Raw genomic sequence first — 111,993 nt, 5'->3', positions numbered from 1 at the left:
GCTCCTCCTAGAGTACGACCTGAGCGTGGTGCCGGTCATCGAGGAGGGCAGGTTCGTAGGAGTTATAGGCGTGGACGAGGTTACGAGGATGATCCTTGAGTACTACGAGATCGAAACCAAGACACGGCTGCCGCTGGAGCGCGCGGTGGTCGCCGACGCAGTGAAGCTGAGGCCCCCCAGGCTGACGCCCGAGTCCCGCATGGCGGAGGCCGCCTACAGGATTCTAGAGTCAGGCTACAGGGCGGCGGTGGTCCTGGACAAGGAGAGAGTTGTGGGGATAGTCACGGGGCTCGAGCTGGCTAAGGCCATAGCAAGCCAGGCCTAAGACTAAAGGCCCCTCGCCCTCTAATTGTTTCCACCGCCGCAGTCCTGGGGAGTAGTGGCAGCAATGCCAGGCAGGGAGCCGGCGAGGTTCGTGGTAGACGCCATGCTCGGCGACGTGGCCAGGTGGCTCAGGCTGCTCGGCTACGACACCCTCTACTCCAGGGCGATGAAGGACTGGAAGCTTGTCTCCACCGCGGAGGAGACTGGGAGGATCCTCGTCACGAGGGATAGGGGCCTCTACTGGAGGGCGAGGAAGAGGGGGCTCAGGGCTGTCTACGTTGAGGGCGACTCCACCGCGGAGAGGCTGGCCGAGCTCGCCGCGAGGGCCGGCGTCAGGCTGGACCCTGACCCCTCGAGGAGCAGGTGCCCCGAGTGCAACGGGGTCCTCAAGCCGGTGAGGGACAAGGAGAAGCTCAGGGGCCGAGTCCCCCCGGGGGCGCTGGAGGCCTACGACGTCTTCTACGTGTGCACGAGGTGCGGCCGAGTCTACTGGGAGGGGAGCCACTGGAGGAACATCAGGCGGGTCGCCGACGAGGCTAAAGCCTTGGCGGAGCGCATTAGGGAAGCTAGGGGTGGCAGCGTTGCCCGCCGGGGCGCCGAGCGGTAGGCCCGTGGACCCCGACGAGGTGACGGATGAGGTCGGCGAGTACCTCGTCAGGCTGGCAAGGAGGAGCGTGGAGCACTACCTAAAGACCGGGCGCAGGCTCGAGGCGCCGGGCGACGTCCCCGAGCTCGCCAGGCGGCCGGGCGCCGCTTTCGTCACGATCGAGGCCTACCATGGCCCCGACGAGAGGGAGCTGAGGGGCTGCATAGGCTACACAGAGCCCGTGAAGCCCCTCGTTGACACGGTTATTGACGCCGCGCTGGCGGCCGCGTTCGAGGACCCCAGGTTCCCCCCGCTCTCCCCCTCGGAGCTGGACACCGTCACGTTCGAGGTCACAGTGCTCTCGAGGCTCGAGGAGGCCCCCAGGAGCCCCGAGGGCAGGCTCTCATTCACCCTCGTCGGCAGGGACGGCCTGGTCGTGGAGAGGGGGGTCTACAAAGGCCTCCTCCTCCCCCAGGTCCCCGTCGAGTACGGGTGGGACGAGGAGACGTTCCTATCCGAGACCTGCATCAAGGCCGGCCTCTGGCCCGACTGCTGGCTCGACCCCGAGACTAGGGTCTACCGCTTCAGGGCGGCCTCCTGGAGGGAGGCGGAGCCCCGCGGCCGGGTCGAGAGGAGGGACCTCCGGAGGGAGCTCGAGGCGCTCATCGGAGGCTCCGGCTGACCGCCAAATAAAAACCCCGCGAGGCTCAGGGCTTCGAGGAGAGCTGGGAGGAGTCATGGCCAGGGCTAGGGGGGTCACGGCGAGGCCTGCGGGGCAGGGGCCTGTGGCGTCGCTTGCGAGGAAGGCGAAATCATACATTGACACGTGGAGGAGCATACTGATACTGGCTAGGAGGCCCGACGAGTCCGAGTTCAACCTGCTCTTCAAGCTCAACCTGCTCGGCTTCACCCTCGTCGGCGGGATAGGGTACATTATCCACTTAATCTACGTCCTGCTAACCTCGTAGACTCGGGGTGCGGAGGGTGCCAGGCTCCTCGGAGGCGAAGGGCGAGAGGAGAGAGGCAGCGGGGAAGCCGAGCAAGTTCTACGCGTTCGAAGTGATCGGCGGCACCGAGGAGAAGGTGGCCCTCGTCATAGCCCAGAGGGCCCAGGCCAAGAACCTGGACGTGAGGAGCATAGTGATCCCGGCTGACACCAAGGGCCTCATAATAGTTGAGGTGGGCGACCTCGTAGACCTCTACGAGGCCGTCAGCAACGTGAGGAACATCAAGAGGAGGAGGCCGCTCCCAATCAAGCCAGAGGAGGTCGAGAAGATAGTGAAGCCAGTGGTCGAGGTGCCGGAGCTGAAGGAGGGCGACATAGTCGAAGTCGTGGCGGGCGCCTTCAAGGGGAGGAGGGGCAAAGTGGTCGAGGTATCACCCTCCAGGGGCGAGGCGAAGATACTGATACTCGACGCCGAGTTCGGGATGTTCGCAACCGTATCCCTGGACGAGGTCAGGAAGGTGGAGGAGGAGTAACCGCCCCCACCCCCCGGGCGCTTCAGCCGCTTCCCGTCGATGCAATCGCGCCTTCTATGAAGGATTCAAGCTCGTCGAGGCCGTGGTAGCCTACTAGCTTGCCCAGCACTCTGCCCCCGGCAGCGTCGTAGACTACTACCGTGGGCGTCGCCTCCACGCCCGCGCTGAGAGCAGCCCTGGCCACCTTGAGCACGTTGTCCTCCTCCGCTGAGACGCATGACCCGCCCACATCGACCCCCCACTTCTCGGAGAGCATCCTAGCCAGACCCTCGGCCCCAGGGTCGGTGCCGTTGAGCAGGCTGGAGTACCACCAGTTGAGGACCTCCAGCACCGGGGCCCCCTTGCCGGCGGCGCACCTGACCACGGCTTGCGGCTCAATGGACTCCCTGTGGACGGGGAGGCCTGCCAGGATAACGGTGTACTTGCCGGCCAGGGACTCGAGGTACCTGTAGGACTCCGTGATCTCTAGGGCGCAATAGGGGCAGTACATGTCGTAGAACAGGTAGACCCGGATCGAGGAGTCCCCGGGGCCGAGAGCCACGACGCTCGCGCCGCCCAGCAGGCCGTCGTCGACTTCTAGTCGTGCAGGCACCCCATCGCTAGGGGGAGCAGTAGCCGGGCCACCGCCACCGCCCCTTGTGGATAGTAGGGCGTAGCCGCCGGCCACCGCTGCGGCTAGAAGCAGGAGGGCGGCGAGAACCCTGGCCTTAGGCGCACCCACGACGCTCGCCCCGGGCCCCCAGCCGGCGGGCTGCCCGGAAGCCTAGTTAAGCCTAGTTTTGTTTTTTAGAGTATATTGCGGCCGCGATCGCTGCCGTGGCGCGTGGTTCACGGAGTCCTCCTGTGCAGCCCCCCGTCCACCGGGATGGCGGCGCCGGTGACGTAGGAGGCCCTCGGGCTCAGGAGGAAGGCCACCGCCCAGCCCACCTCCTCGGGGTCGCCGAGGCGGCCCATGGGCACCGCTGAGGCCATGCCCTTCACCGCCTCCTCCACCGTGACGCCTGCCCTCCTGGCCCTCTCCTCGGCGACCTGCCTCACCCTCTCGGTTAGAATGTACCCGGGCACGACCGCGTTGACCCTCACCCCCCTAGGCGCCAGCTCCCTGGCCAGCGTCTGTGTGAGCCCGTGGAGGGCGGGCCTGAGCACGCTGCTCGACGCTATCGCCGGGTCCGCCTCCCAGGCCACTATGCTTGTCACGAAGACTATGGAGCCCCGGGACTTCTCCAGGTAGGGCAGGGCCTCCCCCACCGCCTCGACCGCGGAGTGCACCAGGAGCTGGGCGGTTAGCTCCCAGTCTCCGCGGGTGAGCTTGGCGAAGGATCCGGCGGGGGGTGGAGGGGGCACGTAGACGAGGCCGTCCAGGCCGCCGAGGAGGCGGGCGGCCTCCCTCACAAGCCTCCCCGCCTCCCCGGGCCTCGAGAGGTCGGCGGCGACTCCTGCGGCCCACCCCCTCGCCCTCAGCTTGGCCGCGGCCTCCTCCACCCTCTCCCTGCTCCTGCCGTTGACCACAACCCTGGCGCCGAGGCCTGCAAGCACGCTAGCGACTCCGAAGCCTATCCCCCTCGTGCTAGAGGTCACGAGGACCCTTGACCCCTCGAGGCCAAGGCAGCCGCTACCCACGCGGGAGCACCCGGGCCACCGTCGTGGGCTCGGCGGCTTCGCTTAAAGGCATTCTACCCGGAGTGACGGCTCAAGCCTTGAGGCCGAGCCTCCTGGCCAGGTAAACGGCGGCGGCGAGGTCGAAGAGGCCGGTGCCGACGCTCTTGTAGACTGCGACCTCGCGTGGGCGGCACTCCGCGACGCCGCGCACCACGTCTCTCAGCTCGACGACCTCCAAGCCCTCTGGCTCGTCCTCGGCCTCCCCCGCCTCCCTCCTGTAGCCGTCGAGCGTGTCGACGAGGAGGCAGCCAGCCCTCGCCAGGGCGTCCCGGTCTACCTCGTGCACCGGCTTGGGGGCGCCGACGCTGACCACGTAGGCTCCACTCTTGAGGAGCCTCCCCCTCACCACCGGCTCCCTTGAGAGCGTCGCCGCCACGACGACGTCGGACTCCTTGAGGAGCCTCTCGAGGGGGGCCACCTCGCCCCCGACCTCGGAGGCGAGCTTCTCGGCCCTCCTCCCCGTAATGCTGTAGACCAGGATCCTCTCGGGGCGGTAGAGGCTGGAGAGGATCCTGGCGTGCATCCTCCCCTGGACGCCGGCCCCCACGACCCCGAGGACGCCGCCTCCCCTGTAGCCCAGGACCTCGAGGGCGAGCGCCGAGGCCGCCGGGGTCCTCCAGGCGGTGACGGCACCGGCGTCCGCGGCCAGCAGGGCTTCACCCGTCCCCTCGTCGAGGGCCACGAGCACCCCGCGGATTAGCGGCAGCCCCAGCGCAACGTTGCCCGGGTAGATACCTACAGCCTTAACCACGTGCAACCTCAGCCCGGCGGCTGGCATCGCGGCGAGCCAAGCCCCACCGTGCTCCAGGGAGACCCTGGGGGGCGCCACGGCGTCGGAGACTAGGACCTCCCTGACAGCCTCGACCAGCCCCCTCGCATCCATAAGCCTCTCGACGTCTCCAGCCCCCAGGAGCATCATGGAACCCTTCTCCACGAGTCACCCACCAGCCAATGCGGCACACACTTTTAATCCGTGCATGAGGCATTTAAAGGGTGCTCCAGGCCCCTTCCACATAATTACTGGACCCGCAAGGCGAGTCGGCCCGTGGGGGCTGGAGCGGCCGTCGTCTAGCCTGGACTAGGACGCCGGCCTTCCAAGCCGGCGATCCCGGGTTCAAATCCCGGCGGCCGCACCACTCGGCACCCTACGGGCGTCCAGCCCTGTTTTGCGTGGCATACCCTCACGGGTTCAGTGTAGCACTGGGTAACCCGGAGGGGCGTGCTTGAACCGTCACCCCCACAGCCTTGGCTGCCAGGGGTAGCCGGCGCGGCTCAGCAGGCGTGGAGGGATCCCTGAGGGTGTAGAGTAGCTCGAGGCAGCCGGCTAGGCGTGCCGGTAATGGTAAGGCTTGCAGGCTCCACGGCTTAAGCGCCGGCGTGGCTGCGGGCCGGCTCGTGGGAGGCGATGCCTGCCAGAGTCGAACCAAAACGGTGGTGATGGGTAGGGTAGGCGGATTGCAGGCAGGGGGGCTTAGCGTCTTACGTTGCAGTGGAGAGCCACTCAACCTCCATTGAGAGCAGGTAGAGCTTCTCCTCCAGCTCCTCCTCGGAGAGGATCCCCGCCAGCCGGGAGAGTATCTTCAGCTCCTCCTCCACGAGGCTCGCGTGCCTTGCGACGACATCGTACCGCTTAGCCCGAGCGGTCTCCTTCACCTCGGCGGCCCGCCCCATAAGCCTCCTCAGGGCCCTGGAGAGCCTAGCCACCCGCGCTCTAGCTACCTGCATCAAGGCTTGCCGCCACGGAGGGAGTAACGGGGTATTACCCCCTTTAGGAGTGGGTTCAGCGGGGGGCAGTGGGCGGTTGAAACCAGCGGAACCCGTGTGTGGATAGTGGGACTAGCCTACGGGGCCGCTGCACCCTCCTTACTTAATACCTGTAATCCGAGCCCTTGACGCGGGGAAAGCCTAATTAAACCCTCCCGAGCGGGTTATGGCGTGTGGCGATTTGGGCGGGTGATGCTGATGCGCCAAACGCGATAGTAGGAGGCGGCCCACGCGCCCCGCCCGAGCCTGGGAGGGGCGGGGCTAGGCTGGCGATTATAGGATTTGGGGGTGCGGGCAGGGAGCTCGCCAGGCTCCTTGCCCTCAAGTCTGACGAGATGGATAGGCTTGGAGTCAAGGTGGTTGCAGTCGCCGATTCTCGCGGGGCAGCCATCTGCCCCCGCGGCTTCACCGGCTACGAGCTCCTCAAGCTCGCGGAGACTCCGAGGAGCCAGGTCTCCAGCGGCCCCTGCGGCAGGCCGGGCGCCGGCGTCGACGAGGTCTACGATGAGACCGCTCCAACCATCCACGTCGAGGTGACCCCCTCAGACTACGAGACGGGGGAGCCGGGGCTGAGCCACGCCTTCAAGGCGTTGAGGAGCGGGGCGAGCTTCGTGACAGCCAACAAGGCCCCGCTAGCGCTCCGCTTCTGGGACATAGTCTCCGAGGCTGCGTCCCGCGGCTTGTACCTGGGCTACAGCGCCACCGTCATGGCTGGGACTCCCCTGGTCAGCCTCCTCAGGGGGCTTAGGGGGTGCGAGCTCCGCTCCTTCGAGGGGATCCTGAACGCGACCACCAACTACGTCCTCACTGTGATGCAGGAGAAGCTGGTCCCGCTGGAGGAGGCGCTCGAGGAAGCCAAGGCAGTGGGAGTCGCCGAGCCCGACCCCAGCCTCGACTTGGAGGGCTGGGACGCCGCGGCTAAGCTGGTGATAGTGGCGAACACGCTCGGCTACAAGCTAACGCTGGGCGACGTCCGCAGGAGGCCCCTCAACGTCTCCCTGGGCGACGTAGTCTCAGCCATGAGGAGGGGGAGGGTGGTGAAGTACGTCGCCAGGTTCACTCCGGGCGGGGCCGCCGAGGTCGCCCCGGTCGAGGTGGAGCAGGGCAGCTTCCTAGCCCAGGCCCGGGGGACCGAGAACGCAGTCACCATAGACGTCGGCTTCAACGTGGTTAAGCTCGCAGGGCGGGGCGGCGGGGTTGACGCAACGGCCCACGCCCTCCTAGCCGACATAATCGAGGCCGTGAGGGGGTGGGTGCCGTGACCCTGGACGCCCTGGTAAAGATCGGCGGCTCAGTGCTTAGGGGCCCGGGGGACTACGCTAGGGCCGCGGAGGAGGTTAGGAGGCGCTACGTAGAGGCCGGCGCCAGGGTCGCGGTAGTCGTCTCCGCGGCCAAGGGGGTCACGGACCTCCTCGTGAAGGCGGTCGAGGGCTCGCGCGAAGCCGCCAGGGAGGTTGTGGAGAGGTACGACTCCATAGCCAGGGAGCTGGGCGGCCCCGCGCTGGCGAGGCTTGTAGCCGAGGCGCTGAGGCCCCTTGAAGCGCTGGGTGCGAGGAGGGCCAACGCCAGGGCGGCTGGCAGGATCCTCGGCCTGGGGGAGGCGGCGAGCAGGGTTATCATGGTGCACGCACTGGAGGCGGCCGGCGTCAGGGCCCTAGGGGTCCCGGCCCGCCTCGTGGTCAAGGCGGTGGGCGACCCGCTCTCGGCTAGGATAGACTACGAGGCCACGAGGGAGGCCTGGGCGTCGGCGCTGAAGCTCGCCGACAGCAGCCGGGTCACCCTGGTCGTTGAGGGGTTCGCCGCCGAAGTCGAGGGGGCCCCCGGGGTCCTCGGGCGCGGGGGCTCGGACTACACCGCCGTCGCCCTGGCGGCCCTCTCCACAGCGAAGACAGCGCACCTAGTCACTGACGTTGACGGGATCCGCACGGGGGTCCCCGAAGTCGTGCCCGGGACAAGGAGGGTGGAGGCCATGGGCTACATTGAAGCGGTGGAGGCGGCTAGGTGGGGGGCGAAGAGGATGCACCCCCGCACCTTCGAGCCCCTTCTCAGGGTGAGGCCCGTCGAGGTCAGGATAGGCTCCTGGGACTCCTGGACGAGGGTGGAGCAGGCCCCGTTCGTGGAGCCGCCCAGGCCGAAGCTCGTGGCGAGCAGGAGGCTCCCGAAGGCGTCCATAGTCTCACTGGTGGGGTCGAGGGTGGCGAGCCCCGGGATCCTCGCGAGGGCGGCGGAGGCCCTGGCGGAGGCGGGGGTGGAGCCGTTAACCGTTTCATCTCCCCCCTCGAGGGCGTCGCTATCGTTCACCGTGGACCCCGGGGTGGAGACTCGCGCCTTGAGGGCGCTCCACAGGCTCGTGGCCGAAGAGGGGGTGGGGCGGGGTGGCTGACAGGCTCAGGGTCGCAGTGCTCGGGGCCACCGGGCTGGTGGGGCAGCGCTTCGTGGCCAGGCTCTCCAGGCACCCCTGGTTCGACCTGGAGGGCCTCTACGCCTCGCCTCAGAGGGCTGGAGCCAGGTACGGTGAGGCCGTGGAGTGGGTGGTGGACGAGGAGCCTGAGGACTACGTTTGGGGCGAGAGGCTCAAGCCCCTCCGCCCCGAGGAGGTCGCCAGGGAGGGTTTCGACCTAGTCTTCTCGGCCCTCCCCTCCAGCGTCGCCGGGGAGGTGGAGGCCGAGCTAGCCAGGCTGGGGGTGAGGGTGGTCTCGAACGCTAGCCCCATGAGGATGGAGGGCGACGTGCCCCTCCTCAACCCCGAGGTCAACGCGGACCACGCCAGCCTCGTCGAGGCCCAGGCCGCCCGGGGCTGGAGGGGGTGGATTGTGAAGGTGCCGAACTGCAGCACAGCCATCCTGACGCTGGCGCTGAAGCCTCTCCACGACGAGTACCGGGTGAAGCGCGTGATAGTAGCGACTATGCAGGCCGTCACCGGGGCGGGCCTCAGGGGCGTCCCCGCCCCCTTGATCATAGACAACCTGATCCCCCACATAGCCGGCGAGGAGGAGAAGCTCGCCAGGGAGCCAAGGAAGATACTCGGCACGCTGAGGGACGGGAGGGTGGAGCCCGCAGCGTTCGAGGTCACGGCTATAACCACGAGGGTCCCAGTGCTCGACGGCCACACGGAGGCGGTGTTCGCTGAGCTCGAGGAGCAGCCGGGCAGCGAGGAGGAGGTCGCCAGGGTGCTCGAGGAGTTCAGGGGCAACAAGATTAGAGGCCTAGGCCTCCCGAGCGCGCCGGGGAAGCCCGTCATAGTGAGAAGGGAGGAAGACAGGCCACAGCCCAGGCTCGACAGGAACTCCGGCAACGGCATGTCGGTCACAGTGGGTAGGGTGAAGCTCGACCCGGTCACGCGCGGAGTGAAGTTCGTGGTGACGGGCCACAACACCATCCGCGGAGCGGCGGGGGCCGGGATCCTCATAGCAGAGCTCATGCACAGGCTAGGCTACACCTCCTAGGAAGCCTCTGGGGCAACGGGCTCCCGCCCGGCTTCCTAGCCCGTAAAGGCTGCGCCCTCGGGATCCCTCCAGCCACGACTTTGGCTGCAGCGCCGACCCACCGTTTTAGGCGCGGCCCAGGCGAGCGGGGCGCGGGGGCAGGTCCTCTTTTGGCGGATAACGGCTCGCCCAGGGCTCGGGGGCGTAAGGGCCTCGCGGCGGTGTTGGGGCTTGGCGAGGCTCAGGGTGGGGGTTGACGTTGGCGGGACGTTTACCGACCTCGTCGCCTTCGACGAGGAGAGTGGGAGGCTCCTGCACCTGAAGACCCTGAGTACCCCCAGGGAGCCCTGGCGGGGGTTCCTCGCGGCGGTGGACGGGGTAGGGGCGGGCTATGACTCCATAGAGGTCATCGTCCACGCCACAACGCTCGGCACCAACATGCTCCTGGGCCAGGAGGGTCTCGAGCCTCCGAGGGCCTTGCTCATAACCAACGAGGGGTTCCGGGACGTCGTGGAGATTGGGAGGCAGAACAGGCCCGAGCTCTACAACCTCTTCTTCGAGAGGCCCAGGCCCCTTGTGCCCCGGTCGAGGAGGGTGGGGATCAAGGGGAGGATAGGCCCGAGGGGGGAGGAGCTGGAGCCCATCGACGAGGGGGAGGTCGCCCGCGTCGCCCGGGAGCACTGCGGCGAGGTGGAGGTCTTCGTTGTCTCCCTCCTCCACAGCTACAGGAACCCCGCCCACGAGGCCAGGGTCAAGGAGGTGGTTGCGCGGGAGTGCCCCGGAGCCATAGTTGTGGCTAGCCACGAGGTGGACCCGCAGCCTGGGGAGTATGAGAGGACGAGCACCACTCTAGTTAACGCGCTGCTCAAGCCCGTGCTCTCCAGGTACCTCTCCAGGCTCAAGGCTGAGCTTAGGGCGAGGGGCTACACCGGCGAGTTGCTGGTGATGCGCAGCAACGGCGGCGTGGCGAGCGTTGAGGCCGCGGTGGAGAAGCCCGCAGCGTTCATAGAGAGCGGTCCGGCGGCTGGCGCCGTCGCCGTGGCCTACATGTCGAGGCTCATGGGCGTGGGTAAGGCTCTAGGCTTCGACATGGGTGGAACCACTGCTAAAGCGTCCGCGGTGGTCAACGGGGAGCCCCTTGTGGTCTCGGAGTACGAGGTCGGCGGCAGGGTCCACATGGGCAGGACGCTCAGAGGCTCCGGGTACCCGGTGAGGTTCCCCCACATAGACCTCGCGGAGGTCAGCGCCGGGGGAGGCACGATAGCGTGGGTCGACGAGGGCGGGGCCCTGAGGGTCGGCCCGGTGAGCGCCGGGGCAGACCCCGGGCCGGCCTGCTACGGGAGGGGCGGCAGCAGGCCCACGGTCACGGATGCGAACCTGGTCCTCGGCAGGCTCCCCAGGAGCCTGGCTGGCGGGGCCGTAGTCCTCAGGGAGGACCTCGCCCGCGAGGCCCTCAAGAGGCTGGGGGACGAGCTGGGCATGGACCCGGTGGAAGCCGCGGCGGGCGTTGTGAGGATAGCGAACGCGGTCATGGCCAGGGCCCTGCGCCTCGTGAGCGTTGAGAGGGGCCACGACCCCCGCGAGTTCTCCCTCTTCGCCTTCGGGGGAGCAGGCCCCCTCCACGCCGTCGACCTCGCAAGGGAGCTCGGCGTGAGGGAGGTGGTCGTGCCCCCGCTCCCGGGGGTCTTCTCGGCCCTAGGCCTCCTACTCGCCGACTACCGCCACGACTACTACGCTAGCATTGTGGAGAAGGCTAGCCGACTAGCCGACGGGGTGGTGGAGGAGAAGTTCAGGCGCCTCGAGGAGAGGGCTGTCGAGACCCTCAAGTCGGAGGGGGTGGCCGGCGAGGACATCAGGCTCGCTAGAATGCTCGGCATGAGGTACTGGGGCCAGGCCTACGAGCTGGAGGTCCCCTACAGGGGCAGCCTGAGGGAGGCCGTGGAGGACTTCCACAAGCTCCACGAGGCACGCTACGGCTACAGCATGCCTGGAGAGGAGGTCGAGGTCGTGACGGCGAGGCTCGAGGCCATCGGGCTCGTGGCCAAGCCGCGGCTGCCGAGGGGCGAGGAGGTGGAACACAAGCCCCAGCCGCGGGGCTGGAGGGAGGTCTACTTCGACGGCGAGGGCTGGGTCAGGGCGGGAGTCTACCCGAGGGAGGGCCTCAAGCCCGGCGCCGTAATCGAGGGGCCGGCGGTGGTGGAGAGCGACGAGAGCACCGTGCTGGTCCCGCCGGGCTACACGGCTAAAGTCGACGCCCTGCACTCGATCAGGATCCGCGTGAGCTAGGGCGTGGTGGCCCGGGGCTTGAGCGGCGACAGGGTTCTCCGCGAAGTCATAAGGAACGCGGCCATATACATAGCCGAGGAGATGGGGGTTGTCCTCAGGAACACCGCCTACAGCCCCAACATTAAGGATAGGCTGGACCACTCCTGCGCCATCCTGAGCCCCGAGGGGCTGCTTGTCGCCCAGGCCGAGCACATACCAGTCCACCTGGGCAGCATGGCGGTTGGTGTGGAGAACACTCTCAGGCGCCTCAGGGAGGAGGGGGAGGAGCTGGAGCCCGGAGACGTGGTCATGGTCAACGACCCCTACATAGCGGGGACCCATCTGAACGACGTGATGCTCCTCAAGCCCGTCTACGCCGGGGGCCGCCTCATCGCGGTGGTGGCCAATAAAGCCCACCACGTCGATGTCGGCGGCTCGGTCCCCGGGAGCATTGGAGGCGACGTTAGGGAGCTGCTCCAGGAGGGGGTAGTGGTTCCGCCCGTGAAGCTCGCCCGGAGGGGCGTGATCCAGTGGAACCTAGTCAGGCTGATCAGCGCGAACGTGAGGACGCCCAGGCACTTCAAGGGGGACTTGATGGCGCAACTCGCAGCCCTCAACGTGGGCGAGAGGAGGCTCAAGGAGCTGGCGGGCAAGTACGGGGCCGACGCGATCCTGGACGCGTGGGAGTACACCCTAGACTACACCGAGCGGTACACGAGGAGAAAGATAGCCAGGGAGGCCCGGCCGGGGAGCTACGAGGCGGAGGACTACATAGAGCTACCCGGCGGGGGCCTCGCGGCGATCCACGCCAGGATCGTGGTGGAGGGCGACGGGGTGAAGGTCGACTTCACGGGGACCCACAGGCAGGTCGACGCCCCGGTGAACGCCGTCTACGGCGTGACCGTCGCGGCGACAACATTCGCCCTCAAGAGCGTGATAGACCCAGAGATGCCCTTCAACCACGGCTTCCTCCGCGCGGTCGAGATCCACGCGCCTAGGGGCAGCCTCGTCAACCCCGAACCCCCCGCCCCTGTGTCCGGCGGGAACGTGGAGACCTCGCAGAGGATAGTGGACGTGATCCACAGGGCCCTCGCCGAAGCGTTCCCTGGCAGGGTGCCCGCGGCGAGCGCGGGAAGCATGAACAACGTCATGGTCGGGGGCGGCTCGTGGGCGTTCTACGAGACGATAGGGGGAGGGGGCGGGGCCAGGCCGACCATGGACGGCGTCGACGGGGTCCACACCAACATGACTAACACGCTCAACACCCCGATAGAGAGGGCGGAGAACGAGTACCCCCTCCTATTCGTCAAGTACGAGCTCAGGCCCGACAGCGGCGGGCCCGGCTACTACAGGGGAGGCCTGGGCATAACGAGGGCGTTCAAGATACTCAGCGAGGAGGCCGTGCTCACGATAATGGCGGAGAGGACCATGACAAGGCCATGGGGCCTCAACGGCGGCCTCCCCGGGGCACCGGGCGAGCACTACATAGTCCGGGCGAGCGGGGAGGTAGAGAGGCTCCCCGGCAAGGCCACCGTGACCCTCCGCAGGGGAGACACGGTCTACATAAACACCCCCGGAGGCGGGGGCTACGGGGATCCCTGCAGGCGGCCCAGAGAGCTAGTCAGGCGGGACATCGAGGAGGGCAAGGTTTCAAGGGGGGCGGCTGTGAAGTATTACTGCTTCAGGGAAGACGAGTAGGGCCGCGAGTCAAAACCCGGGGGGCGCGGGGCGGGCCCCCGGGCCTGGGCTTCACGTCCTCCTCCCGGCGTTTATTGAGAGCACGTGGCCGGTGATTGCCCTGCTCTTCTCGGGGTGGGCTAGGAAGAGTATTGCCTCAGCCACGTCCTCGGGCTTGATTATTATGCCGAGGGGGTGGAGGCTCCTCACCTTCTCCCTCTTCTCCGGCGTGTCGAGGAACTCCCTGACCATGTCGGTCTCGACGAAGCTGGGGGCGACCGCGTTCACCCTTATGCCCTTCGGGGCTAGGAGGATGGCGAGCCTCTTCGTGAACCCTATCACGCCCGCCTTGCTCGCCGCGTAGGCTATGCCCGCCGCGACGTTCCCGGACTCGCCGGCTATGCTGGCGACGTTGACTATGGACGCCCAGGGGGCCTTCTCGAGGAGCGGGAGGAGCGCCCTAGTCACGAGGTAGACCCCGGTGAGGTTTACTCTAATAGTGCGCTCCCACTCCTCCAGCCCGGTCTCCTCCAAGCCGCCGACCTGCAGGATCCCCGCCGAGTTCACGAGAACGTTCAGGTACGGCACGAGCCCCGAGACCTCCCGGGCCATGGACTCGACGCTCGCCGGGTCCCCCACGTCTACCTGGACGGTGTAAGCCTCGGGGGCCCCTAGGCGCCTCGCCTCCCTGGCGGCCTCCTCAGCCTTGTCCCTCCTCTCCCTGTAGGCTACAACCACGCTCCAGCCCTCCCTGGCGAACCTCAGCACGGTCGCCCTCCCAATGCCCCTGCTGCCACCGGTCACTAGGGCGTAGACCTCCACGGCAAAGACACCCCCGGAGAGTTCAGGGTCAGCCATACCCCGGCGGTAAATATGCAATCAACGCAACGCCCCGGCAGCCTCCCTTGAACGCCTACGCGCCACAGACCCTGGGGTGCGTCACTCCTTCAGTGCTCCCCCTATCGCGCCGCCTATCATGCTGAGTATGGCCGTGTAGGCCGTGAAGAGCGCCGCACCGAGGCCTGCGAGGCTACCCACGAGGAAGCCGAGCGGGCCCCCGAGGGCGCCCCCCACGACTGCTAGGACCAAGGCTAGTGTGAGGCCGGGCAGCGCGCCCGCGAGTAGCCCTGCAAGCGCGCCTCTCTCGGGCCCGCCGCCTGCTATGAGGCCCGCCGCGAAGCCAGCCAGGAGGGGCCCCACTACCTTGAATGGGGCTAGGATCACGTTGAGAACAAAGCCGGCGAGCACCGCTAGAAGCATGCTCACCTAGGGCACACCCACGCTTGAATTTAAAGACTGGGCCCCAATTAACCCTTCAGCTCGCCTCGGAGCCAAGGTTAATGGGGGAACGCTTGCAGCCCCAAGCGGTCCGGCCTTGATAGCGGAGGCTAGGGCTTGAATGCTTCTCGATGCCTGGAAAAGCAAGGGTGGAGGTGTAGGCCTGCAGCGGGATGGGATGTCTAGTGTTTCGTTTCTCCATAATACTCCATGCTAAGGCTGCGAGGCTGCCTTGAGGATGGCGTCCACGATTTCCTTGGCCTCGTCGACGAGGGGGATCTCCTTCCCGAGGAGGCAGGCGTCGCGGATCTCCTTCTTGTAGGGGAGGTAGGCGTCCGCCTTTATGTACCCCTTCAAGCTCTCGTCGACCTTGTTCCCGATCCTCACCACCTTCTTCCCTATCTTCCTACTCATCTCTGCAATCTTCTCCGCAAGCTTGATTGACTCGTGATTCGGCTCCATGACCACGACTATGACGTCACTCCCCTCCTCCACGCCCCTCCCGAAGTGCTCTATCCCAGCGTCAGTGTCGACGACCACGTACTCGTCGTCCCCGAGCTTTAGCGACTTCAGGAGCTCCCTCGCCACAGCCCCCATCGGGCACGCGCATCCCTCCCCGAAGTCTTGGATCTTGCCTATTACGATCATTTTGATGTTGCCGCCCTTGCTGGCGACGTACTCCTCTGGGAGGTCATCTATCCTCATCTCCCTGAACGGGTTGACCTCCCTCCCCTCCTCCAGGGGTTTGAGTATTGTCGACTTGACCTCCTTCCTCCCGCCCAGGTAGCCTATGAAGTCCCTAGGCTTAGGCAGGCCGAGGTACATGTGAGTCCCCATGTTGGACTCGTCCGAGTCCACGAACAGGACTTTCTTGCCCCTCCTCGCGAGCTCCTTCGCTATCAGAGTCGAGACGACGCTCTTCCCCACGCCACCCTTGCCGCAGACGAGTATCTTCAACCCAGCCATCCCAGCCACCCAGGTTTAACGCGTGTAAAAACCCTGCTTCAGGCTGTGCTGGGCCTGGATTATAAACCACCCTGCCCAGCGGCTCACCGATCGAGAAGCACTGCGACCATCCATCCAACGGCCAACGCTGCACTCCAGCCTGCAGGGCTCCCAGGGGAAGGATCCCCCTCCGAGGCACCGCGGGATCCCCCAGGGAGGGGCGGGGGCGTGGCTTCCCGGGGGCTTGCTAGGCGCTCCCTCCCCCCTGGGGGTGGCGGTGGCCTGCGTCGGGTAGCACGGCGACTGCTGGGCCGTCTAGGCTGCCCTCTAGGGCGAGCTTCTTGATTGCGGCTAGCGCCGCGCCGCCGAGGGGGCCGGGGTTTACGCCTGAGGCCTCGAAGGCCTCTGCCGCGGCCTTCACAGCGTCCTCTAGGCTAACCTCGACCGTCTCCCAGGGCCCTGCGCGGGCCCCTAGCTCCGCGCACTCCGCGGGGGCCTCTGCCCAGAGGGGCTTCACGGCGACCGCTAGCGCCCCGGGGAGCCTGTGGCGTGCGTAGAAGGCGATGGCCTCGGCGGTGCAGCAGGCGTCGAGGGGGGCGGCGACTGCGCGGGGCTTCACCCTCAGGGCCCTGAGCTGGAGGTCCAGCTCCACAGCGGCCCGGAGCCCTGAGGCGGCGGGCTGGAGGCTGCCCGGGACCCCGGCGCCCCGGGGGCAGCTCCCCCCAGCCGGCTTGAGGGGGTGGAGGTACTCGAGCTTAGCGTAAACCGGGACCCCCCAGAGGCTCCCGAGGCCCGCGAGCGGGGTGGGGGCGAGGCTGAGGCTGGCGGGTGAAGGGTATGCTAGGGCGAAGGGCGGGTCCTTGACCCTGTCGTAGACGCCGAGCGCACCGAGCGGCACGTCGGCCGGCTCCGGCGCCTCGAAGCTTGCAGGGGCTAGGCTGGCGCCTAGCAGCCTGAGCCCCCAGCAAAGCTGCCTAGAGGCCGGGGCCACCCTCGAGCCGCCCTCTAAGTGGAGGGTCTCCCAGACCCTCTGCTCCCCCACCAGCCTGGCCAGGACCCCCGCCAGCTCGCGGAGGCCCGGGGGGTCGCCGCAGTCGAGCGGGGCGAGCCTGACTAGGCGTGCCGGCACGGCTCCAACCCTTGCGGGGCCGCGTGCGGCGGGCGGGTTCTTGTCGCTTCATAAACCCCGGGATCCCGGGGGCGGCGTGGTGTATGCGGGCTTGGACGGCGCATCGGTTATCGTAGACTACGGGTTAGACGACGAGGGAGCGGTTAGGGCGTGGAGCGTGGCGGAGGAGGTCTACGCCTGCTCCGAGGCCACTGCCGGGATCCTCCTCCCCCTCGGGGAGGCCACGCTCGTGGCGGGCGGCTCGGAGTACGAGGGCTACGCCTACCTCGCCCTGGCCGGCTCGGAGGAGGTTTACAGCGACGAGGAGGTCCCGGGGCTGACGCTCTACGTGAACCCGCGCTTCCGCCTAGTCATCGCCTTCAAGGCGAGCGGGGACCCCGGGATCCCGGGGGCGGAGAGGTGCGGGGACTACTACGTCATCCCCCAGGAGGCCGTGGGGGAGGTGCAGTACCTCCACTACCACGACTGCCGCAGGCTCGCGGGTAACAGGGGGCTCGCGGGGAAGTACTGCTGCTACAAGCAGGACTGCGGCCCCGAGGCCTTAGCTAGGTACTGCAGGGAGGTCGGCGTCAGGGTGGGCGACCCGCTCTGCGGAGGCGGGGAGGGCTCCGGGCCCGAGTAGGAGGCGGGCCCCCGGGAAGCCCCGGGCGTGGTCTGGGTTCAAGGTAAAGCTTACAGCCCCCAGGGTGGGTACCCACCTCTGGAGGTTCTGGAGGCGCGGGGGTGCCCGAGCCCGGCCAAAGGGGGCGGGCTTAAGACCCGTTGGCGTAGGCCTGCGTGGGTTCGAATCCCACCCCCCGCACCACTCCTCCCCGCCCCAAGCCGCCGAGGGCTTCCACCGCTCCTACCCGCATCTCGGGGTGGTCTGGTAATTCCCCGGAGATCCAGGTTTCCCCGGGGGAGAACGGGGGGAAGCGCATATTAACCCCCCTGGCCCGGCTTGGGTGGGTCGACGTTTGAGGAGGTGGAGCGGGGTGGAGAGGCAGCCGGGCTTTGGGGGCGCGATGGAGCGCCAATGGGGCGTGATGCAGCGCCAATATTGAACCCGTCCGCGGTCCACTCCATTCTCGCCCGGGGCCTGAAGCCGGGCCCCGAGGGGTTGAGCCTCCTCTCCGAGCGCGTTGAGGCCGCTCGGAGGAGGCTCCTGAAGCTCCTCGCCCCCGTCGGGGGCTGGCACGTCGGGTCCTCGCTCTCGTCGCTGAACATAGTCGCGGCCCTCTACGGCTACTGGGTCCCCGTGGGGGCGCTGAGCGGCGTCGAGAGGGTTGTGGTGCTGAGCAAGGGCCACATGGCGCCTGCGCTCTACGCGTGGCTCGCCACGGTGGGCGTGCTGGGCGAGGAGGAGCTGGAGTCCTTCGCGAGGGCCGGGTCGAGGCTCCAGTCACACCCGGACGCCTTGAGGCTGAGGGGGCTCGTCGCGGCGTCGAGCGGCTCGCTGGGGCAGGGGTTGTCGATAGCCAACGGGATAGCGCTCGCGGCTAGGATAGACGGCGTCGCCAGGGAGGTCGCGGTGCTCCTCGGCGACGGGGAGCTTGACGAGGGCCAGGTGTGGGAGGCCGCCGCGACCTCGGCGTCGCTGGGCCTCGACAACGTGATCGCAATCGTGGACAGGAACATGACGCAGCACACCGGGCCGACGGAGGAGGTGAAGCCGAAGGAGCCCCTCGCGGCGAGGTGGGCGGCGTTCGGCTGGCACGTCGAGGAGGTCCCCAACGACCTCGCGGCGATAGTGGGGGCGCTGGAGAGGCTCTCGAGCGTCAAGGGGAAGCCGAAGGTGATCATAGTCAGGAGCAGGGGTGCAGGCGGTGGAGGCGTTGAAGAGTAGGAGGGGGAGCTACAGGAGGGCCCTCGGCCGGGCGCTCGTCGAGGCGGGCGAGCGCTGCAGGGACGTGGTAGTGCTAGACGCCGACACGCCAACCTCGACGAAGACCATAGCCTTCGCCAGGGCGTTCCCCGAGCGATTCTTCAACATAGGGATAAGCGAGCAGGACCTCGTGGACACCGCCGCGGGCCTGGCGATAGCCGGCAAGATCCCCGTCGCCGCGGCGTTCGCAATGTTCCTGATGAGGGCGTGGGAGCAGGTGAGGAACACCATAGCTAGGGACGGGTTGAACGTGAAGCTAGTCGGCACCCACGCAGGCCTCCAGGACTACATGGACGGCGCGTCCCACCAGGCGTTCGAGGACGTCGCCCTCATGAGGACCCTGCCGGGGTTCGCGGTGCTTGTCCCCGCGGACGAGGCAGCGGTCAGGGCCCTCGTGCTGGAGGCGGTGCTCAACCACAAGGGGCCAGTGTACCTGAGGCTCGGCAGGGACGACGCCCCCGTGGTCTACGAGGAGGGTGAGGAGTTCAGGGTAGGGGGCTCCAAGGTGCTCATCGACGCGGTCGACGCTGTGATCTACGCCTACGGCCCGATGGTCGGCGTGGCCCTGGAGGCGGCTAGGATCCTGAGGAGGCAGGGCATCCACGCGGGCGTGGTCGACGTGTACACGGTTAAACCCATAGACAGGGAGACGGTGGTGAGGCAGGCCAGGAAGGCCGGCCTGGTCTTCACCCTCGAGGACCACAGCGTCTACGGCGGCCTAGGCTCCGCGGTCGCCGAGGTCCTCTCCGAGGAGGCCCCCACGAGGGTGGTCCGCATAGGCGTCCGGGACTCTTTCGGCACGAGCGCCCGCAGCTACCCCGAGCTCCTGGAGTACATGGGCCTCACCCCCGAGAGGATGGCCGAGCGGGTCAGGGGTGAGATCTCGTGAGCCTCAAGCTCGTGACTAAGGATTACAGGGAGAGGACTATAGTGGATGTTGGAGGGGTGAAGATAGGCGCGGGGAGGTCCGTCGTCGTGGCGGGCCCCTGCGCCGTCGAGTCGTGGGAGCAGATCAGGACCGCCGCGCTGGCTGTGAAGAGGGCCGGGGCCCACATACTGAGGGGCGGAGCGTTCAAGCCGAGGACGTCGCCCTACAGCTTCCAGGGCCTCGGCGTGGAGGGGCTCAAGCTCCTCAGGATGGCCGCGGACGAGGCAGGGCTCCCAGTCGTCACGGAGGTCCTCGACCCCAGGCAGGTGCAGCTCGTCGCCGAGTACGCGGACGCCCTCCAGATCGGGGCTAGGAACATGCAGAACTTCCCCCTCCTCAGGGAGGTGGGCAGGGCGGGCAAGCCGGTGTTCCTCAAGAGGGGCTTCGGCGCCCGCATAGACGAGCTCCTGGCGGCGGCCGAGTACATACTCGCAGAGGGGAACGACCAGGTCGTCCTGGTGGAGAGGGGCATCAGGACGTTCGAGACCTCGACCAGGTTCACGCTCGACATAGCCGCGGTGCCCGTGCTGAAGGAGAGGACCCACCTCCCCGTCATAGTGGACCCGAGCCACGCCGCTGGGAGGAGGGAGCTGGTCCCGCCCCTAGCGAAGGCGGCGCTCGCCGCCGGGGCGGACGGGATAATGGTGGAGGTCCACCCCGACCCGGACAGGGCGCTCTCGGACGCTAGGCAGCAGCTCACCATCGAGATGTTCGAGCGCCTCATGGGGGAGCTGAGGTGGATGAGGCTACTCTAACCCTCAGGAGCGAGAGGAGGGCCAGGATAGTTGTGGGGAACGGCTCCCTCTCCCTGCTCCCCCGGCTCGCCGCGGGCCTGGACTCCTACATGGCGGTGGTCGTCCACGACCCCGGGATCCCTGGCGGCCTCGTCGCCAGGGTGAGGAGGGGCCTCGAGGAGGCCGGGCTGAGGACGCTCGTGCACCCGGCGAGGCGGGGGGAGGAGGCGAAGACGATTGAGGCCGTGGTGGAGATCTGGGAGTTCCTCGCCAGGGCGGGGGCGACGAGGGACACGCTCCTCGTAGCAGTGGGGGGCGGCGGGGTGCTAGACGCCGCCGGCTTCGCCGCGGCGACCTACATGAGGGGGGTGAAGCTGGCCTACGTCCCCACCACCACGCTCGCCCAGGCCGACGCCGCCATAGGCGGCAAGACAGCGATCGACGCGGCGGGCGTGAAGAACCTCGTCGGGGCCTTCTACCACCCCGACCTGGTGGTGGTTGACCCCTCGATCCTCGCCGGGGCGCCCGAGGAGGCCTACACGCCCGGCTTCGCGGAGGTGGTGAAGCACGCCGCCATCAAGGGGAGGGAGTGGGTTGAGTGGCTCCGCTCCAAGGCGCCTGGAGTGAAGGCTAGGGATCCCCGCGTGCTTGAGGAGGTCGTGAAGTTCAGCGTCTCGGTGAAGCTGGAGGTCGTGGAGAGGGACTACACTGAGGCCGGGTACAGGGCGGTCCTCAACTTCGGCCACACCATAGGCCACGCCGTGGAGGCCGCGAGCGGGTACAGGATCCCCCACGGCTACGCCGTCTCGGTGGGGTTGAACGCTGAGTCACGGATGGCGGTGGAGCTGACCGGGCTCCCGGAGGAGGAGGCGGGGCTGCTCGCTGAGACCCTGAGGGCGTTCGGCCTCCCCCTCAAGGCCCCTCCCCTCCCCGGGGATCCCCTGGCGGCGCTGAGGCTGGACAAGAAGTTCAGGAGGGGCAAACCGAGGCTGCCCCTACCCAGGAGGCTCGGCGACTTCGAGATAGTAGAGGTCGACTGGGGGGTGCTGGAGTCGTGGGTGCCGAGGCTGATCCCTACTCGAGGGTCTGCGGCGTGATAGCGGCGAGAACGGTCGAGGAGATGCTTGGAGCCGTCGAGAGGGCGAGGGCTGGAGTGGTGGAGCTGAGGCTCGACTACCTCCGCGACCCACGCGGGGCCGCGGGCCGGCTGAGGGAAGTGGTGGAGGCCGCCCACGGGAGGGGGAGGAGGGTCGTGGCGACGCTCCGCGACGCGGGCGAGGGCGGCCGCTACGCGGGCCCCCCGGAGGTTAAGGCTTGGATCCTCTCCAAGGCGGTGGAGGCCGGCGTGGACTACGTCGACGTCGAGGCCAGGAGCCCCGCCTTCGAGGCCGTGGCGTCGCTCGCCGCGGAGGCCGGGGTAGCGGTGATAGCGTCGCACCACAGGCTCGACTCCCCCCTCACCGCTGGGGAGGTGCTCAGGATAGCCCGGGAGGCGCTCGCCGGGATCCCCGGCGGGGAGGCGGTGGCGAAGGTTGTCTACGCCTGCAGGGAGCCGCGGGACGAGCTGGCCGCGATGCAGGCCGTGGCGGAGATGAGGGGGAGGCTCATAGCGTTCGCCGCCGGCGAGGGGTGCATGATCTCGAGGATCGCCGCCCCCCTCCTGGGGGCGCCTTTCACCTACGCCCACGAGCACGGCGGACCAGCGGCCCCCGGGCAGCCGGGCGTGGAGGAGGTGGTGACGCTTTGGCGCCTCCTCAGGGCCCTGTGAGGCTCTACATCATAGGGAGGCCCGTCTCCCACAGCCTGAGCCCGGCGATGTTCAACAGGCTACTCGCCCGCGCCGGGATCCCGGGGAGCTACGAGCCCCTCGAGGTCGGCGACCCCGGGGAGCTGCCGGGGGTGTTCGAGAGGCTCAGGAGGGAGGCCAGGGGGTTCAACGTCACCATCCCCTACAAGACCCACGCCGCCCGCCTCGTCGACGAGGCGTCGGAGGACGCCGCGGAGATCGGGGCGGTGAACACGGTGAGCGTGGAGTCCGGGAGGCTGAGGGGATTCAACACCGACTGGCTCGGCCTCCTCGGCGCCCTCAGGGAGGCCGGGCCCCTGAGCTACTCCAGGGCCCTCCTCATCGGCGCGGGCGGCGCGGGGAGGGCGGCGGCCTACGCCCTCGCCAGGGTGGTGGACGAGCTGAGGATCGTGAGCAGGGGTGGCCGCTCCGCCGAGGAGCTTGCGGGGAGGGCGCTCGAGTGGGGGGTGAAGCGTGCGAGGTGGGCCAGGGCGGAGCCGGGGAGCCTCGCGGAGCTGGCCTCCGGCGTCGACCTGGTGGTGAACGCCTCCCCCGTCGGCCATGGGGGATCCCGGCGCCACGCCGCTGCCGGCCGGGCTCATCCCTGAGGGCGCGGTGGTCGTGGACATGGTCTACACTCCCCTCGAGACGAGGCTCCTGCGCGAGGCGAGGGCCCGGGGGTGCAGGGTGGTCGACGGCCTCTGGATGCTCGCCCACCAGGCCGCCGTGAACGCCAGGATCTGGCTCGGCCTCGACGTGGACGCCGGGGAGCTGAGGAGGTACGCTCTCGAGGCCCTCCAGGGCCGCGGCGGGGGTGAGGGGGGTGCCCCGGGGGGTGGGTAGGGCTCACGCGGCTGTTAGCGTGGTCAACGCCATAGCCACGGGTGTGGGCGGCGCGGTGGGCGTCGACATCCCGGTCGAGGCCGCCGTCGAGGTCGACCCGGGCGGCCGCGGGGTCTCCATCGACTCCGCGACGCCCTGGGGCAGGGTGGAGCCCCCGGAGCGCCTGGCGGGGGCGCTGGCCTGGCTCGCCTCAATGCTTGGCCTGGAGGGCGGGCTCCTGGTGAGGGTTAGGAGCGGGATCCCGCCCGCCTCGGGGCTGAAGAGTAGCAGCGCGGTGGTCAACGCTGTAACCGCCGCCCTCCTGGACGCGGCGGGGGAGAGGCTCAACGCAGTGGGGGTGGCGAGGCTCGGCGTCGAGGTGGCGAGGCGGGCGGGGCTCACGGTGACGGGTGCGTTCGACGACTCCCTGGCGACGGTCGCCGGCGGCGTCTTCGTGACCGACAACCCCTCCATGAGGATCCTCAGGCACTACACGGTGGAGGACGGACTCTACGTCGTGGCCGCGGTGAGGGGGGAGAGGAGGATTGACACCGTGGACCCCGAGGCGTTCAGGGCGCTCCGGGGGGCCTACGAGAGGGCGGCCCGCCTAGCCCTGGAGGGCGAGTGGCTGGCGGCGATGACGCTCAACGGGCTCACCACGCTCGCAGCCACAGGCTGGGACCCGCTGGCGGCGGAGCTCGCGGCGAGGGCGCTAGCCTCCCCGGGGGTGCTCGCGGCGGGGGTCTCCGGTAAGGGCCCGGCGGTGTTCGCCGTCACCAGGGACCCGGGGGCGGTGAGGGAGGCCTGGAGCGGCTTCACCGGCATAGTCATCCTGGAGGCCGGGATCCTGGGGGGTGGGTAGCGTGATCCTTAGGGTGCGCCCAGCCAGGCGAGTCGAGGGCTCGGTGCAGGCTCCTCCGTCGAAGAGCTACACCCACCGGGCGCTCTTCGCCTCGCTCCTCGCCTGCGGCGAGTCCATGGTGCGGAACCCCCTCGTCTCAGGTGACACTGAGGCGACGCTCTCCGCCGTGGAGAGGCTCGGCGCCCGCCTCGAGTGGACGCGGGGGGCGGTGAGGGTCCAGGGCGCCTGCGGCCGCCCCGAGCCGCCTGCGTGGATCTACTGCGCCGGCTCCGGGACGACGCTGAGGATAGCGACCACCGTGTCGAGCCTGGTGGGTGAGCCCGTGCTCCTCTACGGCAACGAGACGCTGAGGAGGAGGCCGATGAAGCCGCTCCTCGACGCCCTCGCCGGGGTTGGGGTGGAGAGCCTCTCCCGCGACGGCTACCCGCCCGTCGCGGTCAGGGGGCCCCCGGGGAGGGGGAGGGTTAGGGTTGACGCGAGGCACAGCTCGCAGTTCGCCACCGCCCTCCTCTTCATAGCGCCTGTTGCCGGGCTGGAGGTCGAGGCCATAGGACCCGTGGCCTCCAGGCCCTACCTGGACGTGACGCTGAGGGTGCTGGAGGCCTACGGCGCCCGGTTCTACAGGGACGGCTACGAGTACTTCGCCCCGAGGGGGCTGGGGCTCCGGGGGGCCGAGTTCAGGGTGCCTGGGGACTACTCCTCCGCAGCGTTCATGCTGGCCCTCGGGGCGATCGCTGGCAGGGTGAGGGTTGAGGGCCTCGACCCCGGCGACGGTCCAGGCTGACAGGGCGATCGTGGACATCCTTAGGGCTATGGGCGCCCGCGTCACTGCTGGAGACGGGTTCGTGGAGGCCGAGTCCACCGGCTCCCTCGAGGCGGTGGAGGCCGACTTGAGGGACTCGCCCGACCTCGCGCCCGCCGTCGCTGCTGTAGCGGCCCACGCGAGGGGCGTCACCGTCCTCAAGGGCGTCGAGCACCTGGCCTTCAAGGAGTCGAACAGGCTCGAGTCCATCACCGGCGCCCTCAGGGCGGTGGGAGTCGAGGCCTGGGCGGACGGGGGGAGGATATTCATCAGGGGCGGGAGGATCCGCGGGGGGAGGGCCAGCGCCTACAGCGACCACAGGATAGCCATGATGCTCGCCGTCGCGGCCGCCGCGGCCGAGGGCCCCGTCGAGATCGTGGGGGCTGAGAGGATCAGGGACTCCTACCCCCAGTTCCTCGACCACCTCTCGAGCCTGGGCGTCGAGGCGGAGGTGGTGGCCGGGCCTTGATCGGGAGGATGTTCAGGGTCTCCATATTCGGGGAGAGCCACGGGAAGGGCGTGGGGGCCCTCATCGAGGGCTGCCCCCCGGGGATCCCGGTTGACGAGGAGTACCTGGCGAGGGAGCTGGCCAGGCGCAGGCCCGGGGGGCCGCTCACGTCGCCCCGGAGGGAGGGGGACTGGCCGGAGATACTGGCGGGCGTCTTCAACGGCAGGACGACGGGGGGCCCGATACTGGTCTTCATCAGGAATAGGGACGTGGACTCGAGCTTCTACGAGCAGGTCGTGAAGCGGAAGCCCAGGCCCGGGCACGCGGACTATGCTGCGAGGGTGAAGTACTGGGGGTTCAACGACTACAGGGGCGGGGGGCACAACTCGGGCAGGCTCACCGCGGGCGTCGTCGCCGCCGGGGCGGTGGCGAGGCGGCTCCTCGAGCTCTTCGACGTGAGGGTCTACGCTTACATCAAGCGGGTGGGGAGCGTTGAGGCGAGCGTCGAGCCGGTTGACGACCCGGAGTTCAGGGAGAGGGTGTACTCTAGCCCCGTCCGCTGCCCCGACCCCGAGGCGGCGGCGAGGATCGAGGAGGAGATCAAGAGGGCGGTTGCGGAGGGCGACAGCCTCGGCGGCGTAGTGGAGGCGGTGGCGTTCAACCTCCCCGTGGGCCTCGGGGAGCCCCCGATGGACGGGCTGGACAGCGACCTCGCGAAGGCCCTCATGTCCATCCCCGGAGTGAAGGGCGTCGAGGTCGGGGCGGGCTTCCGCCTTGCCTCCATGAGGGGGAGCGAGGCGGCGGACGAGTGGGTGCTCCGCGACGGCAGGGTGGTGGCGGCCAGCAACAACATGGGCGGGGTGAATGGGGGGATAAGCAACGGGATGCCCCTCGTGGTGAGGGTGGCGTTCAAGCCGACCTCGACGATAAGGAAGCCCCTGAGGACCGTCGACCTGGAGGCTATGGAGGAGACGGTGATAGAGGGGAGGGGCCGCCACGACCCCTGCATAGCCATCCGCGGCGTCGCGGTGGTGGAGGCCTACGTCTCCATAGTGCTGGCTGACCACCTCCTGAGGTGGCTGGCATGGCAGCCCGTGAAGTCGAGGATATTAGGAGAGCGATAGACTGGATCGACGCCGAGATACTCAGGCTCCTGGAGGAGAGGATGAGGCTATGCCGGGCCATAGGCGAGGCCAAGCGCCGGGCGGGGGCGCCGGTGAGGGATCCCGGCAGGGAGGAGGAGGTGCTACGCCGGGCCGGGAGGTTCAGGAGCGTGTTCGAGGAGATCGTGAGGCTGTGCCGCGAGGAGCAGGAGGGCTGCTAGCCGCCTTGGACCGCGCAACTTAACCGCTGAAGGAGCGCGTAAAGCACTTGAATCCGTCCATAGCGCCCACCAGGGGGGCAGGGCCCCAGCGTGGGCAGCGCGCTAGGCGGGTGCAGGGAATGGACTTCAAGGTAATCGGCGTCGTGGGAGCGGGTAGGATGGGCTTAACGCTCGCCAGGCTCATGAAGCCCGCCGGGTTCGAGTTCGTGTTCCACGACATTAGGAGGGAGGCGCTGGAAAGGGCGTCGGCAGCGGGCTACGCGGTGGCGGAGAGCCTCGAAGACCTCGTGGGCAGGGTTGACGCCGTGATGGTGGCGGTCAGCCACGACGCCATGAAGCCCGTGATCAGCTACCTAGCGGACCTCCTAGCAAGGCCGGAGGCGAAGGCCAGGCTGGTCTTCGACATATCAACGTTCAAGGAGGGGGTGGTGGAGGCCTACGAGTCCGTGCCGTCCAAGGTGCTCGCCGCCAGCGTCCACCCGCTCTTCGGCCCCGGCGCGAGGGATCCCAGGGTGCACACCGTCGCAGTCATGCCTGTGCCAGGCCACGGCGAGGAGGGTGCGAAGGCCGCCGCCGGGATCTTCGAGAAGGCTGGGTTCAAGGTGATCCATACAACGGTGAGTGAGCACGAGGAGTCCGTGGCCTACACGATCGGGTTGAGCTACGTCATCGCCACAGCCTTCTCCCTCACGGTGAAGGAGAGGTGGAAGCGTTCCCCCAGGATTTACGGGATAACGTTCAGGATACTCAAGTCCCTCGCCAGCACCGTGGCGACGGACCCGGTGGACTTCGTCGAGTACGTGCTCTCCAACCCCAGGGTGAGGAGGGCGGCGGTCTCCCTGGTCCACGCGGTGGCCTCGATACTAGACGACCCCAAGGCTGCGGCGCCCGCTGCGAGGGAGCTGACGGCGGGCGAGGAGGACAAGCTGTACAGGACGCTCTACAAGTGCCTCGAGGGCGTCCCCGAGGACGGCGGCGAGGGGGTCACCTCGGCTTCCTAGCCACCACCCCCAGGCTCCTCGGGTCCACCCTCACGTCCTCGAAGCCCACGCTCCTCAGCCTTGAGGCCACGCGGCCGGGGAGGTTGAGGCGCTTCAGCCTCCCCGGGTTGCCCGTGTAGTGGTAGAGTATCCCCCCCGGCCTGAGGACCCTGTAGAGCTGCCTGTAGAACTCCGTGGAGTAGAGGCCGCTCGTCGCCCCTGTCAGCCTCGGGGGGTCGTGTATCACCCTGTCGAAGTATCCGTCGGGGAGCGCCTCGATCGCCCTCGTGGCGTCGGCGTGGTAGAGCCTTACCTCCCCCCGTCCGAGCCACTCGCTCCACGGGTTCCTCTCGTCCACCCAGAGCACGGCCTCGCTCGCCTCGAAGGCGACGACCTCCGAGGCACCCGCCTCGAGGCTCGCCCTAACCGTGTACCCGGCGCCCGCGCATGTGTCGAGCACCCGGTGGCCCCGCCTCACCCTGGCAGCCCTCACCTTAGCCCTCGCGTCAGTCAAGGGGTCCACCCCCTCGACGCGGTGCATGTGGATCCCGTCGATCTCAATGGTGGGCGGCCACCCGGGGCGGGTGGGGGCGAGCTTGACGTAGCCGCTCCCACGCCTCCACTCCACGGCCGAGACCCCCTCGCCCTCGACGTAGGCGATGATGACCCTCCTCCTCGACGCCCACTCCAGCGCCTCGACGGGGAACGGGGCCCCATCCAGGACCACTAGCCCCCCGCCCTTGGAGTCGACGCGGGCCAGCCTGTAGCCGTGGCCCACCCACACGAGCGACCCGCGCTCGGCCCTGAGGGCCTCGCCGGCCTCCCAGGGGGCGAGAGCCACCCTAGCCCTGAGCCTGTAGCTCCACCTCAGCCCCTCCAGCCAGCCGGGGCCCTCCAAAGCCGCGCAGCCCTCCCAGCGTGGAGAGGCCGGGGGGCCGGCCTCCCCGGGGAGTGGAGGCGCCTAAGCCTCCCCGAGCGCGCCGAGGGGTTTTAGGATGGGCCTCCCACGGGGCGAGGCCGCCGCCCCTGTTTAGGCTCCGGTGTAGTCCGGCGCCGCCTTCTCGGGGTTGAAGCTCACGTAGAGGATCATGCTCCCCCTCACGAACACCGTGCCGTACTTGGCCACGATCTCCTTGCCCCCGTTCCTGACCTCTACGCAGTCCTCCAGCACGATGTTCATAGTGTTGTCGGTCATCTTCAGCGTGCCGATGTACTCGCTTTTATCCTTCAACTTCACGTAGACGGGGTTGCCTATGTGGTCCCTTAGCATCCTGAGCGGCGGGGTCCGCTTGAGAGCCTCGCTCGCCACGCCCATTCTCCCCGGGCACCGCGTAGGGGCCGGGGGCGGGTATTTCAACCCATAACCCAACCACGCGCTCATCCGGGAGGCTTGAGGGCTTGGAGCCCGGGCTCGGCAGGCTTAAGTACCAGGTGCTGGTCGTCGACATCCTCAGGGCGTTGAAGGAGAGGTACACCTACACCGAGCTCTCTAGGAGGCTGGGTGTCGACAAGGCCAGGCTGGCGAAGTACGTGTCTGGCTCGGTGGCGCCGAGCCCCTTGAAGGCGGTGGAGCTGTGGGAGAGGATACGGGGGGCCTTCAAGCCGGCCATGCTGGTCCTCGAGGCCGCCGCGAGGTACGGCGGGCTCCTCGACCTCTCGCCGGTGCTCGAGGACCCGGCTATGCTGAAGATAGCCTCCCTCGACTTGGCCGAGCGCTTCCAGGGCGCTGGGGTTACGAAGATCCTCGCACCGGAGGCGGGCGGGATCCCGCTCGCCACCGCCATGTCCCTGATCTTCAACGTGGGCCTAGTCATCGCCAGGAGGAGCAAGGAGAACCCGCTCGCGGACTACATCGAGGAGCACATAGTGGAGTCTCCAAGGGTCTCCAGGATATTCTACATACCCAGGGACTCCATCAAGAGGGGTGACAGGGTGCTCATAGTGGACGACATAGTCCAGACGGGCTTCACGCTCGCCGTGATGAGGAAGCTCGTGGAGAGGAGCGGGGCCAGCCTAGCAGGCGTCGCCGCCCTCGTGGTGGTCGGGGACGAGTGGAGGGAGAGGAGCGGGGTAAGCCACGTGGAGGCGGTGGTGAGGGTCAAGAAGCCCGGGTGAAACGTTGCATCAGCTATGACAACTAGCCGTGGAGGCGGCGATGACACGCTCCCATTTTAACCGCGACCCCGCGGCAGCCCCGCACGGGGAGCCGGGATGGCCGGCGTCACCAGGAGGGACTTCCTCAAGCTCACCGCCGCCTTCGCAGGCGGCCTGGTACTCGGGGGAGTGGCCGGCTACCTAGCGGGCGGCAGGCAGCAGGGAGGCCGGCAGGCCCCCACGACGCCCGGCGCCACCGCCACGACGACCACCACCTCCACGCCCGCCCCAGCCACCACGCCTCAAGGCGGCAGGAAGATCAGGGCGCTCTGGATATACGTCGGGCCCATAGGCGACTACGGCTGGACCAGGGCGCACCACGACGCGAAGGAGGCCGTGGACTCCAAGTACCCGTGGCTGGAGACTGTTCACATAGAGAATGTGAGCGAGACCGAGGCCTACAATGTCATAAAGAGGGAGCTGGAGGAGAGGAGCTACGACGCAGTCTTCGCCACGAGCTACGGATTCATGGACGCCGTTAAGAGGCTCGCCAGGGAGTACCCTGAGATCCGCTTCTACCACTGCAGCGGCCCGTGGGAGGAGTTCAAGGACCTCCCCAACGTGGCGACGTACTTCGCGGAGTTCTACCAGCTCTACTACCTCAACGGCATTGCAGCCGGAGCAGTCACTGAGACCTGCAGCGTGGGCTACGTCCCAGCGTTCCTCATCCCCGAGGTGGTCAGGCACATAAACGCCTTCGCCATCGGGGCTTTGCATGGAGCCAAGCTGATGGGCAAGTGCGGCGACGGCTCGAGGCTCAACATATACGTGACTCCCCCGCTCAACAGCTGGTTCGCCCCCGACAAGGCCAGGGACGCCGCCAAGGCTCTCGTGGACCAGTACGATGTGGACGTCATAGCTTACACGGAGGACTCAACGGCGATACCCGAGACCGCGGAGTCCTACTGGGACCAGGGCATGAAGGTCTACAGCTTCAGCCACTATAGCAACATGTACGAGTACTTCAAGAAGCAGGGTAGGACCCTGAGGAACCACCTCACCGGCCAGATAGCGAACTGGGCCCCCATCTACGAGTACCTACTCGTCAAGCTCTACGCCGGCGCGGCGGTGAAGGAGGACGTCTGGGCGAGGATAGGCGACTTCACCCCCATCCGCTGGAGGAGGCCCGTGGAGGAGTCCACCGCCGGCCAGCCGGAGGGCGCCGTCTACCTGGCCCCGCTCAACACGCAGGCGATACCCGCGAAGGCCTTGGAGGAGATAAAGAGGAGGTACGAGGAGATGAAGGAGCTGCTCTTCGAGCCCTTCACCGGGCCCATCAGGGGCTACAAGATCGACGCCACCGGGAAGCCGCTCGAGGAGCCGACGCTGAAGGTGCCCGAGGGCGTGAGGCTCGGCAGGAACGAGCTCTGGACCATCGACTGGTTCCACGAGTCGATAACGACGCTCGTCTAGCCCCCTGGCTCCTGGAAGGGGTTTTGGGCTTGGAGGGTGGAGGAGAGGCGTTGCCCACCACCCCCCTTCTTTCCGCCCGGGGTATAGTGAAGGTTTACCCGAACGGGGTCGTGGCTAACGACGGGGTCTCACTCGACGTCTACCCCGGCGAGGTGCTGGGCCTCCTCGGCGAGAACGGCGCTGGGAAGACGACGCTCGTCAGGATCCTAGCCGGCGAGCTGAAGCCCACGAGGGGCGAGGTGCTAGTCGAGGGCCGCCCCGCCCGGTTCAGGGGGCCCCTCGACGCCCTGAGGGCTGGAGTCGTGCTGGTGCCCCAGCACCCCCGCCTCTTCGATGGGCTCAGGGTCGTGGAGGATATTGGGCTCACGCTCAAGCTCGCCGGGAGGAGGCTCAGCCTCCAATCCTTGAGATCGCTTGTGAGGAGGCTCGCCGAGGAGTACGGCCTCGACGTTGACCCTGACGCGAGGGTCTCGGGGCTCTCGATGGGTGAGAGGCAGAGGGCCGAGATCATAAGGGCGCTCGCGCTCGACGCCAAAGTGCTACTCCTAGACGAGCCGACCACGCACCTGACCGTGGCCGAGGCGGAGAGTCTGGTCAGGCTCGCCAGGAAGCTTGCAAGCGAGGGGCGGGGGGTAGTGTTCATAACCCACAAGCTCAGGGAGGCGCTGGAGGCCTCGGACAGGATAGCGGTGATGCGCGCCGGGAAACTGGTGGGGGTGCTCAGGGCGGGGGAGGCGAGGCCCGAGGACCTCATGAAGCTGATGTTCGGGGAGAAGGTCCTCTCCAAGCCTCCCGCCAGGCCCGCTCCCCCCGCCTCCGCCGCTGGCGCCGCCCCGGAGCATGGGGGGCCGCTCCTCCGAGTCGAGGACGCGTGGGTCAGGGGCAGACATGGAGGCTGGTCCGTCCGCGGGGCCAGCCTCGAGGTTAGGCCGGGCGAGGTTGTGGGCATCGCAGGCGTAGCCGGCAATGGGCAGAGGGAGCTGTTCGAGGCGATCGTCGGCACGCTGAAGCCGGAGAGGGGCAGGGTGCTCATAGCGGGGGTCGACGCCACCAGGGCGCCCCCGATTGAGAGGATCAAGCTGGGCATGGCGGTGGTCCCCGAGGAGAGGCTCGGCTGGGGCCTCGTGCCGGGGAAGAGCGTGACGTTCAACGTCGCTCTGGGCCACGCCTTCACCAGGCGGGGGTTCCTAGTGGACTGGGCTTGGTTGAGGAGCCTCGCGGTTGAGGCCATCAAGCTCCTCAGGGTCAAGGCTAGGAGCCCGGAGGACCCCGTGGACTCGCTGAGCGGGGGGAACATGCAGAGGCTCATCGTTGCGAGGGAGGTGCTGAGGAGGCCGAGGCTCCTAGTCGCCATGAACCCCACGGCCGGCCTCGACTTGGAGGCAGCCATGGAGGTTAGGAGCGTGCTCGTGAGCGTCGCATCGAGGGGCGCGGGGGTCCTCGTGTTCTCCGAGGACCTCGACGAGCTCCTGGAGGTGTCGGACCGGATCCTCGTGATGAGCAGGGGCCGCCTCCACGGGCCCTACGCGAAGCCCTATAACCTGGAGGCAATAGCGGCCGCGATGACGGGGTAGCCGGAGGGGTGCGTGGCTGGCTCGGGGCGGCGGCTGCGGCGGCAGTGCTGGCGATGGTGGCGGTAGCGGCGCACTTCACGAGCGCTGGGGCTCTAGGCGTCGCCAGGGAGGTCATCGGTGTATTCACTAGCCCCTCCGGACTCGAGGCGGCCGTCAAGTACATGGGGCCCATCACGTGCTCCGCCGCGGGCCTCACCCTCGCCTACAGGGCTGGCTTCATAACGATAGGCTCGGAGGGCCAGGTGCTCCTAGGCTCCGCCGCGGCCCTCTGGCTCCTCGCCTACGCCTGGCCCACGGCCCCCAGGGCGGGGGGCGTCGCGGCTGCGCTCGCCCTCGCCGCCCTGGTAGGCGCGGCGTGGGGCTCCATCCCGGGGCTCCTCAGGGTCTACGCCAGGGTTAACGAGGTCCTGAGCAGCCTGATGCTCAACTACGTCGCCCTCTCGGCCTTGAACTACCTCATCGCGGGCCCCTGGAGGGCTGGGGCCTTCACCGCGACCAGGCCGGTGCCGGACGAGTACAGCCTCGGCTACCTGCACATCGCAGTCGTTGTCGTGGCGGCCGCGGTTCTCTTCGAGTTCATCCGGGCCAGGACGAAGCTCGGCGTCGCAGCCGAGGCATACGGGGCCGCGGTGAGGGCGGCGGAGACGTACACCCTGCCGAGGCGCACCCTCATCCTCGCGGTCGCAGTGCTCTCCGGCGCCGCCGCGGGCCTCGGTGGAGGGCTCATGATGCTCTCCTTCCAGAGGAGCTTCCAGGCCATGAGCCAGCCCCCCGGCTACGGCTACATGGGCGTTCTCGTCGCCTGGCTATCCGGGACCAGCGCCCTCGCCACGCTCCCAGTCTCCCTCTTCTTCTCGGCCCTGGTCGTGGCCGGCTACTCCCTCCAAGCGCTCGGCGTGCCCTTCAACTTCGTCCTCCTAACCCAGGCCATGGCGGTGCTCGCCGCCGCCCTGCTCAAGGCGGGGAGGGGTGTGAGGAGTGGCTAGCCTGGCGGCGGTGCTGGCGGCCTCGCTCGCCAACGCCACCCCCCTCATGCTGGCCGCCCTCGGGGAGACGCTGGTGGAGAGGACCGGCAGGGTTAACCTGGGCGTCGAGGGGATGATGGCAGTCGGCGCCGCCATGGGCGTGCTGGCGGGCGTCGAGACCGGGTCCCCCGCGGCCGCCCTGCTCGCGGGCTCCCTCGCCGGCGCGGTGCTCTCCCTCATCTACGCGGTCGCAGTCGTAATCCTGGGCGCTGACCAGATAGTGACTGGCCTCGTAACCGTCTTCGCGGGCCTGGGCCTCGCTGACCTCATCGGCCTCGCCACCCACGGCGCCCCCGCCCCGCCGCTGCCCAGGGTTAAGGGCTCCGTGGACGCCGTCATGGCCCTAGCCGTCGCCCTGGCGGTGGTGGAGTACTACCTGCTCTACCGCACCTGGCTCGGCGTGGAGCTGAGGGCGCTCGGGGAGAGCGAGGAGGCGGCTGAGTCGAGGGGCCTCAGGGTGGTCAGGCTTAGGGTTGCAGCGGTGGTTGCCGGCGGCCTCCTCGCCGGCCTCGCCGGCGCCTACATGTCGGAGGCCCTGAGCTACGGCCGCTGGTACTCTGGCATGACCGCCGGGTGGGGGTGGATAGCGGTTGGCCTCGTGATCCTCGGCTACTGGCACCCCCTCGGCGTCGCCGCGGCGAGCCTGTTCACCGGCGCGCTCTTCGCCGCCCGCCCCCTCCTCCCGAGCCTCGGGATCCCGGCTGAGATAGCCGACGCCACGCCCTACCTGGCTGTCCTCGCGGCCCTCGCGACGGCGGCGACGCTCGCCCCCAGGCTGGGCGTGACGCCGCCGGCGAGCGTGTGGAGGGAGGACTAGCCCCCGCGCCGGGGTGCAGTTAATTCCCCTCCCGGCGCGCTACACCACTCGGTGGCCCCGGATGCCCCTCTTTGGGAGGAGGCGCAGGGACTACCTGGTAGCCTCTGGGTCCAGGTTCACCCTCGAGAGCCCCGCCTTCGGGGACGGCGCCAGGATCCCCAGCAGGTACACCTGCGACGGGGAGGACGTCAGCCCGCCCCTCAGGTGGAGCGGCGCCCCCGGCGAGGCGAGGAGCTTCGCTTTAATCATGTACGACCCAGACGCCCCCGTCGGGACCTTCATCCACTGGGTGATCTACGACATACCAGCCGACGCCTCGGGGCTCCCGGAGGGGGTCCCGGCTAAGGAGAGGCTGGAGGGCCTCGGCCTCCAGGGGGTTAACGACTTCAGCCGGGTAGGCTACGGAGGCCCCTGCCCGCCGAGGGGGCATGGGGCTCACCGCTACTACTTCGCCCTCCACGCGCTCCGCGTCGAGACACTCGGCCTCCCGCCCCGGGCCACCGCCGACGAGGTGGTTGAAGCGATCAAGCCCCACGTTGTCGGTCACGCGGTCCTCATGGGGACCTACGAGAGGTGACCCCGGGGGGAACGCTCGGACAGGGGAGCGAGGTGCCCTTCTTTGACCCTCTGCGCCGTCCTCGCGGGCGGGGCGTCGCTGAGGTTCGGCGGCAGGAAGCTGGCGTGGAGGCCCCCCACGGGCGGGCCCCCGCTGCTCGCGAGGGTGGCGGCCGCGCTTGAGGAGAGCGGGGTCTGCAGCCGCGTCGTGGCTGTCGCCACCCCCCTCACGATCGGCGACGTGGAGGAGGCGCTTGGAGGCTCGTACGAGGTGGTAGTGGACCCTGCGTGGCTGCCCTGCAGGGGCCCAATCAAGGGCGTAGCCGCGGCCGCAATCGAGGCGGGGCGGGAGGGACTCCAGCTCGCGGCGGGCGACATGGCCTGGCTCACCCCCAGCGCGGTCTCAAGGCTCGCCGAGCTGGCCGAGAGGGAGGGCGCCGCGGCGGCTGCCCCCATGTGGGGGACGGGCTTCATTCAACCCCTGGGGGGCCACATCCGAGACCCGGGCCTCGCCCTCGAGGCCTGCCTCAGGAGGGGCCACCTGGCCAGGCCCAGCGACGTCTACAGGGCCGCGGCGAGGCTCCTCCTCGTGGGCTCCTCCCTGCTCGGCGACAGGGACGGCAGGACGTTCGTGAGCGCCAACACGCCGGAGGAGCTGCTTAACCCCGAGCCCGAGCCGCCGGGCGAGGGCCTGGTCGACGCCTCCAGCGCTACGAGGCACTACAGGGAGGCGCGGAGGCTAGAGCTAGCCGTGGGGGAGCCCAGGGCCTACACGCACTACTACCTGGAGGCGCTCGAGTACAAGAGGCTCGGCGTGGCCCACCTGGCGAGGCACGCCTGGCAGGACTACTGCGAAGCCCTAAGGAGGCTCGGCCACCACGAGAGCCCCGGGAGCGGAGCCCCCCTAGCGTGGTGCAGGGGCAGGTCCTAGTGAAGGGCTCGGGGAGGCGGGCGGGTCGCGTCGAGTAACCCGAATACTGCCAAGGAGGGAAGGGGAGGGTTCTCAGTGGCCCAGGAGCTCCCCTGAGAGGAGGACCAGAGACCGCCCGTCCCGGGTCCTCGCATTGGCCACCAGCGTGACGCCCAGCCTCCTGGCGGCCTCCACCCCGCTCAGGAGGGGGCCCCTAAGGCTCACGACGAGGCCCACCCCCACGCTGGCCAGCCTGGCCACCATGTCTGCGGAGACCCTGCCGCTGATCGCTGCCGCCAGCCTCTTCCCCTCCGCGAGGAGGCCCGCCCTCAGAGCTAGCCCCGCGAGTTTGAGTGTGAGGGTGTGCCTGCTCACGTCGTGGGCCACGACTGCGAGGCCCTCGTCTAGGCTGTAGATCGCCGCGGTGTGGGCTGAGACTCCGTAGCGGCGGCCAGCCGTCCTCCCAGGGAAATCCGAGTATATGAGGCGCACGTCGCGCCAAGTGTAGGGGCCACGCGCCGCTAGGCGCTTGGGGGCTAACCCCTCACCCCCGCACTCGGATCCCGCCGGGAGGCCCTCCACCTCCACCTCTACAGCGTCGCCTCGCACCGTCACCCTGACAGCGCCCGCGTCCATCACTCCGAGCTCGCTGGCGGCGAACCCCAGCCCGACGTCTTCGAGGTTCGAGGGTGTGGAGACTAGCTCGCCGCACTCCCTGGAGTTGACTATGAGCCTGTAGACCCTGTCAACCGCCAGCCTGACGCCGCTAACCTCCTCATAGGCTACTCCGCCCTCGGCTGCCAGCCTGAACTCCTGCAGCCCGTCCAGGCCCGACAACGCTGCGGCACCTCCCTAGACGTTGAAGCTGTCCAGGATCAAGTTAATGAAGGCGACATCCACCTGGTCCACGTCCCCCCACACCACGGCCAGCTTGTAGCCGCACTTCCTGCACACCCTGACCTCGAGCACCGGGGTCTCGCCGCGCTCCTTGCTCCTGAAAAGGTATACCTCGAAGTTATCCCTACCCATCCCCCTGCAGGAGGGGCAGAGCCACTCGTTGTATGGCCACTCAGCCCCGCACGTGCACCTAGCCACCGCGTCGTGGCCCGCGAAGAGGCCGGTCTCGCCGCGCTTCAGCACCACCACCCGGGGCCTGCGGCCGCAGACCGGGCAGACCGGGGAGTCCCTGGGAGCCGTGGCGAGTCTGCCCAGCTCCCTGCCTAGCTCCAGGTACAGCCTCCTCCTGACCAGGTAGTCTGCGAGGTCCTCGTTGCCCTCCACAAGGCTCAGGGCGCTTCTCCTGAGCTCTTCCAGGTTTTGAACCCTAGAAATAAGGGGCCCCCCGCCCTGGGGGGCGTCGGTTAAAAAGGGTTTGGGGAGCTTGGAGGCCAGGGAGTCCAGCTCCCTGACGAGCCCCTCCAGCTCCCTTAGGTCCCTGCGGCACTCCTCGTCCTCGCCGCAGCGAAGCTCCTCGGCAAGCTCTCGCAGCTCCCTGTTCAAACCCCTACTCAACCCCTCTGCTCTCCTCAGTCCTCCACCACGATCTTCTCCGTGGTTACCTCCTTAAGAACCTCCTCGCTCATGTGCCCCTTCGCCCAGTCCTCCGGGACTCCGCCGTCGAAGAAGACCGCCCTGAGCAGCGGCCTGTTGGCTGGGTGCAGCGAGGCGAAGAGGTGGAGCAGCAGGAATAGCACGCCTAGCACAAAGCCCGTGTCGTGGAGTGCCAGCATTAGCCTTACCTGGGAGATGCTCAGGCCTAGCTGCTCCCTGTAGAGGAGCGCCACCCCGCTGACTGAGAGCAGTATGACGGCGGGTATCAGCACGACCGTGTAAAGCCAGCCCACGAAGACGTTGTACCTCTTCAGCTGCCTGGCGACATCCCCAGGGAGAGGCTCGCCCTTTATGTAGAGGTTGCTGAGGGCCTTGGCCTCCCTGATCTGGGTGCCTAGCCCTCTAATGATCGGCTTGAATATGTGGAACTTCCTGTTGAACGCTAGGTAGTAGATCAGGTATGTTATCAGCAGTAGCCCCCACACGATGCCCACTATCCTGTGCCAGGTTCTAGCCCACTCTATCCCAGCCATGACCGGGTCCACTTTCAGCCCTGTCAGCGTGGAGAGGGCCTGGCCTACGGCGTACATGAACCTAGACATGGCCCCGGGTAGGAACATTACTAGGCCTGATAGTGCCAGGGATATGAAGAATATCATGTTGAGCAGGTGCACTATCCTGTAGCCTAGATCCATTATCACTAGCTTCCTCTTCATAGCCTGCTCACCCCCGCTCACTGCTCACCACCTCCCGCCTTCTTCTCCTTCATCCTGTAGGCCCTCCAGGATACAAGGCCTAGGGCTGTGAGGGCTAGCACGGTGGCTGTGCCGCCGTACTTGGTGAGGCTCTGCAATGCCTCCCTGTACTCGCCCTCCTTGACGACGGGCTTCTCTGGGAGGGTCTTCTTCAGCACCTGGGCCTTCTCCTTGGAGATCACGTAGATCCACCTGGTGGCCCCGCCGACGTAGTCCGGTAGGTCAATGCCGTAGACCTCCATGCCCTGCTCCTTGAGTCTCCTCGCCTTGGCCACTATCTCGTCGAAGTCTCCGAACTCGAAGACCCCGGTGGGGCACGCCGCGACGCACGCAGGCTCCATCCCGGCCTGGAGCCTGTCAACGCAGAAGGTGCACTTGGCGTACTTCCCGGTCTCCTCGTTCCTCCTCGGTATGTGGAACGGGCACGCGGCCTCGCAGAGGCCGCAGCCGACGCAGGCGTCAGGGTTTATGACGACGGCGCCCTCCTCTGTTACCTCGATCGCTCCAGCGGGGCATGCCCTAGCGCAGGGCGGGTCGACGCAGTGGAGGCAGTTGTACGGGAATGGCTGCACGTAGGGATCCTCGAATCCCGACGTGTACTTCATCTTCGTCTCCACGAAGCGCACGAGCTTCCACGTGTTAGCGTTGAGGTCCGGCGGGGATGTTAGACCCTCGCCCTCAACGGGCCACACGTCGACGAACCTCAGAGGCTCCGCGGGGAGGCCGTTCCACTCCTTGCACGCCACCTGGCACGCCCTACAGCCTATACACCGGTCGAGGTGCACCAAAACCCCGAAGCCGTTACCCACGGGCATTCACCCCCTAACACGTTCAAAAAATCTAAAAAACAAATCAAGGTTAAGAGGCCTTCCTGACCTTGCCCAGGAAGGCTTTGGACTCCTGTATAGTTGTCTTGACGTCGACCACGCCGGGTGTGATGAAGTTGCCGGCCGCGCCGTGCAGGCGCCCGGTGAAGCCGAAGCTCCAGTGGACGCTGACCACCGGCACTTCCTTGCCGTTGATGTTCAGGTACGCCATTCCATCGGTGACCCAGGCCTTGATCTTTATCGAGCCCCTAACGGTCACTATCTCGATGTAGTCGCCGGTCTTGACCCCGATCTTCTCGGCAAGCTTCCTCGGCACCTGGGCGATGGCAGCCGGCACGAGCTCGGCTAGGTAGGGCAGGTTCCTCGACATGACGCCTGAGTGCCAGGTCTCCGTCATCCTGTGAGTGGTTAATACTGCCAGCTCGCCCTCCACGCCTTCAAGCATCTTCGGGTCGTAGGCTACCTCGAGTATGCCCTCCATGAGGCCGTTCAGGTTGAACGGGTGCAGCCACGCTATCGTCGGGTACTCCAGCTGCAGCTCGATCAGCGGCGACTCAACCGGCTCGGTGTGCAGCGGCCACTGGAAGTTGTAGTCGGGGTACCAGCGGCCGTACTTCTCTATCACCCTCATGACGGCCTCCTTCATGTCGCCGGTCTCCTCGTAGAACCTCCTGAAGTCGGCCTTGAACGCGTCCAGCGTAGGCTTCGCCTCATGGTACGGCTTCCCCGAGAAGAATGGCTTCTTCACGTTAGCCTTCGCAATGCTCTGCACATCCTCGTCGATGTACAGGGTGTCGTTGGCCCAGAGGTACTTCATGCCGGTCTTCTCGACGAACTCCTCGTAAGTGTAGACCTTGACCTCGCCGCCCTCCTCCACGACGAACTTGCCGACGACCTTCGGCTTACCGGTCCTGATGAACTCTATCAGGTCCACTCCTCCGAAGAGGTCCGCTATCCCGCTCAGTCTCCTCTTGAAGACTTTCGGTATGAAGAAGTTGTGGCCTGGCACCGCGAATGGCCTGTACTCGCCTGTGTACTCGTCTATGATCTCGCCAGTCTCGCCGGTTACAACCCACTCCCTGCCAGCTGCCTTGATTACCTCCTCCTTCCCAAGGACCGCCTTGAGGCTGTCGTAGTTGTACATGAGCCTCACGTTCATCGGCCAGCTCCAGCCCCAGTCCTTGTAGACCTTGAACGTGCTGCTGAACGTCCCGTCAATCTCGCCCGGCTCCCTGAGCCTCGGGCTCTGCCTCATCGGGGTAAGCTCGTCCCTCACGGGGTCCCAGATGCCCTGGTATATCAGCATGTTGAAGTTGAGCTCCCTCGTCACGAGCCTCGGGTTGGCCTCAGCCTCTATCCGGCCTACTGGCGTGGCTGAGCCGCTCCCGCCCCTGTAGTCCCAGCTCCTGTCGGGCTTCAGCTCTCTCTCCCACACGAGTATGGTCCTGCCCTTCTTCTTGAACGTGACCTTCTCCTTCTTCACGCCCGCGTACTCGCTCGGCAGCTTTATCACGCCATACCTCCTGAGGTACTCGTAGAGCTTAACCAGGATCCAGACGTCGGGCCTGGCCATACCGCTCGGGTCCTTGGCCTTGTAGGTCCACTGTATCACCCTGTTTCCGTTGGTGATCGAGCCCTCGCGCTCGAAGCGGGCCGCGGCGGGTAGGAGGACGTCGGCGAACCACGCCGTCTCAGTCTCGAATATGTCGGCGACCACGAGGAGGTCTAGGCTGGCCAGCGCGGCGGCGGTGAGTTTAATGTCGGGGTCGGTCATGGCCGGGTTCTCGCCGAACATGATCATTGCCCTGATCTCGCCGTTGAGGGCCCTCGGCGGCCAGGTGGTCTCGCTGCTGCCGGCTCCTATCGGTATGTCGCTCACAACTACACCGTTGACTGGGTCGTCCTCGGGTATCGTGCCGAGGAAGATGCCCCACGTGAGCTCGTGCCTCCTCCACCCATTGAAGATCCACACCCTCAGCGCCTTGGCAAGGTCGGCCTCTCCCTTGTTAGGCTTCTTTATAGCGTTGAACGGCGGCTTGTCCCTAGCCCACTCCGGGACCTCCCAGTTCCAGGCGTCGGGCATGCCCTGCAGCTTCCAGTCCTGGTAGACCCTGATCTCGAGCGTCGACTTGGGGACCGCCGGGTAGCCGGGCAGCCCGCCTGGGCCGAACTGGACGTCGGTGACGCCCTGCACGTTGCTGTGGCCCCTGAAGGGGTGGGTGCCGCCTCCGGGGTAGCCCACGTTGCCTAGGAGAAGCTGGACTATCGCCGCGGCTCTAATGATGTTGACGGAGGCGTTCGTGTGCTGGGTTGAGCCCATGGCCCACTGTATTATCCCGTGCTTCTTGTGGTTGGTTGCGACTCCACTGTTCTCCACGAACCACTCGGCGGCCTTCCTGAGCTTCTCCGCGGGCACGCCTGTTATCTTGGAGGCTGCGTTCACGTCGTACTCCTTAATCAGGGCCTTTAAATCCTCCAAGTCGTCCTCCGTAATGTTCCACCTGGACATCAGCCTCTTGAACTCCGGCAGCTCATCTATTGGCGGGTTCCTCTCGAAGAACGCGTAGTGGAGTATGTACCACAACACCGCCACGTCGGAGCCGCTCCTGATGGGGAGCCAGAGGTCGGCGTAGGTCGCAGTCCTTGAGAACCTGGGGTCGGCCACTATGAACTTGGCGCCGTTCTCCTTCGCCTTGAGGAAGTAGTAGAAGGATAGCGGGTGCGCCTTAGCGGGGTCGCTCAGGAAAAGCACCACGCTGGCCAGGGCGAGGTCCTCGTTGCTAGCGGTCTCAGCGCCCCACCCGTAGGTTGTCGCCAGCCCTGTGACCGTCGAGCTGTGGCACTTCCTGTACTCGCTGTCGAAGTTGTTGGTCCCAATGAACACCGCCAGCTTGTTGTTGAGGTAGCCCTCCTCGTTGGTCATCACGGAGCCTCCCATCAGCATGACCGGCGTCTCGGCACCCTTGTAGTAGTAGCCGTCCTTGAACGCTGGGGCGCCGCTCGACGCGCGGTACTCGTCCATTATCGCCTTCAGCTTCCTGGCTATGTACTTGAACGCCTCGTCCCAGCTCACGGGCCTCCACTTGGGCGGGTACTTCTTGACTATAGAGACGAACTCGTCCCAGCTCTTCGCGGAGAGTATCTCCTCCGGGGGAGGCTTCGGGCCCGTCCTAATCATTGGCCTCAGCACTCTCAGATCGTTCTCCACGAGCTGGAATGACGCAACGCCCTTGGGGCACAGCCTCCCCCTGTTGAAGGGTGAGTCGCTCGCGCCACGCATGTGAACGATCTTATCGCCGACCGTGTACACGTCTATGGCGCAGCCCACGGAGCAGTAGGGGCAGATCCCCCTGGCCACCCTGGCCTGCTCCAAGCTGAACTTGCCGCCTATCTCCCCGAGCTGCCACTTACCCTTAGTCTTCTTGTAGGGTGGGATGACCGCCTTAGCTAGCAGGGAGGACTCGGCTCCCAGGGCTGCAGCCGCTAGGGCTGCAAGCTTTAGGAAGCCCCTCCTCGAGAGTTTAGGCTGCTCCATCCACTACTCACCTCCGGAAGAGGGAGACCCTCCCGTACTGCTTGTCCCTCCTGCCGCGCAGCTTCTTGGCCAGGGCGCAGGAGACGTCGGGGCTACCCTCTAGGATCGAGTATAGGCCGTCTACCGCCTCAGCGCCAAGCTCGGCCTCAAGGGCCTTCAGGTCCTCGATAACCATCCTAGCGGCTTCCATCAGCTTAGTGCCGTCTCGACCGGCCGAGGACAGGCTACTCGCCACACCAAAGCACCTCGGGTGTTTTATCGTGTAAAACAGCACGTAATATTTCTTTGAATATCTTCATATACAGTTGCTTTCAATGGCGATGCATTTAAACCCAACCGAGTTTAACAGTGTTTAACGTTGCAGTGTTAACATTCCGTCTAATGGTTCCAGCTAATGGGTGGCAGCGGCGCGCTGTCGTAGTGGGTCATTAACCGATTTAGGCCCCCCGCGAGGTTTTAGTGGATAATTGACGGGTGTGGCGGACGGATGTCGAGGATCCTCTCGCTAGTAGTGGTGGCTCTGATCATCGCCGCTCCTATCGCTGGGCTCGTCGCGGGCGCAGCCCGGTCTCCTGGGCTCGTGATCCTGGTTGACATGTCGCACGGGCAGAACCCGGGCGGCTTGGATTACTTGATGAAGCTGGTGCCCGAGGCTTACTGGATAGTCCTAGTCGCCAGCGAGGCCGACGTGGCTAGCCTCCCGGAGTCGGTGCTGAAGCTCGCGGACGAGGTCAGGGTGGGGGGCTTCACGCCCGACAACCTGAACGGCGTGGACATGGTGATAATCGGGCAGCCGACGCTGCTCCCCGACCCCATGGAGCTGCAGGCGCTGGCGGACTGGTTTAACGACCCTGAGAGCCCGAGGGCGGTGTGGGTTGCCGCTGACAGCGACTACCCCGCCCAGGGTAGTGAGACGGCGCAGCAGTTCGCCAACCAGGTCCTCGAGGCCCTCGGGAGCAGGCTCAGGGTCGACTATGTGAGTGTCGAGGACCAGGAGAGCTACGCCGGGAAGACGTACAGGGTCGTGGGCATAGTCGACCCGACGCCCAAGGATAGGCCCAGCGCCCTGCTGGCGTACGTCGCCAGCAAGGTGCTCTTCCACGGCCCCGGAGCAGTCTACGCCCTGGACGACAACGGGAACCCGGTGAACCCGCTCGAAACCCCGGTGCCCAACGTCTGCGTGATAGTCAGAACCAGCGACTCGGGGGTTATAGTCGAGCACCAGACCGCCGATAGCGGCGGGCTGAGCGGCGTCCTCTACCACGCAGGCGACACCGGCAGGTTCCCCCTGCTCGCCATTGAGAGGGTTAAGACGAGCCCGCTCAAGACCGTGGTGGCGAGCGGTGAGAGCCCCTACTCGGGCTACCAGTCAATGGCTACCTGGCTCTACCACGGCGTAAGGCTTGACGGGCCGAGCTTCGTCAGGAACCTCATCTTCGTCGCCCTAGGCTACTTCGCCCCCCTGAAGAGCCTCCAAGCCCTCAACGGCGTCTACTCGCAGCTCCAGGCGGTGCAGAGCGACCTGGAGAGCGCCAAGTCCAGCTTGGAGGGTGCCATGGAGGGCATAAGCAGCCTCAACGCCAAGGTCAACCAGCTGGAGGCTAAGATCAGCCAGCTAGAGGGCCAGCTGAGCGATGCCAGCCAGAAGGCCGAGGCGGCCCAGCAGGCCGCGGTTGAAGCCAAGAACGCCGCGGACAGCGCTGCCGGGAAGGCCGGCAACGCGCTAGCCCTGGCGGTACTCGCCCTCATAGTGGCGCTCGGCGCCGCCGGGCTAGTCCTCACCAGGAAGTAGCGGCGCCCCTCCAGCGCTACCGGGTCCACAGTTTTTCTTGACACTTCTAACCGGGTAGAGTGTTATTTTGTAGAGTGCTATTTCCTGTCCCCGCCCAGCACTCTAGAGGCCCGGCGCCTTTTACCTCTCTACAAATCCCAGTAGGGTTGGTGGTGCAGTGGTGCCCGCCGGCTTGACTTACAGCGAGGCCGCGGCGCTCCTCGTGATCCACAGGGGGGTCGACACCGTTAAGGGGGTGGCTGAGGCGCTTCAGGTCTCAACCTCCGAGGCTGAGAGGATAGTGGCGAGCCTCGAGGCCAAGGGTCTCGTGGAGCGGGTACGGAAGGGGCTCATCTTCAAGAGGGAGAGGCTGAGGCTCACCAAGCGCGGCCTCGACGCGGTCCCCGAGGCGCTCGAGATCCTCAAGAGGGCGAGCGAGGCGGCGGTAAAGGCTGCAGAGGAGGCTAGGAGCGGCCGCGAGGCGCCTCCCCTGGAGCCCGACATCCTGGCAGTACTCCCAGCCATGGCGTTCCTCAACCTCATCCCGGCCTGGGTGGTGGGGACCCTCCTACCGGCGCTAGCCCTCGGGGAGGCCGCCGAGGGCGACTGGGAGCCGCCCAGCGGGGACGACATGGACCAGGTCGACGCAGACCTCGACGCGGGCGACTGGGACGCGGAGATGTAGCGTGAACCCCCACCTCTAGGGGGCCGTGCTTTTAAGGGCCGCCCGCGTTAATCTGGAAGGGCTCTACACCAGGCGCCTCGGTGTCGGGGCTTGAGCCTCACAAGGGAGGAGAAGGAGCGCTTCCTAAAGGCCCTAGAGGAGGATAGGGAGTTCCGCTACGCCGTCATGGGGCTCCTAGGCTACGGGGAGGTACTCGAGAGGATCACGCGCATAGAGGAGAGGCAGCAGAGGCTCGAAGAGAGGTTCGCGAGGCTGGAGGAAAGGTTCGCTAGGCTCGAGGAGAGGCAGCAAAAACTGGAGGAGCGTCAGCAGAAACTAGAGGAGCACTTCGCCAGACTCGAGGAGCGCCAGCAGCGGCTTGAGGAACGGCAGCAGAGGCTGGAGGAGAGGCAGCAACGGCTAGAGGAGCGCCAGCAGAAGCTGGAGGAGCGCATGTTGAGGGTGGAGGAGAGGCTGGCGAGGCTAGAGGAGGAGGTTAGGAATAACAGGAGGATAGTGCTGGCGGTGGCCCACAGGTTCGGGGTCATCAGCGAGTCAGCGTTCAGGGACGCGATGAGGTACGTGGTAGAGGAGGCCCTCGGAGCCGGGAGGGTGTCCCGGTGGACGCACTACGACTCGGAGGGAGTCGTCTACGGCCACCCGGCCCTGGTCGAAGTCGACGTGCTAGTCAGGAATGGGGTGCACGTCCTGGTCGAGGTCAAGTCCCGCGCCGGCGCGGGCGACGTGCTCGAGCTACGCAGGATCGGGGAGCTCTACGAGAGGGTGGAGGGCGTCAAGCCCAGACTCGTAATCATAGCGGGCCTCATAGACGAGAAGGCCAGGGAGCTCGCCGGCAAGCTCGGAGTCGAAATCAAACCCGTAGCCCCCGATTAGCTGTAAGTCAAAAAGCCAAAGCCTAAGATGGAACCCTCGGCCCCCCGGGATCCCCCTCCGGGTCCCCTCCCTCTGAAGCCTTCGCCGGCGTTTGGGTTTAACTGCACTCTCCACCCCTTTACGAGTGGGCGGTTCCAGTGCTGGTGAGGAGTGTTGACGTCAAGGATTTCAGGGGAGTTAGGGGGCTCTCAGAGCCTTTAGAGCTGTCGAACTTCACAGTTCTGCTTGGCAGGAACAACGTGGGTAAAACCGCGATCCTGGAAGCCCTCTACCTGCTAGCGATGCCTTTCCCCTACCCGATACCTCCCTATCGTAATGCGCCATTAAGGGTTGTAGCTGACCTCCACGACGGGCATTCCTCCCTGATCTACGGCTACACGGGCGAGGCTAAGGTGTTCCTGCAGCTGGCTAAGAGGGCCGACATAAAAGGGGTCGGCATTAGCGGGGTAAGCATCGCTATTAGAGAGAAAGAGGTGGACGTCTACTACCATGGAAAGGCTAGGACAATACGCTTTGGGGGCTTGGCTGACTACGCGAGCTTCCTTAAGTCATGCGGCTGCGGTATTGAGAGGGACCTAGCAGCTCTCTACGTGCCGGATAATAGCAGCTACTACGCTAAGCTCGGGGAGTTCATCTTGGAGAAGGAGGATGTTTTGAGGTGGATTGAGAAACAGGGCCTCCACGCCAAGGCTGCCAGGATAGTCTCGGAGGCCGTCTACGACAAGTTTACAGAGGTGCTTGCCCGGAGGGACAGGCTTGCGTTGAGGAAGGAGGCTGGGAGCGGCGTTGGCCCACTCTACGTCGACGTTAACTCGCTGGGGGTGGGCGTGAGGAGGCTCCTGCTAGTCTACCTTGCAGTGGAGTACCTGAACCCGAGGATCATCCTCTGGGACGACGTAGAGGTAGCAATGCACCCGGACCTCCTTGAAGCCGTGGTTAGGTGGCTCTCGGGGAGCGGGAGGCAGGTGGTGGTCTCGACCCATAGCATCGACCTCCTCTACGCCCTAACCCTTGAGAAGCCTAGGGATGCGAGGGTGGTGGTGTTGAGGAAGCGTGGCGACGACATAGTTGAACACAAAAGCCTCGACATCGACGAGGTCGAGGAGCTAGTTGAGAGGGGCGTGGATCCTAGGAGGATAGTGGACGAGCTCGAAATGTAGAGGGGGGTGGGGCCCGGTGAGGGTTGAAGCCGGGGTAGAGGGTCTGACCCGCGTCTACGTGGTAACAGGCGATGGCCCGCGCGATTACAGGATTCTCAGGGCGGCCGCGGAGAAGTACTTCTACAACACACTCGTCAAGCGCCCTGAGCCCAACCTTTTCCCCCGCGAAGCCCGGGGGACTGGCCTCGCAGGGCTCGCGCGCCGCCTCGCCGCCCTGGCTAGGCGCACGGTGGTTGACAGGTACCTGGCCCTGATCGACAGGGAGCACCTCCCCCGGGACAGGGGGCAGGTAGAGGAGCTGCTGCGCAGCACGCTCCGCCGGGAGGGCTTCAGGGTGGAGCAGGTGGAGGCGCTTGGGGAGGGCTGCTGGAGGCTCACTCTCGCCCTCGACTACCCCGAGGGGAGGAGGCTGAGGGTCTACCTCGCCGCCCTCGGCTGGGAGAGGAGTATAGAGGAGAACCTAGCCGCGCTCATCGAGAGACTGCACGGGGCCCGTGTGGAAGGCTCCAAGGGGGCTGTGAACGCCTGGCTCAAGACGCACGGGGTCAGGGACGAGGACCTCGTCCGGAGAGCCTCCAGGAGGATCCTAGAGGAGTCCTTCCCCACGATCACCTGTGCACTCCGAGAGCTCGCCGGTGAACTGGGCCAGCCACCCAAACCCCGCGCCTAACCCGGGACCCCGTCTAGCCCCCCGGGTTGACTCATAACCCCCAGCCAGGATCCCTCCTAGACGCCCTCGCCCCCCGGAGGCCCCCGCCGAAGGGTCCCGGGGAGCGCAGTGACGGGGGGTTCCGTCGGGCGGGCCTCCCCTCCCGCGGCTCCTATCAGAGTCCCTCCTCGCCGAGCCGGGGCCCTTCAAGGGCGGCCGCAAGGGCTTTTGATAGTGTCTAATCTGGATGGTAAAGATATTTTCACGCGTGAATACCGTGGCCGGCTACTGGCTTAGCGTTTCAGGAGGGATCTGGGAGTGAGTTTGCCGGCCGTTCAGAGGATTCAGAGGAACCTATCGAAGAACATGCTGCTGTACTGTATCCTCTCCATCGTCGCGGGCCTCGTTACCGGGTACTACTTCAAGGCCAAGTGGGCTTGCTCTCTCATCACCCCCACGGTGTTCTTCATGGTATACCCTATGATGGTCAACCTCTCACTCGAGTCCCTCAAGAAGGTGAGGACGGTCCTCAAGCCGCTCGCTGAGGCGTTGATACTCAACTTCCTAGTGGCCCCCGCTCTCTTCTACGGCCTCTCGGAGATCTTCTCAGCGCCTCCGCGGATGGAGGCGGCGCTCCTCCTCCTCTCCGTCGCCCCGGCGTCTAGCATGGGCTTGGGCTACGTCGGCCTCGCCGGGGGCGACATGCTTGCAGCCGTCACCATAGTGGCGTCTGCGTTCCTCCTATCGCTCGTAGCCTACCCTCTCATGGGCTACTACGTGGCTCGGGGCGCGCAGATACACGTCCCCACCCAACTATTCCTCCGGAGCCTGGTAATGGTCCTGGTCCTACCACTCGTGCTGGGCGTGGCGACGAGGGAGTACATCGAGCGGAGAGGGGGCCCGGGGAAGTTTAAGGAGGTGAAGCCCTACTTCTCCCTCGCAACCCTCACAGGCCTCTACATACTCCTCTACTTCATCTTCGCCTGCAAGGCGAGGCTCGTCGTGAGCCACTACAGGGATCTAGCGGTGCTCACCCCCCTAGCTCTGATCTACTACGGCGTCGTGATCAGCCTCCTACTGGTGATCAACTCTAGGCTGCTCCGATTAAGCTATGAGCAGCACCAGGCCGTGGTGTTCACGTCTGTCTCCAAGAACGTGGCGCTAACCATAGCGGTGCTCGCCACCGCCTTCGGGGAGACCGGCAAGTTCATGGCCGTCTACCCGGCGATAATATCAATAATCCAGGCCATAACACTGGTGTCCTACATCAAGCTCAGCGAGGGGGTCCGGGGGCTCTTCCAGGCTAGCCAGTCCACAGGCTGACCTCCACCCGCTCCCCAGTCTCGGGGTTCACCAGCACAGCTATCCCACCGGTTTTGAAGTGGAGGTCCGCCAGGCGCTCGAGCCTATAGCCGGCTCGCTCGAGCCTCTCCGGGCCGCCCTCGCTTGGGACGGCGAGGGGGGCGAGGACAGCCTTCACCCTGGCCCCCTGGGACTCCAGCGCCTCTAGGATCCCCTGGAGGCGGCGGCCCCCGGAGACTATGCTGGCGTAGACGAGCACCTCCCTCCCCGCCACGGAGCTGGGGGGCCTCCCGGGGCCGACGGGCTGGAGGGGGATCCCGGCCCTGGAGGCTATGGCTGCGGCGACGAGCGCCTCGGGGCCCTCGGGCGCCGCGAGCAAGTCAGCCCCTCTCCCTCCCCTGCCGGGGACCCCGGCCCTGCCGAGGAGGGCGGTGGCTAGGAGGGAGAGGAGGAGCGGGCTGGGTGGTGGCTCGTAGGTGGTGAGGGGGCCCTCGAGCCTGTAGCCTCCCCGGGGGTCACTGTGGAGCCTCGAAGCCCTGAGGGCCTCGGTTAGCAGCCTCCAGAGGGTGGCGGTGAAGCCTGTGTCGGCTAGGGGGTTGTGGAAGCACGTCCACATGCCCGTGTGGCACGCGGGCCCCTCGGGTACTGCGAGGTAGATGAGGGAGTCGCAGTCGCAGTCCCCCGTGACGCTGAGTACCCTGAGCCTGTTCCCCGACGTCTCCCCCTTCATCCAGAGCCTCCTCCTGCTCCTGGAGTAGAAGTGGGCGTACCCCGTCCTCAGCGTGGCCTCGACCGCCTCCCTGTTCGCGTAGGCCTGGGTGAGCACCGCGCCGCTCGCAGCATCCACCACGATGACTGGGACGAGGCCGTTGAGCTTGGAGTAGTCCACCCTGCAGCCCCCGGGCTCCAAGGCTCCCGTCACCCCTGGAGGGTTGAGACGAAGTTCCTGAGCACCCGGAGTCCCACGGCGCTGCTCTTCTCCGGGTGGAACTGGACCCCGTAGAAGGGCGGCGCCTCCACGACCGCAGCGAAAGCCTCGCCCCCCACCTCCGCCACAGCCCTCACCCAGGGATCCCCAACGCCCTTGTAGGCGTAGCTGTGGGCGAAGTAAAAGTAGGACCCCGGCTCGACGCCCCGGAGCAGCGTGGAGGGCCCCATGGGGTGGACTCGCTCCCAGCCGATGTGGGGCACCCTGCCGCCCCTCAGCCTCTCAACCCTCCCGGGCAGCACGCCGAGCCCCCTGCCGCCCCCCTCCTCGCTCTCCTCGAAGAAGAGCTGCATGCCGAGGCAGATGCCGAGCACGGGGGTGCCCCGGGAGGCTAGCTCCAGGATCCTCCCCCGCTCCCCGGAGTCTAGAGCCCTCGACGCAGCCCTGTAGGAGCCGACGCCGGGGAGCACGAGGCCGTCCGCCCGTGACGCCCTGGGGTCCACAAGCGTCTCCACGACCGCGACGCTCGCCCCAGCCCTCTCGAGGCCGGCCCTGACGCTGTAGACGTTGCCGACCCCGTACTTGAGGACGGCGACGAGCGGCCTCCTCAACCCCGCCTCCTCCCCCCGCGCCTCCTAGCCTCGAGCTCCCTCGCCACCGCGGAGGGCTCGACTCCAACCAGCGCCAGGAGGACAGTGAGGTGGTATAGTAGGTCCGCTGCCTCCCTCACCACCCCCTCCCTGTCGCCCCTCAGCGCCTCGATCATTGTCTCGATAGCCTCCTCCCCCAGCTTCCTGGCGGCGGCCTCCACGCCCGCCTCCGCCAGCCTCGCAGTGTAGGATCCCGGAGGCTTCTCCCTGACCCTCTCGAGCACCACCCTGTACAGCTCGTCGAGGAACCCCAGGCTCAACTCCTCCTCGCCTCCAGGCTCCTCGCGTGGAACTCGAAGCCCTCAGCCCTCGCGAGGGTGATGGCGGCCTCGAGGATCTCGGCGGCCGGGATCCCGGAGGCGACTGCCACCGGCTTGAGGAAGTCGTAGACGCTCAGGCCGCCGCGCCACCTCGCCGAGCCTCCCGTGGGGAGCACGTGGCTCGGGCCCAGGGCGTAGTCGAGCAGCGCCGCGGGGACGCCGACGGTCACGGCGCCCGCGCTCCCTACCCTCGAGAGCACCTCACCCGGGTCCCGGGCGAGGACCTCGAGGTGCTCCGGGGCGAAGCGGTCGACGAGCTCCGCGGCCTCCCCGAGGCTCCTGGTCTCCGCGATTACGAGCCTCCCCATGCCCTCGCCGGGGGCGCGGCGCAGGATCCCCTCGACCTCCGAGGCGAGCCAGCCGCTGGGGGTTGCGAGGAGCACCGTGGAGAGGGGGCCGTGCTCGGCCTGGGCCAGCATGTCGAGCGCCACCAGCTCCGGGTCGGCCGAGTCGTCCGCGACCACGGCGAGCTCCGTGGGGCCGGCGATCAGGTCGATGCCAACCATGCTGGAGGCGAGGAGCTTCGCCGCCTCAACGTAAGGCCCCCCAGGGCCTGCGATGAGGTCCACCCTTGGCAGCGGCGCGGCGCCGAAGGCCAGGCCCGCGACCGCCTGGGCGCCTCCCACGGCGTAGACCGCGTCCGCCCCCGCCACCCTGGCTGCAGCGGTGACGAGCGGGTCGGCCTTGAACCCCCTCCTCCTCGACGGGGGGGTTGCAACGACGACCAGCCTCGATCCGGCCACCCTCGCGGGGACGACGGTCATGATGACCGTGGAGGGGTAGGGCCTCCCGCCGGCGGGGGCGTAGACCCCGACCCTCTCCACGGGGAGCCAGCGCAGCTCCACGCCCCCCACTCTCCTGGGCTCGGGCTTCACCGCCTCCTGGAACGCCCTCACCGCCCTCGCCGCCGTCTCGAGGGCCCGGAGCACCTCCTCCCCCACGGCGGCGAGGGCCTCCCTCTCCTCGTCCTCGCCGACCCTCGGGTCGTCGAATGAGACTCCGTCGAAGCGCTGGGAGAACCTCTTCACCGCCTCGTAGCCCTCCCTCGCCACCGCCTCGACTATGGGCCTAACCCTCTCGACGTACTCCTCTATCCTGTAGGGCCTCGAGAGCCGGGCCAGGACCCCCTCGAGGCCCTGCTCCCTCGTGGAGTACCTCTCAACCACAGCCAAGCCGCTCCGCCCCCTAGAGCCTGACCTCGACGCCGTTCGCTGCCAGGTACTCCTTCACCTGCCTGACGGTTAGGACCCCGTAGTGGAAGACGCCAGCGGCGAGCGCCGCGTCCGCCCCGGCGTCCCGGAGGGCCTGGAGGAAGTGCTCCAGCCTCCCGGCTCCCCCGCTGGCTATGACCGGGACCCTGACGGCGCTCGAGACGAGCCTGGTGAGCTCGAGGTCGTAGCCGTCCCTCGTGCCGTCCCTGTCTATGCTCGTCAAGAGTATCTCGCCCGCCCCCAGCCTCTCAACCTCCCGGGCCCACTCCACGGCGTCCAGCCCGGTGGGGATCCTGCCGGCTGAGACGTAGACCCTGAAGGCTCCCCCCTCCCTCTTCGCGTCGATCGCCACCACCACCGCCTGGCTACCGTACTCCTCGGCCGCCCTCGCCACGAGTCCCGGGTCCCGGACGGCCGCGGTGTTCACCGAGACCTTGTCAGCCCCCGAGTCGAGGAGCCTGCCGAACTCCTCGAGCCCCCTGACCCCTCCCCCGACGGTGAGGGGTATCGAGAGCACGCTCGCCACGTCGCTCACCAGCCTGTAGAGTGGGGCCCTCCCCTCGGGGGTGGCGGAGATGTCCAGGAGCACGATTTCATCCGCGCCCTCCTCCTCGTAGCGGGCGGCCAGCTCCACCGGGTCCCCGGCGTCCCTGAGGCCCTGGAAGTTGACGCCCTTCACCACCCTGCCCCCCCGGACGTCAAGGCACGGGATTATCCTCTTCGCCGCCAACCCCGCCCACCTCCAAGACCCCCTTGGTCGAGACCACCCTCCCGGAGGGCCTGAGGCTCTGGCCCAGCGCCATGCCGAGGGCCTTGAAGGCCGCCTCCGCGAGGTGGTGGTTGTTCCCCGCCCTGAGCGTCACCACGTGCACAGAGGCCCTCATGGCGGAGGCGAGTGATGAGATGAAGTGGGCCACATTCTCCAGGGCGAGGCCGCCTATCTCCTCCCTAGTGAACGGTAGCTCCACGAACGCCCCGGGCCTGCCGGAGTAGTCGACGGCGGCGAGGACGAGGCACTCGTCCATCGGCGCCACCGCGTGGCCGAAGCGCGCGACCCTGTCGCCAGCCGCCCTCCTCAGCGCCTCGCCCAGAGTGAGGGCGACGTCCTCCGCGACGTGGTGGTCGTCGACCCGCCTCTTCTCCACCGCCTTCACCCCCGCGTCGAAGCCGGCGTAGTACAGCATGGTCTCCACCATGTGGTCGAGGAAGCCTATGCCGGTCTCGACGCTCACCCTGCCCGAGCCGTCGAGGTCGACCCAAACCTCCACCCTAGTCTCCAGGGTCTCCCTGGCAATGCTGGCCCTACGCATACCCCGCAGCCACCCCCCACGGGATCCCGCCGGTGTAGAGGGCCATCCCAACCACCGCCACGTCCACCCCCACGGCCTGGAGGGCCTCGAGGTCCCGGGGGCTGGAGACGCCGCCGGCGTAGGCCAGGATCCCCCGCACCGCCGCCCTGACGAGCTCGACCCTCGCCACGTCGGGGCCCTGCATCGTGCCCTCCCGCCAGGTCTGGGTGTAGAGCACCCCCTGAGCCCCCGTGGACTCGAGGGCCTCGAGGGCTTCGGTGAGGGTTAGGGGCTCCCTCCTCTCCCACCCCCTCGAGAGGATCCTGCCCTGGGAGTCCTCCTCCACCGCAGCGAGCACCTGGCAGCCCGTCGCCCCGGCGAGCGCGCCCGGGAACCCCGGCCTCTCGAGCCACGCAGTGCCTACGACCAGCCTCTCCGCGCCGGCGGAGCAGAGGGCCTCCCCGGCCTCCAGGCTCCTCACGCCGCCCCCGTACTGAACCCGGAGGCCGTGCTCGCGGGAGGCGAGCCTCACCAGCTCCAGGGTGGGCTGCTGGAGCCTCCCCGTCGCCGCGGCGGTGAGGTCCACTATGTGGACCCACCTGAAGCCGAGGGCGGCGACCGCCTCGACTAGCCTCGACGGGTCCCCCAGCCGTAGGCCCGTGCCCCTCACGCCGCGGACCCTCTTCACCGCGACGCCGCCCTCCACGTCGATGGACGGCGCCACGATCACGGTACCACCCTCTCGACGCCCAGCACCACTATCCCCCGGGCCCCCCTCCTCCTGGCCTCGATGATTACCCTGGCAAGGTCCCGCTCCGGCACCGCCGTGAGCACCTCCCACGCCGGCTCGGGGGACTCGAGCCTCGCCACCATCGGGGCCTCCATGGCTGGGAGGACCTCGAGGACCCTCCGGAGCCTGTCGCCGGGGACGTTCATGAGGACGAGCTTCGTCGTCCTCGCCCTAACGACGCTCCTGACCGCCTCGGCCACCTCCCCGACGAGGCCCCCGGGGTTCGAGCGCGGGCTCCTTATGAGGACGGCGCTCGTCTCCATCACGACGTCTATGGGCTTGAGGCCGTGCAAAGCGAGCGTCGTGCCGGTGGAGGAGACGTCGACCACGGCGTCCGCCACCCCCAGGCTCGGCATGACCTCGACGGCCCCGCTCACCTTGACAACCACTCCGCAGACGCCCACCCTCTCGAGGTAAGCCCTCGTCACCCTCTCGTACTTACTCGCCACCCTGACTCCGTCGGGGAGGTCGCTGGGGGAGTCGAAGCCCGAGTCCCTGGGGACGGCTAGGACCAGCCTGGCCCTCCCGAAGTCGAGGCGAGCCTCCACCTCCACTTCAACGCCGGACTCGGCCACGTAGTCTAGGCCGGTAATCCCGAGGTCGGCGGCTCCGACTGCGACGAAGACGGGGATGTCCTCGGGCCTCAGGAAGACGAGGGAGACGCCCTCCCAGCGCGTGGGGGACATGAGCGCCCTCGACTCGCCGTCGATGACCGGCTCCAGGCCGGCTGCCTCGAGGAGGCGGAGCGCGGGCGTCTTCAGCCGCCCCTTGTTGGGGACGGCTACCCTCACCTGGCCCCCGCGCCCATCTAGCGCGCCGCTACGCGAGGTGAACGCGCACTACCCCGCACCCGCCCCGGGCCCACGGGGGTGGCCAGGGTTTTAACTGTTTCCCCGGGCCGCGCTGGTGGGAGGGCGAGTGGGTTGAGCGGAGGGGGCGCCTTCAAGCCGTGGATACTCGGCGTGCCGGTCTACGAGCCTGGGAGCTACGAGGGCGTCGGGGTGAGGCTCGACTTGAACGAGTGCCCCCACCCGCCGCCGGGGTTCGTGGTCGAGGCTGCGGCGGCCGAGCTGGGGAGGGTTAACAGGTACCCCGAGGCGGGGCTCGTGGGGAGGGCGTACAGGGCGCTAGCCTCCTACACCGGCTTCAGCGTCGACCGCCTAGCCATCGGGGCCGGCGGGGATGACCTGCTGAAGGCCGTCTTCGCCGGGACCCTCGAGCCGGGGGACACAGTCGCGGCGCCCAGGTACTCCTTCTCGAGCTACAAGTCTCTAGCCAGGCTCCACGGCGCCAGGGTGTCGTGGGTGCCGATGGAGCCCCGGGGGGAGTGGTGGGTGATAGACGAGGACGCCCTATTCGAGGAGGCGGGGAGGGCGAAGCTCGTGGTGCTCGACAGGCCCAACAATCCGACGGGCAGCATGCTCCTCCCCAAGGCCAGGGTGGAGGAGCTACTCGAGGAAGCCAGGGGGCTCGTCTTGGTGGATGAGGCCTACTACGAGTTCGCCGGGGAGACAGTCGCCGAGCTGACGGAGAGCCACGAGAACCTAGTCGTCGTCAGGACGCTCAGCAAGGCATTCTGCCTCGCAGGCCTCAGGCTAGGCTACGCCATAGCCCACAAGTCAACCGCAGCCGCCATCCGCAGGGTCCTCTCCCCCTTCCCCGTCTCGAGGCCCAGCCTCGCAGCCGCCGCGGCGGCGCTCGAGAACCCGGGGTACGCCCTCGAGGAGGCCGAGAGGGTCCGGGGGGAGAGGGAGAGGCTACGCTCCATGCTCCAAGCCGCTGGGGCCAGGGTCTACGCGAGCAGGACAAACTTCCTCCTCGCGGACACCGGGATCCCGCGCGTCGTGGAGAAGCTCCGGCGTAGAGGGATCGCGGTGAAGAGAGTCCCCCTCGGCGACAGCTGGCTCAGGGCTACAGTCGGGCTCCCAAGCGAGAACGAGGCGCTAGCCAAGGCCCTTGCCGAGCTCTCACGCCGAGGCCGCGGCTAACCCCCTCCCACCCCCAGCCCAGCGGCTCGAGGCGGGGGTTGAAGGGGAGATCCCGAAAAGGCTGAAATAGGGCTGGAACTAGGAGAGGCTAGGCTAGAAAACGAGGGGTGGGGAGGGGCTACTTCCCTAAGATTTTGAGTATCGCTATGAGCCTCCCCAGCCCCCTGGCTACCTGGGGGTCTCTGAGGCTTGAGAGGAGCTTCCTCACACCAGCCGGCTCGGGCTCCTCCTTTAGCACCATTACTATCTCTCCCAGCATGTTGAGTAGCATGTCCAGGGAGTCGACGAGTCTCATCGTGCCAGGCGTCATTAGTATGGAGACCAGCCTGTTGAGAGTCTCGGGCTCGGTGATCGCCACGAGCGTGTCCAGTATGCCGGCTTCCTCCAGGTTCAAGGCTATCTTGTAAAGCTTCTCAAGGGCTTCCTCAGCCTCAGGCGACGCCGTCCGAAGAGCCTTCTCCTCCGCCATCTCTACCACCCGGCCTCTCCCAGCACAGCTGGATCGGTGGCGTCAAAATACGCCTTGAAGATGCCCCTGAACCTCTCGGGGTACTTAAGGCTGGGCCAGTAGATGCCTATGAAGAGGTCCTCGAAGAACCTCTTCATCTTACTCGGCCTCACCGGTATCACCGGGTGGTCGTAGGTGCTTATTGCGAACGACGCCTCGCCGTTCATCACCAGCGGGCAGTTCGTCCTCCCAGTGAACCTGGCGTCGAAGCCTAGGATTCTGTCTGCAACGACCTCCGCGCCTAGGTGTGCCGTCACACCGGTCTTACTCGTGGGCGCGTTGGTGCAGTCCCCAACGGCGTAGACGTCGTCGTAGCCCTCGACCTGCAGGGTGTACTTGTCCACCTTAATGTAGCCGTCATCGTCAGTCACGCTGTCAGGCTTAATGGTGACCTGAGGCCCCTTATGAACTGGTATTAGGGCTAGCAAGTCGAAGTCCAGCTCTTCTCCCTCGAGCGAGTAGAGCTTCTTCTTCTCCAAGTCCACGCTCTCCGCAGTGAACATGGTCACAACCTCAATGCCGGCCTCCTCGAGCTTGGGGTCTATCAGCTTCGCAAGCGTCTCGGAGGCGTAGGAGTGCACGAACGGGACTGCTAGCGTCACCTTCACCTTCCCGCGGAGCCCCTTCTTCTTGAGCGTCTCGCTGGCGAGGAAGACAGCCTTATGCGGGGCCGGCGTGCACTTGTACCCTGGATCCCCGGCCGCTACAACCAGCCTACCCTCTTTCATCGCCGAGAAGTTCTTCCACAGCCTCGCAGCGTGCTCGGGGCCCGAGTAGAAGTCTCCGAACCTCTCCAGGGCCTCCCTATTGCCGGGGATCGCGTCGTAGTCATAGGAGACGCCCAAAGCTATTATCAGGATGTCGTAGCTTAGAGTCTTGCCTGAAGCGAGCTTGACCGCCCTCTCGCCAAGGTCTATCTCTGTGACCGTGTCCTTGACCAGGTTGACGCCGGGCCTCACGAGGCTCTCAACCTTCCTCATGTACCTTGCGGGGTCGTGGCCCTGGAAAGCTATCCAAAGCATGCCCGGCTGGAAGAGGTGGTAGTCACTCTTCTCCACGATGGTCACGTTGAAGCCGTGATAGCCTAGGAGGTTACCTGCTATCAGCCCTCCGCTCCCTGCCCCAAGAACCAGCACGTTCGCCTTACTCTCAGCCATGCTATTCACCCACCCCACGCGCAAAAACTAAAAACCACAAAGAAAAACGATAAGCCGGTAGGGCTACTTCTTAGCGGTGACCTTGATTACAGCCTTGATCACGCCGCCCTCCTCGGTGAGCTCGACCAGCTCGTTTCCAGTCCTCTTAACCCAGGACTGGATGTCCGCTTTGAAGCCAGGGTCGGTGGCCAGCACCTCGATTATGTCCCCGTTCTTGGCCTGCCTGTAGGCCCTCGCGAGCTTGCTTATTGGCCCGGGGCACGCTATGCCCTTAGCATCAACCACTATCTTCTCTCCCATCACTACCCACCTCTCTAGGTAAATACCCTACCCCTTTTACTACATAAAAATTTTGGCTATATAAATATTACTTCATAGTCGGCCGTCTCATTCATGAAGGCGGTCGCCCCGACTAGGTCGTCCACTATGGGGTCAAGGTCCTCCTTCTTGAGCCCGAGGGCCTCAGCCATTAGGCTGCAGACGTAGACCTTGACGTCGCCAGTCTCCTTAGCCTCTTTAAGCATTTCATACCAGCTCGGAGCGTTGAGCTTCTTCAAGCCCTCCATGAGTTTCTGGGCCATGTCCTCGAACCCCTTCGTAAGCCTGGGCTCAGGCTTGTTCTTAGCGAAGTACGGCGTAGCGTAGCCCGTGACGAATATCCTCACGGGCACACCGAGGTTGGCGGCAGTTTGAGTGAGAACGCCGAGGGGTATGAACTTCTCGGCCTCGCCGGAGAACATGACGATAGCCAATCCCTTCGCCATCATCAAACACCTCAGAGCCTCGACTATAAAGTAAGATTTAGGTATGTATATAAATTTTCATGTGAACTATGCATATACAATAGGACCTTGTCAAAGATCTATTTACCCTGATCTATTTACCCTCACGAAGAACACAGCCATGCCGCAATAAACATGCTTGGGCTATCAAATCCCGCTTGAAAGCGGCGTGGTTGACAAGCCCCACGTTCGGCGGCATTTCTTCAAAACACTCCCCAATAGCGTGCTGGCGCATCTACTTGTATGCTGCGAGGAAACATACAGCAATATATACAAGGGAGAAGAATATGTAATACTAAAATTGTATTGTGGGCGTTGAGGTGAGCGCGGGTGGTTGAGAGGGTCAAGACCGGGATCCCGGGTATGGATGAGATACTCAACGGCGGGATCCCGGCTAGGAACGTGGTGCTCCTTAGCGGGGGGCCTGGTACTGGGAAGAGCATTTTCAGCTACCAGTACCTCTGGAACGGCCTCAGGCAGGGCGATCCCGGGGTTTTCGTGGCGCTTGAGGAGCACCCGGTTCAGGTTAGGATTAACATGTCCCAGTTCGGCTGGGACGTGAGGCCCTACGAGAGGGAGGGCACGTTCGCGGTCGTCGACGCCTTCACTGGGGGCGTCGGGGAGGCTGCTAAGAGGGAGCGCTACGTGGTGAGGGACCCGGAGGACGTCGGGCTCCTGGGCGATGTGTTGAAGGAGGCCATCAGGGACGTTGGGGCTAAGAGGGTTGTGATCGACAGCGTCTCCACACTCTACCTGGCTAGGCCCGCGCTAGCCAGGAGGACCGTGATGCTCCTCAAGAGGATCCTGAGCGGCCTGGGCACCACGTCTATACTCGTGAGTCAGGTGAGCGTGACTGAGAGGGGCTTCGGCGGCCCCGGCGTGGAGCACGCCGCGGACGGCATCATTAGGCTGGACCTCGACGAGGTCGACGGGGAGCTCGTGAGGAGCCTGATAGTGTGGAAGATGAGGGGAACCGCCCACAGCATGAGGAGGCACCCATTCGAGATAACGAGCAAGGGGATAATAGTCTACCCGGACAAGGTCGTCAGGCTCGGTAGAGGCTTCAGGATCGAGAGGACTGAGGGGTGACCCTCGCCGACGCCTTAACTGGCCTGCATTAAGCCGTGGCTTTTAAGTGCCCGGACCAGCTACAATTCGCAGGGGTGTATGGGGCCGTGTCCTCTAACGGTATCAGGCTGAGGGTGCAGGAGGCTCTCCCACGAGACGTTGGGAGGAAGATAGCCAGGATCGACAGGGCGGCTATGAGGAAGCTGGGCGTCTCAACCGGTGACTTCATCAGGATAGAGGGCCCGCAGGGAGAGGTCGTGGCGGTAGCCTGGCCCCTCCACGTGGAGGATGAGGGGAGGGACATAATCAGGATCGACGGCTACCTGAGGAAGAGCCTGGGCGTGGGGGTCGGGGACTACGTCACCGTGTATAAGGCTGACCGCGTTGAGCCCGCCACCCGCGTAGTCCTGGCCCCAACGGAGGAGATAAGGTTCGGAGCCGACTTCGTCGAATACGTGAAGGAGTTCCTGAAGGGCAAGCCGATAGCCCGCGGGGAGACCGTTGTCATCCCAGTGTTCGAGGGGATCCCGCTGGTCGTTGTGAGCACCCAGCCGGCTCAGATAGTCTACGTCACCGACGCTACCGAGCTCTCCATCAGGGAGAAGCCGGTCAGGGCTGAGGAGGTTACGAGGGCCCGCGGGATCCCGAAGGTGACGTGGGAGGACATAGGTGACCTCGAGGAGGCGAAGGAGAGGATAAGGGAGATCGTCGAGCTGCCGATGAAGCACCCGGAGATATTCAAGCACCTAGGAATCGAGCCGCCTAAGGGGATCCTGCTCTACGGCCCGCCGGGCACCGGTAAGACTCTGCTGGCGAAGGCGCTGGCCAACGAGATTGGAGCGTACTTCATAAGCATCAACGGCCCTGAGATCATGAGCAAGTTCTACGGTGAGAGCGAGCAGAGGCTAAGGGAGATCTTCAAGGAGGCGGAGGAGAACGCTCCAAGCATCATATTCATAGACGAGATCGACGCTATAGCCCCGAAGCGCGAGGAGGTCACGGGCGAGGTCGAGAAGAGGGTAGTCGCCCAGCTCCTCACTCTCATGGATGGCCTGAAGGAGAGGGGCAAGGTTATAGTCATAGGAGCCACCAACAGGCCCGACGCCATCGACCCCGCGCTGAGGAGGCCCGGGAGGTTCGACAGGGAGATCGAGATCAGGCCTCCGGACAAGAGGGCGAGGCTTGAGATCCTGAAGGTCCACACTAGGAACATGCCGCTGGCGGACGATGTAGACCTGGAGAAGATCGCCGAGATGACCCACGGCTACACCGGCGCGGACCTCGCGGCGCTGGCGAAGGAGGCGGCGATGAACGCGCTGAGGAGGTTCATTAAGAGCGGGAAGATAGACCTCGAGAAGGCGAAGGAGATCCCGGCAGGGATACTCAACGAGCTCAAGGTCACGATGCAGGACTTCATAGACGCGATGAGGATGGTGAGGCCGACGCTGATCAGGGAGGTCTTCGTCGAGGTGCCCGAGGTCCGCTGGGACGACATCGGGGGCCTCGAGGAGGTCAAGCAGGAGCTGAGGGAGGCCGTTGAGTGGCCTCTGAAGTACCCCGAGATATTCGACAAGATGGGCATCACGCCGCCGAAGGGGATCCTCCTCTTCGGCCCGCCGGGCACCGGCAAGACGCTGCTAGCCAAGGCAGCCGCCACGGAGAGCCAGGCGAACTTCATAGCCGTGAGGGGCCCGGAGATACTGAGCAAGTGGGTCGGCGAGAGCGAGAGGGCTGTCAGGAAGATATTCGAGCGCGCCAGGCAGGTGGCCCCGGCGATAGTGTTTTTCGACGAGATCGACGCCATCGCCCCCGCCAGGGGCTACAGGCACGACACGAGCGGCGTGACGGATAGGATTGTGAACCAGCTGCTAACCGAGATGGACGGCATCGTCCCGCTGAAGAACGTGGTCGTCATAGCGGCCACCAACAGGCCCGACATCATAGACCCGGCCCTGCTCAGGCCCGGGAGGTTCGACAGGGTCATCTACGTCCCGCCGCCGGACAAGGAGGCTAGGAAGCAGATACTCGAGATACACACTAGGAAGGTGCCGCTCGCCGAGGACGTCGACCTGGATAAGCTGGCTGAGATGACTGAGGGCTACACCGGCGCGGACCTCGCGGCGCTCGTCAGGGAGGCTGTCATGATCAAGCTGAGAGAGAAGCTGGAAGTCGGCCCGGTCAAGATGGAGCACTTCCTCAAGGCCCTGAAGAAGGTGCCGCCGAGCCTGACGCCGGAGGATGTGAGGAGGTACGAGAAGCTGGCGCGCGAGCTAAAGCGCATGGTCATAGGGGCCTAAGCGGCCCTTGAGGGGCTGGAGCACGGCTTTTTCTTCACCCGCGCGTGCCCGCTTTTCCCACGGTGCCACGCGGCTTGTACCCTGAAGTGGAGTCCGCGAGGCTCGCCGCCAGGGCCGTCGCCGCGGCTGTAGTGTTTTCGGTCGCGGCGGTGGCCGCAGTCCTCCACGCCCAGGGCGTCGGGGCCGAGGCTCTCCCCGTGCTCGCAGCGCTCTCAGTTGTGGGCGCCGTCCTGTCGTGGAGAGCCATCAGGAGGTCGAGGCTGCTGGAGGAGGGGATCCGGCGCTTCGACGCCTGGTGCGGCGGCGCAGAGAGGGCAGCCCGGGGGGCCTCCGGGGTGTACTATTGCAGCCGCGAGGGGTTCATCGTGTGCTTCGACCCCCTACTCGGCAGAGTCCACGTGGCGGCCGGAAGGGTCGCCGGGTCCGTGGAGGCCCCGGAGAGGCCTGACTACCGGTGCACGCTGAGGGTTAAGGGGGAGGCCTCCGAGGAGGGCGGGACGAGGGTGTTCCGGGGCGTGCTCTACGCGCCCATGCCCGGGTCGCCGGGGAGGCTCGCGAGGATCGAAGGCTTCGAGATCTACGCGGCCGTTGGCCCTGAGGGCCCCGACGGCGCGGCTGATAAACTGCTGGGCATAGCTAGGAGGCTCGGTGCTGGGGGTGCTCAGGGATCCTAGGGGCCTGGCGCTGCTCCTCGCCCTGCTCGCTGTCGTGTTCTCCACGCTCTACGCCGCTGCGGCCCGGCCGGCGCGGGGTGCGGCGGGGGCCTGGGTGGCGCTGGAGCCCGGCGAGGAGCTCGAGGCCTGCGGCTTCAACGGTGGTGGTGCTGTTTTCGCCCTCAGCCGCCCCTCCAGGGCGGTCCTAGTCACGGGTAACCGCACGCTTGAGGCCGAAATCGACGTCCTTGACGCATGCGTCGACGGCGGGGTTGCAGCGTTCGCCGGGAGCATCGGCGGCAGGCCGGCGGTGCTCGTGGTCAACGGCACCGGGGCGGCCGTCTACAGGCTCCCAGGCTGGGGGGCAGCGGTCTCCGTCGACTGCAGGCGCGGCAGGGTAGCCTTCGCCGCCGCGGGCTACGACGAAGGCCTAGTAGTGGGCGTCGTGGAGGGTGGAGTGGCGGAGGCGGCGGCCGCCGGGATCCCTGGGGACTGGTGGGGCGCCCGCGTCGCCTCGACCCCCACGGGAGCGATCGCCGTCTCCGGGCACTACCTGGCCATCTACGACTCCAGGCTGGGATCCCTGCAGGCCTACGAGCTAGACCTCCCCGGCTTCAACGTGACCCTCGAGGGGGCCTGGGAGGGGGGCGGCGGGCTGCTCCTCTACGGGCGCGCGGAGCGAGGCAACGCCAGCTACGGCTTCGCCTGGACCGTTGGGGGCAAGGCCTTCCTCCTCCGCTCGCCCAGCGGCCACGCCTCAATCAGGAGCGCCACGCTCCTCAGAGGCGGCGTGCTGGCGTACTACTCCCCCGGCACGTGGTGGGATGGAGTGGTCTACATAACCGGCCCCACAGGGAGGCTCGGCGGGGTGAGGCTGATCCACGGCTACAGCCACACCGTCGTCGGGGCGCGCCTCGGCGAGGACGGGGCCCTCGTGCTCGCCCTGAGAGGCTCACCCAGCGGGGGCGGCAACGCCGCGGTCTGCATCAGGCTCCCCTACCCGGAGCCCATCCGCCTAGCCGGCCCCGGCGCCGAGCTAGCGGTGGTGGAGCGCATCCCGGCGCCGGAGAGGCCTGCGGTGGAGGAGGCGCCCACCCCCGTGCTCCACGACTTGAACCCGGCCTGGAGGCCCCTCAAGGCAGCCGGCGCCGCCGTGGAACTGGAGGAAGGCCCAGGGAGGAGGGTGGCGACAGCGCTCCCCCGGGACGATGCGGTCCCCCGCTTCCTCTCAGCGCTCAGCGTCTCAATACCCCTCGCGGCCGCGGTCCACCGAACGCTAGCCGGGGACTGGCGGAGAGGCTGACTCTGGGACTCGTACAAATGCCTTCTCTTCATCCCCCGGGCGCATCCACGCCCCCGGGGTACGAGTCGGGAGTACCACTCATCGCCTAATCCAAGGAGTGAGCCGCGGCAGCCCTATATGAACCATGCAGCGCCAGCGCGCCTCCCTGAGGCCGTCAGGGCCCGCGGGTGGGGCTCTCCTCGTATATGGCGCCGGGGGCGGGATTCGAACCCGCGCCCCCCTTAACGGGGGAACGGGTCTCCAGCCCGTCCCCTTGGGCCGCTCGGGCACCCCGGCGCTCTCCTTTCTATACAGGCTGGGTGAAGGGGGTTTAAACCTGGGGGCCCCGGGCCCGCGTGCTTCAAGGGGGCTGTGGGGGTTTAAAGTAGAGGAGCGCGGTGGACGGGTGCTTAGCGGCGTCCTGAAGGCTGCTCTGGGAGCCGCGCTGCGTTGGACCCGTGTTGCCCGGGGGGCCATGGGCTCCTCTGCTTCGCCGTGGTGCGTGCGCCATGGCCGGGAGGGTGGGCAAGTGCGGCTACTACGTGGTGATGCTTGCCTACGTTAGCGAGAGGTTCCCCTTCGCGAGGGCCGTCAGGAGGGTTGAGGAGGCTGGGGCTAGGATTGAGTACATGGACGAGGTTGAGAGGAGGATAGTGGCGGACGTGCCTGCCTCCCGGGTGGAGGGCCTCCTCTCGGATCTCGCCAAGGCCAACGCGCTCTCCAGCGTGGCCCTGGAGGTTAAGTCGTCGTGCAGGCACAACGCCGGCCTCAGAGTGCTAAGGAGTGTGCTGAGGAGCCTAGGCTTCACCCAGGTGCCGGGCGGCGGGGCTGGGAGGATCTACGTTGTCGGCGTATTCCAGGGGAGGGCGGTCGAGGTTGAAGCCGACGAGTCCAGGCTCAGGGTCAAGGTGGGGAGGCGGGTCGCCGCAACGCCACGCCCCCCTATACCGCCCAGCCTCTTCCTCCTCGACCCGGAGGATGTGGCGGGGGCCTACTCGGCACTCAAAAGCTTCATTGAGGAGGTTAGGGTGAGGGTTAGGAAGGCGCCTGGGGATGGCGAGTCCCCCGGGCGCTCGGGCGCCCAGCCCTGAAGCCCCGGGGCTCGCCGGCGCCTCAACGGCCTCCGGGCGGAGTAGGTTAAAAGGAGTCCTTGGCAACCAACCCCGCTGGAGGGGGTTGCTTTTGGAGTCCTCCAGGAATGCAAGGAGGATATTGGTGACTCCCCAGAGGAGTGTGGACGACTACGTGCTGCTCGTATTAAACATGCTGGAGCTCGGGGAGGAGGTCGAGCTCCACTCGGCGAAGGAGAACGCCTGCATGCTGGCCGACGTCGTCAACGCTATCATCAGGGAGAGTGGTGGGAGGGCGGTCCAGGCTGGCGGGGGTATATGCGTGGAGAGGCTGTGGGGGAGGAGGCGCACCATGGTGTACGTCAAGCTCCGGCTCCAAGGGTAGCGGTCTCCACCGCCCTCCTTATGGACGCCGTTATCAGGCCCCAGGTCGCGTCGAGCACGTCCAACGGCGACGCCGCACCCCTCTCGATGGAGTCCAGCTCCTCCTCCAGCCTCCTGCTCGTCGCCTCTGAGACAAGGTCGCCGAAGTTGGACGCGAGGTACCTGTAGACCTCCATCCCCAGCTTCGTCGGGATCAGGTAGCCCACCCTCCTGCTCTCGATCACGTATCCGTGCCTCCTGTTGGCCTCTATCACCTTGGCGTACGTGCTCGGCCTCCCGAGGCCCCTCTCCTTCATCAGCCTCACCAGGTCGCCGCTTGTGAGCAGCTTCTCCCTGCTCGCCCTCACCACTCTAGCCTCCTTCACGGGAACCTCGTCCCCGGCCTCCACGCTGGAGGCCCAGGGGGCGAGCCTGGGCTTGTAGACGGCGGTGAAGCCCTCCCTGACCACCCTAGTGACAACGGTCACCTCCTCCCTCAGGCCCCCCAGCTCCAGCGTGAGGGCCGCCTTCTCCACCGTGGCCGGCGCCATCTGGCTCGCTATGAACCTCCTGAAGATCAGGTCGTACAGTTTCACGTGGGCCCTCGTTAGCTTCACCGGCACCCTGAGCGTGCCCTCGAGTACGGCCCTCTCCACCTCGCCCGCGTCGAGGGGCCTCGTGGGGCGTATCGCCTCGTGGGCCCCTCCCTCGCCCCACTGCCTCCCCCTGTAGAGCCCGCCGAGCCCGTGGGATTCAAGGTACTCCCTGGCCAGCGCGATGCCGGCCGGGCTCACCCTCGTGGAGTCTGTCCTGTGGTACGTTATCAGCCCGGACTCGAAGAGGTCCTGGGCCAGCTTCATCACGAGCCTCGCCGGGTACCCGTAGACCCTGCCCGCCTCGTAGATGAGGGAGTCCGTGGTGAAGGGGGGCGCGGGGTTCACCTCCTCGACCCACCTGTCGACACTCACCACCCTAGCCTTACCGGCGGCCGCCGCGGCCCTCGCCTTCTCCCTGTCCCCGGTGAAGAAGCTCACCCTGAACCCGTTAATCTTGGCTACAACCTTGTAGCCCCTGGTCTCCCTCCAGGCCTGGTACCTGTCGATCACCCAGCCGAGCACCGGCGTCTGCACCCTGCCGGCGCCGAGCCAGGGCTTCTTGAACACGCTCCAGAGGTGCTCGCTCAGCGCGAAGCCTATCCACCTGTCGACTATCCTCCTCACTATCTGCGCCTCAACAAGCCTCTCGTTGAAGGGCGACGGGTTCCTGAGGGCGTTCAGCACCGCCTCGGGGGTCACCTCGTGGAACCAGCCCCTCGACACCCTGGGGTTGTAGGGCTTGACGGCTAGCAGGACGTCCCACGCTATCTTCTCCCCCTCCCTGTCGGGGTCCGTTGCCACTATGATCTCGTCAACCTCCACCGCGAGCCTCCTCAGGGTGTCGACAACCTGCTGCGAGTTGACTATCATTGGGGAGCCGCAGCGCGGGCACACAGCGGACTCGTCGGTGAACTGGTGGCCGCAGGAGAGGCAGCGCTTCACCGTGGTGTAGACGGGCTCCACCACGCCCCCGTCGACGTGGACCCCGTACCTCCCCTCGTTGGGCTCGACTGCGAGGTCGTAGATGTGCCCCCTAGTCGCCGTGACTTGGAGCAGGTACACCGTGCCGCTCTTTGGGTCCAGCGTGTTGGTCTCGTAGACGACCAGCCTGCCCACCCTCCTCTTCGAGGGCCTGCCCCAGAACCATGCAATGGTCCTGGCCTTCGTCGGGCTCTCCACGACGAGTAGGACGCTCTTCACCGACACCCTCCTGCCCTTGCCCTTCCTCGTCTCCTCGATCCTCCTTAGGGCGTCGTCGAGGTCCACCTCGCTGAACGGCTTGAAGCTGGTCCTAGCCATCAGCGAGAGCCTCCTCTCCAGCGCCTTCACCCGGTCGAGCCTGGACTCCACGACCACGCTGAGGCCGAACGTCATCACTCCCTTGTGGAGCCTGCTCGCCCTCCCGCTGGCCTGGAGGTACGTGGGCGCGTCCGGGGTGAAGAGGAGGGCCTCGCCGGTCCTAGTCCTCTCCACGACCATGCCGCCGATTATGATCGAGTCCCTCTCCTCCAGCATGGAGCGGAGCGCCTCCTCCGCCCCCGCCGCGGCCCGGGTGATCTCCTCGACTAGCTCGGCTAGGAGGCCTTCAGCCTTCACCTTGCCCTGGAGGGCGGCGGCGACAATGGAGGGGTCGGGGATCCGGTCGAGGAGCCTCCTTATCCTGACAGCCGCCTCCCCCGCCCACTTGGCGCCCTGGTCGGAGAGGTAGAGCAGCACCCTCAGCAGCCTGGAGGGACTCTTCAACGCCTCCGGGAGGGGTATGAGCCTGCCGGGGGCGCCGTAGAAGACGGTGTACCTCACCCGCTCCGGGAGGTCGATGCCCCTGACCACCACGCCGTACCTGGAGGCGACGCCTACGATAACCCACACGCTGCCCTCCTCGAGCTTCTCCACCGCCCTCCTGCTCCCGGCGAGCGCGACCGCCGCCGGGATCCCCTGGGCGTTAAGCTTCTCCGCGAGCAGCTTGGCGTAGTGCTTCCCGTACGCCTGGGAGACGAAGACTATGCCGCCGGGGCCCAGCCTCCTGACGACCTCGATGACACCCTCCGCCAGGTCGCCTGTTACGTGGTAGGTGTCCTCCACGTTCCTGAGGTAGTCGGAGCCCCCGCCCACCTCGAAGCCCAGGAGCTCCTTGAATAGGAGGTGCTTAACCCCCCGGGGCCTCCCGGTGGCGCTCGCTATTACCAGCTGGCCGAGGGGCTCCCCGGCGATCCTCCTGAGCTCGGCCTCCAGCTCGGCTACCCTCCGCCGGGCCTCCTCGACCCTCTCCTCCCTCCCCTGGGCCAGGGCGGTGTAGAGGGCTAGCCTAGCCTTCACCAGCTCCATGGCCTTGCCTATGGCCTCGTCGCTGTAGCCGAGGAGCTTGAGCACCCTCTCCACGTTCCTGCTGTTCCTGAGCAGGCTGTCCACGTCGTCCACGATGACCAGGTTGAAGGGGGCGTGCCTGGCGATGTAGTCGAACCTCTTCTGGAGGAACCCGGTGGTTACCACTAGAACCGAGAACTCGCCCCTCTCGAGCCTAGAGAGCATCTCCTCCTTAACCCTCCTGCCGGCGCTGCTAGCGTACCACGCGCACACCCCCGGCTCGACGGCTTCGATCCTCGCAGCTATCTGCCTGACAAGGTTCTCCGTGGGGGCCAGGTAGAGCACCCTCCACCCGCTCCTGGCCGCCCTGTAGGCGGCGTAGACCGAGAGGAGCGTAGTCTTCCCCACGCCCGTCGGGGCTATGATCGCCATGCTCTCCAGCCTGAGGAGCCTCCTCGCCCAGCTCTTCTGGGCGCTCCAGAGGCTGGAGCCCGTCTTCCCCCTGAAGTAGGCGGAGAAGTCCTTGTAGGCCTCCTCCAGCGCGTAGAGCCATGCGTAGCCTGCGAGGGCCCCCCGCCTCGAGAGGGCCCTCGCCACGCTCTCGACGCTCGCCGACCTAGGCGGCTCGGGGAGGCACGCGCTGCATGGAAGGCCCTTGCTCAGCCTCTCAGCGCTTATCTTCCCCCCACAGTTCGGGCACGCACCCCTATACCTCGGCGTGATCAACGTCGAGACACACCCCCGGGCCGCGGGCAGGGGGCTCCGGCTGAAGCGCCTCCCACCACGCCTCCAGGCCCTGCCTTAGGATGGCTGGGATTTTGGGGAGGCGCTCCCCGGTGTTACCCGGGGATTGCCATCTGGGCGAGAGCCGAGCCCATAGCCACGATCAGGAGGCTCGCCAGGCCCCCGAGGAGTAGGGATACCGCCAGCCGCGCCCCCCTAACGCCGAGGACTAGGGCGGCGAGCGAGCCCGTGTACATCCCAGTAACCGGGAGGGGGGCCGCGATGAACAGGGCGAGCCCCGCGCTCCCCCACCTCTCAATGTACGGGCCGGCCCTCCCAACGGCAGCCCTCCTGAGCCTGGCGTAGAGCCTCCCCAGCCTCCCCCTCAGCCCTTGCATGGAGGCCCAGCCGGCTAGCATGGAGTCCAGCACGCCCACGGCCAGCGTTAAGGCGAGGGCCAGCGCCAGGACCCCGAGGGCCGAGAAGGCGAGGGCCTCCGCGAGGCTGAGGCCCAGGGCTAGGCCGAGGATTACGGCATACCTCGCCTCAAGCCCCGGCAGCAGGCTGGCCGCGAGCACTACTAGGCGCGGGTCGCCGAGGATCGACTGGAGGGCGCCGCTCGCCCAGCTCACTGCGAGCCCTCCCTCCACGGCGAGGGGGCGAGCCCCGCGAGCGCGGGGATGGGGCCTAGGGCGGCGTACGCCACTACCAGCCAGTAGAGGAGCCGGGCGAGTACACGCACAGGCTCCGCGTCGTACGGGAGCAGGGCTAGCGCTGCGAGGACTGCGAGCCTGGGCCCGAGCGCGGGGCTCGGCGAGCCGCGGCCCCTGGGCCTCCGGAAGTAGGGCACCGGGGCGGCTGAGGCGGCGAGGAGAGCTAGGAGCACCAGGGGGTGCGGGGGCCTGCCCGAGACTATGGATGAGAGCGCCGCTACTGCGTGGGCGAAGAGGGGGAGGCCGGAGAAGTACGCCAGGCTCCTGACGCCCCTGCGGACGAGCCTCCAGAACGCTGTGGCGACGAGCCCCGAGAAGTAGATGGAGTATAGGGCCAGGTTGACTCCGCGGAGGAGCCCCTGACCGCCGAGCCAGAGCAGAAGCAGGGTGGCCGGGGCCACCACCTGGGAGAGCCTGTCGAACGCCCTGTCCAGCATGAACCCGTCTGGGCTCGAGCCGTACCTCCTCGCGAGCCACCCGTCGAGCGCGTCGAGGGCGTACGCGGCGAAGAGCAGCCTTACCGCTTCGTCCAAGTAGCCGGCGACCCCGAGGGGTATCGTGAAGCCCGCCAGCACGCCCTGGAGGAGCGTCGCGGCGTCAGCCGGCTTCAACGCTCGCCACCCTCTCCAGCTCGGACTCGCCCCTGGCCTCCAGCAACCTAGAGGCGGCCAGCCCCAAGGCTATTGCGAGCGCTTCAGCGGCCACGAGGGGTATGAGCTTCAGGGGCGCCAGCTGGAGGGCCACCGCGGCGGCGGCTAGGGCTATCGAGGAGCGGCTCCCAGACAGGAGGGTGGCGGCTGTGAGGAGCCCGAAGCCGAGGGCAGCCAGCAGCGCCCCGAGGAGCGTCGCCTGGGAGTAGAGGGTCAACGCTAGGAGGACCCCCGCCAGGAGCGTGGAGACTGCTAGGGAGGCCGTGTAGACCCTCCCCGAGGCCTCAGCGTAGAGCCGGGCCACCACGGCGAGCCTCGCCAGCCTTCGGGCCTCCCTGAACAGGCTCGGCGGGTCGTCCTTGAGGCCTATCAGCGAGCGGAGCCTGCCGGCCACCAGGCGCGCGGCCTTCAACGCCAGGCCGGCCCTCGAGGCAGCGTAGACCAGGAAGTCCTCGATGACGAGGAGGAGCTTCGAGGCCTCCCTCGCGGCCTCAACGTACTCCCCATCATAGGAGGCCAGCTCGAGCCGGAGCCTCGCCAGGGCCAGCGCCTCCGCCTCCACGTCGACGCCTGAAGCGTTCGCCCGCTCCAAGGGGCACCGCCTCTCCCCGGGGGCTCCGCGTGCCTGGGGGTGCGGGTCACCAGTAGTCAAGGCGTTGCAGGTAGGCTGCGGCGTTCCTCACGAGGAGCGGCAGCGCGCTCCTTGGAACGTTGTAGTACGTGACGTGAGGCTCGCCCCTCCCGCCGGTGCCGTAGGCGCTCCTAACCGTCACCTTGTGCATCTCCTCCGGGAACATGGAGAGAGCTGCCCCCTCCTCGCTGAGGATCCTCGGCGTGACGACCACCTCCCTCTCGGCCCCCTCCAGGCCCTCGACGGTGTAGGACACCCTCAGGGGCTCGTCGGGGTTCGGGGGCGTGAAGCTTGACTGGAACTCCTCGCTGCCCGCGATGGATTCAAGGCTGGAGAGCAGCGTCCACCTCCACTCGTCCTCGTCCACGTCTATAAACGCCACTACGCGCAGGTCGCCGTAGGAGGGCTTCCTCATCTCCTTGAGCCTCGCCTCCACCGTCCTCGTCGAGAGCTCGAGGAGGTCCGCGATCTCGAACACCGTGAGCGCGTTGTCCTGGAGCAGCTTAGCTATCTTATCCGCCAGGTCGTGGACCCAGGGCTTGACGGCGGGGGTTGAGAGTATTTCCCTCGAGAGCGGCGTCAGCCCCCCGGCGCCGGCGAAGTGTAGCTCAACCCTCCCAGCCTTCAGGTCCTCCAGGAACGCCACGACCTCCTGGACGTCTAGGTAGTTCTCTATCACCTGCCTCTTCGCCTCCGCTATGAGGAGCGCGTCCTCCTCCGGGTCCGGCTTATCGGTCTTGCCGAAGTCGAGCTGGATGCTCCTAAGCACCTGGCTCATGTACGGGCTCTTCTCGATGGCCGCGTCGAGCTCGCTGAGGAACTCGCCCACGTCAAGGTTTTTGAGGAGTTCCAGCACGTCAACGTTGGGGGCGTGGACGGAGAAGCCGTAGAAGTTCGCCCTGTAGTAGACGTTCCACCCCGCCTGCTTCGAGGCTATGTGCGCAAGCACCAGTGCGAGCGCCTCGTTAGCCCCGCTGCCCAGGAGCACCGTGAACACGTGCTCGTTGAGGTACCTCTCGTAGACAACCCTCCTCCTGCCCGGTATGGGTATACCCCTCCTGACGTACTCGTCCCTAACCCTTCTAACCTCCAGGATCCCCTCCGGGTCAGCGTCGACTCCGGGGACCTCAGGGTTCTCGATGACCCTCCCGAAGCACTCCGCCACTGCGGGGCTCCTCCGCGGCCCCTCACCCCTCCAGAGCGGAGCCTCCGCGGACTCATTCGAGGGCTCGACGAGGAGGCGTGACTGGTAGGGGTCTATCCCCTTGACCCTCCAGGTCTTGCCGGCGAGCCTTATGCTGTCCCCTATCCTCAGGTACCTGTAGACGAACGCCGAGTCAATGCTCCCCACCATGCGGTCGCCGCTCCACACCGTGAACGCGTCCCTGGAGCTGATGGTTGAGAAGAACTCGGTGAACGACCTTGTCCACCAGAACTTGGCGTCGCCCCCCTGGAACCTCCAGATCTTGTAGAAGGTTGGACCCGGCTTCAGGAGGCCTCCCTCAACCTTCACTAGGCCCCTCTTCTTCAGGTACTCCACGAGCTCCTCCAGCTCCACCCTTGAAAGGCCCGTCTCGGGGGCCGAGGAGAGTATCGTGTCAATAGCCTCCTCGACCGTGACGCCCCCCTGGAGCGCCATCCCCACTATCTCCTTCGCCGCGACGTCGAGCGGGACCAGGCGGCCCCTGAGCCTGTCCTCGACCACCCCCTCGATGGCCATGAAGGCTTCAGCTAGGGCCTCGGCGAAGTCAAGCCAGCCGACGGCTATAATGGTGCCCCTCGGCTTCGCGTTGAGGGAGTGCCCGCTACGCCCCACCCTCTGGATGAGGCTCGCCACGCTTCCAGGCGCCCTGTACTGGATCACCCTCCTGATCTTGCCAACGTCGATGCCAACCTCTAGCGTCTTCGTGCACACCACCGCCCTGACCTTGCCCTGCTTCAGGCTGCGCTCCGCCTCCTCCCTCAGCTTGGCGGAGACGCTTGAGTGGTGCACGTAGACGTCGCTGACTTTGAGGCCTTCAAGCGCCTCCTTCAGCTTCTCCGCGGCGTACCTGCTGTTCGTGAAGACCAGTGTCTGCGGCTCTATCTCAGCCAGGATCCTCTTCGCCGACTCCACCCAAATGTCTCCAACGTCGTCCCTCACGTACCTGACCGAGAGCTCCATCGCCTTGGACCCGCTGCCCAGCACCTTCACCGGCCTCTGGCTCGAGCCGGATAGGGCCCTGAGCACCTCGTCGGGCCTTGGCACGGTGGCGGAGAGGCCTATCCTCTGGAAGTCGCGGCCCGAGAGCCTCTTCAGCCTCTCGAGGAGCACGAGCAGCTGGGCCCCCCGCTTGCTTCCTATGAGCTCGTGGACCTCGTCTACTATAACGAATCTGACGTTAGCCAGGTGCCTCCTGAACGACGTCGACCAGTCGAGGTCTACCTCCAGGCTCTCCGGGGTCGTTATCAGTATGTGGGGCACCCTGCGGAGCCTAGCGCTCCTCTCCCTGCTCGGCGTGTCCCCGTGCTTCCTCGACACCCGGAAGCCCAGGCGGTCGGCCCACCACTTGATCCTGGAGTACAGGTCGTTGATCAGCGCCTTCATGGGGGTTATGTAGAGCAGCGTCACCGGCTCAGGGTTCCCCTCGACCATCATGGAGAGCACTGGGAGCAGGGCGGCCTCGGTCTTCCCGGCGCCCGTGGGGGCGACTATGAGGACGTTGTAGCCGCTCATTATGGCGGATGCGGCCCTCTCCTGCAGGCTCGTAAGGCTAGACCAGCCCCTCTCCTTGACGAGGCTCCTTATCCTGCCGTGTAGCACCTCCCCCCTACTACTGTAGCTCATCAACCATCACTCCTCCTAGGCCCTACCGGGCGGCTCTCCGGCACGCCTCCCTCTAGCTCTGTTATTCCTTGAAGCCTCCACCCTCCGTGGCGATTGCGCCTTAAAAGGCTTAAAAGGAGGCTAGCGCCACGGTAGAGCCGCTATGGCTCGGAGGCTGTACGAGTGCGTCGTGTGCGGCAGGAAGTTCCCCCAGGGCCAGGGAGTGGTTATCCACAAGGCCGGGGTCACGCTCTACTTCCACAGCAACGACTGCGCAGCCAAGTTCCTGAGGCTGCTCCTGGAGAGGGTTGACGACTCCTGCGTTAAGGGCCCTTTGAAGGAGGTTTTAGAGGAGCTCGGGGAGTCTATTAAGAGGAGAAGGGAGAGCAGCCGGAAGGTGATATGATGGCCGCCAAGGTGCTCTTCAGGTTCTTCGGGCTCCTGAAGGACGCGGTTGGAAGCAGGGCCCTAGTCTTGGACGTCGACGAGGGGCGTAGCGTGAGGTCGGTGCTCGAGAGGCTGGCCGGGGAGAACGAGCGGCTCGCCAGGGTTCTGGAGTCCATTAACTGGGACGTTGTGGTGCTCATCAACGGCAGGCCCGCCTCGCTCGACGACCAAGCCCGCGGGGAGGTGACCCTGTTCCCGCCCTCCGCCGGCGGCTCCACGGGGCCCCTGAGGGCGGAGGGAGTGATACTCAGGAAGGGGGAGTCCCTCGACTTGAACTCGCTGGTGGAGCGGCTGGCCTCGGCCTCGGGCGACATTGGGGCGGTCGCCTTGTTCGTCGGGGTCGTGAGGGGGGTGAACATGGGTGAGAGGGTTGAGAGGCTCGAGTACGAGTACGATGAAAAGTACTCTCAGGCGAAGCTGCAGGAGATAGCGGAGGAGGTCGCCGGGAAGCACGGCGTCAGAGTGTTCATAGCCCACTACGTCGGCAGCCTCAAGCCGGGGGACGTGACGCTCGTCGTCGCAGTAGCCGGGAGCCGCCGCGGCGAGGTGTTCCCGGCTCTGGAGGAGGCCGTTGAGAGGGTCAAGCACGAGGCCCCCATCTGGAAGAGGGAGTACAGGGAGTCGGGCAAGTACTACATTCTAGGCGATAAAGCGGTGAGGGCGAGCGAGCTGGGGCTAGAGTGAGGGTTAGACGGGCTTAAGCTGGGGCTTGACGCGCTCTCTCATGAACTCGGTGAGCCCAGCCTTCTCTATGGCGGCTAGGACCTCCTCGTCGCTTGCCCCCTTGCTTATCTCTATCTTCACGTCGAGCGGTTCTATGTGGTTGATGTTGGCCCTCCTCCTCCTAACGCCGGTGAGGCTCTTCGGCCCAGTTATTAGAACGAAGTTGTGGTCTATGATGTCTACTATGACGCACTTCCTGCCGGCCTCCCTACCCTGGACCTTGACGCAGACCCTTCCGACCTCTATGGGCGCCGGCATCTCCTGCCCCCACCACAGCCCGGCGGAATATGCTCGGGACTATAAAACCCGCGGTCCCCAGCCCCTTAAGGGAGCGGGTGATTCAGGCGTGGCTGGAAGCGTGAGGGAGCTCTTGAAGGACTACAACTACCTCCTGGAGAGGCTCTACAAGAAGGTGCCCCCCAAGAGTGGGAGCGGCGAGTACGAGATACCGGAGCCCCAGGTGCTGAGGATCGGTAACCAGACCATTATCAGGAACTTTAAGGAGATATCGATGAAGCTGAAGAGGGATCCCCAGCTGGTGGCCAGGTACCTTCAGAAGGAGCTAGCCGCCGCAGGCAAGTACGACCCTGACAGCGGCCAGCTCGTGCTCAACGTCAAGGTGTCGAGGAAGGTTATAAACCAGTTCCTGCAGATGTTCCTCAGGACCTACGTGAGGTGCCCCACCTGCGGCAGCGTCGACACGAGGCTCGAGCGCAGGGGCCGCGTGTGGATCCTCGTCTGCGAGGCGTGCGGCGCGGAGCAGCCGGTCAAGCCGTTCTAGCCAGGCCCCGCCTCCCTACTCCACCCCGACGGGGGAGTCCTCGGTTAGGTTGAAGTAGTGCTTCGCCATCTTCCTCGCCGCCTCCTTCATCGCAACCATTACCCTGTGGGGGTTGCCCCAGCCTAGCTCGGCTGCGACCTCCTCCCAGGGCTTGCCCTGGAGGGCCTTGGCGGTGAGCACCCACGCCTCCTCCCGCGTGAGCTTGGCCCTCTCGCCGGGCTCCTGGAGCCAGTAGGCCCTCGCCAGCTCCCTGATGACGTCGGTGGCGGCCTCGTACGTCATGGGGCCCCAGTTGTAGACCCAGAGCCTGTCGAGCTGTATCCTGGTGAGCCTCGGCCTGTAGCCCGGCTCCACGCCGGGCGGGGGCGCGTCCAGCATCATGAGGGCTATCTCGGTCTCGAGGCCCCTGTAGGTGTCGTGGAGGCTGTCTAGGAGCTTCCTCTTGAACTCGCGGGCCGCGATCTCGACGGCCCTCTTCGCCCGCTCGGTTATCGGCTTCAGCACGAGGGTGGTGTACTCGCCGCTCACCGGGTTCCTGTCGGGGCTGAGGTGCAGGGGCGTGAACCCGTTCTTCAGCCAGAAGTTGAGGAGCTGCTCGTTCACCCCGAAGCCGCTGCCGAGCCAGTCGTAGCCCCTCTCCACGCTCTCCTCGTAGAGGAAGCTCAGGAGCCTGCTTCCTATGCCGCGGCCCTGCACCTCCGGGTGGGTTGCTATCCTCACAATCCTCCACCCCTTCATCCTGCCGAAGTCCTTGATCCTAGCGTGCTTCAGCAGCCTGTCGGGGATGATGTTGCCCGGTATCTTGTCCCCCCGGAGGAGCCTGTCGATCGTCTCCTCGTCGAGGCCGCCCTCCTCCGCGACCTGGGCTGCGGCGACTATCTTCTTACCCCTCTCCGTCCTCACAGCCCTAATGCTGTGGTGAGGGGCGTCGGCCAGCATTCCGAGGTCGTCCGGCTCGTTCCTGTAGTGGGCGAGGACGTAGATGCCGAAGAGCTGCCTGAGCGTCTTCTCCCCCTCGCGGCTGAAGAGCCACTCAGGGTCAAGCTTGAGGTACTCAAGCCTCCCCTCCCTTATGTCCTCCAAGTCAACCTCGTCCAGCTCGGCGGGCTCAGCGTCGAGGAGCAGGACGTCGAAGAGCCACTTCTCCACCGGGTCGTCCCTGGCGTACCTTATAGGCTCATCCATATCGATCTGCCTGAGCATGGTGTTCGGGTCCTCCTTCACCGCCTTCAGGAACCTGACGTTGAACCCCCTCCCGGCGCCCTCGTAGCCGTGTATGGTCGCGGCGAAGACTATCCTCCTGTGCGCCCTCCAGATCTTGTGGAGGAGGGGGACGTGTATGCCGCTGGCCTCGTCGACTGCGACGATGTCAGCCTGCTGGAGCCTCGGCACCGTCGCCGGCTCCCAGTACTCCAGGCTGAACCCCTTCCCCTGGATCTCGATCACGAGACCGCCGCGCTTCACGGGCCTCGGGGAGAGGCCGGCGGCCTCCGCGGCCCTGAGCGCCAGCTCCATCAGGCTCTGCACGTTGCTGAGGCTTGGGGCGGTGACGACGATTCTGACCTTGTGCTTCACCCTGCCCAGCATCTTCGCCAGGCCTATGAGGCCTATGCCGACGGCGCAGCTCTTCCCCCTACCCCTGTCGGCGGTGACGACTAGCACCTTCTTCTTGCCCCTGCTGGGCTTCTCGTAGAACCACTCCATCGCCTTGATGACGCGGACCTGGTCGTTGGTGAGCGCCAGCCTGTAGATCTCCTCGGGGAAGAGCCTCTTCTCCGGGATGGTCACCTCCCTGCGGGGCCTGGGCTCGGCCTTGAAGGGCTCCCCGCTTATCAGCTCGCCCCTGTCGGCGTCGTAGACGTAGATGTTCTTGTTGTGCTCGAGGAGCTTCCTCTTGAACCAGGTTATGAAGATGTGCCGGGGCTCCTCGTACCCTGGGACTAGGAGGTTCTCCTTGAAAATCGTGAGCCTCCTGTCCCACTCGCCCCAGGGCGGGGCCTGTGCTACTATGAAGCCCCCGCCCTCCACGACGCCGACGAGCCTGCCCACGTCGTTCGGCTTCAAGTCGTTGGTCAGGTCTAGGACGAGGGCCTGAAAGGTGGTTCCAAGGTACTTCTCGCTATCCTCGTACCTCGCTGTAGTCTGGTGGAGCAGGCTCCCCTTCTCCTTGACAGCCCTCTTCACTATCTCCTTCCGAAGCCTAGCGTCGTCGAACTCGTCGTGGAACACGTAGAGCAGCTCCAGAGGCCTCCTCCCAGCAGTCTTCCTGTAAACCTTCTCATAGTATAGCAGAGCCCTAGCGGTGACTGCCCCGACGACCGCGGGGTCCCCGCCGCTGACGACTAGCATGACCCTGTGCCTTGCAGGGATCGCTATCCTAAGCGCCCTGCCGACCCTCCTCAGGGCCTTGAGCGCGGCTACCCCGGCGACCTTGTCTAGGCTCCTGAGCACCTCCTTGGCGTCTCTCTCAATCTCAGCCCTGCTGCGAGCCACGCGCCACCCACCGCAACCGGCAAAATTATTCGTGCGAGGCGAAATAAACGAGTGGCCCGCCCCCGCTTAACGCTTCAGCCTCCACCACAACCCGGGACAACCCCCCGGGCGGGCCCGCGGGGCTCCGAGGATGAGGCTACTCCTAAGTGCCCCTAGGCGGTGGTTGAAGGACGACCCCTAGGCCCGTGTAGGATCCGCCCTTCAACCGCCCCGAGGGGGTGGAGGCCTCTCAGGCCTTTTAATGGAGGCGCCTTCCCTCCCTGCAACTGTCATGCGAGCCCCGGGGAGGGAGGCGTGGGGCTTGGACCGCGTGGAGCCTGGCAGTTTGGTCCTGCTCTTCGTCGTCTCCGGTGAGAGGAGGAGGGGCTACCTCTTCAGGGCGGTGGAGTCGGCGGTCTACTCCACCTTCGCCGGCGTCGTTAGGGGCGCCGACCTAGCCGGGGCCAGGTGGGGGTCGAGGCTGGAGCTGCAGAGGGGGGTGGCCTACGTGCTCCCCCCGAGCAGGTATGACCTCATGATACACGACCTTGAGAGGGCAACCCAGGTCATCTACCCCAAGGACCAGGGCTTCATGGTCTCCCTCGCCGGCGTGGGGCCGGGTATGAGGATCCTCGAGGCCGGGGTGGGCAGCGGGTTCCTCACCGCCGCACTCGCCGCGGCCACCGGCTGCAGGGGGAGGGTGGTTGGCTACGACGTCAGGCGGGACGCCATCGAGGCTACAAGGCGCAACCTGGAGGCGCTGGGCCTCGGCGGCTGCGTGGAGCTGAGGCTGGGCGACGTGAGGAACGGGGTGCCCGGGGAGGAGTTCGACGCGGTCTTCCTCGACATGCCAGACCCCTGGGAGGCGCTGCAGGCGCTCAGGGGGAGCGTGAGGCCCGGGGGCTCGGCCGTCGTTTTCGTGCCCACCTACAACCAGCTCGAGAAGCTCCTCGCGGTAGACGGTGACGGCTGGGTGTTCATCAACGCCTACGAGGTCCTGGTGAGGGAGATAGAGGTGAAGCGGGGGGCCGTGAGGCCCTCGCCGCAGATGACCGGGCACACGGGCTTCATAGCGCTCCTCCGCAGGGTGGACGGGGGGTCCAGCGGTTAATTACCGCCAGCCTCGAGCCCCTCAACCCCCGGGGGTCTGCTTGGAGGGCTACGCGGGGCTGGCCAGGAGGCTCTGGGAGATAGCGGGGAGGCCGAGCGTCCCTGGGCTCATCGACGCCACCATGCTGGACCCCACGAAGCCCCTGTCCGCCTCGGAGTCGCTCGTGGAGCGCGCCCCCGCCCTGGGGGTCTACTGCGTCCTCGTGCCGCCCTCGCACGCCCTCCAGCTCGCCGGGAGGGCGGGGGAGGCGGAGGTGAGGCTCTGCAGCGTCGCCGGCTTCCCCCACGGCTACGCACCCCTGGAGGCTAAGGTGAGGGAGGTAGAGGTCCTCGCCCGCGCCGGCGTTGAGGAGATAGACTACGTCATAGACTTGTCGAGGGTGAAGTCGGGGGATAGGGGCTACGTTGAGCGGGAGCTTAGCCTGGCCGTGGAGGCCGCGGGGCGCCACGGCTCCAGGGTTAAGGCGATAGTGGAGGCCCCCCTCCTCACGGATGAGGAGCTTGACTGGGTCGTCGAGGCCGCGGCGTCGGCGGGGGTGTTCATGGTTAAAACGAGCACGGGAGTGCTCAGCAAGGGCGGGGATCCCGCCACGGTTTCAAGGCTCGCCGCCCGCGCCGCCAGGCACGGCCTGCCAGTCAAGGCGGCTGGGGGCGTGAGGACGCTCGTCGACCTCCTCGAGGCCGTGGCGGCGGGGGCGTCGAGGGTTGGGACCAGCTCCTACGCTCAAATAATCGAGGAGGCCCGCAGGATCCTGGGGTAGCCGAAGGTGAGGATCGTAGTAATCACAGGCAGAGCGGCGGCCGACCACGTCCGGAGGCTGGTGGAGGGCATCCCAGACGTCAGGGTCGTGGAGATGCCCATAGCCGTGATGGGCCTCGCCACCGTCGAGGCGCTGGCGAGGATCCTCAGGGAGAGGAGGGACCTCGCGGAGGCGGCCCGGTGGGGCGACGTAGCCGTAATACCCGGAATGGTGAGGGGGGACGCCAGGGTCCTATCCGAGATCCTAGGGATCCCCGTCTACAAGGGGACCAGGCTCAGCGGCGGGATCCCCTTCATCATAGACTACCTTAGGAGGGGCGGCAGGCTCGACCCGGTTAGGCCCGCGGACGAGGTCGTGGGCTCAGAGCCGAGGCTGGAGAGCGCGAGGGAGGCGTTCAGAGTAGCCGGCGTGCCGGTCCCGGAGAGGGGGCCCCCCGTGGTGCTGGCCTCAGAGGTGCCGCCTGAGACTCCGCGGAGCCTCGTCGCCGAGGAGGCGAGGCGCCTCGCCCGCCAGGGGGCCCAGGTCGTCGTGGTGGGGGCCCTCCCCAGCTGGGATCCCGGGGAGCTAGCCGCCAGGGTCTCCGAGGCGGCGAGGGCCCTCGAGGGCCTCCGCGTGGCTGTCGCCGCCGAGGCCCCCACGCCTCGCCACGCGAGGGAGGCAGTCCAGGCCGGGGCCGCCGCCGTCTTCTCAACACCCAGCGTCGCCGTCGAGGCCGCCTCCGGGGGCGCCGGGGACGCTGCGTTCGTGGTTGGCGACAGGAGCGTTGAGGCCCTCCGGCGGGCGGTCGAGTCGCTGAGGGAGGTGGGCGTCGAGAGGGTTATAGTGGACCCAGTAGTGGACCTGCCCCCGCTCGGCCTGGCTCGGTCGATCTCCAGGTACGTGGATGCTTCCCGCCTGGGGGTCCCAATGCTCTTCTCCGCCGCCAACGCCGCCAACGAGGTCGAGGCTGACACCCACGGGGTCCACGCCCTCCTGGCCCTCCTAGCGGTCGAGGTGGGCGCGAGCGTGTACCTCGCCGTGGAGGACTCGTGGAAGAACAGGTGGAGCACCTCCGAGGCGAGGGAGGCGCTGCGCCTCGCCTGGGAGGCGTGGAGGAGGGGGTCCAGCGAGAGGGGGCTCTTCAGCAGGCTCCTCGTCGTGAAGGAGGCCTCGAAGCCCCCGAGCTCCCCCTCCCGGGGGGCCCGGGAGGTGGGCTTCATCCCGCCCCGCCTCGACCCCCGGGGGTACGTGCTCGTCAAGGTGGACTACGACGAGGGGTACCTGCTCGTCGAGTGGAGGCCCCTGAAGGGGGGCGAGCCCCTCAGGCTCAGGGGCCGCCACGCCCTCAGCCTCGCGAGGGCTCTGGTGAGGGAGGTCGGCATGGACGCCGAGCACGCGGCCTACCTGGGCTACGAGCTGGCCAAGGCGGAAATAGCCCTCCGGACCGGTAAGGGGTATACCCAGGACGAGCCGGTAATACTCCCGGTGTGGGAGCGTTGAGCGGGTGGGTCCAGGCCTCGGCGCCGGGCAAGGTGATACTGGTCGGGGAGCACTTCGTAGTCAAGGGCTCGAGGGCGCTCGCGGCGAGCATAGGGCTCAGGGTCAGGGTCAAGGCCCGCCCCCTCGCCTCGTGGCCCGCGAGGCTCTCGAGCCCAGCCCTGGGGGCGGAGGCCCGGCTCGACGGGGAGGGATCCCTGAGGGGCAGTAGCGCGTTCAGGCAGGTCCCAGCCATCATTGAGGGGCTCAAGCGTCTCGGCTACGAGGTGAAGCCATTCGAGGCCGTCGTCGAGAGCGAGCTGCCCCCCGCCGCCGGGCTCGGGTCGAGCGCGGCGACGAGCGCCGCCCTCGCGCTCGCCCTCTCAGCGCTCAACGGCGAGCCGCTGAGCCCGGGGGAGGTGTCGAGGGTAGCCTACGAGGCTGAGAAGGTCGTCCACGGCAGGCCCAGCGGGGTCGACAACACCATCGTATCCTACGGGGGCGGCCTAGTCTACAGGGCGGGCGAGCCCCCCAGGCGGCTGAGCCTGAAGCTGCCCCCAGGGACTAGGCTGGTCATAGCCCACACTGGCAAGAGCAGGGCCACCGGCGAGCTCGTCGCCCGGGTCCTCGGGAACGCTGAGGCTCTCTGGCCGGCGGCCTCGCTCCTCTACCAGGCGTCCGACAGGCTCGTCGACATAGTCATCGACGCCCTAGAGAGGGGGGACGCCGCCCTCCTCGGGAAGGCCTTCGACCTGGCGCACGGGATGGTTTCAGCCCTCGGAGCCTCCTCCATGGAGGTCGAGCTGCTCGTCCACAAGGCCCGCTCCTCCGGCGCGCTCGGGGCCAAGCTGACGGGAGCCGGGGGCGGGGGGTGCGTCATAGCGGTTGTGGAGGAAGGCAGGCTCGAGAGCGTGGTGAAGGCGCTCAGGCTCCACTCCCCCTGGGTGAGGAGCGTTGAAATAGGCGCGGAGGGGGCCAGACTGGACCGAAAAGCTTAAATACTGTAAACAGTAGAGGTTTAAGTGGGTATCGCCCGGTAGTATCGGGCGATACTTTAATATATGGGGCTGGAAGTCTTGCCGGAGAAGAATGAGAAGGGTAAGAAGGCTGGCGAGGGCCTTCCTCCCTGCCCCCCCGAGGAGATCGTTTACGACCCATGGCTGGGCGTTAAGATTTGCAGGAAGTACGGTTACATCATTGAGGAGGGGGTCATCTCCGACGACGCTGAGTGGCGTGCATACACCCCGGAGGAGAAGCAGAGGAGGTCCAGGGTCGGCACCCCCCTCAGCGTCTCGAGCCCCAACTATGGCGCTGACTCCATGCTTGCCCGTAGGTACGGGACCAGGCTCCCGCAGAAGGTCACGAGGCTCATTCGCGGCTCGGGCTTCGCCAGCGCCGGCGTGACGGGTAACATGGACAGGAACATTAACCAGGCCCTGAGTAAGATTAAGGAGATAGCCGCGAGCCTGGGCCTCCCGGATTACGTTGCTGAGGAGGCTGCGAGGATCTACAGGGAGGCCGCGGCCCGCGGCCTCACGAGGGGGCGTAGCATTAACGCGATGGCGGCTGCGGCCGTCTTCGCGGCGTGCAGGATACATAACCTCCCATACACGCTTGAGGACATAGCTAAAGTCGTGGACACCCGCGAGGCCGACCCGAAGAGGGAGATCGGGAGGAACTTCAGGCTGCTCGTGAGGGACTTGGACCTGAAGATCCCGGTCATCAAGCCGGAGCTCTACGTCTCCAGGATCGCGTCGGCCCTAGGCCTGCCCGAGGACGTGCAGGCCGCGGCGATGAGGATCATTGAGATAGCGAAGAAGTACGGCCTCACCGCCGGCAAGGACCCGGGCGGCCTCGCGGCGGCCGCGGTCTACATGGCGGCCCAGAAGAAGGGCTACAAGAAGACGCAGAAGGAGGTCGCGAGCGTCTCCGGAGTCACCGAGGTCACCGTGAGGAATAGGTACAAGGAGTTGATGAAGATACTGAAGACTCTGGGGGCCGAGGCGGGGGTCTAGCCTTCCAGCCCCACTATTTTTTCCAGCACGGGCACGGTGAAGCCTAGCCCCAGCCTTTCGAGGGTCGACCTCCTCGGGATCCCCCGCCGGTCCCAGCCCCTCAGGTCGTAGTAGTGGTCGAGCAGCTCGTTGTACTTGTCGTAGTCCAGCCTCGCCCCGGTGAGGGGGCCCTTGGTGAGGGGCTCCTTGAACCACCTCGCGGGCGGCGTGTCCATGGACCTGCTCCAGCCGCCCAGCTCCCTCACCCAGAGCGCCCTGATGAGGGCGTATATCCTGTCAGCCGCGTCGTAGAGGTCCTCCCAGGAGTACCTGACCCCGGTGGCGTGGTAGAGGAGCTGGGGGTAGTAGTCGAGGCTTAGGCCTAGCTCCACCCAGGGGAGCCTGCAGGCGACGAGGCTCTCGAAGAGGCCTCCCCTCAGCCTCTGCAGCTCCACCACCTTAGCGGCCTTCTCCCTGGAGTAGGAGAACCTGTTGGTCGCCACCTCCCAGCTTATCACCCAGGCGTCCTTGTGGTGCGCCCCTATGGGGCTCGTGGCGTAGGCGAGCGCCATGCCGGGGGCGGCGTGGCAGTCGTAGGCGCTCACCTCCAGGCGCTTGACGTGCATGGCGAAGTCCCTCGCGGGGCCGCCGAGCTTCTCCGCGGCCCTCGCCACGCCTTCGGCTAGGAGCCTGCCGAGGCCGCCCCTCCTGTAGGCTATGTCCAGGGTTAGCTCCCTGAACTTCCCGTAGTCGCCCCACTCCACCCTCTCGCCTACTAGTCCCTTCTCGCTCGCCTCCGCGGCGAAGGCGAGGCTCGCGCCTAGGCTTATCGTGTCTACTCCGAGCTTGTCCGCCAGCTTGTTAAGCGCGGCCACCTTGGAGAGGTCCCCGAGGCCTATGTTGCTCCCGAGCATCGCCACGTTCTCGTAGTCCAGCTCGCTGGGGTCGCCCTCGGCGTCCCTGACCACGTTGCCGCAGGTCATGTTGCAGTTGGGGCAGCCCCTCTGGGCCACCTTGAGCTCCTCCATCCTGTAGCCGTCTATCCCCTTGTACTCGTCGAACACTCCCTCCCTGAAGTTGAGGGTGGGGAGCACGCTGTTCTCCTGCGCCCACTCCACGGTGGCCATAGTCCCCTGGCGCATCCAGAACTCGTAGCCCCTGGACTTCTTGACGTCCAGGTAGGCCCTGAGGCCCGTCTCCCTGAGCCCCTTGGGGTCGTAGACCTCGGGCTCCCCGTCCCCTATGACTACGAGGGCCTTGAGGTTCTTGGAGCCCATCACCGCCCCCATGCCGGGCCTGCCGCCGCTCCTCCCCTCCTGGCTGGTCACGGTGGCGTACCTAACCAGGTTCTCTCCAGCCGGGCCGATCTCCAGGATCCCGGCCCGCCTCCCATACCTCTCCCTAAGCCTCCTCTCAGCCTCCCACGTGTCGAGGCCCCACAAGTCGTCGGCCGGCTCGAGCCTGAACTCGCCCTGCTCGAGCACGGCGACGCTGGGCCTCCGGGCCCTGCCCCTGAACACCACCGCGTCTAGCCCGGACCTCCTCAGCTCGACCGCTGCCAGGCTACCGATGTTGCCGTCCCCATAACCCCCCGTGAGGGGGCTCTTCGCGGCGACCACCATCTTCCCGCTGCTAGGGAGGGGGAGCCCGGTGAGGGGGCCAACGGCGAAGACTAGCAGGTTCCCCGGGGAGAGCGGGTCGACGCCGGGCTCAAGGTACTCCCAGAGGATCCTCGCGGCCAGCCCCCTGCCGCCGAGGAACATGCGAGCCCACTCGCCCGGGTACTCCACGACCCTAGCCTCGGCCCCGCCCTCCTTCAGGTCAACGAAGAGAACCCGGCCGCTCCACCCCTTAGGCAATCCGTTCACCGTGCTCCGCTGGAACACTAATTTTAAACTTAAATAATGCGGTGGGATTAATAGCGATGAAGGAGTGGACGGGCCTGTTTCCAGGCGGGTAAACCCTCCCCCGAGGGTAGCCGCACCCGCCCGGCGCCTGTGAGACGTTAAGGGTGCTGCGGCGTTAAATGCCCCGACCATTCCCGGGGTCTGGATATACACCTACTAACACGCCCCCGCCCTGGGGCGTGGCTGCTGCGCATGGGTGGGGTGTGGTGGCGGGCAAGGTTGTAGTCAAGTACCTGGGCTACCTCGCCAGCCTTTACGGGAGGCAGGTCGAGGTGCCTGTTGACGGCGTCAAGGAGTTGAGGGAGGTTGTGAGGATCCCCGAGGGCTTGGATCCCGACGAGTTGATATACCTGGTCAACGGGAGGCCCGCCAGGCTCGACTCGAAGGTGAAGCCCGGGGACGTCGTCACGGTCGCTCCTCATGTCTCGGGGGGTCTGCCCTCGAGCCCCTCGCCCTGGTAGGCGCCCCGGTACCCCGCCTCGGGCAGGCCCTCGAGCCTTGCCAGGACTAGCTGGGCCACCCTCGAGCCCAGCTCGAGCCTCAAGCCGTGGGGGTTGAAGACGGCTAGGAGAGCCTGGCCCCTCCCCCTGTAGCCGGGATCCCAGACCGCGCAGTGGAGGGCCGCGCCCATCCTTAGGAGGCTGCTCCTCGGGTAGCAGAAGCCCACGGCCCACAGGGGCACCTCAACCACTTCCCTGAACCTGACCCTGTACGTCCCCGGGGCGAGGCTGCAGACCCCGCCGGGGCACTCGAGCCTGCGCCCCGCCGGGATCCTCCTCTCGCCCACGCCGAGGAAGCCCGGCTCCTCGAAGACCTCAACCTCCGCGACGCTCAAGTCAACGCCGGCCGGCTGCACGCTCTCAGCGGGCAGCCCCCGGAGGCCTAGCTGGTAGGCCGCCTCCCTCCCCGTCAGGAACACCCCGGCAAGCCCCCCGGGGCTCGGGGTTCCCCGGTGGCCTGCGTTAATCTGGGGGCGACCGCCTTCCCCCGGGGGCTCGGGGTTGGGGGAGGGCTTCGGTGCCTGTGTCCCGCTTCGGCCCTGGGGAGTTGAGGGAGTGGGCGCTCCGGCTGTGGAGGCCGGGGCCCGTGGTTGCAGGTAGCAGGGAGGAGCGCGAGGCGGTCGACGCCGTCGCTGGGCTCGTGGAGGACGTGCTGGGGGTGAGGCCGAGGAGGATCCCGGTGCCCCTCACCACCTGGCGCCTGAGGGGTGGCGGAGTCGAGCCGCGCCCCGCGTGGCTGCGGGTGCAGCCCTACAGCCTCGACGCCGACGTGGAGGGGGCTGCGGAGTGGGTTCCCGGGGACCCCTCGGAGCCCGGGAGCTGGGCGTCCTACAGGGGGTCGCCCATAGCGGTCGCGGGGGAGCCCGGGAACCCCGACGAGGCCAAGGCCGCCGCCCTCCTGGCGTGGGAGCACGGCGCCAGGGCCCTGGTGCTTGCGTGCAGGAGGCCGAGGACTATAGTGTCGACGGGGGTGTGGGGTTACCCCTACTGGGCCGGCGCCCCGCCGCCGGTGCCCGTGGTCTGCGTCGACGAGGAGTCCGCGTCGAGGATCGCGGGGGAGGGCAGGGCGAGGGTGTGGGTTGAGGCTGGCGCAGTCGAGTCCCAGGGCGTCACGCTCGAGGCTGACCTCGGAGGCTCAGGCCCCCTCGTCATCGTGGGTGCCCACCACGACAAGTGGGAGGGGGGCTTCCTAGACAACACGCTGGGGGTTGCGCAGGCCGTCGCTGCAGCCGGGATCCTCGCCGGGAGGGGGGTGAGGGTGAGGCTCGCCTCGTTCACCGCCGAGGAGGCGGGGGCGCCGGGGTTCGCGGGCTGGTACTGGTCCTGGGGGAGCCGCCTCTACTTCAGAGAGCTCGCTAGAGCCGGGCTCTCGGGGGAGGTCGCGGCTTACATTAACTTCGACCTCGCCGCGGGGGGCCTGGTCCTCAGCGGAGCCCCCCAACTGCTCGCCTCCCTCGAGGGGCTTGGGGGCTTCCGGGTTAGGTGCTGCGAGTGCCCGGAGTGCGACAGCTTCCAGGCCGCCGCGTGGGCCGGGATCCCCACGGTCTCCATTCACAGCCTCTGGAGCGAGGGCGTGAGGGAGGTCTACCACACCCCCGACGACGAGCCGGGCAGGGTGGACTGGGGGAGCGCGTGGAGAGCGGTGGAGCTCGCGGTGAAGGCGGCGGAGTCCGCGGCGAGCCCCAGGTGGGGGGCGCTGGCCAGGCTCTACACCGGGATCCTCGGCTCGGGCCCCCTGAGGGCGAGGAGGATCCTCTACCTCATAGAAGCCACCGCCGCCCGCGCCGGCTGGGACCGGGTCTACAGGGCGCTCGCCCCCCGCTTCCTCAGGGCGGTGAACTGGGGGAGCTACAGGTACTCCACGGGCGACCTTGAGGCAGTCTGGTTCCCGGAGGCCGAGTGCGCCAGGAGGATCCTCCGGGGCGAGGAGTACGACGAGGTTATAGTAGCGGGCGAGGAGAGGCTGGTGTGCGCCGGGGGGAGGCGGGGGGCGCTGCTCCAACTCAACTGGGCGCTCGCCCTCCTCGAGGAGGGGGTGGAGGAGGCCCTCCGGGGCCTCCTGGCGTGAGCTAGCGGAGGAGTACCGCGGTGACGCTGTTCAGGTTCGACCCCGTCGGCCCAGTCTCGACGGTGGCGCCCAGCCTCGAGAGGAGGGTGTAGGAGTCGTGCCTGTAGAGGCTCAGCCAGGGGTCGAGTCCAGCCCCCACCGCTTCATCGATAAGCTCAGGCGCGGCTACGGCGCCGGCGGCGGGCGAGTCCCCGTCGATGCCGTCGGTGTCCATTGATAGTATGGCCGCCCTCCCCCGGGGCGCGCCCCAGTAGTTCATCCTCAACGCCCAGGCGAGCGCTAGCTCGGTGTTCCTCCCGCCCCTCCCCCTCTCCCCGGTGACGGTGACCGTCGCCTCCCCGCCGGCTAGCAGCGCTAGCGGGGGCTCGGCCGGGATCCCGCGGTGGAGCGCGTCGAGGCTCACGGAGGCGAGGAAGAAGCCCAGCTCCCTCGCCTCCCCCTCGAGCCTGCTGGTGAGCGTGACCACCCTGTACCCCCTCCCCTCGAGGAAGCGGGCCATCGCCCTGAGCACGTCGATGTTGGAGGCTGCCAGCTCGTTGGAGACGCCCTGGAAGGCGGGGTCGCCGGGCTTCGGGGTCTCAGGCACCTCCCCCCGGGCCCCGGCCTCGAGCAGCCTAACCACCCTCCCGGGCAGCCTGTCCCTGAGCCCCCTGAGCTCGATGACTCTGAGCGCGTCCCTGTAGCTGCTGGGGTCTGGCACCGTGGGCCCGCTCGCTATGAGGTCGAGCCTGTCCCCCGGCACGTCGCTGGCGTAGAGGCCCACGAGCCTCGAGCCCCTCCCCCTCGCCGCTGCCAGCCTCCCTCCCTTAACCTTGGAGAGGTGCTTCCTCACCGTGTTAACCTCGTCTATGGGCGCCCCCGAGTCCAGGAGGACCCTGTAGGCCTCCCTCAAGTCCTCCAGGGTCAACGGCTCCATCGGGACCTCCGCGATCGCGCTCCCACCCCCGCTCACGAGGGCGAGGATCAAGTCGCCGCTCCCGGCGCCGCGGGCCCACTCGAGCAGCGCCTCCCCAGCCCTCACGCTCGACTCGCCGGGCAGGGGGTGGTCGCCGTAGACCACCTCCAGCCCGTCCAGGCCCGAGGCGTCGACGCCCCGCTGAGTGGCGACAACGCCCCCGTCCACGCGGCCCAGCGCCTTGAGGGCCCCGCGCGCCATGGAGGGAGCCGACTTCCCGAGGGCGAGGAGGATCACCCTCCCCCGCGCCTCCCCGGGGATCCCGCTTGCCTCGATGAACGCCCTAACCCTCTCCTCCACCCTAGACGCCTCGAGAACCACGCCTACAAGGGACCTCGCGTCCTCGAGGGGGCTCGACTCCAAGAGTAGGCCACCCTCTACTCAAAGGCTTGGGGGCGGGCAGTTAACCCTTTAACCCTGGAAGCGCTTAAAGGCCCCACGCAGGCTGTGAACCCTTCTGAAGCTTCTAGAAGCTTAATATGCCGCACGGCCGGCTTCTTCGTTGTGGGCGGTGTCGAGGTGAGTGGGGGAGTGGAGGCTCCTCACCCGGCTAATGCGGTCCTCATCGGGAAGAAGGATGTTAACAACTACGTGCTAGCCATTATCAGGCTCTTCAGCGAGGGCGCGGAGGAGGTCATCGTCAAGGCTAGGGGTAAGAACATCTGCAAGGCCGTGGACGCCGTGGAGCGCGTGAGGCGGATGTACATGAAGGACCTGATCGTGAAGGACGTGAAGATAGGCAGCGAGGAGGTCGAGGACGAGGGCGGGAGGAAGAGGCTGGTGTCGGCGATGGAGATAGTGCTGGCCAGGGCCCCCAGCGAGGGGGAGGGCTAGGCCCTCTCCTCCCTCCCGAGGAGCCTGGCGCGCTCGCGCCTGTACTCCTCGATCAGCCTCTCGAGCCTGGCCTCGCTCTCCCTGAACTCCTCTAGCTCCCTCCTCCTCCGCTCAGCGTCAACCCTCAGCCTCGCGTCGAGCAGGAGGAGCCCCCTGAACTCCCCGCGGAGGTAGTCCGAGAGCCTGAAGACGGGGACCCCACTCCTCTCGAGGGTAGAGGCTAGGCCGCCTGAGGCCTCGGGTAGGAGGACGGCCTGCACGCCCGCCCCGGCGAGGGCTTTAACCGCCTCCCTCTCGAACATCCAGGGGTTCCCGACGTAGACCACGTCCCCGGGCCGTAGGGGGCCGTTGGACTCCTCCTCCCTCCGGATGCTGGAGAGCGTGGCGCTCGGGAGCACGCGGGGCACGAGGACCTCACCCCGCGAGGCTAGGGCGATGAGCCTAACCGCCTCCGCCACCTCATCCTCCCTCCTCGCAACCTCGCCGCGGAGCCTGTCGATCTCGCCCTCGAGCATCTCAACCCTCGCCCTAAGGGCGTCGAGCTCGGCCCTCACGGCGGCCTCGGCCTCCGCCCTCGCCCTCCTCCTGAGCCTCGCCAGCTCCCTCTCCAGCTCCTCTATCACCCTGTCCCGCTCCTCGACCATCCTCTGTAGGGCGTACTTCTCGGCCTCGAGCTCGTGGATCCTCGAGGGGTCTATGCACTGCCGGGGCGCCTGGGCCTCCTGCTCCTGGGCCCGCCTCTCCTCCCCCCTGCCGCCGCCGAGGCGCTCCGCCAGCGCCTTCTCTATCTGCCTCTCCACCGCCTCCGCCACGGTTAGCCCTTTGAGGACGCTCTCCTTCACCGTCTCGCTGGAGAGGTCGAGGCCTATCCTGCCTAGGTAGCTTGAAACCTTCTCCACCTTCCCCTTGACAGTCAGCCAGGCCTTGTAGGCGGCTGCGAGGGCATCCCTCTCGTGGGGCGTCCTCGGGGCGCGGCCCAGAACCCTCTGGGCTATCTCGCTCTTCTCCGCGACGCTCAAATCCTCGGGGGGAGCGTAGACCTCGGCGTTGAACTGGGCGGCTATCTTCTTCACCGCCTCCGGCACCTGGCTCGTGTCCACCGCCACCATGACGGGCTTGCCGTACCTGCTCACAAGGCTCAGGATGGAGCCCCTGTCGAGGCTCTTACCGCTCCCAACGTAGAGGGGCTCCCCGTTCAGGTCGAGTATCGCTATCCCCGTCGAGACCCCCGGGTCTAGGCCAAGGATTACCGGCCTCCTCGCCGCCTCCCCGCCCCCAGGCTCCCCCCCGAATTCTAGGGGGCCCTCGTACACCGTCTTAATGGAGACCGCGTAGTCGACGCCCCTGTGCGGCCTCACAACCCCCCTCAACGCCTCCCTGGGTGCGTAGACCGTGAACACTGCGGACTCGTAGCCCCCCCTGCCCTTCCTTATGGTTAAGTCGTAGTCCAGGCCCGCCCTCTCCAGGGCCTCCTCGATCTTCCTCGCCGCCCTCTGGACGCTCGCCCTTATCCTCCTCATGTACCTCTCGTGGCTCATGCCGCCGCCCTTCGGCGACCTCCCCTTGGAGACTATCACCAGGACCCTCTCCCCGCGGAACCTCACCCTCGAGCCGCCGCCGTGGAGCGCTATCAGCGCCGCGATGTAAGCCGTCCTAGACGGCGTCAGCTTCGAGTCCAGCTCTACGCCGGCCCGGCGGGCGGAGTCGAGGAGGGACTCCATGCCCCCCGAAGGCTTGGCGGTGACCTGGACTATGTCCGTCTCCGGCGGCAGGAGGGAGGCGATCCTCGCGAGGTCCCTCGCGTTCTCGGCTAGCTCGAACACGTTATCCGTCGCTATGCAGCTGGGCCTGTAGTCCCAGGCCAGCCTGATTATCCTCGCGAGCGGCGCCTCGGAGGCCTTGTAGACCAGCCTCCCCTCGCCGTCCACTATCGCCACGCTGTACCTCGCCTTAGAGCTGCCCGGCTTACCCGACTCTATGTCGACCCCCATGCAGAGCCTCCTCCCGCCCCGCAAGCCCCCTTCACCCCTTCACGAAGGAGAGGGCCTCCTCCTCGCTCACGTCGACGCCGAAGTTCTTCCTGAAGAACCTGACGACGTAGTACACGTCCCTCTTTAGGAGGTCCTCGGCGTGCTCCTCCTCCCTGTAGACGTACTGGGGCCAGTCGATCACGTACCCCCTATACTCGCCGTCCTCCACGGCGACCAGCACGTTGTACTCGCTCAGGTCCCCGTGGACTATCCCCACGTCCCTGTAGGCGGTCCTAACGGTCTCCAGCACGTCCCAGAGGATCCTCTCCGCCTGCCCCCTCTCAAGGCCCCCCGCCTTGAGCCTGTAGAGCTCGACGCCTTCGAGGTAGGCCTGGACTACCGCGTTCCGGTTCCAGCCGAGGGGCTTGGGGACCCTGGCCCCGCGGCTGCTCAGCTCCACGAGGATCTTGAACTCCCTCTCCCCGAGCATCTTGGCTTTGAGGAGCCACTGGCCCCTCGACGCCTCGGCCATGAACGACCTCGCCCTCCTCAAGTGCTTGAAGGACCTCCTCCCCTCCCTGTGGAACTTGACCACGACGCGCTCGCCGGAAGGCGCCACGGCGAGGTACACGTTCCCCTCCTTGCCAACCCCTATCTTCTCGCCTATCTCCTCCACCACTCCCCTAACCACTAGCCCCCTCAGCGCCAGCACGTCGAGGCCCATGAAGGTGAGGGTGTAGCCTATGAGGGACCCCAGCGTCCTCCTCACCAGCTTCAACTCCCCGAGCTTCCTGAGCGACCTGGAGAGGGCCGAGGGCGGCAGCCTGGCGTGCCTCTCCAAAACCTCCGCCGGGACGTACTCGTACTTCGGGAGCCACTTCTCTATAACCCGGAGTACCCTGAAATCCGGCTCCTCAAGCTGCAGGTAGGCCTCCTTGAGGGTGACCGTCAATCAATCACCCTGCCCCAAGAGCGCCCTGGGGAGGCTCCGGGCTCTCCTGGGTGAGCATTGTGGACGCAGCCGGCTATTAAATTCGCTTCCCCGGAACAGCCTGGCCCGGGCCTACATTCATAGGCCGCCTCATAGTTTGAATGAAGAATATACTAAACTTATTTAACTTCTGCATGATACATACTTAGCTTGATGGCCGGAATTCGGGGGTGGTCTGGAATGGCAGCCGTAAATGAGGTCTCCAGGAAGGCGGAGGTCCCCAGGAAGGAGGGCATATACGAGAGGGACGGCACCCTCTACGTCATCGGGGCTAGGTACATTGCAGAAGTGGCTTCAGCGTTGGCCAATGAGACGAGGGTGAGGATGTTGGAGTTGATCGCCTCAGGCGTCAGGGAGCTTGACGAGATCGCCGAGAGGATCGGCCAGAGCAAGGCGAACGTGAGCAGCCAGATCAACAGGCTTGAGGGAGTGAAGCTGGTGAAGTCCACCTACACGCCGGGCAGGAGGGGCGTGAGGAAGATAGTGGATCTCCAGGTAAACAAGGTAGTGTTCATCCTGGCGCCGGAGCGCGAAGAGCGGACCGTAGCAGTCCAGTGAACGGCGGGCTGGGCCTCAGGGGCCTGCTCTTGTACTCCGGGTGCGGCTGGGTCGCCAGGAGGAAGGGGTGGTCCCTCCTCTTTAACTCGATGACTTCGACGAGGCCCTCGGGGCTCCAGCCCGAAACCACGAGGCCCGCCGCCTCCAGTTTTTCTATGTAGCGCTCGTTGACCTCGTACCTGTGCCTGTGCCGCTCGTAGATTACCTCAGAGTTGTAGAGGCTGTACGCGAGGGTGCCCTTGACTAGTCTAATCGGGCTGGCGCCCAGCCTCATGGTGCCGCCTAGCCTGCTGACCCTCCTCTGGCTAGGCAGCAGGTCCACGACGGGGTGCGGTGTGTTGGGGTCTATCTCGGTCGAGTTCGCCCCCTCTAGGCCGGCCACGTTCCGCGCGAACTCTACGACGGCGAGCTGCATGCCGAAGCATATGCCGAGCATGGGGATCCTGTTCTCCCTCAAGTACTGGATCGCCCTGATCTTACCCTCCGCCCCGCGCCTGCCGAAGCCGGGGAGGACTATGGCTGCGTCGATTCCTGAGAGGGCTTCCTCCACGCTCAGCCTGCCAGACTCGATGTCCGTTGACTCCACCCACTTCAGCCTGGGCTTCACGCCCAGCTGCGCGGAGGCGTGGCGTATCGCCTCGATTATGCTCATGTAGCTGTCCTTGAGCTTCGTGTACTTCCCGACCATGCCTATCGTGACCTCCCTGCTCGACCGTTTAAGCTTCTCCACGAAGCCCACCCACTCCGAGAGGTCGGGCTCCCGCGCCTCGAGCCCCAGGCCCTCGGCGACGTACTCGTGGAACCCCTGCTCCGCTAGGAGCAGGGGGACCTCGTAGATGTACTCGACGTCGTGGTCGCTGAACACCGCCCTCTCGGGCAGTGTCGAGTAGAGGGCTATCTTCCTCCTAGCCCCAGCCTCGAGGGGCCTCTCGGTCCGCACGACGATCGCGTTTGGCTGTATACCTATCCTCCTCAGCTCCTGGACGCTGTGCTGCACAGGCTTGGTCTTCTGCTCCCCCGTAGCTGATAGCGTGGGGGCGAGGGCGACGTGGATGAAGAAGGCTCCCTGGGGGCCCTCCTCGAGCCTCATCTGCCTAGCCGCCTCGAGGAAGGGGAGCCCCTCGATGTCCCCGACGGTGCCACCTATCTCAACGACAAGGATGTCGACGCCGGTCCGCCTGGCTAGGGAGCGTATACGGCTCTTGATCTCATCCGTCACGTGGGGGATTATCTGAACCGTCTGCCCGAGGTACTCACCCCTCCTCTCCTTCTCGATAACGGAGTAGTACACCTTCCCCGTCGTCAAGTTGTGGTCCTTCGTCAAGTTCACGTCTAGGAACCTCTCGTAGTGGCCCAGATCGAGGTCCGTCTCCCCGCCATCCTCAGTTACGAAGACCTCCCCGTGCATAAAGGGGTTCATGGTGCCGGCATCGACGTTGATGTAAGGGTCTATCTTCATGATGCCGACGCTGTAGCCCATAGCCTTCAGCAGGAGGCCCGTGCTAGCCGAGACTATCCCCTTCCCGACGCTGGAGAGGACGCCCCCCGTGACAAAGATGTACCTAGCCACTCCTCAGCCCTGATGCCCCCTTGAGGCCCCCTGGGCCTTAAAGCCGGACCCGGGGGCGCCCTGGCTTGCCAGAGTTGAAGGCCGGGGAGAAAGGGGGGATAGGGCCTACTCCGGTTGGAAGGGGCTTGGCGGTGCTTTAGAGCCAGCCTCTCAGCTTCATTGCCCTGACGACCCTGTCGACTGCTATGGCGTACGCCGCCGCCCTCAAGTTGTACTTGCTCGTGTCCAGCTTGCTCTGCCAGTAGTCCCACACGGCGTTGAGATTGTTCACCATCTTCTCCTCGAGCCTCTTCAGCGCCTCCTCCTCGGTGATCCAGCCTCCCATCCTGTTGTTGACCCACTCGATGTGGCTCACTATCACTCCGCCGGCGTTGGCCAGGATGTCTGGAGCTATCACCACGCCCTTCTTGGTGAGCACCTCCTCGGCCTCGGGGGTGGTGGGTCCGTTGGCCGCCTCGATTATCGCCTTCGCCTTGACCCTGTCAACGTTCGCCTCCGTTATCACGTTCTCGATCGCTGCGGGCACCAGGATGTCGACGTCGAGCTCGAGGAGCTCCTCGTTAGTTATCCTCCTCTCGGCACTCTTGCAGTTGACGACGCTGCCCGTCTCGTCCTTGACCTTCTTGACCGCCTCCACGTCGAGGCCCTTGCTGCTATACACGCCTCCCTTGCTGTCGCTAACCGCGACCACCCTCGCACCCATCTCGGCCAAGAACTTGGCGGCGTAGTAGCCGGCGTTGCCGTAGCCCTGGACTGCGACGGTTCTACCCTCTATGCCGCCGAAGAGCTTCTTAGCCACCTCCCTGGCGACCACGGCTGTCCCGTAGCCCGTGCTTATCACCCTAGTCTGCAGGCCGCCGAGCTCGAGCGGCTTCCCAGTCACCACGCCGAAGTACTGGCCCCTCTTGATCCTGGAGTACTCGTCGAAGTACCAGGCCATGGTCTGCGGGTTCGTGTAAACGTCCGGAGCCGGGATGTCCTGGTCGACCCCGACTATGTCGCTAATCATCTCGAAGTACTTCCTGCTCAGCCTCTCCAGCTCGCCCGCGCTCAGCTTCCTCGGGTCAACCCTCACGCCGCCCTTACCGCCGCCGTAGGGGAGGCCCGCGAGGCTGTTCTTCCAAGTCATCCACATGCTCAGGGCGATAACCTCGTTCTTATGCGTCTCCGGGTGGTACCTCACGCCGCCCTTGTAGGGCCCCAAGGCGTTGTTGTGCTGGCTCCTCCACCCAATGAACACCTTCACACTCCCATCGTCCATCCTCACCGGAATCTTGACCTCGAGAACCCGGTCCGGCACTGAGAGGACCTCGTAGACCTCATCGCTCAAGCCGAGGAGTTCAACGGTCTGGCGGAGCTGCCTCTTAGCCTCCTCATAAGGATCGTGGACCGCGGCCACGACTCAACACCGAGCCCCCTACACGCCTAGCCTCCGAAAATAAAAGTTTACCGGAAACATTACTCCTAATAAAAGATTAGAAATAATAAAGTAGAGGGATTGTAGGGACACTCCCTTATAGAATAACGGGGAATTCAACAGGAAACCAGAGGCCAGCCCCGGGGCTGGCCCGGGAGGTTAAGCCATACCCCCTCCTCAAGGCTAAGCCGTTACGTGGGGCAGGTCGGAGTGATTTTTAATGTTTTAGAGCCTGTGTGTGAGAATATCTTGTAGTCGACCCTGTACTTCACCTCCACGATGATGTAGGATACTCTCTCCATGGGTATCTCCCTAATCTCTAAAGGGTTCACAGGCTTCCTGACCGCAAGCCCTCCCAGTATTGGTTCACCGTGGAAGTCGAGGAAGTACAGCCCCTGCAGGCTACCGTTAGCGTCGTAGAAGTTCAGTATCACGTAGTATACCTCAATGGGCACGGGGAGCTCGTTCCTAACAAGCACGGTTATATTGTAGGGGCCGCACTGGTACACCGAGATCCATATGTGCCTCGGCGTTACGTAGTAGACCACGAACGCTATACCCGCGAGTACTATCAGGACAAACAGTATCGGCGTCAAGACTATTAGCAGCGTGTAAGTCCTCCTTCTCCTTCTAGGCACCATCATTCCGCTCAGGCACCCTGCAGCGGCTGCCGCAGGTATCTTCTATATCCATAAATACCTTTAATTACGTTGAATATAAAATAACTCCAGGTAGGGCTGCCCGCGAGCCCGCTTACCGCCTAATCCTGTAGTGTCGCAGTTTACAAGCCTACACGGGGCTGGTGAAGGCCTCGGTAACACAGGCCCTCTTCATCGGAGGGCTCTGTAACCTGGCGTGTCCTCACTGGCCCCAGGCGTGTAAGGTGTGCCCCGGGGCGGGTTCAAATTAGGTAGGCTTCGCCCTGGCCCCTCCTCGGGGCCGCCGTCCCCCGGGAGGGTTTAGCCGTCATGGCTAGGGTTAGCGGGGTCTTCACAGTCAACGGGCCTGCACGAGTGAGGATCGAGGGGGGCATGGCGGAGGTTCTGGGCTACGAGATGCACTCCGGGGAGATCATTGTACCGCTGGGTAGGAGGATCCCTCTGAGGGCGTTGGAGGCTGAGCTTGAGGTGACCCCCTCACCTGATAGGCTCTCCCCCGGCGACCCCAGGCTCTACGAGGAGCTGGCCCGCACCGCCAGGGAGCTGGCCGGCATGGAGCCTCCGGTGCTGCTGGTTGGCCCCAGCGATGTGGGGAAGAGCACCCTCGCGGCTATGACAGCTGTCATGGCTGGCAGGGGCTCGAGCCTGCTGACGGTTGACGTGGGGCAGAACGAGGTTTACGCCCCCGGCTTCGAGGCGCTCGCTGTGGTGGAGCCGCCCTTCATACCCGGCTGGGTGAGGGGCTCGGAGCCGCTCCGGTGCTTCGTGGGCTCGTTCACACCGTCGAGGAGGCTCTCCAGCTACCTCGGCTGCGCCGCGAGGCTCACCCGGGAGAGTAAGGGCTTCCTGGTCGTGGACACCGACGGCTGGCTTGCGCCGTGGGAGGGCCTCTACTCGAAGGCCGCCCTGGCCCTCGCCGTCGGCGCCGCCACTGTGGTGCACCTGGGGCTTGAGGAGCCCCTCTCGAGGGCCCTGGAGTCCCTCCTCCCGGGGGCTAGGCACGTCAAGGTGAAGCGCGCCCTCGCGCCGGCCGGTAAGTCGAGGGAGGAGAGGCGTGCCCACAGGGAGAGGCTGATCACCGCCAGGCTCCTGGCCTCGAAGTCCAGGAGTGTGAGGCTCGAGCAGACCCCTGTAGTGGGCCTCCCCCTGGGCTTCGGCAGGCGGCTCGGCAGGGAGGAGCTGGAGTCCCTGGGGCTCGACCCCAGGCTCGTCGAGTGGGCCGAAGTGACTGGAGGCGGCGAGGTAGTAGTGGTGGCCAGGAGGAGCGTCGGGGCCGGGTTGAGGGTGAAGACCCTGAGGCCCGGCTTCGAGGAGGGCCTAATAGCGGCTGCCTACGAGCCAGGGGGGAAGGCTCACCTGGCAGTCGTGGAGAAGCTGAAGTACAGGACTGGAACGTTAACCTTCCTGACGGAGTACGAGGGCCCAGTGGCCCTCGTCGAGGTCGGGGAAGCCAGGGTGGCGTTGCTGAAGTGAAAGAGGCAAGGCAGCCCCGGGGAGGACGCCCAGCGCTTTTAAACGAGCCCCCACTGGCTCTCGGGGGGTGCTCGGGTTGAGCGGCGAGGGATCCTGCGGCAAGGTGGTCAGGTACAGCGACGTCGAGGCCCAGCCCCTCCCCGAGGACATGGCGACTGGAGCGTTCGTCAGGTGGCTTATAGCCGAGAGGGACGGGGCCAGGAACTTCTACATGAGACTCTTCGAGGTGAAGCCCGGGGGGCACATCAAGGCTCACTACCACCCCTGGGAGCACGAGATATTCGTGCTCGAGGGCGGCGGGGAAGTGAGGATAGGCGGTCGTTGGCACAGGGTAGAGGCCGGACACGCCATATTCATACCTCCGAACGTGGAGCACGAGTACAAGGCGAGCGAGTCGGGGCTGAAGTTCATCTGCGTGATACCGGCCCGGCCCACCGCCGAAGAGGCGGGCCAGCCGGTGAGGTGCGACTAGGCCCCGGCCGCCTGGAGGGGGTTTAGATCTTAACCCCCGCCTTCCTCAGTTTCTCGAGGAACTCCTGGAGCGCCTTGACGTTCCACTCGTGGACGCTCTTCCTCCTCTTGTCTACGTAGAGGCCGAGCTTCATAGCCTGCTTCGGTGTGAGGCCGACGGCTTCGAGCTCGCCGAGGCTGAAGCCCCTGCCCTCGCGGAGCCCAGGCTCGATGGGGCCCTGCTTGACGAGCCTAGGCTTCTTCACCAAAGCCTTTGGGGGCTCCACGCCCGGCGGGAGCTGGATCCTAGCCCTCGCCATGACTCCTCCCCCAGGGGCTTCCGGGTCCACGGTTTGGGGTGCTTTTTGCTTTTGGCACCCCAGGCCCGGTTGTAGTGTTTTACTCTCTGCCCTCGTGCTTAGCCTTCTCTCCCTCCCCCCGGTGGAGCCTCACAATTACATGGCCGTATCCGTGCCTCTCGCTGAAGCCTATCGCGATCCATGCAGCCGTGGCCACCGCGAAGACTAGCGTGAGCGTTAGTAGCAGGCTGATTGAGGGGTGCCTGATCTCCACGGCTATGAACTCCCTGAGCACAGCTAGAATCGCCGCCTCGATGGTTGTCCTGATCGGGATGAGCTGCTCGACGATGGCGGTTATGAGCGTCCTGGTAAGGTCGATGGCTAGTATTACGAGGAGCACGTTGTCGATGATGCTTAGGAACACCTCCTTATCGAACCCCTTGGCCAGGAGTAGCTCCTTGAGGTTCACGGCTATTTTCGCGGTAGCTACTATCACCCCAGCCGCTAGGACGAGCGCCACTATGACCTCGAGCGTTGCCATGAAGTATCTGACGAGGCGCTCCATGCTCAACCCGTTATCGCCGCCCGTCAAGGCGTGCACCCTATCCGGGCCCCTGGCGGATGGCGGGCCTGAGAGTAAATTTGGGTTTGACGCGCAGCCCCTTGCCAGCACAGGTATGAGTCATGGTGTTGTGCGACGTCTGCAAGTCTAGGCCTGCAGTTGTGTACCAGGCCCACACGGGTATGAGGCTGTGCAGGGAGTGCTTCCTCAGGGACGTCGTTGAGAGGGTTAGGGCTGAGATCAAGCGGTGGGGGATGATCGAGCCCAGGGACAGGCTCATGCTGGCCCTGAGCGGGGGCAAGGATAGCTTCGTCCTGCTCGACGTCCTGTCCCAGATCCACAACCCCTCGAGGATGATGGTGGTCTCGATCGTGGAGGGGATCCCCGGCTACAACCGGCGGGAGGACATCGAGAAGATTGTGAGGTACGCCAGGGAGAGGGGCGTCGACGTCGTGGTGCTGACGAGCATAAGGGAGTACACGGGCCTCGACCTGAGCGAGATCGTCAGCATGGCGTGGAGGAGGGGGGTGAAGGAGTCCCCCTGCACATACGACGGCCTCCTGAGGAGGAGGATAATCAACTTCTACGCCAGGGTGTACGGGGCGGATAAGGCGGTCACCGCCCACAACGTGGACGACGAGGCTCAGACGGCTGTGGTTAACATCCTCCGCGGGGACTGGGTCGGCCTGCTCAGGCAGCACCCCCTAGCCCCCCCGGCTTCGAGGAGGCTCGTCCCCAGGGTCAAGCCCCTGAGGAAGATCTACGAGTGGGAGACTGCCACGTACGCCATGCTCAGGGGGTTCAAGTTCCAGGAGACGGAGTGCATGTACATCTACCTAGCCCCCACCCTCCGGGCGAGGGTGAGGGAGGCGCTGTACAGGCTCGAGCAGGAGAGGCCCGGGAGCCTGCTGAGGCTCGTGAACACTCTCGACGAGCTGCTGGAGGGCCAGGCCAGGTCGCTGAGCGTGGAAGAGCTGCCGGAGTGCGAGAGGTGCGGGGAGCCGACTAGCCCCGCGAGGAGGGTGTGCAAGCTCTGCGAGCTCCTCGAGCGCGCGGGGATGGTGTCGCCCAGCTACCAGGTCCCCTACAGGTGGGGGAGGGCTAGCCTGCCTTGAAGCCCAGGGCGAACCCGGCTAGGAACGCCCCGGCGAAGGGGAGGTTCGCTATTATGTGGCTCTTCACGCCGGCCGCCGCCGAGGCGCCCCCGGTGAGGGCGCGCTCGATGCTGTTGGCTAGCGCGGTGTAGTTCACGCTAACCCAGCCCTTATACTCTAGAGCTAGGAGCCCGATCACGAACACTCCAACGACTAGGAGGACCAGCTTGAGCAGCTTCTTGAAGGCGTAGCCGGCGGCGAAGCCCAGGATACCGCCCCCTCCAAGCTGGAAGAGGATGGTGGTCCACACGTCAGACTGCGCAGCGTCAGCCATAGCCCCGAGGCACCTCCACATATAACTGGGTATACCCCCCGGGCTCTTAATAGTAACGCAGGCAATAGGCTATCAGCGAAGAGGGCCTAGCGCCCTCCCCGGGCTCGACGGCCTTCAAGGACCCGGGCACTGGGATCCCGAGCCGGCCGGCGGCGCGTCCGAAGCGTGACTCCTCAACGCGGGGGAGCCTCTAGCGCGCTGGGAGGCTTGGCTTCGCCTGACAGGCTCGATAGTGGAGGCGGTGCGCCCCGCTAAACCCGCCTTATAAATAAAAGGATGCGGCTCCATGAGCGCGGGCCGAGAGCGGCCCTGCTGTTCTCGAGGTGTTTGGGGGTTTCAGGGTTAGATTTCAATAGTTGGCCTCGACTTCCTCTCCTCTCTTGACCTGATCTTGATTAGGCCGTAGTGTATGGCGCAGTTGATGCAGTAGCACTTGGTGACGGGGTACCTCATTATTATGGCGCCCTTCTTCTCGAGCTCCCTGGCGAGCTGCGGGTCTACGGGGCTCTGCATCCTGGTGACGCATACAGCCTTGTCCTCAGGCACTAGCCTGCCGCAGTTGTCGCACTGGATCATCCTAACGCTGCCTTTCGAGCCCTTCCTCCTCCCCCTGTTCGTCCTCTTCTTTGGCACCTATCACACCCGCTAGTTGCTGGGGCGGTGGAGGATATTAAATGGATGGTGTGGCCTTTAATCCAGGCTGCGTGGCGGCCTCTCTTCGAGGGCTGCCATCTTGGGTAGAGCGTTGGACTCGATCCGGAGGACGGCCGCTGGGATCCTCGTCGAGTCCGGGGCTTTCATGGTCGGCGAGTTCAGGCTGGCGAGTGGCAGGGTTTCGAGGTACTACGTTGACGTTAGGCGCGTGTGGGGGGATCCCTTGGGGGCTGCTAGGCTCGTTAACCTAGCCCTGGCCCTCGTCAGGGTCGCCGGGCTCGGGTTCGACGTCGTGGCTGGAGTGGCGACTGGGGGGATCCCGTTCGCCTCGATGCTAGCCCTCGAGCTGGAGGCTCCACTCGCCTACGTGAGGGTGGAGAGGAAGGACCACGGCCTCGGCAGGATGGTGGAGGGGGCCAGCGTCGAGGGCTCCACGGTGCTGGTGGTCGACGACGTGGCAACCACTGGGGGGAGCATTGGGAGGGCGGTAGAGGCCGTCAGGGCCCAGGGGGGCGTCGTGAGGGACGCCCTCGTAGTTGTCGACAGGGGCGAGGGGGCTAGGGAGAGGCTTGAAGGCTTGAACGTCAGGCTATGGAGCCTGACGACTCTCAGGGACATACTGGAGTACGCGGGGGTGGAGGAGGGTGCTTGACCGCGTGGAGCTGGTGGTGGAGGGGAGGCTCCTGGACGGGAGGGAGGCCAGGATCTTCCTGGGCGGGGGAGTGGTGCTCGCCGTCAGGGGCCCCGCGGCCCCCGTTGGCGGCGCGAGGGTCTACCGGGCGCCCCCGGGGACGGTGGTGGGCCCGGCGTTCGTCGACATACACGTCCACCTCAGGGGGCTCGAGCTCTCCTTCAAGGAGGACGAGCGCAGCGGGACCGCTGCCGCTGCAGCCGGGGGTGTCGCCGCGGTCGTCGACATGCCCAACACTAGGCCTCCCCTCAGGGATCCCGGGAGCCTCGGGTTGAAGGCCGAGAGCCTGGCTAGGCTCTCGCTCGTGGACTACGCCGTCTGGGCCGGGATCCCCCGGGACCCCGGCCACGCCCCGGCGATGGCGGGGCACCCCCTCGTCCTCGGGTTCAAGGCTTACCCAGAGGACTACGACTCCCCGGGGCTGGCCGCGGCTGCGGCTGAGGCTTCACGGCTGGGCAAGGCGCTGATAGTCCACCCCGAGGATCCCGGGTTGATCGGGGAGTGCAGCCTAGGCAGGAGGGGCTCCGAGTGCAGGCCCCCCGAGGCTGAGGTGGAGGCTGTCCACAGGATAGCGTCGCTGGCCCCGCCCGGCTTGAGGGTGCACGTGACCCACGCCACCACCCCCGCGACTCTGGAGGCGGCTGCGAGCTACGGGTTCACCAGCGACGTCACCCCCCACCACTTAACCTTCACCTCAAGGGACGAGGCCAGGGGGTGCCTCTTCAAGGTGAACCCCCCGCTCAGGCCCCCAGAGGTGGTGGAGGGCCTGGTGAAAGCCGTCTCCACGGGGCTGGCTGACGCCGTGGCGAGCGACCACGCCCCCCACACGCCCGGGGAGAAGTCCGGGGCGCCCGAGGAGTGCCCGCCCGGGATCCCGGGGCTGGAGTACGCGGCCAGGGTGCTCCTCACCCTCGCCAGCAGGGGGGTGCTGAGCCTAGCCTCGGCGTGGCGCCTCTACTCCGCCAGGCCCGCGCTCGCCGCGGGCCTCCGCGGCTACGGCTGCCTCGCGCCCGGGTGCAGGGCGGCCGTGGCGGTCGTGGACCCGTCGAGGGAGGGCGTGATCGGGCGGACCACGAGGGACTACAGCAAGGCGGGCCCCGGCGCCTGGGAGGGCTACAGGTACAGGGGCGAGCCGGTGGCGCTCATCCTGGGCGGCAGCGTGGTCATGGAGGACGGCGAGGTGCACGAGGACGCCGCGGCACGGGAGGCGCGCCCCGCGACCGCCCTAACACTCGGCCGGCAGGCGGAGGCCTAGCCCCCCGGGGCCCTGCTCGGGGGCCTTGCGGGGGTTAGAGGTCGACTAGCCCCCTGAGGGCTAGGTACTTGTTGAACGCCGCGTTCAGCGTTACCGCCACCGCGGCCGCCGCCGTGAGGGGTGGGAGGCTCGCCGGTTCAACGCTCCACCCGGCGCAGGAGGCCAGCGCCTCGACCTCACCCGGCGCCTCGGAGGCGTGGAGGCCGGCTAGCGTCTTGAAGGCCCACTCAGCCGCCGCCTCCAGGGCGTCGGCTCCCAGGCACTTAACCAGCTCGAGGGCGTCGGGGGCGGATTCTCCGGCCACCCTGGCAGCCTGCTCGGTCCACCTGCCGAGGCCCGCGATGGCGGTTAGCTCCCCGAGGGCCTCCCAGGCTACTAGGACCAGCTCGTCCGCCACCCTGCCGCCCACCACGGCGGCGACACCGGTGAAGCCCGCGACCACGCTCGCAAGCTCCTCCACGTCCTGGGGGCTCGCCTGCGCGGCTTGGAGGCCTAGAGTCGCCTCTACGTCGCCCCTAATAGCCTCGGACAAAGCGTGCAGTCACCCGGGTGGTAATCTAGCCCGGGGCGTGGCATTAAAGGGGCGCACGCGTCGTAGCGCGGGCGAAAAACCCTTTACGGGAACCTCTTGTGAACAGCGCCAGGCTTCACGCCACCCCCTCGCCGCTCCCAGCCGCCTTGCCGAGGTGCTCCCTGAACCAGTCGATGATCAGCTTCAGCCTCGCTATCCTGCTCTTCGGCCTCCCGCTCCTGCTGAGGTCGTGGTTCTCGCCCGGGAAGAGCGCTAGCTTCACCTTGACCCCGAGCTCCTTGAGGGCGACGAACATCTGCGTGGCCTGGTCCACGTAGCACCTGTAGTCCTCTAGGCTGTGTATTATGAGCAGGGGCGTCCTGGCGTTCTCCACGTACTTGAGGGGGCTCTTGTCCCAGTAGGTCTCGAGGGCCCTCCACACCGGCTCCCCCCTAGCGATCTGGTCCTTGTTGAAGTACCAGCCTATGTCGGTGGTGCCGTACTTGCTCACCCAGTTGCTGCAGCTCCTCTGCGTCACCGCCGCCTTGAAGCGGTTGGTGTGAGTGACTATCCAGTTCGTCATGAAGCCCCCGTAGCTCCCGCCCGTGACCCCGGCCCTCTCGGGGTCGAGGCCCTCGTGCAGCCTGGTTATCTGCTCGGCGACCTCCATGAGGTCCTTGTAGTCGCGCTCCCCGTACCTCCCCCTGATGTCGGCGAACTCCTCGGTGTACCCGTCGCTGCCGCGGGGGTTGGAGTAGACCACCGCGAACCCGGCCCCCGCGAGGGCGTGGAACTCGTGGATGAATCCGCAGCCGTACATCGTCTTGGGGCCGCCGTGGATGTAGAGCACCCAGGGCCTCGGCTCCTCGCCCCCGGGGTCGAGGACCCAGACGTCTATGAGCGCCCCGTCGCTCGCCTCCACCGCGTACTTCCTCGGCTCGACGAGCCTCCGGGTCTCGATCCAGCGGTCGTTGTGGCCGGTGAGCCTCCTCGCCTCCCCGCCGTCGAGGAGGTAGACCTCCTTCGGCCTCGTGGGGGTCATGAACGTGTAGGCCACCCGGCCCCCGGCGACGCTGTACTCATCCACCACCCCGCAGGAGGGGGCTATGAGGGGCTCCGGCTCGGAGCCGGGCTTCACTCTGTACAGGTGCACCGAGCCAGCGTCCGAGACTAGGAAGTATATCCACCCGTCGTCCCCCCACTGCACGGTCCTGGAGCACGACGGCCCCCTCACGTCGCTGTTAACCGTGTTCATCACGTCCCTCTCGAGGCTGCAGGTTAGGCACTCGGGGTCCCCGCCGGGGTCTAGCTTGTAGACCTGGAAGTGGGCGGCGAAGCCCCGCCTGGAGACGTCCCTGGCATGGAGGGCGAGCGAGCCGCCGTCGGGGCTCCAGGCGAGGCCAGCCACGCTGAAGCCCCTGTGCACCACATCCTCCCCGCCGTCGCGCTCCCTCAAAACCACCTCGTGAAGGAAGGGCTTGAGCTCGTCGTAGGTCCTTGCGTATGCAACCCTGCCGTCCGGGGAGACCGCGTAGGCCACGACGTTGAAGTCCCCCCGGGCGACCTCCTCCACTATACCAGACCGCACGTCGGCCCTGTAGAGCCCCAGCCTCCTGTCGAACACGAAGCCCTCCCCGTTGAACCAGATGGGCAGGGATTCAACGACGAGAACCTCCCTCTCAGAGTAGTCCTTCCACTCCGCCTCCCCGCCCCTCAGCGGCGCCATCCGGGTGAAGTAGATCCACCTACCGTCCGGGGACCACTCTATGCTCCTGAAGCCGAACCTCGACTCCGCAACCCTCCACGCCCCGCCATCCCTGCCGGCGACGTAGAGCCCGCTCTTGCCCCCCTTCTCCTGGGGCCTCCTGACGAAGGCCAGGAGCCTGCCGTCCGGGGACCACTTGGGGCAAACATCCCCCGGGCCGCTGGTCAGCGGCCTAAACCCCTCGGGGCCGGCGAGCCACGTGGCGCTCTCGTACCTGTTAGCGTCGCGGTTGAGCCTCGTCACGGTATAGGCGACCAGCCCGTCCCTCGAGATTGAGGGGCTCGAGACCAGGACTAGCTCCAGCAGGTCCTCGGGAGCCACGCTTCTCCCGGGCAAGGGAGGCACCGGGCCCAGGCAAGCCCCCTGGGCTACTCAAATGCTTTCGCGTGAAGCCGCCCCGGCTCTGGGGCCCCACGGCTTGGCGCTCTTCACTTCTTAAGCCCCGGGGGCGGGCCCGCGGCCCGGTTGATGGAGGGTTAAGAGGCTTGGATGGCTGCCGCTCCTTCCTCCGGGATTCAGTCGGTAGAGTGCTAGAAGCTTAGGTGAGGGTGTAAAGGGTTGCCCGCGGTCAAGGTGCTAGGTAGCGGGAGAGAGGTGGGCAGGGCAGGGATCCTGGTGGAGAGCGGGGGTAGGGGTATCCTTCTAGACTACGGCGTGAGCTTCGACGAGATGGATAGGCCGCTCTTCCCGGGCCACGTGAGGCCTAGGGACCTCGACGGGGTCGTGCTGACTCACAGCCACCTCGACCACGTCGGTGCGGCTCCAGCGCTGTTCATTAGCGTATCCCCCAAGCTCCTCGCCACCCCGCTGACGCTCGACGTCTCGAGGCTGATGCTCTACGACCTGATCAAGCTGAACGGCCCATTCCTCCCCTTCGACGAGCAGACGGTTGACGACATGCTCAGCGTCGCGGAGGCGGTTGGCTACGGCGAGGAGGTGGAGGCGGGCCAGTTTACGGTGAAGCTGCTCTACAACGGCCACATACCCGGGAGCGCCGCCGCGCTTGTCGAGGTCGACGGGAGGAGGATCCTCTACACGAGCGACTTCAACAACATTGAAACCAAGCTGATGGAGCCCGCCAAGCTGAAGGGCGTGAAAACCGACGTCGTCATCGCCGAGTCAACCTACGGAGACACGAACCACCCGCCGCGCAGGGAGACGGAGGAGAGGTTCTACAAGGCAGTGCGCGAAGTGGTGGAGGCCGGGGGCTCCGTCCTCGTGCCAGCCTTCAGCGTCAGCAGGGGCCAGGAGATAATGGCCCTCCTAGCCGAGAAGGGGTTCGAGTACCCCGTCTGGTACGACGGCATGGTTAGGCAGGTTGCCGACCTCTACGCCGCACACCCGAGCTACGTCAAGGACGCCGACCTCCTAAGGAAGGCGCTGAGCGAGTACAGGATGGTCAACGGGTGGAGCGACAGGAAGAAAGCGCTGAAGGAGCCGGGCGTCATAATAGCCAGCTCGGGCACGCTAAAGGGAGGGCCCAGCCTGTACTACTTCAAGAGGATGGCCTCAGACCCGAAGAACGCCGTGTTCCTAGTCAGCTTCCAGCCCCCCGGCACCCAGGGCAGGACACTGCTCGAGGAGGGAGTAATCCAGGAGTCCCAGCAGCCCGTCAAGGCTCGCGTGGAGTGGTTCGACTTCTCAAGCCACACCGACCAGAGCGGCGTGCTGGAAGTGCTCAAGGGGCTAAACGGCGTGGAGAAAGTGATCCTGGTCCACGGGGAGTACGACGCGCAACTCGCCCTAGCCGACAGGATCAAGGAGGAGCTGGACGTGGAGGTAGAGATCCCCGAAAACGGAGCAACGGTGGAAGTGTGACGTGAATAAACCGCCCCAGCGCCCCCGGGAAGGGCCGGGCGGCCCCATGCCCCGGGGGGTACCTGGCGGGGGTGCTACTTCCCGTCCTCGACGCTGGCCTTCTGGCCCTCGATGCTGCTCGGGGCGTGCAGCGCGGGGAGCTCGGGGAACTGCTGCTTGAGCCTCTGCTCCGCGACGGCACTCGCCTCCTTGAGTATCTTGGCTGCCTCCTCGCTTACGTACTCCGAGTTGAGGTTTATCGGCACCGTGGTGGTCATCTGCATCAGCGCCATGTTCAGGCCCTCCTCGACCTCCACTAGCTCGGTGAAGACGTCTGGCATCATGCCCTTCAGGTAGCCGGTGACCTGCTTGAGCGCCACTACCGCGGGGGCCAGCTGTGCGTGTGTCTCGCCGACCACGAGGGCGGTCTCCAGGCGGAGCTTGACCCTCTCGAGGGCGTACTTTATGGTGAGCAGCAGCTTGGCCATCCTCCTAACCTCGGCGACCTCGTTGGCGTACATCCCGGCCCTGGTCTTGTCACCCTGCATAAGCGCGGAAACCGTCTTCTCGAATAGCTGGTGGTCGTAGCTCTGCAGCTTCTGCAGGTTGAAGTCCAGCTTGTTCACCTGCGCGCTTATCCTGTATATTGCCTGTATTATCTGCTGCTTTATGGGGGCCGGGGGTGAGATTATGTTCGCAACCTTGTCCTTAACCGTCTCCCTGCGGCTGGGGCCGCTCCACCTCTTGGGCCAGTCAGTCAGCCCCATGCTTCACACCGCTGGGTGGATAAGCATTCGTAAAACTTTTAGGGGGGAAACTGGGTGGCAAGGGGGTCTCCCCCCCTTAACCCCCGGGTCCCGGTTAGATGCACTACCGGGGTGTGCGTTTGTGCCCCTGAAAGTTGAGGACATTGCAAGGCTGGCGGGGAAGCACGCGTTTGACGAGTACGATAGGAACCTCGGCGTGCTGGTTAGCTTCTACAGCGACGTTGACGGGAACGTCGAGGCGGTTGAGATTAAGGTAGCCGACAAGGGGGTCGAGCACGTCGCAGCGGATAGGGTCAAGATAACGGATGGAAAGCTCGTGGTAACCCCCATCTGGAAGTACGACGCCGTGAAGGTCATAGAGGCGCTGGACAGGGCCTACAGGAGAAGGAGGGCCCTGGAGACTCTAAGCCAGCAGGGCGACCTGCCCGGCGACGTCATAAAGCCTATGAGGCTGAAGCTCGAGAGCCAGATCAAGGAGCTCAGGAGGAGGGCCGAGGAGGTCAAGAGGGAGGTTCAGAGGAGGATCTCCGAGATAGATGACGAGCTCCTCCGCGTCGCCAGGGCCATAGCGAACCTGCAGATGCTGTACTTCAGCAACGAGATTGAGGACAAGGGGTACACGCAGGCGATAGACCAGCTGAGGAAGCTCAGGGAGAGCCTCTCAGCCGAGAAGGCCGACGCCAAGAAGGTGCTGGAGAAACTGGAGAAGACCATGGAGGCGGCCACTGTGCAGGCGCCCGCCGCGAAGCACGTCCCCGCCCACACGCCGGCGACTACACCCCCGTCCACCAGCACCTCGGCTCACGGCGTGAAGGCGCCCGGCGCCGACAAGGTGATAGTGAAGGTGGAGGACTAACCCCCTCTCCTCCCATCCTTGGGCCGGCTTTTAATTGAGCCTCCGCCTAGGGACGCGCCGGCTCCTGCGGCTCCTGCACCTGGGGCCTCTCCCCCGGGGGCCCGGGGTGTCTTAGGGTTAACCCTTTCCCCGTCTCTCTGGAGGCTCGGCTCCCCGTGCGCGCCCGGGGTCTTGGCGTTGCCGGCGAGTATTGATGATGCCCTGAGGGTTAAGGAGAGGATTATCGAGGAGCTATCCGCGAAGCTGGGCCCGGAGGGGGTTGAGAGGGCTAGGAGGGATCACCACGCTAGGAGGCAGCCCATCCCCTGCGGCATGACCATCCACACGGGGGTGGGCTGTGGCTACGGCTGCGTCTACTGCTACATCTACGACATGGGCTTCCCGGGCAGGGCCACCCCTTACCCGCTCAGCGGCGAGGAGCTCGTGCTCGCCCTGGCTTTTAACCCCTACTTCATCCCCGGCCGCTGGGGCACGCTCCTAGCCTTCGGGAGCGTGACCGAGCCGTTTGCGCGCGAGACCAGGGCGAGGGCGTTCGAGTACCTAAGGGCCACGAGGGACTGGCTGGGGAACCCCCAGCAGGTCTCCACGAAGACCGCCCTCGACGGGGATGACTTCAAGGAGTTCGTGTCCAGCGCGGACCCTGAGATAGACGTGCTCGTAACCGTCACCACGCTGAGGCACTGGCGGAGGCTCGAGCCCGGCGCCTCCCCGCCGGAGGAGAGGTTCGAGTTCATGGAGAGGCTGGGGAGGCACGGCTTCCAGGCAACCCTGTTCCTCCGCCCGATAATCCCAGGCGTGACGGACGTCGAGGCGGAGGAGATCATTAAGCGGGCGGCGGAGGCTGGCGTTGAGAGGGTGGTGCTCGGCACCCTCAGGGTGACCCCCGGCATCCTCGCCCGCCTGAGGGCAAGCGGGGTTGTCGACGCGTCGCTCATCGAGGCAAGGCTCCCCAGGCCCTCGAGGGATCCCAGGGACCAGGTCCCCATCAGGGCCAGGGACTTGAAGGAGAAGGTGGCGAGGATAGCGAGGGACTACGGGCTCCGGGTGCTGCCCTCAAGCTGCTCCTCCAACATCGAAGCCCACGGGCAAGCGTGCGCGGCGTGCAGGATGGGCCCCTGCGGGGACCCCGCCAGGCTGCCCCCTGTGGATGAGGATAGCGTAAAGCTGCTCCTCGAGAGGGCCGGCCTCAAACCCGTCACGGTGAGGATCGCGGGCTACAAGGTCCAGGCCAGGGTGAAGGGGCCGAGGCATGCTAGGAGGCTGGCGGAGCACTGGATAATAGGCCTCTACCGAAGGATCCCCGTGCTCAAGGAGGCCTAACAAGCCGGGGGGAGCCCTGGGGGCGGGCTACCTGCTAGGCCTGACGCCCGTGCCCAGGGTCTTGAACGCTGGCACCCTGTCCTTCGGCACGTATATCGGCGTCCTGCGCGTGCCGGAGTAGCGGACCAGCACCCCCTCCTTCTCCAGTATGTTGAGGATTCTCCTCGCCACGCTGATGGACACGTTGTACCTCTGGGCCACCCTGTAGGGGGTGTGGAACTTGCCTCTCGCGAGCTCCCTCCTAGCCCTCTCCAGCAGGCCCGCTGGTAGCACCACGTCGTGGGCCACGTACCCTTCCACGCTCGCCACTCCCCCTGCTCCCTCCGGCTCCCGGGAGCTGCCCTGGGGGCTTAAAAACGGCTGGGGGCTACGCTAGGCTTCAGCCCCGCCCTGGCCAGAGTCGTGGGCGCCGTGCTCTTGCTCCGCGGCTTCGGCGGGCTTCAGGTACTCCAGGTTCACCCCGGTCTCGGGGTCGAAGAGGAGGACCCTACCCTCATCCACGTTGACGTAGACCTTGGCGCCCATCTCCGGCTTCACGTTCGGGGGGACCACGACCTTCACCTGCTCGCCGCCCACTAGAAGCGTTACGATGTTCTCCCTTCCAAGCGTTTCGACCGTGTAGACCTCCGCCTCTACCGGGATGTAGTCCGGCACGGGGTGGTCTGAGAGCAGCGCGTGCTCCGGCCTGAACGCTAGGATAACCTCCCCCGCCCTGAGGGCGCTGAGCCTGCCGGCGACGGCGGGGTCCTGGATGCAGTGGCTTGAGCCGTCGGGGAGCTGGAGGCAGGGGAATCCCGGCTGGGGCAGGCGGGCCCTTATAATGTTGGCTGGAGGGTTGCCGACGAAGCCTGCTACGAAGATGTTGGCCGGCTTGTTGTAGACCTCCTCGGGCCCCCCCACCTGCTGGACCTCGCCGTCGCGCATCACCACCATCTTGTCGGCTAGAACCATGGCCTCGCTCTGGTCGTGCGTGACGTGAATAGCCGTCGTGCCCAGGTCCCTCTGGAGCCTCTTCAGCTCGCTCCTGATCCTGATCCTTATGAGGGCGTCTAGGTTGCTCAGGGGCTCGTCGAGGAGGAGGACGCTCGGCTCCTTCACGAGCGCCCTGGCTAGGGCGACCCTCTGCTGCTGCCCGCCGCTCAGCTGGCTCGGGTACCTGCCGAGGAGCCCCGCTATCCCAAGCATCTCGGCGACCTCCCTGACCTTCCTCTCAACCACGCTCTCGGCGACCCTCCTGAGCCTGAGGGGGAACGCTATGTTCTCGTAGACCGTCATGTGGGGGTAGAGGGCGTAGTTCTGGAAGACGATACCCACGTTCCTCTCATTGGGGTTGAGGTCGGTGACGTCCCTCCCGTCGAAGAGGATCTTCCCCCTGGTTGGCCTGTATATGCCGGCTATCAGGTAGAGGAGGGTGGTCTTCCCGCTCCCGCTGGGGCCGAGTATTACGGTGAACTCTCCGTCCCCGAACGTGAGGCTCACGTCTCTAACCGCGTAGACCCTCCCGAACCTCTTCGTCACGCCCTCAAGCCTAACCTCAACCACGCACGGTCACCCCTTCAGCCCGCCCCACATGGTTT

117 protein-coding genes and 3 tRNA genes (2 of these 120 running past the window's edge) are annotated in these 111,993 nt (G+C 66.4%); 66 read left to right on the top strand and 54 right to left on the bottom strand.

Annotated features, from left to right (window positions below; translation table 11 throughout):
* From ACYQ3J_RS03285 to ACYQ3J_RS03265, 5 genes are all read left to right on the top strand, one after another.
* Positions 1–325, top strand: partial view of a CBS domain-containing protein gene (locus ACYQ3J_RS03285; protein ID WP_460124444.1) — the 3' portion only. The gene continues 497 nt to the left of window position 1, outside the view; the window shows 325 of its 822 coding nt (coding positions 498–822); its start codon lies off the left edge, out of view; it ends in the stop codon at positions 323–325.
* A 63-nt stretch (positions 326–388) separates the two neighbouring features.
* Positions 389–931: a Mut7-C RNAse domain-containing protein gene (locus tag ACYQ3J_RS03280; RefSeq protein ID WP_460124441.1), complete on the top strand. Its 543-nt coding sequence runs from the start codon at positions 389–391 to the stop codon at positions 929–931.
* Positions 906–1,592 (top strand): TIGR00296 family protein, encoded by a 687-nt coding sequence (locus tag ACYQ3J_RS03275; protein ID WP_460124438.1) that lies wholly within the window; start codon positions 906–908, stop codon positions 1,590–1,592. Before ACYQ3J_RS03280 ends, ACYQ3J_RS03275 begins: the two co-directional genes overlap by 26 nt.
* Positions 1,593–1,647: 55 nt before the next feature.
* Positions 1,648–1,878, top strand: coding sequence for a protein translocase SEC61 complex subunit gamma (locus ACYQ3J_RS03270; protein WP_460124435.1), 231 nt, complete (start codon positions 1,648–1,650; stop codon positions 1,876–1,878).
* A 16-nt stretch (positions 1,879–1,894) separates the two neighbouring features.
* Complete coding sequence (locus tag ACYQ3J_RS03265) at positions 1,895–2,389, top strand: transcription elongation factor Spt5 (protein ID WP_460124432.1); 495 nt, start codon at positions 1,895–1,897, stop codon at positions 2,387–2,389.
* Between the two features lie 22 nt (positions 2,390–2,411).
* On the opposite strand, the gene ACYQ3J_RS03260 is transcribed toward ACYQ3J_RS03265, so the two are convergent.
* The 3 genes from ACYQ3J_RS03260 to ACYQ3J_RS03250 all read right to left on the bottom strand — a co-directional run bounded on the left by ACYQ3J_RS03260 (position 2,412) and on the right by ACYQ3J_RS03250 (position 4,982).
* Complete coding sequence (locus ACYQ3J_RS03260) at positions 2,412–3,110, bottom strand: DsbA family protein (RefSeq protein WP_460124430.1); 699 nt, start codon at positions 3,108–3,110, stop codon at positions 2,412–2,414.
* 107 nt (positions 3,111–3,217) lie between these two features.
* Complete coding sequence (locus tag ACYQ3J_RS03255; RefSeq protein ID WP_460124427.1) at positions 3,218–4,009, bottom strand: SDR family oxidoreductase; 792 nt, start codon at positions 4,007–4,009, stop codon at positions 3,218–3,220.
* A 70-nt stretch (positions 4,010–4,079) separates the two neighbouring features.
* Positions 4,080–4,982, bottom strand: coding sequence for an ornithine cyclodeaminase family protein (locus ACYQ3J_RS03250; protein ID WP_460124425.1), 903 nt, complete (start codon positions 4,980–4,982; stop codon positions 4,080–4,082).
* A 123-nt stretch (positions 4,983–5,105) separates the two neighbouring features.
* Between ACYQ3J_RS03250 and ACYQ3J_RS03245 the strand changes: the two genes are divergently transcribed.
* Positions 5,106–5,184: transfer RNA gene (locus ACYQ3J_RS03245), tRNA-Gly, on the top strand.
* A 343-nt stretch (positions 5,185–5,527) separates the two neighbouring features.
* On the opposite strand, the gene ACYQ3J_RS03240 is transcribed toward ACYQ3J_RS03245, so the two are convergent.
* The gene (locus ACYQ3J_RS03240; protein WP_460124422.1) at positions 5,528–5,776 is read right to left on the bottom strand and encodes a hypothetical protein; all 249 of its coding nucleotides are present in this window, start codon (positions 5,774–5,776) and stop codon (positions 5,528–5,530) included.
* A 209-nt stretch (positions 5,777–5,985) separates the two neighbouring features.
* On the opposite strand from ACYQ3J_RS03240, the gene ACYQ3J_RS03235 reads away from it, so the two are divergent.
* The 5 genes from ACYQ3J_RS03235 (at position 5,986) to ACYQ3J_RS03215 (ending at position 13,200) form a co-directional block, all read left to right on the top strand.
* Positions 5,986–7,074: a homoserine dehydrogenase gene (locus ACYQ3J_RS03235; RefSeq protein ID WP_460124419.1), complete on the top strand. Its 1,089-nt coding sequence runs from the start codon at positions 5,986–5,988 to the stop codon at positions 7,072–7,074.
* Positions 7,071–8,195: an amino acid kinase family protein gene (locus tag ACYQ3J_RS03230; RefSeq protein ID WP_460124416.1), complete on the top strand. Its 1,125-nt coding sequence runs from the start codon at positions 7,071–7,073 to the stop codon at positions 8,193–8,195. The genes ACYQ3J_RS03235 and ACYQ3J_RS03230 overlap by 4 nt, the downstream gene beginning before the upstream one ends.
* Positions 8,188–9,258, top strand: a complete 1,071-nt coding sequence (gene asd / locus ACYQ3J_RS03225; protein ID WP_460124413.1) for an aspartate-semialdehyde dehydrogenase — start codon at positions 8,188–8,190, stop codon at positions 9,256–9,258. The genes ACYQ3J_RS03230 and asd overlap by 8 nt, the downstream gene beginning before the upstream one ends.
* A gap of 210 nt (positions 9,259–9,468) precedes the next feature.
* Positions 9,469–11,523, top strand: coding sequence for a hydantoinase/oxoprolinase family protein (locus ACYQ3J_RS03220; RefSeq protein WP_460124410.1), 2,055 nt, complete (start codon positions 9,469–9,471; stop codon positions 11,521–11,523).
* An 18-nt stretch (positions 11,524–11,541) separates the two neighbouring features.
* Complete coding sequence (locus ACYQ3J_RS03215) at positions 11,542–13,200, top strand: hydantoinase B/oxoprolinase family protein (protein ID WP_460124407.1); 1,659 nt, start codon at positions 11,542–11,544, stop codon at positions 13,198–13,200.
* A gap of 51 nt (positions 13,201–13,251) precedes the next feature.
* On the opposite strand, the gene ACYQ3J_RS03210 is transcribed toward ACYQ3J_RS03215, so the two are convergent.
* From ACYQ3J_RS03210 to ACYQ3J_RS03195, 4 genes are all read right to left on the bottom strand, one after another.
* Complete coding sequence (locus ACYQ3J_RS03210; protein WP_460124405.1) at positions 13,252–14,001, bottom strand: SDR family NAD(P)-dependent oxidoreductase; 750 nt, start codon at positions 13,999–14,001, stop codon at positions 13,252–13,254.
* Positions 14,002–14,118: 117 nt separating this feature from the next.
* Positions 14,119–14,439, bottom strand: coding sequence for a DUF5518 domain-containing protein (locus ACYQ3J_RS03205; protein WP_460124647.1), 321 nt, complete (start codon positions 14,437–14,439; stop codon positions 14,119–14,121).
* Between the two features lie 231 nt (positions 14,440–14,670).
* Positions 14,671–15,423: an ATP-binding protein gene (locus ACYQ3J_RS03200; RefSeq protein ID WP_460124644.1), complete on the bottom strand. Its 753-nt coding sequence runs from the start codon at positions 15,421–15,423 to the stop codon at positions 14,671–14,673.
* Between the two features lie 226 nt (positions 15,424–15,649).
* Positions 15,650–16,531 (bottom strand): hypothetical protein, encoded by an 882-nt coding sequence (locus ACYQ3J_RS03195; RefSeq protein ID WP_460124402.1) that lies wholly within the window; start codon positions 16,529–16,531, stop codon positions 15,650–15,652.
* A gap of 91 nt (positions 16,532–16,622) precedes the next feature.
* Here ACYQ3J_RS03195 and ACYQ3J_RS03190 point away from each other — a divergent pair, with 91 nt between their 5' ends.
* The 15 genes from ACYQ3J_RS03190 (at position 16,623) to ACYQ3J_RS03120 (ending at position 27,102) form a co-directional block, all read left to right on the top strand.
* Entirely contained in the window at positions 16,623–17,153 is a 531-nt protein-coding gene (locus ACYQ3J_RS03190; protein WP_460124399.1) for a hypothetical protein, read from the top strand.
* A 95-nt stretch (positions 17,154–17,248) separates the two neighbouring features.
* Positions 17,249–17,336 (top strand) — tRNA-Leu (locus ACYQ3J_RS03185).
* Positions 17,337–17,570: 234 nt separating this feature from the next.
* Positions 17,571–18,356, top strand: a complete 786-nt coding sequence (locus tag ACYQ3J_RS03180; protein WP_460124396.1) for a thiamine pyrophosphate-dependent enzyme — start codon at positions 17,571–17,573, stop codon at positions 18,354–18,356.
* Positions 18,337–19,284: a transketolase family protein gene (locus ACYQ3J_RS03175; protein WP_460124394.1), complete on the top strand. Its 948-nt coding sequence runs from the start codon at positions 18,337–18,339 to the stop codon at positions 19,282–19,284. The genes ACYQ3J_RS03180 and ACYQ3J_RS03175 overlap by 20 nt, the downstream gene beginning before the upstream one ends.
* The gene (gene aroF / locus ACYQ3J_RS03170; RefSeq protein ID WP_460124391.1) at positions 19,281–20,078 is read left to right on the top strand and encodes a 3-deoxy-7-phosphoheptulonate synthase; all 798 of its coding nucleotides are present in this window, start codon (positions 19,281–19,283) and stop codon (positions 20,076–20,078) included. Before ACYQ3J_RS03175 ends, aroF begins: the two co-directional genes overlap by 4 nt.
* The gene (gene aroB / locus ACYQ3J_RS03165) at positions 20,060–21,154 is read left to right on the top strand and encodes a 3-dehydroquinate synthase (RefSeq protein ID WP_460124388.1); all 1,095 of its coding nucleotides are present in this window, start codon (positions 20,060–20,062) and stop codon (positions 21,152–21,154) included. The genes aroF and aroB overlap by 19 nt, the downstream gene beginning before the upstream one ends.
* Complete coding sequence (locus ACYQ3J_RS03160) at positions 21,112–21,825, top strand: type I 3-dehydroquinate dehydratase (protein WP_460124385.1); 714 nt, start codon at positions 21,112–21,114, stop codon at positions 21,823–21,825. The genes aroB and ACYQ3J_RS03160 overlap by 43 nt, the downstream gene beginning before the upstream one ends.
* Positions 21,801–22,451, top strand: a complete 651-nt coding sequence (locus ACYQ3J_RS03155) for a shikimate dehydrogenase family protein (protein ID WP_460124382.1) — start codon at positions 21,801–21,803, stop codon at positions 22,449–22,451. The genes ACYQ3J_RS03160 and ACYQ3J_RS03155 overlap by 25 nt, the downstream gene beginning before the upstream one ends.
* A complete protein-coding gene (locus ACYQ3J_RS03150) occupies positions 22,405–22,686 on the top strand; it encodes a shikimate dehydrogenase family protein (RefSeq protein ID WP_460124379.1) in 282 nt (93 codons plus the stop codon). Before ACYQ3J_RS03155 ends, ACYQ3J_RS03150 begins: the two co-directional genes overlap by 47 nt.
* Entirely contained in the window at positions 22,679–23,527 is an 849-nt protein-coding gene (locus tag ACYQ3J_RS03145) for a shikimate kinase (protein ID WP_460124376.1), read from the top strand. Before ACYQ3J_RS03150 ends, ACYQ3J_RS03145 begins: the two co-directional genes overlap by 8 nt.
* A gap of 1 nt (position 23,528) precedes the next feature.
* Positions 23,529–24,311, top strand: coding sequence for a 3-phosphoshikimate 1-carboxyvinyltransferase (locus tag ACYQ3J_RS03140; RefSeq protein WP_460124373.1), 783 nt, complete (start codon positions 23,529–23,531; stop codon positions 24,309–24,311).
* On the top strand, positions 24,277–24,798 hold the full coding sequence (locus tag ACYQ3J_RS03135; protein ID WP_460124370.1) for a 3-phosphoshikimate 1-carboxyvinyltransferase: 522 nt from the start codon (positions 24,277–24,279) through the stop codon (positions 24,796–24,798). The genes ACYQ3J_RS03140 and ACYQ3J_RS03135 overlap by 35 nt, the downstream gene beginning before the upstream one ends.
* Positions 24,795–25,901, top strand: a complete 1,107-nt coding sequence (gene aroC / locus ACYQ3J_RS03130) for a chorismate synthase (RefSeq protein WP_460124367.1) — start codon at positions 24,795–24,797, stop codon at positions 25,899–25,901. Before ACYQ3J_RS03135 ends, aroC begins: the two co-directional genes overlap by 4 nt.
* Positions 25,862–26,101 (top strand): chorismate mutase, encoded by a 240-nt coding sequence (locus tag ACYQ3J_RS03125; protein ID WP_460124363.1) that lies wholly within the window; start codon positions 25,862–25,864, stop codon positions 26,099–26,101. The genes aroC and ACYQ3J_RS03125 overlap by 40 nt, the downstream gene beginning before the upstream one ends.
* Positions 26,102–26,148: 47 nt before the next feature.
* Positions 26,149–27,102: an NAD(P)-binding domain-containing protein gene (locus ACYQ3J_RS03120; RefSeq protein ID WP_460124360.1), complete on the top strand. Its 954-nt coding sequence runs from the start codon at positions 26,149–26,151 to the stop codon at positions 27,100–27,102.
* Here the strand turns inward: ACYQ3J_RS03120 and ACYQ3J_RS03115 are convergent.
* Together ACYQ3J_RS03115 and ACYQ3J_RS03110 are read right to left on the bottom strand one after the other, a co-directional pair.
* Entirely contained in the window at positions 27,086–27,979 is an 894-nt protein-coding gene (locus ACYQ3J_RS03115; protein WP_460124357.1) for a methyltransferase domain-containing protein, read from the bottom strand. The two genes, ACYQ3J_RS03120 and ACYQ3J_RS03115, sit on opposite strands and share 17 nt — an antisense overlap.
* A gap of 132 nt (positions 27,980–28,111) precedes the next feature.
* On the bottom strand, positions 28,112–28,351 hold the full coding sequence (locus ACYQ3J_RS03110; protein WP_460124641.1) for a U6 snRNA-associated Sm-like protein LSm6: 240 nt from the start codon (positions 28,349–28,351) through the stop codon (positions 28,112–28,114).
* A gap of 128 nt (positions 28,352–28,479) precedes the next feature.
* Here ACYQ3J_RS03110 and ACYQ3J_RS03105 point away from each other — a divergent pair, with 128 nt between their 5' ends.
* The 7 genes from ACYQ3J_RS03105 to mobA all read left to right on the top strand — a co-directional run bounded on the left by ACYQ3J_RS03105 (position 28,480) and on the right by mobA (position 35,550).
* Positions 28,480–29,196, top strand: a complete 717-nt coding sequence (locus ACYQ3J_RS03105) for a phosphoribosyltransferase family protein (RefSeq protein WP_460124354.1) — start codon at positions 28,480–28,482, stop codon at positions 29,194–29,196.
* A gap of 96 nt (positions 29,197–29,292) precedes the next feature.
* Positions 29,293–30,648, top strand: coding sequence for a BMP family ABC transporter substrate-binding protein (locus tag ACYQ3J_RS03100; RefSeq protein ID WP_460124351.1), 1,356 nt, complete (start codon positions 29,293–29,295; stop codon positions 30,646–30,648).
* 29 nt (positions 30,649–30,677) lie between these two features.
* Entirely contained in the window at positions 30,678–32,222 is a 1,545-nt protein-coding gene (locus ACYQ3J_RS03095) for an ABC transporter ATP-binding protein (RefSeq protein ID WP_460124349.1), read from the top strand.
* 8 nt (positions 32,223–32,230) lie between these two features.
* Entirely contained in the window at positions 32,231–33,208 is a 978-nt protein-coding gene (locus ACYQ3J_RS03090; RefSeq protein WP_460124347.1) for an ABC transporter permease subunit, read from the top strand.
* Positions 33,201–34,064 (top strand): ABC transporter permease subunit, encoded by an 864-nt coding sequence (locus tag ACYQ3J_RS03085; RefSeq protein WP_460124344.1) that lies wholly within the window; start codon positions 33,201–33,203, stop codon positions 34,062–34,064. Before ACYQ3J_RS03090 ends, ACYQ3J_RS03085 begins: the two co-directional genes overlap by 8 nt.
* 61 nt (positions 34,065–34,125) lie before the next feature.
* The gene (locus tag ACYQ3J_RS03080; protein ID WP_460124341.1) at positions 34,126–34,641 is read left to right on the top strand and encodes a YbhB/YbcL family Raf kinase inhibitor-like protein; all 516 of its coding nucleotides are present in this window, start codon (positions 34,126–34,128) and stop codon (positions 34,639–34,641) included.
* Between the two features lie 42 nt (positions 34,642–34,683).
* Positions 34,684–35,550: a molybdenum cofactor guanylyltransferase gene (mobA, locus tag ACYQ3J_RS03075; protein ID WP_460124338.1), complete on the top strand. Its 867-nt coding sequence runs from the start codon at positions 34,684–34,686 to the stop codon at positions 35,548–35,550.
* Positions 35,551–35,622: 72 nt separating this feature from the next.
* Here mobA and ACYQ3J_RS03070 read toward each other — a convergent pair whose 3' ends face one another.
* From ACYQ3J_RS03070 to ACYQ3J_RS03045, 6 genes are read right to left on the bottom strand one after another with little or no spacing between them, the layout of a single operon-like run.
* On the bottom strand, positions 35,623–36,366 hold the full coding sequence (locus tag ACYQ3J_RS03070; RefSeq protein ID WP_460124335.1) for a formate dehydrogenase accessory sulfurtransferase FdhD: 744 nt from the start codon (positions 36,364–36,366) through the stop codon (positions 35,623–35,625).
* Between the two features lie 15 nt (positions 36,367–36,381).
* Entirely contained in the window at positions 36,382–37,041 is a 660-nt protein-coding gene (locus ACYQ3J_RS03065) for a hypothetical protein (protein ID WP_460124332.1), read from the bottom strand.
* Between the two features lie 14 nt (positions 37,042–37,055).
* On the bottom strand, positions 37,056–37,817 hold the full coding sequence (locus tag ACYQ3J_RS03060) for a cytochrome b/b6 domain-containing protein (RefSeq protein ID WP_460124330.1): 762 nt from the start codon (positions 37,815–37,817) through the stop codon (positions 37,056–37,058).
* Positions 37,814–38,650 (bottom strand): 4Fe-4S dicluster domain-containing protein, encoded by an 837-nt coding sequence (locus ACYQ3J_RS03055; RefSeq protein ID WP_460124327.1) that lies wholly within the window; start codon positions 38,648–38,650, stop codon positions 37,814–37,816. The genes ACYQ3J_RS03060 and ACYQ3J_RS03055 overlap by 4 nt, the downstream gene beginning before the upstream one ends.
* 43 nt (positions 38,651–38,693) lie before the next feature.
* On the bottom strand, positions 38,694–42,197 hold the full coding sequence (locus tag ACYQ3J_RS03050; protein ID WP_460124324.1) for a molybdopterin-dependent oxidoreductase: 3,504 nt from the start codon (positions 42,195–42,197) through the stop codon (positions 38,694–38,696).
* A 7-nt stretch (positions 42,198–42,204) separates the two neighbouring features.
* Entirely contained in the window at positions 42,205–42,432 is a 228-nt protein-coding gene (locus ACYQ3J_RS03045; protein WP_460124321.1) for a hypothetical protein, read from the bottom strand.
* Positions 42,433–42,684: 252 nt separating this feature from the next.
* On the opposite strand from ACYQ3J_RS03045, the gene ACYQ3J_RS03040 reads away from it, so the two are divergent.
* The 6 genes from ACYQ3J_RS03040 (at position 42,685) to ACYQ3J_RS03015 (ending at position 48,658) form a co-directional block, all read left to right on the top strand.
* Positions 42,685–43,989, top strand: a complete 1,305-nt coding sequence (locus ACYQ3J_RS03040; RefSeq protein ID WP_460124319.1) for a hypothetical protein — start codon at positions 42,685–42,687, stop codon at positions 43,987–43,989.
* A gap of 160 nt (positions 43,990–44,149) precedes the next feature.
* On the top strand, positions 44,150–44,653 hold the full coding sequence (locus ACYQ3J_RS03035; protein ID WP_460124316.1) for a MarR family transcriptional regulator: 504 nt from the start codon (positions 44,150–44,152) through the stop codon (positions 44,651–44,653).
* Between the two features lie 90 nt (positions 44,654–44,743).
* Positions 44,744–45,526 (top strand): PD-(D/E)XK nuclease family protein, encoded by a 783-nt coding sequence (locus ACYQ3J_RS03030; RefSeq protein WP_460124313.1) that lies wholly within the window; start codon positions 44,744–44,746, stop codon positions 45,524–45,526.
* A gap of 137 nt (positions 45,527–45,663) precedes the next feature.
* Positions 45,664–46,686 carry an AAA family ATPase gene (locus ACYQ3J_RS03025; RefSeq protein ID WP_460124310.1) on the top strand — a complete coding sequence of 341 codons (1,023 nt, stop codon included), beginning with the start codon at positions 45,664–45,666 and terminating at the stop codon, positions 46,684–46,686.
* Positions 46,687–46,702: 16 nt separating this feature from the next.
* A complete protein-coding gene (locus ACYQ3J_RS03020; RefSeq protein WP_460124307.1) occupies positions 46,703–47,356 on the top strand; it encodes a hypothetical protein in 654 nt (217 codons plus the stop codon).
* 303 nt (positions 47,357–47,659) lie between these two features.
* Positions 47,660–48,658 (top strand): arsenic resistance protein, encoded by a 999-nt coding sequence (locus tag ACYQ3J_RS03015; RefSeq protein WP_460124302.1) that lies wholly within the window; start codon positions 47,660–47,662, stop codon positions 48,656–48,658.
* On the opposite strand, the gene ACYQ3J_RS03010 is transcribed toward ACYQ3J_RS03015, so the two are convergent.
* From ACYQ3J_RS03010 to hisG, 8 genes are read right to left on the bottom strand one after another with little or no spacing between them, the layout of a single operon-like run.
* Complete coding sequence (locus tag ACYQ3J_RS03010; RefSeq protein ID WP_460124295.1) at positions 48,639–49,547, bottom strand: phosphoribosyl-AMP cyclohydrolase; 909 nt, start codon at positions 49,545–49,547, stop codon at positions 48,639–48,641. The two genes, ACYQ3J_RS03015 and ACYQ3J_RS03010, sit on opposite strands and share 20 nt — an antisense overlap.
* Before the next feature lie 8 nt (positions 49,548–49,555).
* Positions 49,556–50,176, bottom strand: coding sequence for an imidazole glycerol phosphate synthase subunit HisH (hisH, locus tag ACYQ3J_RS03005; RefSeq protein ID WP_460124292.1), 621 nt, complete (start codon positions 50,174–50,176; stop codon positions 49,556–49,558).
* Positions 50,173–50,475, bottom strand: a complete 303-nt coding sequence (gene hisE, locus ACYQ3J_RS03000) for a phosphoribosyl-ATP diphosphatase (protein WP_460124289.1) — start codon at positions 50,473–50,475, stop codon at positions 50,173–50,175. The genes hisH and hisE overlap by 4 nt, the downstream gene beginning before the upstream one ends.
* Positions 50,472–51,701, bottom strand: a complete 1,230-nt coding sequence (hisD, locus tag ACYQ3J_RS02995) for a histidinol dehydrogenase (protein ID WP_460124638.1) — start codon at positions 51,699–51,701, stop codon at positions 50,472–50,474. The genes hisE and hisD overlap by 4 nt, the downstream gene beginning before the upstream one ends.
* A 19-nt stretch (positions 51,702–51,720) precedes the next feature.
* Positions 51,721–52,476 carry an imidazole glycerol phosphate synthase subunit HisF gene (hisF, locus tag ACYQ3J_RS02990; protein ID WP_460124285.1) on the bottom strand — a complete coding sequence of 252 codons (756 nt, stop codon included), beginning with the start codon at positions 52,474–52,476 and terminating at the stop codon, positions 51,721–51,723.
* Positions 52,445–53,056 carry an imidazoleglycerol-phosphate dehydratase gene (locus tag ACYQ3J_RS02985; protein ID WP_460124282.1) on the bottom strand — a complete coding sequence of 204 codons (612 nt, stop codon included), beginning with the start codon at positions 53,054–53,056 and terminating at the stop codon, positions 52,445–52,447. The genes hisF and ACYQ3J_RS02985 overlap by 32 nt, the downstream gene beginning before the upstream one ends.
* Positions 53,049–53,765 carry a HisA/HisF-related TIM barrel protein gene (locus ACYQ3J_RS02980; protein WP_460124279.1) on the bottom strand — a complete coding sequence of 239 codons (717 nt, stop codon included), beginning with the start codon at positions 53,763–53,765 and terminating at the stop codon, positions 53,049–53,051. The genes ACYQ3J_RS02985 and ACYQ3J_RS02980 overlap by 8 nt, the downstream gene beginning before the upstream one ends.
* Positions 53,762–54,616 (bottom strand): ATP phosphoribosyltransferase, encoded by an 855-nt coding sequence (gene hisG, locus ACYQ3J_RS02975; RefSeq protein ID WP_460124276.1) that lies wholly within the window; start codon positions 54,614–54,616, stop codon positions 53,762–53,764. The genes ACYQ3J_RS02980 and hisG overlap by 4 nt, the downstream gene beginning before the upstream one ends.
* Before the next feature lie 132 nt (positions 54,617–54,748).
* Between hisG and hisC the strand changes: the two genes are divergently transcribed.
* Entirely contained in the window at positions 54,749–55,813 is a 1,065-nt protein-coding gene (hisC, locus tag ACYQ3J_RS02970) for a histidinol-phosphate transaminase (RefSeq protein ID WP_460124274.1), read from the top strand.
* A 118-nt stretch (positions 55,814–55,931) separates the two neighbouring features.
* Here the strand turns inward: hisC and ACYQ3J_RS02965 are convergent, their stop codons facing one another.
* From ACYQ3J_RS02965 to ACYQ3J_RS02950, 4 genes are all read right to left on the bottom strand, one after another.
* On the bottom strand, positions 55,932–56,282 hold the full coding sequence (locus ACYQ3J_RS02965) for a helical membrane plugin domain-containing protein (RefSeq protein ID WP_460124635.1): 351 nt from the start codon (positions 56,280–56,282) through the stop codon (positions 55,932–55,934).
* 2 nt (positions 56,283–56,284) lie between these two features.
* On the bottom strand, positions 56,285–57,478 hold the full coding sequence (locus tag ACYQ3J_RS02960) for an NAD(P)/FAD-dependent oxidoreductase (protein ID WP_460124271.1): 1,194 nt from the start codon (positions 57,476–57,478) through the stop codon (positions 56,285–56,287).
* A gap of 63 nt (positions 57,479–57,541) precedes the next feature.
* Complete coding sequence (locus tag ACYQ3J_RS02955) at positions 57,542–57,778, bottom strand: sulfurtransferase TusA family protein (RefSeq protein ID WP_460124632.1); 237 nt, start codon at positions 57,776–57,778, stop codon at positions 57,542–57,544.
* Between the two features lie 56 nt (positions 57,779–57,834).
* The gene (locus ACYQ3J_RS02950; protein ID WP_460124268.1) at positions 57,835–58,242 is read right to left on the bottom strand and encodes a DsrE/DsrF/DrsH-like family protein; all 408 of its coding nucleotides are present in this window, start codon (positions 58,240–58,242) and stop codon (positions 57,835–57,837) included.
* A gap of 348 nt (positions 58,243–58,590) precedes the next feature.
* On the opposite strand from ACYQ3J_RS02950, the gene ACYQ3J_RS02945 reads away from it, so the two are divergent.
* From ACYQ3J_RS02945 to ACYQ3J_RS02930, 4 genes are all read left to right on the top strand, one after another.
* Positions 58,591–59,349, top strand: coding sequence for a KaiC domain-containing protein (locus tag ACYQ3J_RS02945; RefSeq protein WP_460124265.1), 759 nt, complete (start codon positions 58,591–58,593; stop codon positions 59,347–59,349).
* Positions 59,350–59,435: 86 nt separating this feature from the next.
* Entirely contained in the window at positions 59,436–61,625 is a 2,190-nt protein-coding gene (locus ACYQ3J_RS02940; RefSeq protein ID WP_460124262.1) for a CDC48 family AAA ATPase, read from the top strand.
* A gap of 62 nt (positions 61,626–61,687) precedes the next feature.
* A complete protein-coding gene (locus tag ACYQ3J_RS02935) occupies positions 61,688–62,299 on the top strand; it encodes a hypothetical protein (protein ID WP_460124259.1) in 612 nt (203 codons plus the stop codon).
* Positions 62,274–63,581 (top strand): hypothetical protein, encoded by a 1,308-nt coding sequence (locus ACYQ3J_RS02930; protein ID WP_460124256.1) that lies wholly within the window; start codon positions 62,274–62,276, stop codon positions 63,579–63,581. The genes ACYQ3J_RS02935 and ACYQ3J_RS02930 overlap by 26 nt, the downstream gene beginning before the upstream one ends.
* A gap of 186 nt (positions 63,582–63,767) precedes the next feature.
* Here ACYQ3J_RS02930 and ACYQ3J_RS02925 read toward each other — a convergent pair.
* Positions 63,768–63,857, bottom strand: a tRNA-Ser gene (locus ACYQ3J_RS02925).
* Positions 63,858–64,069: 212 nt separating this feature from the next.
* Here ACYQ3J_RS02925 and ACYQ3J_RS02920 point away from each other — a divergent pair.
* Together ACYQ3J_RS02920 and ACYQ3J_RS02915 are read left to right on the top strand one after the other, a co-directional pair.
* Entirely contained in the window at positions 64,070–64,651 is a 582-nt protein-coding gene (locus ACYQ3J_RS02920; protein WP_460124253.1) for a hypothetical protein, read from the top strand.
* A gap of 91 nt (positions 64,652–64,742) precedes the next feature.
* Positions 64,743–65,015, top strand: a complete 273-nt coding sequence (locus tag ACYQ3J_RS02915) for a hypothetical protein (RefSeq protein WP_460124250.1) — start codon at positions 64,743–64,745, stop codon at positions 65,013–65,015.
* Here the strand turns inward: ACYQ3J_RS02915 and rgy are convergent.
* The 5 genes from rgy to ACYQ3J_RS02890 form a co-directional block, all read right to left on the bottom strand.
* Positions 64,993–68,619, bottom strand: coding sequence for a reverse gyrase (gene rgy, locus ACYQ3J_RS02910; protein WP_460124247.1), 3,627 nt, complete (start codon positions 68,617–68,619; stop codon positions 64,993–64,995). The two genes, ACYQ3J_RS02915 and rgy, sit on opposite strands and share 23 nt — an antisense overlap.
* A 113-nt stretch (positions 68,620–68,732) precedes the next feature.
* Positions 68,733–69,248: a small multi-drug export protein gene (locus tag ACYQ3J_RS02905; protein WP_460124244.1), complete on the bottom strand. Its 516-nt coding sequence runs from the start codon at positions 69,246–69,248 to the stop codon at positions 68,733–68,735.
* Complete coding sequence (locus ACYQ3J_RS02900; RefSeq protein ID WP_460124242.1) at positions 69,245–69,940, bottom strand: CDP-alcohol phosphatidyltransferase family protein; 696 nt, start codon at positions 69,938–69,940, stop codon at positions 69,245–69,247. Before ACYQ3J_RS02900 ends, ACYQ3J_RS02905 begins: the two co-directional genes overlap by 4 nt.
* Complete coding sequence (locus ACYQ3J_RS02895) at positions 69,927–70,571, bottom strand: hypothetical protein (protein ID WP_460124239.1); 645 nt, start codon at positions 70,569–70,571, stop codon at positions 69,927–69,929. Before ACYQ3J_RS02895 ends, ACYQ3J_RS02900 begins: the two co-directional genes overlap by 14 nt.
* Before the next feature lie 46 nt (positions 70,572–70,617).
* Positions 70,618–73,437, bottom strand: a complete 2,820-nt coding sequence (locus tag ACYQ3J_RS02890) for a DEAD/DEAH box helicase (RefSeq protein WP_460124236.1) — start codon at positions 73,435–73,437, stop codon at positions 70,618–70,620.
* 142 nt (positions 73,438–73,579) lie between these two features.
* Between ACYQ3J_RS02890 and ACYQ3J_RS02885 the strand changes: the two genes are divergently transcribed.
* Positions 73,580–73,822, top strand: a complete 243-nt coding sequence (locus ACYQ3J_RS02885; RefSeq protein ID WP_460124233.1) for a hypothetical protein — start codon at positions 73,580–73,582, stop codon at positions 73,820–73,822.
* The gene (locus ACYQ3J_RS02880) at positions 73,822–74,547 is read left to right on the top strand and encodes a molybdenum cofactor biosynthesis protein (protein ID WP_460124231.1); all 726 of its coding nucleotides are present in this window, start codon (positions 73,822–73,824) and stop codon (positions 74,545–74,547) included. The genes ACYQ3J_RS02885 and ACYQ3J_RS02880 overlap by 1 nt, the downstream gene beginning before the upstream one ends.
* A gap of 3 nt (positions 74,548–74,550) precedes the next feature.
* Here ACYQ3J_RS02880 and ACYQ3J_RS02875 read toward each other — a convergent pair whose 3' ends face one another.
* Complete coding sequence (locus ACYQ3J_RS02875; RefSeq protein WP_460124228.1) at positions 74,551–74,844, bottom strand: 50S ribosomal protein L14e; 294 nt, start codon at positions 74,842–74,844, stop codon at positions 74,551–74,553.
* Between the two features lie 88 nt (positions 74,845–74,932).
* On the opposite strand from ACYQ3J_RS02875, the gene ACYQ3J_RS02870 reads away from it, so the two are divergent.
* Entirely contained in the window at positions 74,933–75,367 is a 435-nt protein-coding gene (locus ACYQ3J_RS02870; RefSeq protein ID WP_460124225.1) for a translation initiation factor IF-2 subunit beta, read from the top strand.
* 15 nt (positions 75,368–75,382) lie between these two features.
* Here ACYQ3J_RS02870 and ACYQ3J_RS02865 read toward each other — a convergent pair whose 3' ends face one another.
* A complete protein-coding gene (locus ACYQ3J_RS02865; protein WP_460124222.1) occupies positions 75,383–77,860 on the bottom strand; it encodes a tRNA(Met) cytidine acetyltransferase TmcA in 2,478 nt (825 codons plus the stop codon).
* A 325-nt stretch (positions 77,861–78,185) separates the two neighbouring features.
* Between ACYQ3J_RS02865 and ACYQ3J_RS02860 the strand changes: the two genes are divergently transcribed.
* The 5 genes from ACYQ3J_RS02860 to ACYQ3J_RS02840 all read left to right on the top strand — a co-directional run bounded on the left by ACYQ3J_RS02860 (position 78,186) and on the right by ACYQ3J_RS02840 (position 83,180).
* A complete protein-coding gene (locus ACYQ3J_RS02860) occupies positions 78,186–78,950 on the top strand; it encodes a tRNA (adenine-N1)-methyltransferase (protein WP_460124219.1) in 765 nt (254 codons plus the stop codon).
* Between the two features lie 40 nt (positions 78,951–78,990).
* A complete protein-coding gene (gene deoC, locus ACYQ3J_RS02855) occupies positions 78,991–79,710 on the top strand; it encodes a deoxyribose-phosphate aldolase (protein WP_460124215.1) in 720 nt (239 codons plus the stop codon).
* 6 nt (positions 79,711–79,716) lie between these two features.
* Entirely contained in the window at positions 79,717–81,189 is a 1,473-nt protein-coding gene (locus ACYQ3J_RS02850) for a dihydropteroate synthase-like protein (RefSeq protein WP_460124212.1), read from the top strand.
* Positions 81,186–82,163 carry a mevalonate kinase gene (mvk, locus tag ACYQ3J_RS02845; protein WP_460124209.1) on the top strand — a complete coding sequence of 326 codons (978 nt, stop codon included), beginning with the start codon at positions 81,186–81,188 and terminating at the stop codon, positions 82,161–82,163. The genes ACYQ3J_RS02850 and mvk overlap by 4 nt, the downstream gene beginning before the upstream one ends.
* A gap of 78 nt (positions 82,164–82,241) precedes the next feature.
* Positions 82,242–83,180 carry a transcription initiation factor IIB gene (locus tag ACYQ3J_RS02840; RefSeq protein ID WP_460124206.1) on the top strand — a complete coding sequence of 313 codons (939 nt, stop codon included), beginning with the start codon at positions 82,242–82,244 and terminating at the stop codon, positions 83,178–83,180.
* On the opposite strand, the gene ACYQ3J_RS02835 is transcribed toward ACYQ3J_RS02840, so the two are convergent.
* Entirely contained in the window at positions 83,177–85,018 is a 1,842-nt protein-coding gene (locus tag ACYQ3J_RS02835; RefSeq protein WP_460124204.1) for an aldehyde ferredoxin oxidoreductase family protein, read from the bottom strand. The two genes, ACYQ3J_RS02840 and ACYQ3J_RS02835, sit on opposite strands and share 4 nt — an antisense overlap.
* A 254-nt stretch (positions 85,019–85,272) precedes the next feature.
* On the opposite strand from ACYQ3J_RS02835, the gene ACYQ3J_RS02830 reads away from it, so the two are divergent.
* Positions 85,273–85,527, top strand: coding sequence for a MoaD/ThiS family protein (locus ACYQ3J_RS02830; RefSeq protein WP_460124201.1), 255 nt, complete (start codon positions 85,273–85,275; stop codon positions 85,525–85,527).
* On the opposite strand, the gene ACYQ3J_RS02825 is transcribed toward ACYQ3J_RS02830, so the two are convergent.
* Positions 85,485–85,985 carry a deoxyuridine 5'-triphosphate nucleotidohydrolase gene (locus ACYQ3J_RS02825; RefSeq protein WP_460124198.1) on the bottom strand — a complete coding sequence of 167 codons (501 nt, stop codon included), beginning with the start codon at positions 85,983–85,985 and terminating at the stop codon, positions 85,485–85,487. The two genes, ACYQ3J_RS02830 and ACYQ3J_RS02825, sit on opposite strands and share 43 nt — an antisense overlap.
* A 98-nt stretch (positions 85,986–86,083) precedes the next feature.
* On the opposite strand from ACYQ3J_RS02825, the gene ACYQ3J_RS02820 reads away from it, so the two are divergent.
* Complete coding sequence (locus tag ACYQ3J_RS02820; RefSeq protein ID WP_460124194.1) at positions 86,084–87,634, top strand: M28 family peptidase; 1,551 nt, start codon at positions 86,084–86,086, stop codon at positions 87,632–87,634.
* 1 nt (position 87,635) lies between these two features.
* Here ACYQ3J_RS02820 and ACYQ3J_RS02815 read toward each other — a convergent pair whose 3' ends face one another.
* Positions 87,636–88,952, bottom strand: a complete 1,317-nt coding sequence (locus ACYQ3J_RS02815) for a glycerate kinase type-2 family protein (protein WP_460124192.1) — start codon at positions 88,950–88,952, stop codon at positions 87,636–87,638.
* 141 nt (positions 88,953–89,093) lie between these two features.
* Between ACYQ3J_RS02815 and albA the strand changes: the two genes are divergently transcribed.
* A complete protein-coding gene (albA, locus tag ACYQ3J_RS02810) occupies positions 89,094–89,423 on the top strand; it encodes a DNA-binding protein Alba (RefSeq protein ID WP_460124189.1) in 330 nt (109 codons plus the stop codon).
* On the opposite strand, the gene ACYQ3J_RS02805 is transcribed toward albA, so the two are convergent.
* Both ACYQ3J_RS02805 and ACYQ3J_RS02800 read right to left on the bottom strand, forming a co-directional pair.
* The gene (locus tag ACYQ3J_RS02805; protein WP_460124186.1) at positions 89,420–91,438 is read right to left on the bottom strand and encodes a DUF460 domain-containing protein; all 2,019 of its coding nucleotides are present in this window, start codon (positions 91,436–91,438) and stop codon (positions 89,420–89,422) included. The genes albA and ACYQ3J_RS02805 overlap by 4 nt on opposite strands.
* 7 nt (positions 91,439–91,445) lie before the next feature.
* Positions 91,446–92,345, bottom strand: coding sequence for an RIO1 family regulatory kinase/ATPase domain-containing protein (locus ACYQ3J_RS02800; protein ID WP_460124184.1), 900 nt, complete (start codon positions 92,343–92,345; stop codon positions 91,446–91,448).
* A 219-nt stretch (positions 92,346–92,564) separates the two neighbouring features.
* On the opposite strand from ACYQ3J_RS02800, the gene ACYQ3J_RS02795 reads away from it, so the two are divergent.
* Positions 92,565–92,942, top strand: a complete 378-nt coding sequence (locus ACYQ3J_RS02795) for an ArsR/SmtB family transcription factor (RefSeq protein WP_460124181.1) — start codon at positions 92,565–92,567, stop codon at positions 92,940–92,942.
* Here ACYQ3J_RS02795 and pyrG read toward each other — a convergent pair.
* From pyrG to ACYQ3J_RS02780, 3 genes are all read right to left on the bottom strand, one after another.
* Positions 92,896–94,512, bottom strand: coding sequence for a CTP synthase (gene pyrG / locus ACYQ3J_RS02790; protein ID WP_460124178.1), 1,617 nt, complete (start codon positions 94,510–94,512; stop codon positions 92,896–92,898). The genes ACYQ3J_RS02795 and pyrG overlap by 47 nt on opposite strands.
* A 136-nt stretch (positions 94,513–94,648) precedes the next feature.
* The gene (locus tag ACYQ3J_RS02785; RefSeq protein WP_460124175.1) at positions 94,649–95,911 is read right to left on the bottom strand and encodes a Glu/Leu/Phe/Val family dehydrogenase; all 1,263 of its coding nucleotides are present in this window, start codon (positions 95,909–95,911) and stop codon (positions 94,649–94,651) included.
* 209 nt (positions 95,912–96,120) lie between these two features.
* The gene (locus tag ACYQ3J_RS02780; RefSeq protein ID WP_460124173.1) at positions 96,121–96,573 is read right to left on the bottom strand and encodes a hypothetical protein; all 453 of its coding nucleotides are present in this window, start codon (positions 96,571–96,573) and stop codon (positions 96,121–96,123) included.
* Positions 96,574–96,897: 324 nt separating this feature from the next.
* Here ACYQ3J_RS02780 and ACYQ3J_RS02775 point away from each other — a divergent pair, with 324 nt between their 5' ends.
* Together ACYQ3J_RS02775 and ACYQ3J_RS02770 are read left to right on the top strand one after the other, a co-directional pair.
* The gene (locus ACYQ3J_RS02775) at positions 96,898–98,061 is read left to right on the top strand and encodes a Clp1/GlmU family protein (protein WP_460124170.1); all 1,164 of its coding nucleotides are present in this window, start codon (positions 96,898–96,900) and stop codon (positions 98,059–98,061) included.
* A 76-nt stretch (positions 98,062–98,137) separates the two neighbouring features.
* Entirely contained in the window at positions 98,138–98,533 is a 396-nt protein-coding gene (locus tag ACYQ3J_RS02770) for a cupin domain-containing protein (protein WP_460124167.1), read from the top strand.
* 22 nt (positions 98,534–98,555) lie between these two features.
* Here ACYQ3J_RS02770 and ACYQ3J_RS02765 read toward each other — a convergent pair whose 3' ends face one another.
* Positions 98,556–98,831, bottom strand: a complete 276-nt coding sequence (locus ACYQ3J_RS02765; RefSeq protein ID WP_460124164.1) for a 50S ribosomal protein L13e — start codon at positions 98,829–98,831, stop codon at positions 98,556–98,558.
* Between the two features lie 79 nt (positions 98,832–98,910).
* Entirely contained in the window at positions 98,911–99,402 is a 492-nt protein-coding gene (locus ACYQ3J_RS02760) for a phosphate-starvation-inducible PsiE family protein (protein WP_460124161.1), read from the bottom strand.
* 92 nt (positions 99,403–99,494) lie between these two features.
* Between ACYQ3J_RS02760 and ACYQ3J_RS02755 the strand changes: the two genes are divergently transcribed.
* Positions 99,495–100,487 (top strand): TIGR00269 family protein, encoded by a 993-nt coding sequence (locus tag ACYQ3J_RS02755; RefSeq protein ID WP_460124158.1) that lies wholly within the window; start codon positions 99,495–99,497, stop codon positions 100,485–100,487.
* Here the strand turns inward: ACYQ3J_RS02755 and ACYQ3J_RS02750 are convergent.
* Together ACYQ3J_RS02750 and ACYQ3J_RS02745 are read right to left on the bottom strand one after the other, a co-directional pair.
* The gene (locus tag ACYQ3J_RS02750) at positions 100,474–100,800 is read right to left on the bottom strand and encodes an FUN14 domain-containing protein (RefSeq protein ID WP_460124155.1); all 327 of its coding nucleotides are present in this window, start codon (positions 100,798–100,800) and stop codon (positions 100,474–100,476) included. The genes ACYQ3J_RS02755 and ACYQ3J_RS02750 overlap by 14 nt on opposite strands.
* Positions 100,801–101,142: 342 nt before the next feature.
* Positions 101,143–101,433 carry a 30S ribosomal protein S26e gene (locus tag ACYQ3J_RS02745; RefSeq protein WP_460124152.1) on the bottom strand — a complete coding sequence of 97 codons (291 nt, stop codon included), beginning with the start codon at positions 101,431–101,433 and terminating at the stop codon, positions 101,143–101,145.
* Positions 101,434–101,533: 100 nt separating this feature from the next.
* Between ACYQ3J_RS02745 and pyrE the strand changes: the two genes are divergently transcribed.
* Together pyrE and ACYQ3J_RS02735 are read left to right on the top strand one after the other, a co-directional pair.
* Positions 101,534–102,106: an orotate phosphoribosyltransferase gene (pyrE, locus tag ACYQ3J_RS02740; protein WP_460124149.1), complete on the top strand. Its 573-nt coding sequence runs from the start codon at positions 101,534–101,536 to the stop codon at positions 102,104–102,106.
* Positions 102,099–103,400 (top strand): amidohydrolase family protein, encoded by a 1,302-nt coding sequence (locus ACYQ3J_RS02735; RefSeq protein ID WP_460124146.1) that lies wholly within the window; start codon positions 102,099–102,101, stop codon positions 103,398–103,400. The genes pyrE and ACYQ3J_RS02735 overlap by 8 nt, the downstream gene beginning before the upstream one ends.
* 34 nt (positions 103,401–103,434) lie before the next feature.
* Here the strand turns inward: ACYQ3J_RS02735 and ACYQ3J_RS02730 are convergent, their stop codons facing one another.
* Both ACYQ3J_RS02730 and ACYQ3J_RS02725 read right to left on the bottom strand, forming a co-directional pair.
* Positions 103,435–103,932 (bottom strand): hypothetical protein, encoded by a 498-nt coding sequence (locus ACYQ3J_RS02730; RefSeq protein ID WP_460124143.1) that lies wholly within the window; start codon positions 103,930–103,932, stop codon positions 103,435–103,437.
* A 115-nt stretch (positions 103,933–104,047) separates the two neighbouring features.
* Positions 104,048–106,012, bottom strand: coding sequence for a S9 family peptidase (locus ACYQ3J_RS02725; RefSeq protein WP_460124140.1), 1,965 nt, complete (start codon positions 106,010–106,012; stop codon positions 104,048–104,050).
* 222 nt (positions 106,013–106,234) lie between these two features.
* Here ACYQ3J_RS02725 and ACYQ3J_RS02720 point away from each other — a divergent pair, with 222 nt between their 5' ends.
* Positions 106,235–107,494 (top strand): MBL fold metallo-hydrolase, encoded by a 1,260-nt coding sequence (locus ACYQ3J_RS02720; RefSeq protein ID WP_460124137.1) that lies wholly within the window; start codon positions 106,235–106,237, stop codon positions 107,492–107,494.
* 74 nt (positions 107,495–107,568) lie between these two features.
* On the opposite strand, the gene ACYQ3J_RS02715 is transcribed toward ACYQ3J_RS02720, so the two are convergent.
* Positions 107,569–108,240, bottom strand: coding sequence for a Snf7 family protein (locus ACYQ3J_RS02715; protein ID WP_460124134.1), 672 nt, complete (start codon positions 108,238–108,240; stop codon positions 107,569–107,571).
* A gap of 121 nt (positions 108,241–108,361) precedes the next feature.
* On the opposite strand from ACYQ3J_RS02715, the gene ACYQ3J_RS02710 reads away from it, so the two are divergent.
* A complete protein-coding gene (locus ACYQ3J_RS02710) occupies positions 108,362–109,096 on the top strand; it encodes a CdvA-like protein (RefSeq protein WP_460124131.1) in 735 nt (244 codons plus the stop codon).
* 177 nt (positions 109,097–109,273) lie between these two features.
* Positions 109,274–110,416, top strand: a complete 1,143-nt coding sequence (locus ACYQ3J_RS02705; RefSeq protein WP_460124129.1) for a radical SAM protein — start codon at positions 109,274–109,276, stop codon at positions 110,414–110,416.
* A gap of 27 nt (positions 110,417–110,443) precedes the next feature.
* Here ACYQ3J_RS02705 and ACYQ3J_RS02700 read toward each other — a convergent pair whose 3' ends face one another.
* From ACYQ3J_RS02700 to ACYQ3J_RS02690, 3 genes are all read right to left on the bottom strand, one after another.
* Complete coding sequence (locus ACYQ3J_RS02700) at positions 110,444–110,725, bottom strand: 30S ribosomal protein S25e (protein WP_460124126.1); 282 nt, start codon at positions 110,723–110,725, stop codon at positions 110,444–110,446.
* Between the two features lie 63 nt (positions 110,726–110,788).
* A complete protein-coding gene (locus ACYQ3J_RS02695; protein ID WP_460124123.1) occupies positions 110,789–111,958 on the bottom strand; it encodes an ABC transporter ATP-binding protein in 1,170 nt (389 codons plus the stop codon).
* Between the two features lie 6 nt (positions 111,959–111,964).
* Positions 111,965–111,993: the 3' portion of a carbohydrate ABC transporter permease gene (locus ACYQ3J_RS02690; protein WP_460124120.1), read on the bottom strand. Its footprint extends 991 nt past the window's final position; only the last 29 of its 1,020 coding nucleotides appear in the window; its start codon lies beyond the right edge, outside the window; it ends in the stop codon at positions 111,965–111,967.

It is taken from the genome of Stetteria hydrogenophila, from assembly GCF_054657575.1.
This window is presented reverse-complemented; position numbering and strand designations above follow the sequence as displayed.

Bases quoted from the DNA above. Each gene is read 5' to 3' on its own strand.
- ACYQ3J_RS03280 (WP_460124441.1), top strand. From the start codon at position 389: ATGCCAGGCAGGGAGCCGGCGAGGTTCGTGGTAGACGCCATGCTCGGC.
- ACYQ3J_RS03270 (WP_460124435.1), top strand. From the start codon at position 1,648: ATGGCCAGGGCTAGGGGGGTCACGGCGAGGCCTGCGGGGCAGGGGCCT.
- ACYQ3J_RS03205 (WP_460124647.1), bottom strand. From the start codon at position 14,439: ATGCTTCTAGCGGTGCTCGCCGGCTTTGTTCTCAACGTGATCCTAGCC.
- ACYQ3J_RS03200 (WP_460124644.1), bottom strand. From the start codon at position 15,423: ATGGCTGGGTTGAAGATACTCGTCTGCGGCAAGGGTGGCGTGGGGAAG.
- ACYQ3J_RS03150 (WP_460124379.1), top strand. From the start codon at position 22,405: ATGGGGGATCCCGGCGCCACGCCGCTGCCGGCCGGGCTCATCCCTGAG.
- ACYQ3J_RS03125 (WP_460124363.1), top strand. From the start codon at position 25,862: ATGGCAGCCCGTGAAGTCGAGGATATTAGGAGAGCGATAGACTGGATC.
- ACYQ3J_RS03110 (WP_460124641.1), bottom strand. From the start codon at position 28,351: ATGCTAAGGGACCACATAGGCAACCCCGTCTACGTGAAGTTGAAGGAT.
- ACYQ3J_RS03100 (WP_460124351.1), top strand. From the start codon at position 29,293: ATGGCCGGCGTCACCAGGAGGGACTTCCTCAAGCTCACCGCCGCCTTC.
- ACYQ3J_RS03080 (WP_460124341.1), top strand. From the start codon at position 34,126: ATGCCCCTCTTTGGGAGGAGGCGCAGGGACTACCTGGTAGCCTCTGGG.
- ACYQ3J_RS03055 (WP_460124327.1), bottom strand. From the start codon at position 38,650: ATGCCCGTGGGTAACGGCTTCGGGGTTTTGGTGCACCTCGACCGGTGT.
- ACYQ3J_RS03050 (WP_460124324.1), bottom strand. From the start codon at position 42,197: ATGGAGCAGCCTAAACTCTCGAGGAGGGGCTTCCTAAAGCTTGCAGCC.
- ACYQ3J_RS03040 (WP_460124319.1), top strand. From the start codon at position 42,685: ATGTCGAGGATCCTCTCGCTAGTAGTGGTGGCTCTGATCATCGCCGCT.
- ACYQ3J_RS02985 (WP_460124282.1), bottom strand. From the start codon at position 53,056: ATGCGTAGGGCCAGCATTGCCAGGGAGACCCTGGAGACTAGGGTGGAG.
- ACYQ3J_RS02965 (WP_460124635.1), bottom strand. From the start codon at position 56,282: ATGGCGGAGGAGAAGGCTCTTCGGACGGCGTCGCCTGAGGCTGAGGAA.
- ACYQ3J_RS02960 (WP_460124271.1), bottom strand. From the start codon at position 57,478: ATGGCTGAGAGTAAGGCGAACGTGCTGGTTCTTGGGGCAGGGAGCGGA.
- ACYQ3J_RS02955 (WP_460124632.1), bottom strand. From the start codon at position 57,778: ATGGGAGAGAAGATAGTGGTTGATGCTAAGGGCATAGCGTGCCCCGGG.
- ACYQ3J_RS02950 (WP_460124268.1), bottom strand. From the start codon at position 58,242: ATGGCGAAGGGATTGGCTATCGTCATGTTCTCCGGCGAGGCCGAGAAG.
- ACYQ3J_RS02920 (WP_460124253.1), top strand. From the start codon at position 64,070: ATGGCCGGGAGGGTGGGCAAGTGCGGCTACTACGTGGTGATGCTTGCC.
- ACYQ3J_RS02890 (WP_460124236.1), bottom strand. From the start codon at position 73,437: ATGAGCTACAGTAGTAGGGGGGAGGTGCTACACGGCAGGATAAGGAGC.
- ACYQ3J_RS02885 (WP_460124233.1), top strand. From the start codon at position 73,580: ATGGCTCGGAGGCTGTACGAGTGCGTCGTGTGCGGCAGGAAGTTCCCC.
- ACYQ3J_RS02880 (WP_460124231.1), top strand. From the start codon at position 73,822: ATGGCCGCCAAGGTGCTCTTCAGGTTCTTCGGGCTCCTGAAGGACGCG.
- ACYQ3J_RS02875 (WP_460124228.1), bottom strand. From the start codon at position 74,844: ATGCCGGCGCCCATAGAGGTCGGAAGGGTCTGCGTCAAGGTCCAGGGT.
- ACYQ3J_RS02795 (WP_460124181.1), top strand. From the start codon at position 92,565: ATGGCAGCCGTAAATGAGGTCTCCAGGAAGGCGGAGGTCCCCAGGAAG.
- ACYQ3J_RS02780 (WP_460124173.1), bottom strand. From the start codon at position 96,573: ATGATGGTGCCTAGAAGGAGAAGGAGGACTTACACGCTGCTAATAGTC.
- ACYQ3J_RS02775 (WP_460124170.1), top strand. From the start codon at position 96,898: ATGGCTAGGGTTAGCGGGGTCTTCACAGTCAACGGGCCTGCACGAGTG.
- ACYQ3J_RS02765 (WP_460124164.1), bottom strand. From the start codon at position 98,831: ATGGCGAGGGCTAGGATCCAGCTCCCGCCGGGCGTGGAGCCCCCAAAG.
- ACYQ3J_RS02755 (WP_460124158.1), top strand. From the start codon at position 99,495: ATGGTGTTGTGCGACGTCTGCAAGTCTAGGCCTGCAGTTGTGTACCAG.
- ACYQ3J_RS02750 (WP_460124155.1), bottom strand. From the start codon at position 100,800: ATGGCTGACGCTGCGCAGTCTGACGTGTGGACCACCATCCTCTTCCAG.
- ACYQ3J_RS02715 (WP_460124134.1), bottom strand. From the start codon at position 108,240: ATGGGGCTGACTGACTGGCCCAAGAGGTGGAGCGGCCCCAGCCGCAGG.